This is a genomic window from Floridaenema flaviceps BLCC-F50, from assembly GCF_041929275.2.
Lineage (GTDB): Bacteria > Cyanobacteriota > Cyanobacteriia > Cyanobacteriales > Aerosakkonemataceae > Floridanema > Floridanema flaviceps.
On the sequence record NZ_JBHFNR020000001.1, the window covers coordinates 690,347 to 805,689 of the forward strand.

Here is a 115,343-nt window from a genome sequence, read left to right on the forward strand (position 1 = left end):
GTAAGAGACGGTCAACCAAGGTTGACTTACCGTGGTCAATGTGGGCAATAATACAAAAATTCCGAATTCGAGAAACGGGCACGTCAGTCATAAACTTTGCTCAAAGATGGGGCGCAGAACTTCAATCAAAAAATCGATATCTTGCTTAAGATATTTTAATGTTTAACTTGCTCAGGGTGACACAAATCAGTATCCCAAGTTGTTAAAACGCTATAATAAAGGGGTTCAGCTTGAGGATAACTCAAAGTTTACTTAATTCTAAGCAGTAAGATTGTTAAAAATATTGATAACTACTGCATGACATAGTGTAAACTGACCGCTTTGATATAGTGGCGAGTCAGTCTAAACTGATGATAGCCTGTTTAAGGCTTGTACTATAGTTCAGTATATACAGTTGCAAATGAAAGAACCAGTTCTTGATTCCCGGCGTAATGATGAAAAGGTGGAAATATCGATCCACCTAGATTCAGACTTGTTGAGTCAGTTAAAGCATTTAACCAACGATCCAAGCAAAGTGATTGAAGCAGCGATTCGGCAATGGTTGAAAGGAGGAGTTAACCAAAGAGATGACGAATTGACTCGCACCATTAACAGAACACCAGTACCGCCGCGAGGGGAGTGGAATGATTAATACACAATGTCGGCAAAGGAAAAAAATTTGGCTTTCTGACGTGAAAGATATAAACTCGAATTAGTGATGGTAAAATAACTATCACTAATTCGCTAAAGCGATACGCACTACGCGAACGCTAGCAAGCGATACGGCTACGCCACGCTAAAGCGAACGAACAGGGTGCTATTGACGAGATGACCTGAGTTGAAATTTACAAAAATTGTGACCGACTCCAATGAGCGTGCCTATTGATCTACAGAATTGGCAAAAAGGGTCTTACGGTAAATCAGATTCTGCTTGGACAAACCATGCGATCGGTTTACAGGGATTGGGATCAGAGTTAGTATACGTTCAAGAAGCTACAGGCCAATACCTTTCCTTTTATTGGCAACAAGCAGAACGATATGAAGTAAATCCAGAAGCGATCGTCAATAGCTGCCTAAATGAAAAATTTGGCCCAGTAGCAGCTGCGCCTTACCTAGAAAGAATTCAACAAATCCTGGAACATCAGCTACCAGAACGTTTCTGTTGTGAATTTCTCTACCAAGAGCAGAAATTTTTGTTTGATTTAATAATCAGTCCCATATTAGTAGCGGATGGCTCTGCCAGTAGAGTATTAGTTATGGGTAGGCAACTGGAAGAAGAAACTGCCTGTGCCTCACAGACAACGCCTACTACAAGCAAAGCATCAGCATTACACTGGGGGCAACACTACAAAAAACTGATTAGAAAAATCTCCCGCAACATTCGCCGCACCCTAGATTTAGATACTATTTGGCAAAGGACAGTAGATGATTTAGGCAAAGGATTAGATGTAAGTCGCTGTGTAATTTGCGCCTACAAAAGCGATGTTATGGAAGCTTCAGTAAAGGCAGAATATCGCGCAGAATCAGTCAGTTCCTTACTGGGGCAAAAAATTAAAATTTCGGAATCAGATTATCTTACCAAGGCGATAGAGTCCCTAGAACCAAGAATAGAACAAGACTCTAATAGCCCAGAACAGCCACAATCCAAGCTAGCAGTCGCGACTTTTTACCAAGATAAACCGAACGGTTTGATTATCCTTTACGACTGCACAGAAAATCGTCACTGGACGATCGACGAAGTAGAACTAATGCGGGAGTTGGCGGATTTGGTGGGGAGTGCGATCGCTCATGCTACCCTATACCATGAACTAGAACAAGCCCGTCAACAAGCCGAAGAAGCCTCCCGGTTAAAAAGCGAATTTTTAGCCAACACCTCCCACGAACTGCGGACACCCCTAAACGGGATGTTAGGTTTCCTGAAATTAATTTTAGAAGGCATGACCGATGATCCAGAAGAACAAATGGAGTTCATCCAAGAAGCCTATCGTTCAGCCTTACACCTACTGAGCATCATTAACGACATTTTAGACATTGCCAAAATTGAAGCAGGCAAAATGGAATTAGAGTTAGGGCCAGTAGGCTTGGAAGACTTATTTGAAGATGTCGAAGACTTTACCAAAACACAGGCACAACAGAAAAACCTCAGCTTCCGCATTCAAAAACCAGCCACCAGAGACAAAATTATCCTCAATGGTAACTACCAAAGATTATTACAAGTATTGTTGAACTTGGTAGGGAATGCGATTAAATTTACCCACGAAGGCGGAGTGATGATTAGCGCCGAAGTGCAACGCAAAAAACCCACCAACAACCAAGAAGTTCCGGGAATGGCGATCGTCCGTGTGGTAGACACTGGAATTGGCGTATCCTTAGAAAAACAAGGTAGACTCTTCCAATCCTTCAGCCAAGTCAACGGCGGACATAATAGACAATACGGTGGAACTGGACTAGGACTTTACATCTCCCAAAAACTCATCGAAGCCATGAAAGGCGAAGTCGAATTTTACAGCATGGGCGAAGGACTCGGCTCAACTGTAACTTTCACAGTGCCATTGTATCAAGACCCAGTACTTACTTCTAATCAGTAGGGACTGGGGACTGGGGACTGGGGGGAATCCCAAATCTATATCAACAACTCTCCCCACCTCCCCACCTCCCCACCTCCCCAATCCCGAATACGCTTTAAACTAAGAAAGAGTACAGATCTTCCAAGGAGAGTTCCGTGACTGAGAAGAGTGCTAAGGAGCTATTTCGTAGTGCTTACGAAAACCGTTACACTTGGGACAATGAATTTCCTGGCTTCAGTGCTGATATTGAACTTAAGCAGGGAGATGAAGTTTACACTGGGCAAGTGCGCGTTAAGCGTGACATGAGTGTAGAAGTTAGCGGTATAGAAGACGAACAAGTAAAGGAAAGCATCTATACTCAGATGCGGGACGTGATTACTCACCGCAAACGTGGCAACTTTGAACAAGCGCATGGGAAAAACGAGTTTAGCTTAGGCGAAACTGACACTACAGGCGCAATGGAAATTTTGGTCAAAGGCGACGCGATGGGCTCGAATTATAAGATTCGGGGCACAGAAATTTGCCAAGTTAGTCGCGTTATGGGTAGAGTTGCCTTTACCATTGATACCCATGAAAGTGTGAATACTGGGGAAGGTTACATTGCCTCTCGCTATGATGCCATTTTCCGCAATCCTCAAACAGGCGAAGTTACCAATGAGTTGGAATTTGAGGACAGCTATGAAAAAATTGGCAATTACTACATCATGACTCATCAGGTAGTGCGTTCCAATGAACAAGGACAGCAGACAACTACCGAGTTCAAATATTCCAATGTTAAGTTATTGGAACCAGCTGTAGTTTAAAGGGGATTAGGGACTAGGGACTAGGGACTGGGGACTGGGAGATAAGGAGACAAGGGGAAATTATTTAAGTCAAAACTTTCTCTTTAACTCAAAACTCTCTCACTCAAAACTCAAAACTTCACCCAGTCCCCAGTCCCCACTCCCCAAAAAGTCTGTTAAGGTTTTTATCAAGAAAAGATCTAGGATGAAAATATCCACAAAAGCACGTACTAACCTGCTATAGCAAAAGAGGTCTTAACCAATGGAAACAATGGAACTAACATTAGATAACGTTGAAACCGTTTTAGATGAATTACGCCCTTACTTAATGGCTGATGGCGGTAACGTAGAAGTAGTTGAACTGGATGGCCCTGTTGTAAAATTGCGGCTACAAGGTGCTTGTGGTTCTTGCCCTAGTTCGACTATGACTCTGAGAATGGGAATTGAACGGAAACTGCGGGAAATGATCCCTGAAATTGCAGAAGTCGAACAAGTTCTCTAAAGGCAATTTGATAATCATACCCTGGCAACTCTAGAAGTAAAAGGCAATCATTTAAGTCTTTGCATCGATGATTGCCTTTTTATTTTAAGTACTGTTGATTAAGTACCGTTGAAAGCGTAACTAAAGCTTATGCCCCATCCTTTATATGTTGCCTTCATTTGGCACCAACACCAACCTTTGTACAAGAGTAGGGTTAAGGGAGAGTTTCTGGAATCAGAAGATCCGACTTTTTCTGCTTCTGTTTCTTTAGCTTCTGAGTACCGTTTACCTTGGGTGCGTTTGCACGGTACTAAAGATTATTTGGATTTAGTGTTGTTGTTGGAACGTTATCCGAAGCTGCGCCAAACGGTTAATTTGGTTCCTTCTTTGATTCTGCAATTAGAAGATTATATTGCGGGAAGTGCGATCGATCCCTACCTAGCTGTAGCTTTGTCGCCAGTAGAAAGTCTGACGGAACAACAGCGATTATTTATTATTGAGCATTTCTTTGATGCCAATCACCACACTTTAATCGATCCTAATCCTCGTTATAGCGAACTTTACGAGCAACGTCAGGATAAAGGACGGGCGTGGTGTAAGGAAAATTGGCAAGCGCAAGATTACAGCGATCTTTTAGCTTGGCATAATTTAGCTTGGTTCGATCCTTTGTTTTGGGACGATGCAGAAATTGCTCATTGGTTGGAAAAGGGTCGGAATTTTAGTTTAGCCGATCGCCAAAACATTTACGCCAAACAACAAGAAATTATGAGTCGCATCATTCCGCAACACCGGAAGATGCAGGAAACTGGGCAATTAGAAGTAATTACTTCGCCTTATACTCATCCAATTTTGCCATTGTTAGCGGATAGTGATGTAGGTAGAGTTGCGGTTCCTAACATGAATTTGCCGCAAAATCGCTTTCAATGGTCAGAAGATATTCCTCGACATTTGCGAAAAGCTTGGGATATTTATGAGGAATGTTTCGGTTGCGAACCTCGCGGTTTGTGGCCTTCAGAACAGGCGGTTAGTCCGCAAATTTTGCCTTATATTGCTAAACAGGGCTTTAAGTGGATTTGTTCGGATGAGGCGGTTTTAGGTTGGTCGATCGATCATTTCTTCCACAGAGATGGATCGGGAAATGTTAGCGAACCTGAGTTACTTTATCAACCTTATCGATTAGAAACTCCTGCGGGAGATTTGTCAATTGTTTTCCGCGATCACCGTTTGTCGGATTTAATTGGTTTTACTTACGGGGCGATGGAAGCGAAGAAAGCGGCAGCTGATTTAGTGGGGCATTTAGAAGCGATCGCCCGCATCCTAAAACATCGCCAACCTGATGATACTACAACTTTAGAAAATCCTTGGTTGGTTACAATTGCCCTCGATGGTGAAAACTGTTGGGAACATTATGATTTAGATGGTAAACCCTTCTTAGAAGCGTTGTATCAAACCCTCAGCGATCATCGAGAAATTGAGTTAGTTACTGTTTCAGAGTACTTGGAAAAATTCCCCGCTACCGCCACTATTCCCGCCCAAAAATTACATACAGGTTCTTGGGTTGATGGTAATTTAACTACTTGGGTAGGAGATCCAATAAAAAATAAGGCTTGGGATTTATTAACTGATGCGAGAAAGTTTTTAGCATCTCATCCCGAAGCAACACCGGAAACTAACCCGGAAGCTTGGGAAGCTTTGTATGCTGCTGAAGGTTCGGATTGGTTTTGGTGGTTTGGTGAAGGGCATTCTTCTAACCAAGATGCTATTTTTGATCGTTTATTTCGGGAACATTTGTCGGCAATTTATCAGGCTTTAAATGCGCCTGTTCCTGATAATTTGCTCAAACCTTTAGAAATTCACGAAGCGAGAGGAGATCATCGCCCGGAAAGTTTTATTCACCCGGTAATTGATGGCGTTGGTGATGAACAAGATTGGGATAAAGCGGGGAGAATTGAAATCGGTGGGGCGCGGGGAACAATGCACCAAAGCACGACCGTACAAAGGCTTTGGTATGGTGTGGATCACTTGAATTTATATTTACGGTTGGATTTTAAAACGGGAATTTTGCCTGGAAAAGGTTGCCCGCCAGAGTTGAATTTGTTGTGGTTTTATCCCGATCGCGAAATGTCCAACAGCCCCATTCCCTTGCGAGATTTACCCAATGAAGCACCATTAAATTACCTGTTTCATCACCATTTAGGGGTGAATTTGCTCACCATGAGTACGCACTTTCAAGAAGCAGGAGAACATTATAAATGGCATCCCCGCTTTAGTCGGGCGCAAGTGGCATTCGAGCAATGTTTAGAAATAGCAGTACCTTGGGCAGATTTGCAAATTGAACCGGATTATCCTTTGCGGTTGACGATCGTTTTGTCCGATAATGAACGTTATTGCAGTTATCTGCCGGAAAATGCTTTGATTGCGATCGAAGTACCATAATTTGGGTAGTGGGTAGTGGGTAGTGGGTAGTAGGAAGGGAAAAGGTTAAAAATTCGTACTTGTTCCTGAAACTACCAATTACCAACTACCCACTACCAACTACCAACTACCAAAAGACAAATGACAACAATCTGGGAGTTAGATTTTTATTCTCGTCCAATTGTGGATGAAAACAAGAAAAAGATTTGGGAAGTTTTGATTTGTGAAAGTTCCTTAAATGTCAACGGTTCTGGGGAGGAAATATTTCGCTATTCCCAGTATTGTTCTAATCAAGAAGTGAATTCGGTTTGGTTAGGAAATGCAATTAAAGAAGCAATGGCAAAATCTGGGCAAACTCCCCAAAAAATTCGCTTCTTCCGCACTCAAATGAATAACATGATTACCAAAGCTTGCAAAGATTTGGGGATGGCATCTGCGGCGAGTCGTCGGACTTTTAACCTGAATCAATGGTTAGCAAAAAGAATGGAAGAAGTTTACCCAAATCATCCCGGATACACGCCTGCTGGTGCTAATCCTTCGGTGTTAATGCCAAATCCTACACCGCAAACTTTGCCCGAAGCTTTGTTAGCAGAAAAATGGGCTTTTGTGAGTTTAGAAGCAGCTGCTTTTGCAGAAATGCCGGAATGGGAAATTGGATTTCAGGAAGCTTTTCCTTTAAAGAATTTTGGCGTAAATCCTGATACCAGTATTCCAGGGATGATCTTTTTTTCATCACGGGCTTTACCTTTAGCTGCTTGGATTTCTGGTTTAGAATTGGCTAGTATGAAATTTGAATCACCTCCCTTAGCAAATCTGCTGTTAGAAACAGGGGTAAATGATAGCTGGATTCTTGCTAATATTAAGGATTCTCGAACGATCGCAGAAGCCCAAGGCTTTGAAGATGCAAAACAAAAAGCCAACGGCGTGCATTTTTTAGCTGTTCAGAGTGATCCCCAAGCCGAATCCTTTGCAGGTTTTTGGTTATTGCAAGATGTGAGTCCAATTTAAAGTAATTTAGAGTTTAGGTTTTAATTTCAATTTAAAATCTAAATTCTAAAAAAGAAAAATTTGGTTGTATGGGTTCGGAAACTTGGCAGTCAGAGGCACTAGCAGAACAATTGCTGGAACTAGCAGCAAAAGCCGGAGCAGAAGCAGCTGAGGTTTATCAGTCGCGATCGCTCTCAAGACCAGTATTTTTTGAGGCTAATCGTCTCAAACAGTTGGAAATAGCTCAATCTGAAGGTACAGCGCTGCGACTGTGGAAAAATGGTCGTCCCGGTTTAGCAGTGGCTTACGGTACAGTGGAACCAGCGGCTTTAGTGGAAAGAGCGATCGCACTTTCTCTGCTGAATCACCCAGAACCTATAGAACTAGTCAGCGGTTCCCAGCAAACCTACCCAGATGAAGGTAGCACAGTTGAGGTAGAACAGTTAGTCAAGTGGGGTAAAGAAGCGATCGCCTACATCCGCGACTCTTATCCAGAAGTGCTAGTAAGTAGCGAGTGGGAATGCGAAGTCGAAGGCACCCGCTTAATCAACTCCAAAGGACTGGACTGTTCCCATACAGATACTACCCTCAGTTGTTATTTAGCCGCTGAATGGATCAGAGGCGATGATTTTTTAAGCGTTTCTGACGGTCAAACTCAGCGTAACACGCTCACTCCCATAGCATTAGCCCAAGAAATTATCGAAAGGTTGGAATGGGCGCAAGAAAATGTTCCCCCACCGATCGGTAGAGTACCTGTATTATTTACCGCTAAAGCTGCTGATATGCTTTGGGGCACAGTTTCCGCTGCTCTAAATGGTAAACGAGTTTTGGAAGCTGCATCTCCTTGGAGCGATCGACTTTGCGAAGCTGTTACCCACCACAGTATCACCCTTTATCAACAACCAGATATCGGCCCTTTTAGCTGTCCCTTTGACGACGAAGGTACAATCACCCACCCCTTAACCTTCATCAAAGATGGCATCCTGCAACTGTTTTACACCGATCGAACCACAGGTCGCCATCTCGGTTCCGATACCACCGGAAACGGCTTTCGTCCAGGGTTAGGCAGCTATCCCACCCCCAGCTTATATAACCTCCTGATCAAACCTGGAACTGGGACAATGCTCGACTTAATCCAAATGATGGAAGATGGCTTAATCGTAGACCAAATGTTAGGCGGTAGCGCTGGCATTTCTGGCGAGTTTTCCATCAACGTCGAACTCGGTTATCGGGTAAAACGAGGCAAAGTAATCGGTCGCGTCAAAGATACAATGGTCGCAGGCAACGTCTACACCGCACTTAAACAAGTAGTCGCGTTAGGTGGCGATGCCGAGTGGAACGGTTACTGCTATACTCCTTCAATAATTGTCGAAGGATTATCTGTGACTGGTAAAGCAGATTAAGTTTTCCCCTGTGAATATAAGTTTGTTGTATCGACTTCAGTTTGTTGTATCGACTTCAGTCGTATAAGTTTGTTGTATCGACTTCAGTCGTATAAGTTTGTTGTATCGACTTCAGTCGTATAAGTTTGTTGTATCGACTTCAGTCGTATAAGTTTGTTGTATCGACTTCAGTCGTATAAGTTTGTTGTATCGACTTCAGTCGTATAAGTTTGTTGTATCGACTTCAGTCGTACTTTGCCAAAAAGAAGGACTAAAGTCCTCACAACGAACCTGCCAAAAAGAAGGACTAAAGTCCTGACAACGAACCTGCTTAAAACTTCTGAAATAGCTGAACTTATTTCTTAATGCGTCAACTACTACGACCAACAAGACGTTTAGCAATCATCGAAGCTTCCTTAATTGGATTAGTTGCTGCCTTGGCATCAGTCCTACTTAAAGTTAGCTCAGGATGGCTTGGGGGATGGCGAGTCAGCATCTCATATTACTTATCCCCCTGGATTGCTTTGCCTGCAATTGGTTTTTGTTTCGGATTTTTAGCTGGCTTTTTAGTAGAAAGATTCGCCCCAGAAGCCTCTGGTTCCGGGATTCCCCAAGTTAAAGCTGCCCTCGCCGGGTTCCCTATGTCATTATCATGGCGTGTAGCTTTTGTCAAGCTTTTGGGCAACATTCTCGCTCTAGGTTCTGGGATGACTGTAGGGCGACAGGGGCCAACAGTGCAAGTAGGTGCAGCTTTAGCCGCCCAAATGAGTAAATGGGTGCCCACATCTCCCGAACATAGAAAACAATTAATTGCTTGTGGTGCTGGTGCTGGGTTAGCTGCTGCTTTCAATGCCCCCTTAGCTGGGGTTTTGTTTGTCGTGGAAGAACTTTTGCAAGATGTCTCAGGTTTTACTTTGGGAACAGCAATTCTTGCTTCCTTTATTGGTGGGGTGGTGTCGCGACTTTTGGGGGGTGGAAGTTTAGAATTAACGACGGAATTAGTCAAAAGTAAAACTACTTTTTCTTTTCCAGAGATTCCAAGTTTCTTATTTTTAGGTATTTTAGCAGGGGTATTTTCTGCCCTATTTTGTCAAGGAATTTTCCTGGCTTTGAGGTTTTGGCGTTATAAATTAAAGTTAAGTTTACCTTGGCGCATTGGCATGGCGGGGTTACTTTCTGGATTAGCAATTGCCATGTTACCGCTTCACTTCCGCGACAATACAGGATTACGGGAATTTATTTTAACTGGTGGTGCTGATTGGTCGATCGCAACTCAAGCATTTTTAGCTCAGTTTATCTTAACTGTGATTGCCTTTAGTTCGGGAACGCCGGGAGGTTTGTTTGCACCCTCGTTAATTTTAGGTTCTACTTTAGGTTATTTGATCGGGTTAGGAACAGAGAATTTTTTCGGATTAGGTACACCAACAACTTATGCCTTTGCGGGAATGGGGGCGTTTTTTAGTGCGGTGTCTAAAGTACCAATCACGGCTATTGTGATTGTGTTTGAAATGACGACGGATTTTAATTTGGTGTTACCTTTGATGATTGCGGCTTGTACTTCTTTTTGGGTGGCAGAAGTGTTGATGCCCCGATCGCTGTACGATCGCATATTAGAATGGAATGGGATTGATTTAGATAAATATAAGGAAACACCAAAACAAGGACTTTTAGAACAACTATCCGCCGCAGATGTCATGCAAAGACGGGTAGAAACTCTCACTAGTAAAATGACTTTAGATGAAGTTTTGCAAGCTTTTTCTAAATCTCATCATCGCGGTTTTCCTGTTGTCGATCATGGTAAATTAGTGGGGATTATTGCCCAAAGTGATTTAGCAAAAATTGGTCAGAGGTTGCTAGATTTCAATACACCTTTAGATAAAATTATGACTCCTCAACCGATTTCTGTGGAGCCAAATACCTCGCTTGCAGATGTACTTTTTCTGCTAAATCGTTACGAATTAAGTCGTTTACCAGTAGTTGAAAGTCGCAGATTAGTAGGAATTATTACTAGGGCAGATATTATTCGAGCGGAAGCGGATCATTTAGTGGGAGTGCAAACAGGCCCACAACCAGAACCATCTTATATAGTTTACCAAACGCGATCGCCAAGTACAGGTAAAGGGCGTTTACTTGTGCCTTTAGCTAATCCCCAAACTGCACAATCATTATTACAAATAGCAGCGGCAATTGCTCGCGATCGAGATTATGAATTAGACTGTTTACAAGTTATTCTTGCCCCCCGCAGTACCGCTCCTTCAGAAGCAGAAGTTAAAACTACAAAAAGTCGTCGTTTATTGCGTCAAGCAGAAATGACAGCGAAAAAATGGGGGATTCCCATACATACACAAATTCGCGTTGCTCACGATCCAGCACAGGCAATTTTAGAAACAATTAAAACCGAACATATCGATTTAATTGTTATGGGTTGGAATCCGACTCCGCCCACCAGAGGTCGCATTTTTGGTCATGTAGTTGATACTGTAATTCGCCAAGCTTCTTGTGAAACGATAGTCGTAAAATTAGGTCATTCAACATCTGTTAATGGGTTTTTATCTTTTAGTAATAAATTAGAAGTAACTAAGGATCAAATAACATTTAATCGTTGGTTATTACCGACAGCAGGAGGACCAAATGCCCAAGAAGCAATTCAGCTTTTACCAGCTTTGTGTAAACTATCTGATGATTGTGAAGTGAGAATAACTCAGGTGTTTTCTAAATCTCAATCATTACCTGATACCAAGGGTTTAGAAAAAGCTGCCAAATTTCTGTCTAATCGCATTAATCATCCAGTAATTACTATACCTGTATGTGCTGCTTCTGTACCGGATGCTGTGATTGATATTGCTTGTAAAGATCAATGCGATGCAATTATTTTAGGGGCGAGTCGGGATGGGTTATTGCAACAGGTAATTAAGGGGAATATTCCAGAAGCGATCGCTCGTGGTTGTGATTGCACCGTAATTTTGGTGCGCGGTGTTTAATCAAGTAAAACTGCTTCCTTACCAATTGTAACCACTTAATTTTAAAAGTCATACCGAACTCATACTAAAGTCATACTGAAGTTAACCCTTACTATTACTGACTTTATCAGTGTTTTTGTAGCAAACTCTATATTAAGGTTGATTGGTTAACAAAAAACCTCAAATTCAAAATAAATTTTCCTAAATTCGGAGTTACAAAAATTATGCAACTTATACCCTACGTGAATGCACTAGAACCGATAATTGTGGAAGAAGTACAATTACAACTCCAGAATTTACCCTCTACAATGATTCCTTATCTCAATTCTTCACAAGCTGTAGCATTTGCGCTAAATCAGTTACCACCGTTATATTGCACCAGTGAGAAAGGATGGGAAGTGCAAAAGCAAAAGGCTAAAGAAAAATTAGCACCGCAAATTCAGTCAGCTGTTTTTCGCGGATTAACTGCGGTGCAATTAGATCCTTTAAGAACAGCCGATCTAAAGCTCGATTCAGTTAATTCTAAGGGAACTAAATTAGGTTCTATGTTACCTCAAATTATCGAAAAATTGCCGGAATTGAAATTAGAATTATTTAGTCAAATGTCCGATCAGTTTCGTAATCCTTTAACAGCTTCGATCATACTTCCTATCTGGCTCAAAATTCCGATGTCGCTGTAGCTGTTAATGAAGGTTTTTTCCGCAATGGATTGGAACATTTTATCAAACATGGTATGGCTGAGGGACGAAGTTTAATCAGCAGATGATGAGACAGATCCCTCAAGATCCCCGACTTCTCTAAGAAGTCGGGGATCTGTGGCGCAAATCCCTCAAGATCCCCGACTTCTTAGAGAAGTCGGGGATCTGTGGCGGGGTATCTCAATCATCCAGCAGCAATCTTTTAAACCCAACGCTATTAGGTAGGTTATGATCTGCCAAAAATTGCTGATAAACTGATTCCTCCTGAATTTGCATTTTAATATGTTCTATTTTGGGTAGTGTTCCTCGTCGTAATCCTGCATATTCCAAGTAACTGGAAAATTCCCATTCTTCAGGTTGTTGCACGAGTCCTGCTTTCACTGGATTAAGATGAATATAGCGTGATAAATTCACAAGATAATCAGTTTGTGATACTAAAATAGTTTGAAATCTTCCCTGAAATAACACCCCTGAACGATTAAAACGTTTATTAATTGCTTTTGTGTATGAAAGTGAGAGGGATTTCATTGCATCAGATAGGGTTTCATCTTTCAGATAAACCAAAAAATGATAATGATTGGGCATTAAACAGTAAGCAACAATATCTACTGCATTGGCGATCAAATGTTCTTTTAGCAAGCGGAGAAAATAAATATAGTTCTCACGCTCAAAGAAAATCTCTTGGTGATTGTTCCCCCGATTGTAGACATGGTAAAAGTTCCCTATTTGCAGGGGAATCCGTCTTTGCGGCATAGGATTTGAATAGTAGATGTTGCCTTTATTATTCCTTTATATCCGCTCAAGCACATCAGCAAATTCCCGTATATCCCCCGCAGATCCCCCGCAGATCCCCGACTTCTTCAAGAAGTCGGGGATCTGGTAGATCCCCCGCAGATCCCCGACTTCTTCAAGAAGTCGGGGATCTGTAATTACCCAAACTTAAGTTAAGCACAATCCCTTACTCTGCAATTTTTGTTCGATCCTTTGCATATCTTCAATAGTTTCTCCCGCAACAATTCCATAAATTTCGGTGTAAATTTTGCCGTATTTCACTTTTTCTAAAGCTGATAATATCAGAAAGTCTTTCCGTTCTAATTCGGATTTTAAAGTTGCACAAATAGAATCTAATGTGCCATTCATGCAGTAATCACTGGAATATTTTGCTACTTGCTTTCCTAAGTTTAATAATCTGTGACGTTGTAAACATAAAGGAGTTGAACCGTTAACGCGAAAATTAGCATCGATCGCGTGCAACTCTCCATTCTTATCTTCTAACACATCGCAACCAATTACTCCAAAATAACCTTGTTTGTGGGCGTAGTTCGCGATCGCAAAAATCATCTCAAAAAACTTAGTTATATCAGTTTCTTCATAGCGAATTAATCCCCCTAAATATTTACCATCTGGAGTAACTAACTGTCCTGTTACACCAATTAAAGAAACTTCTCCTACCTTGTTAACATAAAATTGCACGCAGTAATTTTCGATCTCATCTTTGACGAATTCTGAAACAATAATTGTATCCAATAAATTAATATCTAGATATTTTCTCAATTCCAGCAAAGAATACTCTAAATCACCGGAATTTTTAATGATATAAGTTCCTTCTCCTGAGAGTCCGTGAGATGTTTTAATTAAGTAGGGAAACTCCTGGGGTAACTCAATCTCATCAAGACTAATTTCCCGCAAATTGTAACTTTTATATTTGGGACAATTTACGCCTAATTCAGCTAAACTGACTTTACTTAGTAGACGATAATGAGTATCAGGATTGACAGCGTGTTTTTCAGGAGTTAATCCATCGAAGGGGAAGAGGGTGAGGATTTTATGGAAGCGATCGCTTTGATTCAAGTAATCTAAATAAACAGAACGTTGGATAATTTCGATATTTTCGTACTGAAAACCAAAATGTTCGCGCCAATAATCAACTAATATATTTCTTGGTTGTCTAACAGTAATTCCCGCCATCTTATCGCCTAGTACCGCTAGATTTTTCCAAGGTTCTTTTTGGGAAATTTTATCATAGGAAGTTTTACTAGATTCATCACTACCATCTTGAATGTAATATTTTTTTGTATTTGGGTAAGTAGCCCAACTAGCAGTAGCAGGGTAATGTAAAATAAAGGCATAATCACCATCGGTAATGTCTGCGGCAAACAGGTCAGAAAAAGAATTTCCCTGAAAGTACTGAAAATCGTATTTTTGAGTCATAAAAAATACCTAAATTTCTCAGAAGATTGAAAAGCGACACCATAATGATAATTAGCCGAATAGACATTTTTCTCTAGCTTTTAGTAGATTTTTTCGGCTGAAGGAGAGATATGAGGTTTTCCGTGATATTAATAGCGAAGCTTTGTCTGTTTCCCCCCTTTGTAAGGGGGGTTAGTTCGGATCTAAGCGACAATCTATGTAACTAACAACTTGAGTTATTCGCCATAATTTCCGCCAGTAATTTTGCCTCGGAAGACAACATACTGATAGATGTTATAAAACAACATCACCGGAATTAAAGCTCCGATAAAAATGATCATTACTACCAGAGAACTGGGGTCAGCAGATGCTTCGTAAATGGTAATTTCTGTCGGAATGATGTAGGGAAAAACTACCAAAACCAAGCCGATAAAAGTCAATAAGAATAGGAGAATTGTCCAAACAATAGGCGATCGTTCTTCCTTGCGACCTAAACTTCTCAGCAATAATCCTATTAACAAAACTCCTAAAATGGGAATTAAGGAAAAGATGTAAATTTGTGGTTTATGGAACAAACGTTCTCTGGCGTAATCGTAAAATATGGGAGTTGCGATCGTAATTAAAATTGCCCCTATCAAAGTTGTAATTGCCGCAATTGTAGCAGTTTTATAGTGAGTTGTTTGCAACTCTCCAGTGGTTTTCCAAATGAGATAAGTTGAACCGATCAAAACATAACCTTGGATCAAAGTCAAAGCGACTAATATTGATTGCCAAGTTAACCAATCCCAAGTTCCACCAATAAAATGACCCGCTGCATCTACTTTAATTCCAGCTAACACCCCACCAAGGGAAAAACCTTGACCAAGTGCAGCTAAAAAACTGCCAGCACCAAAGGCATAATTCCAAACTAATTTGCGAGTTGCTTGTTCGCGAAATTCAAACGCCACCGCCCGAAAAATAAAGCCAAAAACCATCAGCAAAATGGGAATATAAAGGGCGTTGAGAATCGTTCCATAAGCGAGGGGAAACGCACCAAAAAGACCACCACCCATGAGTACTAACCAAGTTTCGTTAGCATCCCAAATGTTGCTTAAACTGGTCATTAAAATGCCACGTCGTTCTTCGGAAGAAGCGGTAACAGATAGGATTCCTACTCCTAAATCAAATCCATCTAGCATGACGTAAAGGAAGAGGAATAATGCTAAAATTCCAAACCAAACTTGTGGGAGAAAATAAGTGAGTGTTTCCATTTTTTACAGTGAATCTTCCGATCATGTAGAGAGTTTATAACCCGTTTTGATTTGTGAAAAATATTTTTTTGGAACCGCAGAAACACAGAGGACACAGAGAGAATAAGAGGAGGATTGCTATATTTCATCTGTGTTTATCTGTGTTTATCTGTGGGTTAAAAAAATCTATTGTTGTGCTTCTACAGGACGTTCGTCGGGAACAAATTGTCCGGGTGTTGTTTCGATCGCAGGTCGAGTAACTTCTACTCCGGGAATTGGCAAATCTAATCTTGGGCCTCGGCGGATAATGCGACTACCAAAATACAAAACTGCGACGAACAAAATGCTGTAAACTACAGCAAAACCAGTCAAAGAAGTTAATACATTACTAGGAGGAAGATGGGAAGCAGAATCAACTGTGCGAATTTGTCCGTAAAGTGTCCAAGGTTGTCTACCCACACAACGCACAATCCAACCAGATTCTACTGCAATATATCCCAAAGGTGCAGATAAAATCCAAGCACCCATTAACCATTTTTGTTGAGCAATCTTTTCTGGTGAAAGTTTACCCAACACCCAATACAAAGTGGTAATTAACATTAATCCAGCTAGGAAAAATCCAATTCCCACCATTGCGCGGAAGGCATAATAAATTAAACCAATCAAATGAGGACGATCGTCCGGTTGCCATTCCTTCAAACCTTTAACAGGTGCGGAGAGATTTTGTTTCAATTCCAAAATGTAACCCAAGGCATTGGGAATCGCAATTTCCCAATCATTTTTTTCGGCTTTTTCATTAGGAATTGCCAAAAAACTCCAATCAGCAGGTTGTCCAGCAGGTACAGTTTCCCACTGTGCTTCCATTGCGGCTAATTTGGAAGGTTGATAGTGGAGAACTTGTTCGCCGCTTAAGTGTCCGAAGTAGATTTGTAGGGGTGCAACGGCGATCGCAGAGAATAAAGCAATCTTAAAAGCTATGCTAAAAAAAGCAGGTTGACGATTATTGAAAATGTACCAAGCACTAATTCCCCCAATTACAAACAGCGAAGTTTCCAATGTTCCCAAAAACATATGAGAAACACTTACTGCTGCAAAAGGATTTAAAATTGCCTGAAAGTAATCATTGACAATAAATTTGCCATTGACTAATTCTCCACCTGAAGGTGTTTGCATCCAAGAACTAGCAGTCAAAATCCAAACGGTAGAAAGGTTGGCACCAACTGCAACCAAAATTGTCGATAAAAAATGAATGACAGGATTGACTCTTTCCCAACCAAACACCATTATTCCTAAAAAAGCCGCTTCTAGCATAAACGCCCAAGAAGCCTCAAAACCAATTACACTGCCGAAAAAATTACCCACAGCTTCGGAAAAAGGTGCCCAGTTCGTACCAAACTGAAATTCCATCGGAATTCCTGTGGCTACACCAATGCCAAAATTGAGAATGTAGAGCTTTGACCAAAAACGGGCATGGTAGTAGTAGTCAGGGTTGCGAGTTTTTAGCCACAGTCCCTCGACAACGACCAAGTATATCACCATGCCTGTAGACAGCACAGGCCAGAGCATGTGGAAAATTGCCGTCAGCGCAAACTGGGCGCGTGATAATGCAACGGTATTCGAGAAAAATTCCATCAGTAGCTCCTTCTTCAGTCGCTAACTTTGAGGGTTGTTACTCCAATCAGGGTAGTTAACTTCTGATGGCGATCGTTACATTTCTTAATAAATTCTTAAGGTAGAAGATCCCCGACTTCTTCAAGAAGTCGGGGATCTGGGCAACCTAACGTAGAAGATCCCCGACTTCTTCAAGAAGTCGGGGATCTGGGCAACCCTAACGTAGAAGATCCCCGACTTCTTCAAGAAGTCGGGGATCTGGGCAACCCTAACGTAGAAGATCCCCGACTTCTTCAAGAAGTCGGGGATCTGGGGGGGATCTGGGCAACCCTAACCCATCTGTAAACGAATAAACTCAACTATCTTGGACAGTCCTTCTTGGGTTTTTAAATTGGTGAAGATAAAAGGTTTGTCGCCGCGCATTTTTTTGGCATCGCGTTCCATTACTCCCAAGTCTGCGCCTACCATTGGGGCGAGGTCAATTTTGTTAATTACCATTAAGTCAGATTTAGTAATTCCGGGGCCACCTTTGCGGGGAATTTTATCACCTGCGGCGACATCAATAACGTAAATTGTTAAGTCTACTAATTCGGGACTAAAGGTGGAGGCTAAGTTGTCTCCGCCACTTTCGACAAAGATTAAATCTAGGTTAGTAAATTTTTGTTCCAGTTGTTCGATCGCCACCAGATTAATCGAAGCATCTTCGCGGATAGCCGTGTGTGGACAACCGCCTGTTTCTACGCCTAAAATGCGATCGCGCTCTAAAGCTTGAGAACGGACTAAAAACTGAGCATCTTCCTGAGTATAAATATCATTTGTTACTACAGCAATGCTGTAATTTTCTCGCAAATTTTTACACAAAGCATCAACCAAAGCAGTTTTTCCTGACCCCACCGGGCCAGCAATTCCCACACGAAATACACTCATATTTATTTACTCAACTAAGCTTTTAGGCATTTAATTCACATATTTGGGAAATTTCGGAAACACACTCAAACCTTCTCCCTGCGCCCTGCCCACCCTGCCCCCTTGCTTTCTTGCTGCCTCAACGATCGCTTAAATAACTAACAGCTTACTGTTGGGGAGTGAAAGTAACTTGTGCTACTTTACCTGGTTCTCCGAGAGCTTTTGCTTCTTGGTTGTTCACAGAAACTAACACGCCACCCGCATTACCGGAACGAATGACAATTCTTTCTTTAGCAGTCCAAGATTGTTGTGTTCCCTTAGAGATAATTCCCTCAAATTCCACTTTGCCATCAACAGTTACTCGCATCCATGAATCATCTTGAAATTGGGCGCTTACTTGAATAGGTGTGTTGGGCGCAGTGTTTTCTGGTGTTGCGGCAACTGGTTGCGCTGGAGTGGGAGATGGTGTAGAAATGGTAGGCGAATCGGGATTACTTTTGGGCGTGACTGGTGCTAAAGTGTTTTCTACTTGCTTTTGTTTGACAGTTGATGATGGTTTATTTTGGACAACAGATGGCGATGTTTGCGGACGATTTAGTAAGTATAAAATTCCCGCCACTGCTATTAGTGTTCCTGACAAAATGTAAGGTAAGTAGGGAATAGAAGGGATGGAAAATTCTTTGGGTAAGGAGGGTAGGGAAAATTTTTCTGTTTGGGAAGCCGAATCTTCCTTGGCGCGTTCAGCATCATTATTTTCATTATATTTTTTCCCGCCGATTACTTCCGCATCTAATAATTGATCGCTCAAGTCTATTGGTGGTAATTCTATGGGAAAAGTCATGGCTAAAGCGTTACCATCTAAGTCCAGAAAATCTGCATATCGCCGGATAAACCCTTGGATATAAACTGGTTCAGGTAAACTCTCCTCTTTTCCTTCTTCTAGCGCCTTTAAGAGACTGGCGCGAATGTATGTATTAGCAGCCACTTCGTCTAAAGAAATTGACTGCTCTTTTCTTAATCTGCGGAGGTAGCTTCCTATTTCTCTGAGTTTTTCTCCTTGCTCAGTAGTTAAAATGTTCACTTTGTTACCCTAAGATATGAACTATAGTTGAGATCTTCAATAAAAGATACCATATCATCTGACTTGGCAAAGCGGTTATAAATTCATGTTGTCAAAATTTGTGTTCCCTCTTCCTCCGACATTAAATGAAATTATTGGCACTGCCAGAAGCAATGTTTATGCCAGTGCCAAAGAAAAGCGGGCTTGGACAAATAGAATTGCTGTAGAATGTTTTGGTCGCAAGCAGTTCCCCGATCGCGTTTGGGTTGAGTTTATCTGGAAAATTAAAAATTTTCGTCGCGATCCTGATAATATTTCTGCGGCGGCTAAATTTGTTATGGATGGGTTAGTGGAAGGCGGGATTATTCAAGATGATAGTTTAAAATTTATTATGTCTCCGGTGTTACATTGGTATGAAAAAGGTGAGGATTTAGTGCAAATTCATATTGCTGACCATCCAATTTGGAATGGTCGGATAATTGATATGGAAAATCCGCGATTTCAGGAAACTAAGCAGCAAGTTATTGCAGTTGCTCCAGCAGTATTGTTACCTGCAAAAAGTTCGGAAATTGCGGAAAAAGAAGAGGTATCTATTACGCCAATTGTTGGGGAAAGAATTCCCGAAATGCAGACGGTAACAGCAGTTGTTGAAGTGTTAGAAGAAGAGGTTTCTTACTGGGGAGAGTTGTTAGAATTAGCCGATTTGATTAATCGGGAATATGAGCGATCGCTCACTACACCAGCCGCAGCCATGTTACACGCCAGAAATGCTGGAGAATGGTTGTTGCGAGCCCAGAGTTTACTACCTGAGTCAGAATGGTTAGCTTGGCTAAAAACAAACTGTCAGGTTTCGGAACAGTCGGCTAAAACTTATATGGCGATCGCCAAAAGTTGGCTCAGTGTCCAGAAGTCTTATAATTGAAGAACAGGGGAGCAGAAGAGCAGGGGAGAGAATTAAAGGAATATTTTATTATTGACAAATTAGGCAAGTTAAATATAAATGAAAGTTGGGTTTTTATTAGCACTAGAGTTCGCTATTTAATTCAAGTTGCTAGTTACTTGGATTGTTGGTTAGATCCCCCCACTACCCCCCTTACAAAGGGGGGAACTGGATTCAAAGTCCCCCTTGATAAGGGGGATAATGGGGGATCGAACTTACGCTATTTAACAAGTGAGTTGAAGCATTGAGAAATTAGTTTGCCAAATTACTGAGATAAAAAAAACCACACATATTGGTATTTCCATCAGGTTGGTTAATACAAAGTTATGTGTGTAAGCCTTGACAAATAGCAATTATTACTGAGTTTCTTGGATGTAACAAAATGATATGATTCGGATGAATATCTGAACTAAGAGTGAATAAATCATGGCTCAAGTGCCCGTCTCTCCAGTGGTGCTAATAATTCTAGATGGCTGGGGATTTCGTGAAGAAACTGACGGCAACGCCATTGCTGTGGCAAAAACACCCGTGATGGATAGCCTGTGGGCAGCTTATCCCCACACCCTAATTAGTGCTTCTGGGAAAGCAGTGGGATTACCAGAAGGTCAAATGGGTAATTCGGAAGTGGGGCATCTGAACATTGGGGCTGGGCGGGTAGTACCGCAAGAATTAGTTCGCATTTCTGATGCGGTAGAAGATGGTTCTTTACTGAGAAACCCAGCTTTGGTAAAAGTTTGTCAGGAAGTACAAAGTAGCGGAGGTAAGCTGCATTTAATGGGCTTGTGCTCCGATGGTGGTGTACATTCTCATATCAGCCATTTATTAGGACTGCTAGACCTTGCCAAAGTGCAAGGTATGTCTGAAGTTTGTGTTCATGCGATTACAGATGGTCGGGATACTAACCCGAAAGATGGTGTAGAGGTAATTCAACAAATTCAAAACCATATCGATCGCATTGGTTTAGGACGCATTGTAACCATTTGCGGTCGTTACTACGCAATGGATCGGGATAAGCGTTGGGATCGAGTGCAAAAAGCCTACGATATTATGACCCAAGATGGGGAAGTCGATGGGCGAAGTGCTCCAGAAGTAATGCTCAATTCCTACGCCGCTGACCTAACTGATGAATTCGTCCTCCCAACTCGGATTGCTCCAGGAGCGGTAGAATCTGGAGATGGTATCATCTTCTTTAACTTCCGTCCTGACAGAGCCAGAGAAATTACCAGCGCTTTTGTTAGTCCAGACTTTGATGGTTTTCCCAGGGAACAAATTAAGCCCCTGAGTTATGCTACTTTTACCCAGTACGACCCAGAATTCCCGGTTTTGGTGGCGTTTGAACCGCAAAATTTGACCAATTTGTTGGGGGAAGTAATTGCAAATCGTGGTTTAAAGCAGTTTCGCACGGCGGAAACGGAAAAATATGCCCACGTTACTTACTTCTTTAATGGTGGTTTAGAAGAACCATTAGCGGGTGAAGACCGGGAGTTGATCCAGAGTCCAATGGTAGCGACTTACGATCGCGCCCCCGCAATGTCCGCACAAGCAGTTACGGAAGTGGCGATCGGCGCAGTGGAAAAAGGCATCTATTCTATGATCGTAATCAACTATGCTAACCCAGACATGGTAGGACATACCGGAAAAATGGAAGCAGCCATTACAGCTGTAGAAACGGTAGATAAATGTTTGGGAAAACTGCTGGAGGGCATTAGCAAAGCTGGTGGTACGGCGATTATTATTGCCGATCATGGTAATGCTGAATTGATGTATGACGAAAACGGCAATCCTTGGACTGCTCACACAACTAACGTAGTTCCCTTTATCCTGGTAGAAGGCGAAGGGTTGAAAATTCCCGGACATGGAACAGAAGTTCCCCTGCGCGAAGATGGTCGGTTATCAGATATTGCACCGACAATTCTGGAAATTTTGAAGATCCCGCAACCCCCGGAAATGACAGGTCGATCGATGATCCTTGCGGCAGGGTATCAAACAAAAGCCAATCGCACCCCTGTCCGACTTTCCCTATAATTGGGTAATGGGCGATTTTCAATGAGAGATTTTGAATTGGCGATTCAATTTGCGATCGACAATTTCAAAGTCTAAAATTTGAGATTCGCTGCTCACTAATCACCCATTACCCATCATCAATCACCAATGACTGTTATTACTGTTTTAGAGGGAATTTGGGCTTTTTCCGCCCTAGCTTTGATTGTATTAGTGTTGCTGCATAGTCCCAAAGGAGATGGAATTGGGGCTATTGGTGGACAAGCGCAATTGTTTAGCAGCACCAAGAGTGCAGAAACCACTCTTAACCGTGTAACTTGGGCACTGACGATCGTTTTTATGGGTTTAACCATTGTTTTAAGTGCCAACTGGTTAGCCCCTCGTTAAAAAGGCGAATAGGATGCGTAAACTCTGGGCTATAGGTTTAGCAGTTTTTACCTGCATCCTCGTCTTTACCTTTGCAGTTTGGGGGGAAGAGAAATTACCCCCTTTGCAACCACATCCTTTACCGCCCACTTTGGCGCAATGGCAAGATAGCAGCAACAGCGGTGATTATTTTACGGAAATTAAGCCAACGCCAGCAGGTTATTTAGTTTGGTCGCAATTTCCAATTAAAGTATTTGTGGAACCGGAAAAAAATTCTCAGGAAGAGTCTTTCAATGCCGAAAAAGCGAAAAAATGGGTAAATGCGGCATGGGAAGCTATTAAAGAATGGAATGTTTATTTACCTTTAGAAGTTGTTGAAGATTCTAAGATTGCGGATATTTTAATTTGGCGTTCTGCGCCTGCTTGGAAACCGACTTTCGATCGCAATACAGGTAGATTTCAGTTACCTCGCGCCCGTACTGCTGAGACTCGTTATGAATTTTACCGTCGTCAATCTGCCAAAGGTGAAACAGTTTTATCTCAAAAATTTACCATTCAAGTAAATCCCAATAAAGTAAGTGATTACATTTTACCAACTATGCGCCATGAACTCGGTCATGCGTTAGGTATTTGGGGTCACAGTCCTGTAGAAACCGATGCGTTATATTTTTCTCAAGTTCGCGATTCGCCACCAATATCTCAGAGAGATATTAATACTTTGAAGCGGATTTATCAACAACCGACTCATTTAGGATGGAAATTATGATAATTGAGATTAAAATTAGGTACGTTGTTGCGCTTGGGCGCTCTTATCGAGAGCGCCCAAGCGCAACAACGTACTATTTCTATCTTAAATGTCACAAGAGGACTCCCGTTACAGCGTAGGGGTAATTCATGAATTACCCCTACGACGGTGAGATGAATTGTGACCAACGTTCCTCAGACCTCGCTGTGCGAATCCTTATAATTCAGCCTGATTCTCAACATAACGCTTTAGGTGTTCAACGGTAACGCCACCACAACTAGCAACAAAATAAGCGCCAGTCCAGAAGTGAGGTTTACCGTAAAAATGTTTTTCAGAAAGTTCGGGAAACTCTTTGCGGATTAGCCGACTACTAACAGTTTTTAAATTGCCAATCAAAGTTGATAAAGGCTTATCTGGCTTGTAATCAATTAGCAGATGAATATGATCTGCTTCTCCATTAAATTCCACTAACTGAGCATCCCACTTATCTAAAGTGTCGGTAAATATTTCCTTGAGTCTAGATAGGAGCACCTTATCAATAGCCTTCTTGCGGTATTTTACGACCAGAATGATGTGAGCATTAAGCCTGTAAACAGACCTAAATCCATGATGGTACATGATTGACATCTAATAGCGTTAACCATTAAAATATTAACATTGAGCGTATGTAAATGAATGCTAACTGCGTTGAAGGTAAGAATATATCCGAATAAAGAACAGCAAGTAGCCTTAGCAAAAAACTTTGGCTGTTGCCGCTTTGTTCGTAATTATTACCTCAACAAATCCAATGCTCAATACCAAGAGACTGGGAAGGGAATGAGTTATTGCGATATGGCAAAGGACTTGACCCAACTCAAAAAGCAACCCGAACTTTCTTGGTTAAAGGAAGCAACGGCTACTACCCTGCAACAATCGTTAATGGATTTGGGAACTGCGTTTACCAACTTCTTTGAAGTCAGGGCGAAATTCCCTAACTTTAAAAGTAAGCATGACAAGCAATCCCTGAGATATCCTGAGAGTTGCTCGATTCAAAAGAAAGGTATCAAGCTTCCTAAAATAGGCGTTGTCAAAGCAGTAATCACCAGAAAGATTGATGGCAAGATTAAGTCTGTGACTATCAGTAAGACAAGCACAGACAAATACTACGCATCAATCTTATTTGAGGTTGCTGATGAGCCAAAAGAGAAAGAGGGTAAGATATCTGGAATTGACTTAGGACTAAATAGCTTGGTGACAGTGTTTGACGGAGAAACAACCTATAAGGTTGACCCAGTTAAAACCACCAAGAAATACGCTAAACGCCTAAGACGCAGACAGCAATCCTTGTCTCGGAAAAAGAAAGGTTCCAGTAATCGCAGAAAGCAGATTAAAAGAGTAGCTAAAGTTCATGAAAAGATAGCGAATACTAGACTTGATTTCCTTCATAAACTCTCTCGTAAATTAGTTGACGAAAACCAAGTCATTGTGGTGGAAGACCTTTGCGTTAAAGGGATAGCACGTACCAAAATGGCGAAATCAGTGTTAGACGCTGGTTTTGGAATGTTGGTAAACTTCCTAGACTACAAGTTGAATAGAGTTGGGGGGAAGCTTGTAGAAGTTGATAGATTCTTTCCCAGCACAAAGCTTTGTAATTGCTGCAAACACAAGAATAACTCACTCACTTTAAAAGACAGAGAATGGACTTGTCCGAAATGCGGAACAATTCATGACCGTGATAAGAATGCAGCGAAGAACATCAGGGAAGAAGGAATAAGAATACTGTCAACAAATACTGCGGGACACGCAGAATTTCAAGCTTGTGGAGAGGGTGTAAGACTCGAAGCGTAAAAGTAGAAATGCTAGTACTAGAAAGCGACGCTCAATGAAACAAGAATCTCCCCTTACAGCGTCAGCTTAAGGGGAGAGTGTCAACTAATTAAATAAGACCACTGCGAAAATCTTAGTTACAGTGGAGGGAAAGCCAAAATAGATTGACTGAGTAATATGAGTAACTTTCCTTTATTTGCAGTGCGGAAGTTTGTCTTTATTCAAAATTTGAATATCTGGCAACCCAAGACATTTTAAGGAGTAATATTAAAGAAGTTAAGCATGAACTATTAACGAGAATTGCCCAATTTAATTGAGCGTATGAGTCTTGGGGTTTTCCAATGAATGCCAAAATTTTACCTTACCTAGCAGCAGTTTCTACAGCAATATTGATATTAAGCGGAGTCTGGTTTTTGGCGAAAACTGAACAGAAGCAATACCGTCAAAACCAGCGTATTGAGGTATTAAATAAACTCGATGCTGTGAGGGCAAAATTAGAAAATGCTTTGAATACTCAATTAGCAACAAAAAGTGGTTTAGCTGCTTATATATCAGTTAATCCTAATGTTACTGCGATCGAATTTAATCAGATTGCTAGGGTAATTTTAGAACAAGAAGATGTTTATTCTATTGGTGCAATCAAAGGTAGTGTAATTGCTTTTGGTTATCCACCGGAAGTAAATAAATCTTTAGTGGGGACTGATTTAAAGAAAATTCCCGATCGCTGGCAAACAATGCAGCGAGTAATTGATACTAAAAAAACTATGGTGACTGGCCCTGTTAAATTAATAGAAGGAGGTATAGGGTTAATTAGTTATACTCCAGTTTTTGTAACTCCAGCAAAAGGTAAACCTGCTAGTGGTACGTTTTGGGGATTTGTGGGAATTGTAATTAACCCGGAAGATTTGTATAAAAAAGCAGGTATTTTAGACAATAAAACTACTTTAAAATATGCCTTGCGGGGGAAAGATGGATTGGGGGAAAAAGGGCAAGTATTTTTTGGGGATGAGCAAATTTTTCAGCAAAATCCGGTGATAGTAAGAGTTAGTTTGCCTAATGGATATTGGCAATTGGCGGCAATTCCGAAACAGGGATGGGAGGCGATCGCACCAAACAACATTTTAATTAGTATAATTGGCGGAGTTTTGGGGTTAGTTAGTGGGATTCAGGTGTTTATTTTAATGCGCGATCCGAGTAAGTTAAGGGAAGCGATCGCCAAAACTAAAGAAACAAATGCGATGCTGCAATCAGAAATTGACGATCGCAAAAGAATTGAAGCGGAACTGCGACTTTCGGAAGAGAAATTTTCTAAAGCTTTTTTAGCTTGTCCTGATGTAATTGTGATTACTAATCCTAGCAATGGATTAATGATTGAAGTCAATGATGCTTTCCCCAAGATTATTGGTTATACCAGACAAGAAGCCCTTGGTAAAACCACATTAGAATTAAATATTTGGGTAAATTCTGAAGTACGTTTTCAGTTAATTAAAAAAGTCCAAAATGGAGAGTCAGTCCGAGATCAAGAAGTATTATTTAGAAGGAAATCCGGGGAAATATTTACGGCATTGATTTCCATTGAATTAATTGATATTGGGGATTGGCAGCGATCGATTTTTGTGATTCGGGATATTAGCGAACAGCAAGCTGCGCTACGCGAACGCAAACGTGCCGAAGCCGCAATAAAAGAATCAGAAAGAAAATACCACAGCATTTTTGATAATGCCACAGAAGGCATTTTCCAAACCACAATAGACGGGGTTTTTATTAGTGCTAACCCAGCTTTAGCGCAAATTTATGGTTATGATTCTCCCGATTCCTTAATGGAAAACCTTAATGCTAAACAGCTTTATGTTGATTTGAAAAGCCGGGAAAGATTTATTGAAAATCTAGAAAAGCAGGGAGTATTATTAGAGTTTGAAGCGCAAATTTATCGGCAAGATGGCAGCATTATTTGGATTTCCGAAAATGCGCGTGCTGTCAGAGACAAAAAAGGCAATTTACTTTACTACGAAGGAACGGTTAAAGATATTACTCGCCGCAAAGAAACAGAAGAAGCATTGCGAAAATCAGAAATGCAACTTCAGCAAGCAAAAGAAGCCGCAGAAGCCGCAAATCGAGCCAAAAGCCAGTTTCTTGCTAACATGAGTCACGAATTGAGAACGCCATTAAATGCGATTTTGGGTTTTACACAATTGATGGCAAAAAATCCCGCTTTTGCTTCTGGTGCTAAAGAATTAGACATCATTATTCGCAGTGGTGAGCATTTATTATCTTTGATTAATGATGTTTTAGATATGTCGAAAATTGAAGCCGGAAAAATTATCCTTAATAAAAATTGGTTTGATTTATATGATTTACTTGATACTTTAGAAGAGATGTTGCAATTGAAAGCTAAAGCTAAAGGTTTGCGGTTGATATGCGATCGAGATCCTGAAGTTCCTCAATATATAAAAACCGATGAAAATAAATTACGTCAGGTTTTGATTAATTTGCTAGGGAATGCGATTAAATTTACCCAAGAAGGGGGAATTAATTTACGAATAAGTAATAGAAAAGGAGATGGTTGCACCTGTTTAATAACTTTTGAAATCGAAGATACTGGTGCGGGAATTTCTGAAAATGAACTAGAAAAATTATTCGATCCATTTATCCAAACAGAAATGGGGAGAAAATTCCAACAAGGTACAGGTTTAGGACTAGCTATTAGCCGCAAGTTTGTCCAATTAATGGGAGGAGATATTGTTGTCAAAAGTAAACTAGATGAAGGTAGTAACTTTAAATTTGATATTCGAGTAGAGGTTGGTAATGCTACGGATATCCCCAATGATAAACTCCTGAAAAGAGTAATCAATTTAGCACCAAACCAACCCAATTATCGCATTTTAATAGTTGATGAAATTGAAGATAATCGGTTACTTTTAAATCAGCTATTAACGCCTTTGGGATTTGAAATTAAAGAAGCTGAAAATGGTTTAGAAGCTGTTACCCAATGGGAAAAATGGCAACCCCATTTAATTTGGATGGATATGCGAATGCCTGTAATGGATGGCTACGAAGCCACTAAAAGGATTAAAAGCCAACCAAAAGGACAAAATACCATTATTATTGCCGTTACTGCTAGCGCCTTAGAAGAAGATCGTTCTTTAGTTTTAGCAGCAGGATGCGATGATTTTGTTAGGAAACCTTTTCGAGAAGCAACTATTTGGGAAGCAATGGCAAAACATTTAGGATTGCGTTATATCTATGAAGAAGAAAAGGTAACGAATCCCGAAACTAACAGTAATCAAATCTCAAATACCCAATTTGTTTTAACTTCCGAAGCTTTAAAAGTCATGCCATTAGAATGGATTTCCCAATTACATCAAGCATCTGTTAGTGGTGATGATGCTTTTGCTGATGAATTGATTAAACAAATCCCGCAAGAGCATCATAATTTAGCAAATGCTTTATCAAATTTAATTGATAAATATCGCCTAGATACGATTAGTGATATTGCTAAGGCAGCCCTTAGTTAAGCGAAAAAATTATCAATAATTTTAATGAATTGTATCTAAAAAGAAATTTTTCTGATTTTCTGCTTTATGCTGAAAATTAGTACTTCTGAGGAGTGCTCTATGCAGAAAAAATATTTGGGATTTAGTCTTGTATTCACCCTTTTGGTAGCACCTACAACTTGGGCAACACCACTAGATTCTCTAGAAACAGATTCATTACAATTAGATGAATTATCCGATACTAATACTAAAGGAATAGATCAAGTAACATCGGTCTCTCAATTGCGCGATGTGCAACCAACAGATTGGGCATTTCAAGCATTACAATCTTTGGTAGAACGTTACGGTTGTATTGAAGGATACCCAGACAGAACTTATCGTGGCAATCGGGCAATGACACGCTATGAATTTGCTGCCGGATTGAACAGTTGTTTAGATAGAATCCAAGAATTAATTGCTAGCTTACCCCAAGGCGTGAGTAGAGAAGATCTCGATCGCATCCGCAGATTACAAGAAGAATTTGCTGTAGAATTAGCTACTTTGCGCGGTAGAGTTGATGCTTTAGAAGCGCGTACTACTAACATAGAAGCGAATCAATTTTCTACTACTACCAAACTGAATGCTGAAGTAATTACAGCAATTCAAGATACATTTGGTGATGCTGTTGGTAGTAATTCCGATCGATCTCAAACTATTTTCGCTTATCGGATTCGGTTGAACTTACAAACTAGCTTTACAGGCAAAGATTTACTGAGAACTCGTTTAGAAGTAGGTAACTTTCGCCCTAGTTCTGAAGTCACGAACACAAACATGACTAGCTTGAACTTTGATAGCGCGACTGACAACAGAGTGTTCATTCCCCACCTGTTATATCGGGTTCCCCTAAGTTCATTAGTGACACTTATAGTAGGGCCAGTTGGAGTAGGTTACACTGATATTACTGATACAATTACTCCTCCGGGAATTGCTGATGATGCTCGCGGAATCCCTTCTAAATTTGGTGAATATAGTCCATTTTTCCGGCAAGGAGGCGGTGGTATTGCTACCAATATTAACTTTAGCAAAAATGTCATTCTTACCTTGGGTTATTTAGCAGGAGATCCGGCTAATCCTGTGAATGGGAATGGTTTGTTTAATGGCAAATATAATGCTATGGCTCAATTAGCTTTATATGGTAATTCGGGTGCGATCGGGATCTCATATTCCCGCACTTATGCACCAGGAAGATTAGTAGATCTCACCGGAAGTACAGGTAGTTTTTTAGCGGTTCGTCCTTTTGGAGATGCCATTGCTACATCCAGCGATACTTTTGGAATTCAAGCTTATTATCGTTTTACTCCTAACTTTCAAATTCACGGTTGGGGAGGTTATATAAATGCTCAAGCAGAAAGTTCTGGTTTGAGTAATATAACTAATGGTAGGGCGGGAGAATTTACCACTTTCGTCACCAAAGGTAGCGATGCTGATATTTGGTTTGGTGCTGTGGGAATGTCTTTTCCAGATGTGGGTAAAAAAGGTAACTTACCCGGTATTTTAGTTGGTTTACCACCACGAGTAACTAACAGCGATGTTCGGAAAGAGCGCGATACTTCCTATCACGTAGAAGCTTTCTTCCGCTTCCAGGTGAATAACTACATAACTGTTACTCCTGGGTTCTGGGTAATTTTTAATCCAGAAAACGACAGTAGAAATGATACCCAATATGTTGGCGTAATTCGCACCAGCTATAATTTTTAAGGATAAACTAGTTAGTGGTTAGTTGTATTTTTTTACCTACAGCTAACCATTAACTAATTTTCAAAACAGTAGTAACTTTTACCGATGAATACTCCTCAATCTTTCTCTGCGGATCTTTTATTAGTTGATGATACTCCTGATAACTTGCGTCTGTTATCTGTGATGTTAACTGAAAATGGATATAAGACGAGGAAAGTGATTAATGGGGAAAGAGCTTTACAAGCGGTAGAGGTAGTAACACCGGATCTGATTTTGCTTGATATTAATATGCCAGATATGAATGGCTATGAAGTTTGTCGCCGCTTAAAAAAATCAGATAAAACTCGCGACATTCCGGTAATTTTTATTAGTGCCTTGGATGATGTTTTCGATAAAGTAAAGGCTTTTCAAGCTGGCGGCGTTGATTATATTACAAAACCTTTTCAGGTAGAAGAGGTTTTAGCCAGAGTTAATACCCATTTGAATATTAGAAAATTGCAAAAACAATTACAACAACAAAATTCCCAACTGCAAGAAGAAATTCTCCATCGTTTGTCAGCACAAGAAGCAAATGCTCAATTAAAAGCTTTGGAAACTCAATTGCGGCAACAATTAAATGTGTTTCTCCATGCGGTTTCTCACGATTTAAGAAATCCGGTAATTGGCACTAAAATGGTATTAAATAATTTGACTAATCAAGTTGGGGAAACAATTCAACTTCCGCGCAAAGTCTTAGAAAGAATGCAAGAAAGTAATGAGCGGCAATTAGGGTTAATTAACTCTTTAATTGAAACTCATGCGGCAGAAGTTTGGGGATTGAAATTAAATTATCAAACTTTAGAATTAAAGTCATTGGTAGAATCAGCATTAATAGATTTGCAGCCAATGTTAGATAAAGAACAGGTGGTATTGCGTTTACTTATTTCCCCCAACTTACCTTTAATTAAAGCCGACTCTCTCCACTTAGTTCGGGTTTATCAGAACTTAATTGGTAACGCATTAAAACACAACCCACCAGGATTTTGTTTAACTTTAGATGCTCAAGTGGAAAATGGCTGGTTACGTTGTACCGTCGCTGACAACGGGGTAGGTATTAGCAAAGAACAATGTGAAAATATCTTCGACCTTTACTTTCAAGGAAGTCAAAAACGCAAGTCAGTTGGTTTAGGTTTAGGACTGTATCTTTGCCAGCACATTATTCAAGCACATGGCGGTGCTATTGGAGTCGAAAGTGAATTGGGAGCAGGCACAACCTTTTGGTTTACTTTACCTATTGATTAAACTTTATAAAAATGAAAAATAGAAGAATTAGAGGTTGATGAGGAAGTATTGGGAACAGTAACTTGGAGAGGAAAGAAGCTCACCAAAAAATACACAGTCACCAAAATTTCTCAGCTTGATGATCGCCTGTGGTTCAGATCAATTCCTGGGTATCTAAGACATTAGGAAAAGTTGCCGGAATTATCACTTTTCGTACTATATTCCAACGACTTTGATATTAAGAGACAAGTATTGCACAGCTTACGAGGAGAATAAGGTTTGTAAAGTTTAGTAATTTTTTCTACACTAATCATTTCTGCATCAGCATTCTGACCGGGACTTTCCCTGTCAGTTTGTTAATGTTCGATCAATTTCTGACATAGATTTGCTAGAGTTAATTGTGAATCAAAAATTGAGTGTTTCTACTCATAATTTTCCAGTAAAGGATAGATAACCCTATGATTACTACCATTCGCTATGACATAGACGTGATCCAAGAAGAAGCAAGAGAACTAGTCAGAAAGGGGATAGTCAGCCGTAGTCAGCCAATTTATACGCTATGTCAATTCATTCCGGCGCGAGAGTGGGTATATGTGGAAAGAGAGTTGGAATTCAATGGGTATTTGCTGCGCGATCGCATCATTGATTTACTAGGTCGAGAAGATTGGTCAGAAGATTAGTAACAGCCAAAAAAGTAACGCTATAAAAGTAAAATTTGGTTAGTGAGGTAAAGGAAAGAACAATGGAACTCAAAGCAATCCCAGTGGAAATTCCTGAAGGAAGTAACATCATTATTGGTCACAGCCATTTTATTAAAACAGTGGAAGATTTGTATGAAATTATGGTGGGGACTTCGCCACAGGTTAAATTTGGTATTGCTTTTTGTGAAGCCTCTGGGCCATGCTTAATTAGAGTAGCGGGAAACGAAAAAACATTGGAAGAAACTGCTACCAAAAATGCACAGGATATTGCTGCTGGACACAGTTTTGTGATTCTTTTAAAAGAAGCTTTTCCGATCAATTTTTTAAATGCAATTAAACAGTGTCAGGAAGTTTGCACCATTTATTGTGCTACAGCAAATCCTGTGCAAGTAATTATTGCTGAAACAGAACAAGGACGAGGAATTTTAGGGGTTGTTGATGGCTTTTCACCAAAAGGTGTGGAAAGTGCAGATGATGTGAAAGCGAGGAAGGAATTTTTGCGAAAGATTGGGTATAAGTTGTAATTTGTGATTGGTTATTAGATGAATAATTTTACAGCAGAATTAGAATTTGCTACCCATATTATTAAAGAAGCTTCTCGCTTATATATAAAAGTACGAGAAGCGCCAGCAAATGTCTATCAAAAAGGTGAATTCGATCAGGTAACTTCTACAGATTATGCAATTGAGAAATTTCTAGTTGATGAGTTATTAAAGGAATTTCCCAACGATCGGATTATTTCGGAAGAAACACATATAGCCGAAATTACTGATGAGAGAACTTGGGTAATCGATCCTTTGGATGGAACTAGTAATTATGCGAGAAAAATTCCGATTTACGGGATTCAAATGGCGCTGTTAATTAATAAAAAACCTGTGGTAGCGGCAATTTATTTACCGGAACTTGAGGAGATGTATTCTGCTGCGATCGATCGGGGGAGTTATTTGAATGGTGAGAGAATTTATGTTAGTTCTAGTAAGGATTTGAGTCAGGCGATCGCTAGTATGGGAGATTTTAGTAAGGGAAGCGATCGCGTTTCTAAAAACCGGGAGAGGTTGGGGGGAGTTTGTGCGATCGCTAATCACATAAATAGACTAAAAATGTGGGGTGCTGCTTGTTATGATTTAGCTTCTCTCGCCTCTGGAAAAACCGATATTTACTTGGTTTATTCCTACGATATTTGGGATATTATGCCAGGGTATTTAATCGCCAAAGAAGCGGGTGCAGTATTTCAACAATTGACAGGTGAAGCTTTTGATTATACTGCTACCACTTTGATTGGTGCGGCTAATATTAAATTGTTGAATGAGTTATTAGATCTAATTAATTACCGTGAATTTCCATATAACTCAACAACCAATTAGCCGCTGTTGCTCTCCTAGCTTGTTCAGGACTAAATTCCCCAACTTTATAACCTTTAAAACCCAACTTTTCTTTTAATAATTGTTTGTTTTCTTGGGGAATAGAACGAGTTAATTTAACTGTTGGAGGACGACAACCGATAAAATCTGGAGGTTCGGGATATTCGCTTTTCCACTCATCAGCGACGGCGGAGTTATCCCATTTTCCGGTTGCTTCGTTGTAGCGGTATCCTAAGTAATACCAAAGTAATTGGTTAACTGTTTGGGTGTCAATTTCTTCGTTGATAATTGACCAAATTGTGTCGGTGTTTAATGGTGGGAGGTTGGACATTTTTTTAGAACGCAGATAATCGTAGATGGACGCAGATTGTTTTTTTAGATAAGTAGGTAGATCTAAATAAAGTGAAAACTAAGGCGGGCAAGATGCCCACCCCACAAGAAAGCTATAACTCTTGTGGGGTGGGCATCCTGCCCGCCCCATCCATAAATAACTATTATCACTTTATTTATTTACACCTACTTATAGTTTGTTTAGACGAATTCGCCTTTGGCTATCATAATGGATTTTCCGCCGACAAATACTTCAATTCCTGTGGCGCTTCTTTGGGATTTTAGCAGTAGTAAAGAAGGTCTACCAATTTCATAACCTTGTTCAACTCTTACGTCAACTGGTTTTTCACCAAAATAATTATACTCTACTAAATACCCAGCTAAACAACCATTTGCGCTACCCGTTGCTGGGTCTTCTGGTACACCCATATAATCAGCGAACATTCTCACGCTCAAATCATTTTCCAGCTTATTTGTTTCAGGACAAAACACTAAAATTGCCTTGGCGTTTGTCTTATCCACCAACTCGAAATATTTATCTTTATTGACCTTAATTCGTTTCAAAGCAACGTGATTTTTCAAAGGTACAATAATAAAAGGTACACCCGTTGACACTTCTTCGATCGGATACCGAGAATCAATTTCCTCAACTTCTAAATTCAACACAGGTGCAAGCTGATTTGGCGAAAAACCCTGACCAAAAGTAGGAGTTTTCTGCTGCATCCACAACCATTCCACCTCATCATCCTTATAATTCAATGTAACCGGAATTTGTCCCACCTTTAAATTTAAAACCACCCTTTCCACCGAACTTTTAATGATTTCCTGCTGTAAAATAAAAGCAGTTCCCAAAGTTGGATGACCAGCAAAAGGTAACTCTTGTCCCGGCGTAAAAATTCTGACATTGTAACCACCATTTATCGCCTCATTAGAAGTAATAAAAGTAGTTTCCGAAAAATTCATCTCCTTAGCAATCTTCTGCATTTCCCCATCAGAAAGACGCGCCACCCCATCCCCAGTAAAAACAGCCAACTGATTACCAGCGTACCTTTCCTCAGCAAACACATCAACAATATAAAACCGCAACATCACACCCCCTTTCTTCCTCTTCTTTCTCTTCTTCCTCTTCTCTTCGTGTCCTTCGTGTCTTACGTGCTACGCACACGCTACGCGAACGTGGTTCAAAAAAAAGATACCGCAAAAAACAAATAACCTAATAAAACCCCTCCTAATTCTCCTTTTTCTCCTCTTCTCTTTGCGTCCTTCGCGTCTTTGCGGTTCAAAAAAAACCTATCGCAAACAACGAATAGCCTCCAACAAACCCCGCGCCTTATTCAAAGTTTCCTCATATTCCTTTTCCGGGACAGAATCAGCAACTAAACCTGCACCAGCTTGCACAGAAACCGAATGCTTACAATTTCCCTCACTACGAACAACCATAGTTCTGATTGCGATCGCACTATTCAGCTGACCCTCAAAATCATAATAACCATAAACCCCAGAATAAGGCCCTCGACGACAACCTTCCAACTCAAAAATAATTTCCATAGCGCGAATTTTCGGCGCACCACTAACAGTTCCCGCCGGAAAACAAGCCTTCAACAAATCCCAAGCCGTCTTGTTATTCCCCAACTTTCCAATCACATTACTAACGATGTGCATCACATGAGAATAACGCTCAATTACCATCAACTCATCAACAGTAACCGTCCCACTTCTACAAACCCTACCTAAATCATTCCTTCCCAAATCAACCAACATAACGTGCTCGGCGACTTCCTTGGGATCTTGCAACAACTCTTCACCCAAAGCCACATCTTCCGCAACAGTTTTACCCCGTTTTCTTGTCCCTGCAATTGGTCTTAAAGTCGCCACCAACTCACCTTCCGCGTCAAGTTCCGCCTTCACCATAACTTCAGGACTCGACCCAATAATTTGCCAATCGCCAAAGTTAAAATAAGCCATATAAGGCGAAGGATTAATTAACCTTAAAGACCGATAAAGCGCAAAAGTATCGCCAGAATATTCTGCCGTTAATCGTTGGGAAAGTACTACTTGAAAAATATCCCCAGCTTTAATGTAATCCTTCGCTTTTTGCACATTCGCACAGAAATCTGCTTGGGAAATATTGCTAGTATAAGTAATTTCTCCCGCACCAGTTCCCGGAGGTTTCCAAGCAATTAAAGTGCTTTGCTGAGATAAGGGAGATTGTAACTTATTGACTAGCTGGGAAACGCGATCGCAAGCCTGTTGATAAGCCTTTTCTAAATTTACATTAGCATCTCGTAAATCGGCGTATGCGATCGCCCAAATCTTCCGTTTCACCTGATCGAAAATCAACAGATTATCCACCTGCATAAACAACCCATCAGGCAAATCCGTTTCTGATGCAGGATGAACTGGAACGCGAGGTTCAATCCACTTAATTAACTCATATCCCCAAAAACCAAACAACCCACCAATTCCCGGAGGTAGCTGCGGTAATTTTACCGGACGAACTTGTTTTAAACAATAAGTTAAAGCTTGAAAAGGATCGCCTTCAAAAACTACACTCGTCCCATCCCGATAAGTTTGCGTAGTTTTTTCTCCCCTCGCCTCCAAAATCCACAAAGGATCGCAACCTAACAAACTATAGCGACCAATATTTTCGCCACCTTCCACAGATTCCAACAAAAAACTGTAACTTTGTCCCGCACAAACGCGATACCAAGCTGAAACCGGAGTATCTAAATCAGCCACCCATTCTTGATAAACAGGGACAAAATTACCTTGTTTAGCTAATTCGGAAAACTGTTGAAAATCTGGAAATATCATAACTTTTGAACAACTCTATAATTTTACCTTTTTGATGGTAAACCATCTCGACAACCAGAAGCCTTAAATTTTTGTACCATTGTGGCAATATCTGGTCTATTCATTCTCGCCCGATTCATAAATTCACTTGTTGTGAGAGTAATTCTCGGATTCATATAAGGAGGTGTGACAAAGATATCGGCTTGATTATTTCTCACAGTAGCTATTGCTAAATAATCTCCCTCTTTAATAATACTTTCATTCTGCTCGGTGCGGATTTGTTCATTAACTACATTGCCGAAATATAATTCAACTTCTCCTAACCCCTCGTAAATTATACAAACCTGACCTTTAGTATTTCTCGGATAGATGAGCAAACTTTCCTCATATCCTGACCAATATCCTAAAAAAGGTGCGACAATTGGATCGACTTTTGCCCATGCCCAAACCAAAGAAGCGTGACGTTGCTTATCAGTTGAAGTGTGAGAACCTCCTAACTGATTATTATTTTCTATGGTGCGAATTTGTCCGCGCAACTTCTCCCGCAATCTGACTAATTCTGTAGGTGTTGGGTATCTTTCCGAAAAGGTTTGGGCGAAAGCTTGTAAGTAAAAGACTTTGAAAATAATGATACTTAAACCCAAGCCTATTAATATTTTAGCGATCGTCAAATTTTTCTTAATTTTCACGACCAAATCACCAATTAGGACTAAAGTCCTTACAACAAACAATAATGCTAATAACTCAAGCCTCGGAAAGAAATTCCCCTCCGAGACTTGAGTAATTTAAGGGTAATGGACTATTGCCAATTTATTTTGGACATTCAGCACAGAAATTTTCTGCGAGATTCTTGGTTTTTGAGGTTTATTAACCTAATTCCCAAGCATTTACCAGATTAAAAACCTGGAGGTTATCCGTTTGTCCTCCGGTACCTTTTCCTAAAACAGTTTTGCTTAACTAAGCGTTGTAAGTAGCAGTACCGCTAAACTTGAGTTTTGCAGGTTCGGGGTTTTGACCGATGCTGCGGTCTTTCTTGCCATTGTAAGGACGACCTGCGTTTACCTTTTCAGGGAACACGCCATCCGCAGGATGCAAGTATTCGATTTCGCCGTTGGGGAAAACGCGGTAAATCTTGTAATTGTTGATTTTAAATTTAGCGCGGAGTTGCTGACCGCCCAAAGCGATACATTGTTCCTTGCGGGCTAAATATAGCAAGTTGTCGCCTTGACGCATTACAGCAGCGCCACCAGTCGGCATTTCAAATACCTGTTCCTTGGGGCTAGTCCAAGTAATAGCGTACTTTTCTTCGGTTTCTGCTTTGCTCAGTAAGCCGCCTGTGCTGCCACCGAACAGAGGCGCTTGTCCTTTAAGCTCTTCTGTCATAGGTTCCTTTCTGAACGTTTTAGGGAATCCTATCACTCACTCAGCGCTAGTATTACTACTCTGATAAGAACTGTAACAGTTCTTTAGGGTTTGGTCGGGGACTGGGGGGCAGAGGGGCAGAGGGGCAGAGGGGCAGAGGGGCAGGGGGGCAGGGGGGCAGGGGGGCAGAGGGGAAGGGGAGACAAGGGGACAAGGGGACAAGGGGAATGGGGGAAAATAATTTAACTAACTATCTGTTCAACTCTCCGTACCTCCCCACCTCCCTACCTCCCTACCTCCCCACCTCTTCTTCCCTTCTGCCTTCTGCCTTCTGCCTTCTGCCTTCTAATTTGATTCTGCGATCGGCACCGTAAAATGAAACTGACAGCCTCGATCCTTGCCAGCAGATTCAGCCCAAATTCTACCGCCCCAAGCGGTGACGATTTGACGGCAAATTGCTAGTCCTAAGCCTGTACCGCCTGTGGTGCGCCGCAATGCGCCTTCTTCTTGGTAAAAGCGATCGAACACTCTCTCCAATCTATTCGGTTCAATCCCTCTTCCCGTATCCGCTACAGTCACTTCCAGCATTTGATTGCCGTTAGTTTTCGCTTGAATCGTCACTTCTCCTTGGGGAGAGGTAAATTTACAGGCATTATCTAGCAGTTTATTGAGTACCTCCACTAACCATTCTCCGTCTGCTTGCACTAAGGGCAACTCAGGCGATACTTGGGCGGTGATTTGTGGTAATTCTTCCTTGGTACTTCGCACTCTCGTACTGCTGAGGGCTAAGTCTACGCATTCTTGGACTTGTAAGGCTTCGGGATGCCATTCTACTCGACCGCTTTCTAATTGGGAAAGGGTGAGAAAGTCTTGAATTAATTTCCGCATTCTTTCCCCGTCAGATAATGCTGTGTTCAACATGATCTGTCGCAGTTCGGGTGGCATATCTGGTTCGCTGGCTAAACTTTCCAGGCAAACTTGAATTGTAGATAATGGAGTTCGCAGTTCATGTCCGGTAATGGCAATTAAGTTGCTGCGAGTGCGTTCTAATGCTTCTAGTTGTTCGTTGAGGTCTTCTAGGTTAGCGTAAGCTTCGGCTTGAATTAAGGCAACTCCCAGTTGAGATGCGATCGCTTCTGTTAACTCTAGCGCCTCTTCTTCCCACTCATGCGGTACTGTGCCGCAATGGTGTAACTCCAACATCCCCAACAATCTACCCTTATCCCATACTGGCACTAATAACCAAGAAATAATCCCAAAGCGTTGCACCACATTTTGCAATACCAACGAATTTTGCACCCGCCCATCTGTCTGCGTATTAGCTACATAAACTCGTTCCTGCTTCGTTACTACTTCCTGAAACAAAGGATTATCTTGTAACGGCCAATTTACTCCCCCCAACGAACAAACTCCATGACTCAAAAATTCATGGTGATTTGTGGCAAATTTATCTGTCTGTTTACAGCGGTAAATCAAACACCGACAAACCTGCATTGCTTGTCCTAATTCTTCTGCGGCTTTTGAAAGAATTTCATGAGTGTTCAGTGATTGCCGAATTGCCGCTGTAATTGAATTGACTAAACGTTCTTTACGTTCCTGTACAGTAATTGACTTATAAGCTTTCAATAATTTATATTGACCCGCTTGCAGATAGGTAACTAAACGCTGCACGAAAGGATCGGGATTAGAAATCGGACATTCAGCTAATTCATTGATCTTTTGTTCCGCTGCTTTAACAAGTAAAAACTGTTTCTGTGCCCGCTTAATTTTACTTTTTAACTCCGGTCGGTAAGCTAAAATCCGCTTGAGTAGTATTTCCGCAGCTTTTTTGGTCACTTGGCGATCGAATGTCCAAATCCCTTCAAATCTGCGGGAAGTATCTATATCTACTAAATTTTCTTCAGATTCCGGCAATGCTGACTCTGGGCATTCATGACAGACAAGACAGCTGGCGTACTGTTGTCCAATCACTACCAAATGCCATTCCTGCGCTAAGCTGTCCTCTGGGTCAAAAGCTACCATCTCGTACTTATCGTAACCACTAGTAAAACTAGTTTCTGGTGCCGCTAGTACGTAGATTTGATCGCTTTTTTGGGCGATTTTCAGATAACGGTGCGCTTCTTGACGGTAAAAGCGTTCTTGCTGAAAACTCGCAATTACTAAAGGTGCCTCTGAACTCGCCAAAACTTGGTCTTCCATTGCGTGCGAAAGCGCCGTTAAGGAAGACTTAAAGTACATTTGAGGCCGCAAATCGGGTTGTTCTTGCAGCAAATCTGCCAGCACAGAATTGTTTATTATCATGGATTTCTTCGATCGAATCCCGGCAAAGTCCATGTCACAGCAGCAAAGTCAGTTCCTTCCGATCGCCCAAATCGTCTCCACCTAAAGATGCTTTCAGATTTTAACCCAAAAGAAATTTTGGCTGGCACAATTTTCCCGATCGCTAACTGACTTCATTTCTATTTTGAGCCAGAAGCGCTTTCCTGTGAAGTTGACAAGCCGGAATAAAACTTGCTATCTTATATGTAGTCGTAATGAGTATGACTTGATTCCAGACAAACCATCTGGTAGATGGCAAGGAGCAGCAAGCCCTAGTTAAGTGAAGTTAAATATTCTTGCTTTTATTGAAGAGCATCTTGACAAATAAGGAAGAATAGTATGGTGAAAATAGTTGGCATTGGCGGTAGTTTGCGAGAAGACTCCTACAGTCAGTTAGCGCTAGAATTAGCCGCCCAAAGAATCGAAGCTTTAGGCGCAGAAGTAGAAATTCTGGACTTACGAGAAATGCAATTACCATTTTGCAATGGAGAAGATGAATACCCAGACTATCCTGATGTAGAAAAGTTGCGAAATGCAGTGCAACAAGCGGACGGTTTAATATTAGCAACACCGGAATATCATGGCAGTGTTAGCGGTGTGATGAAAAACGCCTTAGATTTGATGAGTTTCGACCAACTCAGTGACAAAGTAACTGGTTTAATTAGTGTTCTGGGTGGTCAATCAAATAGTAATGCCTTGAATGATTTAAGGGTGATAATGCGTTGGGTTCATGCTTGGGTGATTCCCGAACAAATTGCGATCGGACAAGCATGGAAAGCGTTTACTAAAGATGGCAAAATTGTCGATGAAAAACTCTCTAAACGCTTCGACGAATTCGCCCAAAGCTTAGTCCAAAACACCCAAAAATTACGAAAAGCCGCCTAAATGTAGGGTGCGTTACGCTGCGCTAACGCACCATTTCTGCTAAATAGCGCAGCGTAACGCACCATTTCTGCTAAATAGCGCAGCGTAACGCACCATTTCTGCTAAATATGGTGAGATGGTGCGTTACGCTATCGCTAACGCACCCTACGAATTTTTAATGATGATGGTGGTGGTGATGATCATCATGATGGTGATGATGATGATCGTGATCGTGGTGGTGATGGTGATGAGTAGCGGAATGCAAATTCACCGCTAATGCTTGTTCAGATAACAAAGCTTCAATTTGGGGATTTGCCCATTCTGCTGCCATTTGCAAAAACTCTGGATGGTCGTTGACACAAGCCATTTGAACAAAGTTAACATCTGAGTTTTGACTTTGTAAACCATGAATAATATGATCTACATCCAGTAGAGTTTCGTGGTTTTCAGTAGCAAAACCAATGGGCATAAATACGATCGCCTTAGCACCCAAATCAATTAAGTTTTTCGCTGCTACAGTCGCATTCGGTTGTGTCCATTCAATTAACGGCGTGTCATGATTTAACCAACCCACAGAAATTAAAGGATAGCGGTTAATCAATTTTTCCCGCACTAGTTCATAAAGTGCTTCACTTTCCATAATTCCAGAAGTGAAACCTTTAGCTTTGTGGGGACAACCGTGATTCATTAATACAATGCCAATTTGAGAAGGCAAGTAAGAATTTGCTAATTCTTGAGCAATCTTTTCTTCTACTAATTGAGCCATCAAATCAATGTAAGCTGGCTCATTGTAGAAAGAGGGAATGTAACGCTGTCCTTTTACCCAATGTTCGTCGCTATCTGCTAATTTTGCCAGAGCTTTGTTAACTTGCTCAACGGCAATGCCACTGGTAAAGATAGAATCAACAACTAACAAAGGATAAATCAGGATTTTATCAAAACCTTCCTCTTTAATTTGCGCGATTACTTGTTCGGGTAAAAAGGGAGCGCAAAAGTTAAAAGCTTTAAAAACTTTGATTTTGTCGCCCCATTTTTCTTGTAAATTCTTTTCAATTCCGGCTCTTTGTTGTTCAAAAATTGAGTTGTGGGGGGAAATGAAATGATCGTGTTGATGTCCCCATTCATGGCGATCGAATATTGCCAAAATTTTTGCTAATGGTGGATAAATCCAGGTTGGCACCGGAGCAAACTTAGCCGTAAGTAAATTTAACGCTTGTTCGTTGTAGTTAGCGAAGTCTTCGTAACTTTCGACTTCACCATAACCCATCAGTAATACAGCAACCCGATCGTTGGCATTTGACTGTAGAGATGATGCGTGCAGCTTTTCCGGGGTAGCAACCATGTTGGATTCCTCTAGAAAATAATGTCTAAGCTAGAGTGCGATTCTCGGTGATGCCTTTTCCTGCGGCTAATATCCCTACAAAGCGCCACTCATTCCTCTAGGTTAGCATCCCCTCCCCCAGGATAGGATGCTGATATCTTAATTACTTATTAAGGAAGAGAGGGTAGGAAGTTTTGAGTTTTGAGTTAAGAAGAGAGTTTTGAGTAATGGACTTTTCTGGCTCCCCTGCTCCCCTGCTCCCCTGCTCCTCTGCTCCTCTGCTCCCCTGCTCCCCTGCTCCCCTGCTCCCCTGCTCCTCTGCTCCCCTGCTTAACTGGCGACAATTACGCGATCGCGCCCCTGCGCCTTAGCTTGATACAAAGCTGAGTCAGCTGCTTGAATTACCATGTCACCTGTTATGCCATGTTGGGGGAAAATTCCTACTCCTAAAGAGAGTGTAATAGTGCCTAATTGTTGATTACGGCTGTGTAAATTTAAATGCTTAATTCCTTCGCGAATTTGTTCGGCTCTTTGTAGGGTAACGCTTAAATCAGCTTCTGGCAAAATTATTAGTAATTCCTCTCCGCCAAAGCGACAAGCAATATCTGAACCCCGAATATTTTTCTTAATAAAAATTCCTAATTCTCGGAGTACTGTATCTCCAGCATCATGACCAAAAGTATCATTAAATCGTTTAAAGTGATCGATATCTAACATAATAATGCCCACAGTTTGTTGCTTGCGTTCGGCACGACTAACTTCTCGTTCTAGGGATTCTTCCAAATAACGCCGATTAAACAAACCTGTGAGGGAATCGCGAATACTTTGTTGCTGTAAAGCTTCGTGTAATTTTAAGTTAGCCAAGGCTAAAGCAATTTGTTCTGCTACAGTAATCGCTAATTCTCGTTTAGATTGGGTAAAAGCTCCAGTTTCAGTTGCACTTAAATACAAAATTCCTAAAGCTTCTCCTTGTGCCATCATAGGTACACAAAGAGATTCAAAATTTGGTAAATCATGACGGCTATGTTTGCAGTTAATACCTCGACAAGAAGATTCCATTAAATGCGATCGTCCACGTCGTAACCCCCAACATTCATTGGGTGTAAATATCATCTCAGTAGTAGCGTTAGCATCGCCCCAACTAGCAACAGCAGAAACTAATTGTTTGGAGTTGCTCATCACAAATACTGCTCCTGACATATTAGGAAACAGCGGCTTAATTAATTGAGCAAGATTATGATAAGCTTCTTCGGTTGTTAAACAAGCTTGCAAAATATTACTCATTTCACCTAAAAGAACAATCTCTCGATTACGGGCTTCAAGTTCTCTGATCCGACCAGTTAGTTTTTCATTAGTTTTCTGCAAAGTCTCTTCTGAATGCAACCGCTGAGTAATATTCCGTAAAATCAGGGTTAATACTTTGCCTGTGATTAATTCTAATTGAGAGGCAGAAGCTTCTATAGGAAATTCTGTACCATCTTTGTGTTGCCCTAAAATTTGATGATTTTCTATTGGTATTTTATTTAAATAATTAAAATATTCAAATCCATTATTTGCGGGAAAATTTCCTAATGAATTAAAGGGAACTAAGAGATCTATTGGCTTGTGTAAAACTTCCTCTGCCTTGTAGCCAAAAATCTTTTCTGCCCCTTGATTAAATAAAGTGATTTCCCCTTGTTCATCTAGAGAAACAATTGCATCTTTGGCAGTGTCTAAAATTCCTGCCAATCTCACTCCCAGGGTAAATAATGCTTCCTCTGTACCTTTAACAAGAGTAACATCTTTATTAATTTCGATAATTTTTTCTGGTCGATTGTTCGCATCTTTTCTCAATGCCCAACGACTGAAAACTGCTATTTGTGTACCGTTTGATTTGGTATGAATTAATTCTCCTTCCCAGTATCCTTTGTGAAAAAGTTCAGCTTGTATTTCTGATAGAGGTCTGGGAAATTGGGTTTTTAGTAAAATATTATAAGGTTTGGTTAGCGCTTCATTTTTAGAGAGACTATACATTTTTTCTGCACCCTGATTCCAAAAGCTAATTATGTTATTTAAGTCTCGAATCAGAATGGCATCATCAACTAAATCGAGCAGTTCTGCTTGCTCTTGCACAAGTTTTTGGCTACGCTCATTCTCGATAATTTGAATTTCAATTTGTTGATAAGCTTGCCGCAATTCTAGAATAGTCTGAGCCAGTTGCGTTTCTAGTTGGCTTTTGGTTGTTTGCGAGGTGGGTTCTACTTCCCCCTTGGCAAGTAAAGTTTCTTTTACTAATAGCTGTTCATTCAATCCACCAGAATTAAGGGCAATTTTTTCTAATAATTGCAGTTCTTGTGGTTGGTGATTTTGGTCTGGTTCCATTTGATTTACACGGTTACTCTTCACTATTAAAGTTAGTAAACAATAAACTGGGAAATAAAAGTAAAATAAAACCTGGCTTTGCTCATCGACTAAGTTAAAACTAGGTTAATTTTTTATATTTATTAATCAGATACCTATAATGATTACTTTTCAATAAATAATTTTTATAACTACTTAGTTAGGTTTAGTTGATGCTCACTTAAAGCGATCGACTTTAGTTTTTTGGTAATCATTAGATTTATGCAAATCTGGTTAGGTAACTATAATTTAGCAAAAAGGATCAATAGGTTCGTTAAATAAAAGAATAATTTAAGACTTTTACCAAAAATTTTAATTTATTTAGAAAATTTATTAAAAAGTAAGAAAAATTTATTAATTAGCTATTGAATAATATTTGGTTATCTGCTTACTTTTACCCAAGTAAATTTTATTACCTAAGAAACTTTTCTTTATACTAAGGTTGGTAATAGGTAGTGGGTAGTAGGAATCCGATTCTTACTACCTACTATCCACTACCAGCCTCAATCTTATAACCAGCAACTTGAGTTATTAGATAAGTTGATTTTGTTAGCAACTGATGAGCTTAATTATTTGTCCTGGGATTCACGAACCGAAATTAACAGAAAGCTTTCTGACAGGCTTACAACTAAAAGATAACCAAAAACGGCAAGATATCCTGATTTTTCCAATAGAAGATGATCCAGCTTACTCATCTGGGCATATTTTGCAGTTTTTGTGCCAAAATCATTCCCTAACTTCACCGATCGCAATTATTAGCTTCAGCGCTGGTGTGGTGGGAGCAATAGGCGCAGCTTGGGGATGGCAACTTTTAGGCGGCGAAGTCAAAGCTTTCATTGCCTTAGATGGTTGGGGCGTACCTTTAACGGGTAGCTTTCCCATTCATCGACTTAGCCATGATTACTTTACCCATTGGAGTTCGGCTTTGCTAGGGAGTGGCGAGGATAGCTTCTGGGCTGAACCGTCAGTGGAACATTTAGAACTTTGGCGACAACCTCAAACAGTTGTCGGTTGGTGGATACATTCGCCAAACGACAAATCTGAACAGAAAACGCAGACCACAGCCGCCCAATTTTTAGTTATGTTGTTAGAGAGATACAAAACGTAAAAGTTTTAGATACAATTTTATTTAAGGTAAAGTTCCGCAAATTAGATGTAAAAAGTGTAGACAACTCAGAAATTGTTGTGGCAGCATGATACATATTCACAAGCGGATCGGACAATTTTTTCTAAATGGCTTTGCTGGTAAGTATTTTAGGCATTTGCTTCAGCTATAATACTGTTTTATTACCCCCGATCGATTTTAGAAATATTAAAAAGATGGGTATGTTTAGTTTTGCCTAAAAAAATCCGTATAAAAATTGTATGTAGGAACACGAATCAGGAGAGCTAAACATAAAGTATTATGAGATACAAAATTCTCCAGCAATTTATTTGTCGTCTATAGTGAGGTCTAATCCCGTGTCTACTCAAACCGTAACTGCCAAAGAATCCAGTAGTGGGGAGGAAAACTCTGCCCCTCATGCCATACGAGCCACAGGTTCGTTTGCTTTGCTCGATAGTCTCAAACGTCATGGCGTAAAGCATATTTTCGGTTATCCAGGTGGGGCAATTCTACCAATTTATGATGAAGTATATCGTTTTGAAGCAGCAGGCGATATCAAGCATTTCTTGGTGAGACATGAACAGGGTGCTGCTCATGCTGCTGATGGTTATGCGCGGGCAACTGGTAAGGTAGGTGTGTGCTTCGGTACTTCTGGGCCGGGAGCGACTAATCTAGTAACTGGGATTGCTACGGCTTATATGGACTCAATTCCGATCGTAGTAATTACCGGACAAGTACCACGCCCTGCAATTGGTACTGATGCCTTCCAAGAAATTGATATTTATGGAATTACTCTACCAATTGTTAAACATTCTTATGTAGTCCGCGACCCGAAAGACATGGCGAAAATTGTGGCAGAAGCATTCCACATTGCCAGTACAGGTCGTCCGGGGCCAGTTTTAATTGATGTGCCTAAAGATGTAGGATTAGAAGAATTTGATTATGTGCCAGTAGAACCAGGTTCGGTGAAATTGCCCGGTTATCGACCTACATTTAAAGGTAATCCTCGGCAAATTAGCCAAGCAATTAGTTTAATTCGGGAAGCGAATCGACCACTATTATATGTGGGTGGTGGTGCGATCGCAGCCAGCGCCCATTCCGAAATCAAAGATTTGGCTGAATGCTTCCAAATCCCAGTCACTACAACCTTGATGGGTAAGGGCGCTTTCGATGAAAATCACCCCTTGGCATTGGGAATGTTGGGAATGCACGGCACCGCATACGCTAACTTTGCAGTGACAGAATGCGATTTGTTAATCGCTGTGGGTGCGCGTTTTGATGACCGGGTAACAGGGAAATTAGATGAATTTGCCCCCCGTGCTAAAGTAATTCACATTGATATTGACCCAGCAGAAGTGGGCAAAAACCGCGCCCCCGAAGTGCCAATTGTTGGTGATGTGCGCCAAGTTTTGATGGAGTTGTTGCGCCGTTGCCATGAAACTGGCGCTTGTGGAAATACCGACCAAACTAAGGAATGGTTGGAACGCATCAATCGCTGGCAAAATGATTATCCTTTGGTAGTACCCCAATATTCTGATGTACTGTCTCCCCAAGAAGTGGTTGTGGAATTGACACAACAAGCACCTAATGCCTGCTACACCACTGATGTTGGTCAACACCAAATGTGGGCGGCGCAATTCTTGAAAAATGGCCCTCGGAAGTGGATTTCCAGCGCTGGTTTAGGCACAATGGGTTTTGGAATGCCAGCGGCTATGGGTGCTAAGGTGGCGCTGGGTGATGAACAGGTAATTTGTGTTGCCGGAGATGCCAGCATCCAAATGAATATTCAGGAGTTGGGAACTCTCGCTCAGTATGGCATCGATATCAAAACCGTGATTATTAATAACGGTTGGCAAGGAATGGTGCGCCAGTGGCAAGAAACTTTCTATGATGGGCATTATTCGGCATCGAATATGGAATCGGGAATGCCTGACATCGTGAAGTTGGCAGAAGCTTACGGCATAAAAGGGATTGTGGTTCGTAAACGGGAAGAGTTGAAGGATGCGATCGCTCAAATGTTAGCGCACAAAGGTTCTGTGTTGCTAGATGTTCATGTGAAGCGCGATGAAAACTGTTACCCAATGGTAGCTCCTGGTAAGAGCAATGCACAGATGATCGGTTTGCCCGAACGTCCGAAAACCGACCAAGCTGCTGAGTTAATTTACTGCGATCATTGCGGTGCGAAAAATGTTTCAACTAACCATTTCTGTCCAGAATGTGGCACAAAATTGTAAGTTGATTTGCACTAATTAATGTTACTCTAGGGGCGTGAATATTCACGCCTCTTTTTATCAGGCTAGTTGTTCATAGTATGGGTTTTCTATAAGAGATAATTAGTGATGGGACACGATCATAACCACCAACATCATCATCATGAACATACTCATGGTTTAAATAATTACAGTCGCGCTTTTACGATCGGTTTAATTCTGAATCTTGGCTTCGTGTTTATTGAAGCTATTTATGGTTTCTTGGCTCATTCAGTGGCTTTACTTGCTGATGCTGGGCATAATTTAAGCGATGTATTAGGTTTAGTATTAGCTTGGGTTGCGACTATTCTTTCCCAGCGTAAGCCATCACACCGTTATACTTATGGTTGGCGACGTTCTTCCATATTAGCGGCTCTGTTAAATGCGATCTTTTTACTAATAGCTGTAGGCGCAATTTCTTGGGAAGCAATTGGGCGTTTGATCCATCCTAAACCTGTAGCGGGAGGAATAATTATTGCTGTGGCAGCGGTAGGTATTGTAATTAATACGATAACGGCTTTAATGTTTTTGTCTGGGCGAAAGACGGATTTAAATATTCGGGCGGCTTTTCTGCACATGGCAGCTGATGCGCTAGTATCAGTGGGTGTGGTGTTAGCCGGAATTATTATTGTTTTTACTGGCTGGCTGTGGTTAGATCCGGCAATGAGTTTGATAATTAGTGGGGTGATTATTGTCGGAACTTGGGAATTGTTGAAAGATTCTTTTAATTTAGCGATCGATGCTGTACCCACAGGAATTGAACCATTAGCTGTGTTAACTTATTTAAGAGAACGTCCCGGAGTTACCCAAGTTCATGATTTGCACATTTGGGCAATGAGTACGACAGAAACGGCGCTAACTGCTCATTTGGTAATGCCTTCTGGACATCCTGGCGATGCTTTTTTAGCCCAAACTTGTCATGAAATTCACGATCATTTTGGCATTGAACATACAACATTACAAATAGAAACAGGCGATCCAAATCATCCTTGTGTATTGGAACCAGATCATGTAATTTGAAAATGGAGATCCCCCTAAATCCCCCTTACCAAGGGGGACTTAAAATAGGATTTTTTTCTTTTTTGATGTTATATCATGTTTTTGATTTAGCTTGAATCATAGAACCCCACCTTCCCATTTAGATTTAGCCGTTACCTTGCAGGTATTATCTTTCACGTAGCTGATGAGAAATATATCAGTTGAACCATTCTAAGCAGGTAACTGAGAGATAAATTCAGCCAAAGTTTCACAAGTCCAAGCTTGACGGTTTAACCGCTTTAACTCCTCAATTGTTAATCCTTCTAATCTCTGAATTACCTCTGGTGAAACTGAAGTAAAACGGTCTGACAGTGCCTCTAAAATAGAGCTTTTTAAACCTTGTTGTAAACCTTGTTGTAAACCTTGTTGTAAGCCTTGTTGTAATCCTTTTTCGAGGATTTCTTGATAAATGACTGATTCTCTCATAATGTCCTCGCGAAATAGTTGATTAATCAAGTTTTTTTCAAAGCGCAAACCTGCTAAAATACTACTAACAGCTGTTAGCATCCCCCTTTCGTTGACTGTTTCAATTTTAGCTAATTGCTGGGAGACTTGAGTAAGTAACTGTGAGGGGGTTTCTGTGCGGCATAAGGTTGCTAAGGGTAAGAGAGCGGAATTTTGTAATAAGGGTTCGGGATCTTGCTGCCATCCAAGTAGCGAATTCTCTGGGGTAGGTTTCTGATAGGTATTTACAAGCGTTATCAAAAGCCATTTAATTAATTATTTAGCTGGGGCATATATTGATTTTAACTTACAGGTGGTTAGATAATTTTACTATCTGAAGAACTGGAATCAAAAAGGTGCTTTGGCGTAGCCTGCCGTAGACACATCGCTAATCACTAAAGTTTAAGATATAGTTGTAATCAAGCTGTAAAATATTAAAAAAAGGAGCGGATATTCTTCCAACTACAGAACAAGGTTTAACCTGCATTAGGCTATGTCAAGCTTTGACTAATTTTTACCGTTCGATCGAAATATTACGTTTGGATGAGCGGGATGGCTCGATATTCATCTTTGCAGGGGAAGAACTTCAAATCCAAGTTTATCGTGATGGAACATGGGAGTTTTTGATATGAAACCAGATTTTGAAACGATGAGCAAAGCTGAATTACGAAGCTATGTAATGGCTCATAGAGATGATAATGAAGCTTTTTATATGTTGGTTGACCGCTTGAAGGCTGATAATAAAGATGCAGTCAGATATCCATGTCCTAAGACTCCTGAAGATTGGGAAAAAGTTCCGAAATTAATTGAGGAACAGATTAAGAAATTGGAAAAATAAGGTTTTTGATGGGTTGGTGATTAGCGATCGCTCTACATAATATGTACGATCGCTAATAGCCAAAGTTTAAGATATAGTTGTAATAAAATTGATAGCAATTAAAATGAACGATTGGCAAGAAAATATTAGCATCGATCCCAAAATTTGCCATGATATAAAATTGTGTTTTCTAGTAATAACTATGAGGAGGCAAAGTTGTGGTTATTAGAAGATGAGTATGAACCTATAGAAGGTCGGCTTTTAGCTGCTGATTTGTGAGTGGCGATCGCCAGCTGTTTACTGGATAGAACAATGAAAACACAAGTTATTTCTATCGAACCTACATCAAGAAATCTGGGTTTCAATGTTGTAGTGTTAATTGGTACGGAGCAACATGAATTTACTTTAAATGTTGAAAGTGCTACGATTGCCGATCGCCAAATTCAAGGTATCAGAGGAGATGAATATTTTTTACATCTGTTTAGATTTAATCAGAATTTGGGAGTGGAAATCTATAAGCTGGTTTCACAGATGCGCGAGGGAAATAGTTTAAAATTTCCAGTGGAGATTGGTGATTTTTATGCTGAAGAACTGGAGTTAGCTTCTCAGTAATAGGCTCAAAACTCGTTTGGAAAACTGGCTATGACACAATCGGAATTGAACGAAAAGCAACTGGCAGAACTGGGAGAAATGCTGGAACTGGCGAAAGTTACTGAACAGAAAGCTAAAGAACTTTGTGAGATGGGAGAGGCGTTCGCACAAAAGTATGAAAAACGTCTGCGTGAATTTAAAGAAGCTTCGATGAAGTGAAATTGTATAAAAGCGATCGCACATATTTTGGTAATGGTGCGTTGGCGTAGCCTGCTGTAAGCATATCGCAATTAACTAATAGTTTTGCTACAAAATTAGGCTAAAAAACCGTAGTCATTCGCCTTCAATTCAAAGCTTTGGAAAAGAATATGGCTCGTTTTGGTACGATAACTAGAGTCAAAATTAAGAACTAAAAACTTATGGAACCAACCGAAGCACAGTATTTAATAATTAATGCTTTGGAAACCCTTGAATTGCTTGAGTGGAGACTTTATGATGAAGAAACAGGACGTTGGCGAATTCACACTCTAAGTCCTGTTTTACCAATTGCTATCATCTTACCAAACGGTGATATTGTCCCTCCTGAGTGGATATTATAAGTATGAGAGAACCGACGGAACAAGAGAAAAAGCAGTACGCAAGATTGCTAGAATTGACTGCCATAGCAAAACAGCGTTATTTGGATGCTGGGGGAGATCCCAAGCGTTGTCCAAGTGGTTTAAAGGGCGATGACTACATGACTGATGAAGAACGAAAAGAATCGAGAGAATTAGAACGTCAAATTTTTGGTGTTCGGATCATCAATGATGAAGTTCACTGTCAAGGGCGAGTGTGGAAAATAGCAGATATTTCTAGTAAGCAGAAGAGTGAGATTGGATCTTAGAATGAAGTGAGATCGCACATATCTTGGGTAGGGTGCGATCGCTCTTTCCCGTATTATTAAAAATAATTTGCTTACTATGGTAGACCAGTACAAGGTAAAGAGGGAGGTCTTTGTTCGCCAGGTTGGGGAAAATGTAGATTTTCCATAGAACAAAGATTTATTGGACAGGAATTAGTTTCAAATCCGCTAGCTCTTTGACCTCTACACTTAGCATTTGGAGGTATGATAATTGTATTGCCTTGACCCGGACAAGGAGCCCAACGTCCTGATGAATAGAAACAAAGAACCTGTCCAGTATCAGGATTTGTGTATGTTTGTGGAGATTCAACTTGCCCCCAAGGACTACTTTGTGCTAAAAGTCTCAAGCTTTGTTCCCCTGAATTGACTTCTCTTGGATTAGCATTAGTGATTTGAGCAAATCCTAAACTATAGCCAATAAAGCTTAAAGAAGCTGTTATTGCTAATATTGGTGTTGTATTTTTCATGTTTTTAACCTTAGATTTATTCTTTACGTGCCGAGACTGTGTTGATGGGTTAGGCTTCAACAAGTTTAGATACAAAAATTAATCAGATAATGGCTCTATCTGTATTTTTATTTTCTTTTTTTGGTTCAATTTTGTACAGTCGGGAAAAATCGGAAAAAGTAGGGTTATTTATAAAATAAATGTAAAATTAAGTTCTTTTGAGTTGTAAAAGTCGGAGAAAGTAGGAAAAAGTCGGATTATAATAAGCGAAACCCCAAGCATCTATCCGAGCTATGGACATTAAGGAAGTGTTAAAATTTGCAGATGATATAGTTTTTCAGAAAACGGGAAAGCATTTAGACGATTTAGAGCAAGCTATATTGAAAGGTGTTTGGCAAAATGAGAAATACTCGAAAATAGCAGAAGAATTTCATTGTAGCGAAGGTCATATTAAAGATGTTGCATCTGATTTATGGAAAAGAATTTCAGATATCTTAGGTGAAGATGTTAGTAAATCTAATTTACGATCTACTATTGAGAGACAGCGATTCTCTATAGTTTCATCTAATTTCGCTCAAGACTTTGTAGGAATTGGTAACGTCAACTTCTGTCAAAAACCTTTGCAACCTCCAGAAGTTTCACAAGATCGATCGCACCACCCCAAAACCCAAATCTCTCTGGAAGATGCACCTGATATTTCTCCTTTTTTTGGACGGAGTGAAGAACTAAATCAGCTGGAAAAAGCGATCGTACAACAACACTCTCGCCTAGTAACAATATTGGGAATGAGCGGAATTGGTAAAACTGCACTTGCTTTACAATTAATCGAACAAATAAAAGATAAATTTGAATATGTAATTTGGCGCAGCTTACACAGCAAACCATTACTTGAAGAACTGCAAACAAATCTAATTCAATTCCTCTCTAATCAACCAGAAAACGGATTAAAGCTCAACATTAACTTATCACAATTAATCGAATATTTGCGGAAACATCGCTGCTTGATAATATTAGATGATGTGCATTCAATTTTCAGCAAGGGACAATTAGCTGGTTGTTATGAAAACGGTTATGAAAATTACGGCGAATTATTCAAAAGACTAGGAGAATTACATCATCAAAGTTGCTTAGTTCTGCTTAGTTGGGATAAACCGAGAGAAGTTGCTAAATTAGAAGCAGAAAATCGTCAGGTTTGTTGTTTAGAATTGCAGGGTTTAGATTTGCGATCGGCTAAAGAAATACTCAGAGAAAAGAGATTAGTTGAAGAAGAGAAATGGCAAGAGTTAATTGAAAAATACCAAGGTAATCCTTTATGGTTAAAAATAATTGCTACCATGATTCAAGATTTGTTTGGTGGGAGAGTTGGGGAATTTGTTAAATATGATAACCTTTTGTTGAATGAAGATTTAAAGGATGTATTGTTTCAGGAGTGCGATCGTTTATCCGAAATAGAAAAACAGATAATTTGTAGTATTGCTGGAGAAACAGAAGCTATTGCTATTTCTCAAATATTGTCACATTTACAATTACCTGCTTCAGATTTAATTAATGCAATGCAATCTTTGGGAAGGCGTTCATTAATTGCCAAAATCAACCAAGGTAATGAAACACTTTTTAACTTGCAACCTGTAGTTAAACAGTATGTTAAAATGCAGTAGGATAAGAGATAATAACCAAGTGAATAACCTAGCTACTCGTTTCAACTATCTATAAATACAAATATCAGTGGAAATTAACATCCAAAAAGAAGAATTCAGCTACGCCTATGTTTACGCTGTCACTGCTGCTAAAGGTTATTTTTTCCAGAGAACCACTACTCCTTTAGATCAACTGGGTATTGACTTAATCATTACCGGAGTTAGCGTACAAGGAGTGATGGGATTTCCTCAACTTTTCGTGCAATTAAAATGTACATCAAGAGAACTTTTGGACGAAACTTATCTGAAATATCCTCTAAGAATTAAAAACTATGAAGAACTCCGAACACCCAATCAATATCCACCTCTAATTTTAATTGTCGTTGTAGTTCCCGATAATTTAGAAAACTGGTTAAATCAATCAGAAACAGAACTCTGTCTCAGACATTGCGCTTACTGGATTTCCTTAGCTGGTGCTTCACCCACAGCAAATAAAGAAACTGTAACCCTATCTATTCCCAGAGGAAATATTTTCACCGCTAATAAACTTCAACAGTTGATGCAAAGCATTGCTCAGGGAGAAAATTTATGAATGTTACTATAAAAGATATCGCATTTCTCCAATCTATCCAACCCTCACAAATCACTGTTTATCTGCAAAAAAACGGTTGGCATCAACAAAAACAAATTCTCGATAAAGCCACTATTTGGAGAAAGCAAAACACCGCAAGCGAAGCAATAGAAATTGTTTTACCATTGCATCAGGAAACCCCAGGTTTTACTGTTTCTATGAGCATCATACTAGATACTTTAGAAAAAGTCGAAAATCGCTCTCAGCTTGATATTATTAGCGAACTAATTACCAATGCTGTCAATATTACTATTCGGGGAGTTGTCATGCAAATTCAAACTCCCAATGCCGACAAATTAAGTGGTGAAATCACTTTGCTTGGTATAGTCGTCGATAAATTGCGAAAAATTCAAACTGAATTAGCAGATCGTGACTATATCAAAGCTATCAAAGCTTATCAAGAACGTCTTCCCATAATATGTACAGGAGATTTAATTAAAGAAAACGGACATTTCAACCTGAAAAACTCTCGTTATTTTGCTATAGACACTGAGATAGATTAGTGTTTGACTATCTTATGCAATCTTTGGGAAGGCGTTCATTAATTGCCAAAATCAACCAAGGTAATGAAACGCTTTTTAACTTGCAACCTGTGGTAAAACAGTATGTTAAAGTAGGGGTTAATGAAGGATAGTGATTAAGGGCTGAATTGGAGAATTAGGAATGTTAACTACTGCCGAAATTTCCCCAGAATCAAAAGTTTTTACTCTTGAAGATTATATGCTCAATCCGCCTGATAATACAGAATGGGTGGATGGACAATTACTGGAGAAAAATGGAATGACAGCGAAGCATAGTCGAATTCAAGCTAGACTCACTCGGTATTGGGGAAATTACATGAGTTCTAGTAATCAGGGTGGAGAAGTTTACACGGAAGTATCTTGTCGCACAGTGGAAAGAGGGCGTTGTCCTGATGTGGCTTATTTGACACCAGAATTATTAGCACAATATGGGAATAATTTTATAGTCCTACCGCAAAGTTTTCCACTAATTGCTGAGATTATTTCTCCTACTGATAAAGCTGAGGAAGTATTTACTAAAGTCAAAGAGTATTTAGATTCTGGTTGTCAGGAAATATGGTTGGTTTTTCCTGAAAGTCAATGGGTTTTGGTAATTACTAAACAGCAACAAAAATTATTTACTTTAGGTGATACAGTTAGTACTCAAATTATGCTACCAGGCTTTAGTGTGGCGGTTGATGAATTGTTGGCTTAAAAGCATTTCAAATATTTAACTAAAGAAAACTAAAAGAGTTGTTGTTACTCAAATTTATACTATGGATAGAAAAGCGATCGCATCCTCCCCCCAAACTCCCAACCTCTACGAAACAGACTTCTATGCTTGGACGCAGGAACAAGCGAAACTCCTTCAAGAAGGAGTATGGGAAAGTTTAGATATTGTCAATTTAGTTGAGGAAATTGAATCTTTGGGAAAGCAAGTACGTCAGGAATTAAGAAATCGCTTGGGAGTGCTACTCGGTCATTTGTTGAAATGGGAATTTCAGCCTCATAAAAGGTCGAGAAGCTGGTTTTTAACATTGCGGGAACAACGTCGCAGAATTCTCGAACATTTGGATGAAAATCCCAGCTTAAAACCCTATCTTCCCGAAGTGTTGCAAAAAGCATATAAAGATGGACTTGACTTAGCTATACGCGAGACATTTCTCCCTGACGAAGAGTTTCCATCTGAGTGTCCTTACAGTATTGAGCAAATTCTGGATGCTACTTTTTTTCCCGGAGAACCCCTGGAATCGGGTCAAAACTGGGTGGTGGAAAATTAAAATAAGTTCTAGAATTAATACTTAAACTAAATCCCCAGAAATTTCAAATCGTTATTGTTACCTCAGATTTAATTATGGATAGAAAAGCGATCGCATCCTCTCCCCAAACTTCCAACCTCTACGAAACTGACTTCTATGCTTGGACGCAGGAACAAGCGAAACTCCTGCAACAAGGAGTATGGGAAAGTTTAGATATTGTCAATTTAGTTGAGGAAATTGAATCTTTGGGAAAGCAAGTACGTCAGGAATTAAGAAATCGCTTGGGAGTGCTACTCGGTCATTTGTTGAAATGGGAATTTCAACCTAATAAAAGGTCGAAAAGCTGGTTTTTTACCTTGCGAGAACAACGGCGTAGAATACGACAATTGTTGGCTGAAAATCCCAGCTTGAAACCTTATCTTCCTGAAGCATTGCAAATAGCTTATGAAGATGGAATTGATTTGGCTGCACGCGAAACATCCCTTACAGACAAAGATTTTCCTGCTGAATGTTCTTACAGTATTGAGCAAGTTTTGGATGGTAGTTTTTTCCCAGGAGAACCAATTACATCAGGTGAAAATTGGGTTGTGGAAAATTGAGAAGTAATCAATTGATAAAAATTTAACGCCATGTCCGAAGTACAATCAAATTTAACAGAAACTTTTCAAAGCTTTGCTGATTGGTGTAGGCACAAAGATCACCTTTCTCCAGCAGCGAAACATACAGTTGAGGTATTGCTCAGAGAAGCTGGTACAACTGATTGCCATGAAGCAGAATTAATTCTGATGAGTCGAACTAAACTGAATCTCCACTGCAATCAAATTACAGATTTAAATCCACTTTCAACTCTCACCAATCTGACAGAACTGTATCTTCACAACAATCAAATTACAGATATAAATCCACTTTCCACACTCACCAATCTTAGCAAACTGAATATTCGCCTTAATCAAATCGTAGACTACCTTCCACTTTCGGTGCTCACCAATCTGACAGAACTTTATCTTGAAGCTAATGAAATCAAAGATCTCAAATTACTTTCTACACTCACCAATCTGACCAAACTGTATCTCGAAGTCAGTCAAATCAAAGATTTGAGTCCACTTTCAACTCTTTCCAATCTGACAGAATTGTATCTCCACAATAATCAAATCACAGATTTGAGTCCACTTTCAACTCTCACCAATTTGACAGAATTGTATCTCCACAACAATCAAATCAAAGATTTGAGTCCACTTTCAACTCTTTCCAATCTGACCTACCTTTATCTCGAAGGCAGTCAAATCACAGACTTGAGTCCTTTACAATCACTTAACTCTTTAGAATACTGCGAAATTTACAATGTAACTTTGCCGAAAAAATATTTTCTGCCTCTGCAAAAATGGCAATCTAAATGGATTTTAGAAGAGAAGAATATAGGAATTCGCCGCGTTTTAATTCAACAAATTGGGTACGATCGCATTTGCCAAGAACTACAAGCTACAGAATTAGATACTTGGCGCGAATACACCTTATTAAAAATCGATATTTTCGATGATTTCGATATCGAAGATGACCGCACAATAGAGGCAACTTATTTATTAAAAATGACTTGTCCTACTACCGGATACATTCATGCTTTGCGCGTTCCGCCAAATCTGAAATCTGCTAGAGAAGCTATTCGTTGGGTAAATTGGGGAATTGACCCAGAAGAATTTGCTATGGAAACATAAACTATAATTAAGAGCATTGCGATCGCCAATCCGAAAATTAATTTGATATCATCTAAAATACTAGAATTTTCCTGCACATTATGCCACCCACAAAACCTTATCAACCGCTAATTTTCCGACTACTGCACGGTATTACCGCTTTACTGGTAATTGGTGCTGCTATCACCGGATTTTTAGTATATGATAGCTGGGATGGTCGCTTCGGTCGCCTTGCAGTTACTTTAAAAAATCGCGAATTTATTGATATTCACGGCACTTTTGGGTTTTTCTTTCTGCCAATCATGATACTTTTTACAATTTACAGTATTCGGGTTGGTTATCGGCGTTTAATTCAAGCAGATTCCTTTAGTAACCTCAAAGAAGTTGGAAAACCTATTTGGTGGTATAATCTGCAACGTTTCGCCAATACTTTAATGTTAATCTCTGCTTTATTTGCCTTACTATCTGGTAAATTTCAAGACGAAAATTGGCTACCGCAAGGGCAACTAAATCATCCTTGGTATTATGCACATTTGATTGCTTGGTGTGGCGTTGTAGTTGCCTTGGCACTGCATTTATTAATGAGTGTAAAAGTGGGGGGAATTCCGCTCTTACTTTCTATGTTTGATGCTAAGATTCGCCCTGATGATAGCCCGAAATTATGGTCGGAAAAAGTGAAAAATTGGCTGCGGAATCCACATTGGTAAATTGATTTATTTAAGGTTGTGATTAGATTAGCTAAAATAGAACTAATTTGTTGGAGAGAATGAAATGCCTTCTCCCTTTCCCGGAATGAATCCTTATTTAGAAGACCCGGAATTGTGGTCTGAGGTTCATCATCGGTTAATTACAGCTATTGCCGATGCACTAGCACCTTCGTTGCTCCCTAAATATTATGTTGCCATCGAGAAGCGTACTTACTTAAGTGACATTGAAGATAGCGTTTTGGTAGGAATTCCAGATGTAGCAATATTTTCTAGACGTTCAAATAATAGTGAAACGCGATCGACTCTTACACTCACTTCTCAAACAGAAGCAATTACAGTTACAATACCGCAACCCGAAGAAATTAGAGAGAGTTATTTAGCAATTAAAGAAACAGGAACAGGTGTAGTTGTTACTGTTGTAGAAATCCTTTCTCCGAAAAACAAACGCTCAAAAGAAGGAAGAGAAGCTTATGAACGGAAGCGCCAGCAAGTTTTAGCAAGCTTAACTAATTTAGTAGAAATTGACTTGCTCAGAAATGGAAAACCAATGCGAATAATCGAAAAGATTCAGTCAGATTATCGCATTTTAATTAGTCGTAGCGATCGCCGTCCTAGCGCCAGTTTGTATGCTTTTAATTTACCAGATCAAATACCCTCATTTCCTTTACCATTGCAGTCAAGGGAAACTGAACCATTAATCGAGTTGCAAAGCTTATTAAACGGTGTGTACGATCGCGCAGGTTTTGGTTTAAGAGTAGACTACAATCAGGAGCCTGTAGCAAAATTAAAACCAGAAGATGCTATTTGGGTCGATGAATTATTGCGAAGTCAAGGATTACGAAATCAAGTTGATTAGACTTTGTATACAACGTCTCTACATTCTTTTGTGGAAATGTCTACCGATCCTCAATGAGCAGCGTTAGCAGCAGAATTTCTTGCTCCACCTTTACCCAAAAAGAACAACAATGGTAAAGAACAAAGAAAAGCTAACCCAACTATGCGAAAAATATCTGCAAAAGATAGAATAGCTGCTTGAAGATTCACAATTTGACTAATTGCTGCTAATGCTTGTTGATGTGCTGTGTAAGCATCCATTCCCCGGCTTTGAAATGCCTGTGTAAATAACTCAATACGCTGATTAGTTGCTAAATCATAGCTGGTAATATGAGCTAAAAGCACGGCTCGATGGAAATGTTCGCGTTGGTCAAGTAAAGTAGTTAAAATCGCAATTCCAATACTGCCACCTAATTGGCGAGTAAGATTATAAAATCCAGAGCCAGCTGAAATATCCTGTTTAGGAAGTGGCCCTAAAGTTGCTAAACTTAAGGGCAAAAACATCAGCACTGTAAATGCACCCCGCCAAATTAAAGGCCAAAATAGATCGTGAGCACCTGTATTCGGGTTTATATTAGCTAAATTAAACATTGTAAAACCTAATCCCACTGCACCTATACCAATCAAAATTCGGGCATCAACTTTTGAGGATATTTTGCCTAATAAAATCATAGTAATTGCTGAAGCCAAAGCACCGGGAGCTAACAATAAACCTGTTTGCCATGCGGTATAGTGGGCTATGCTTTGGGCAAAAATTGGGATGGCAAAAAGTGCGCCGTAAAGTCCCATGCCAAGAATACCTGAGTAAATACTTCCGGCTGCTAAGGAACGATGACGGAGTACGCGCAAATCTACAGCTGGATGTTTGGTAGTCATTTCTCGCCAGATAAATAATACGCTTGCGATCGCACTAACGACACTCAAAATACTAATAAAACTTGAATCAAACCACCCTTCTTTTTCTCCTTCTTCCAAGACTGTTTGTAAGCTACCTATGGAAATAGTTAATAAGAGAATTCCCCACCAATCAACAACACTATTACGCTTGTTTTCTTGCTTATTATCTTTTGGTAAAAATACCACAGACATAATCACAGCAATAATACCAACTGGCAGGTTGATAAAGAAAATCCATCGCCAACCTAAAGTATCAGTTAAATAGCCTCCTAAAGTGGGACCGATCGCAGGCCCAGCAATCACTCCCACACCAAAAACAGCCTGAGCTAAACCTTGTTCTTGAGGTGGAAAAGTTTGAAATAAAATTGCTTGCGCTTTAGCTAATAATCCACCTCCAAATAAGCCTTGTAAAATCCGAGAAATAATTAACATCGGCAAGTTAAAAGCAAAACCACATAGCACCGAAGCGAGGGTAAAACCGATCATTGAAAAAGTAAAATAAGTTTTCCGCCCAAAGTAATCTCCTAGCCAAGCACTTAAGGGAATTAGAACCACGTTGGCAATGCCGTAAGCGGTAACAACCCAAGCAATTTCGCTAACTGTTGCTCCTAAAGTTGCTTGCATATCAGTCAAAGCAACGTTAACAATACTGGTGTCGATTACTTCTAGTAATGCGCCTAAAGCTGCTGTGGCTGCGATCGCCCATTTAAGCGGCCCAGTAATATAACCCGATTGATTAACTTTGGCACTATTAATGTTAGTATTTGTCACTGATTTTGGTTTAGCTTTACTAGAAATGTGATGATTTACAGGCATTAATTTAGCAATTTTAAATCAATTGTAAAAACCTCTTATTCTCTTGGTTCTTCGTGTTCTAAAACGCTATCGCGTTTCGCTTCGCTATCGTGTCTTCGTGGTTTAAAGAAATCTTTTTCACTAATTGCATATAATAATGTTAGAACAGCTTTTTTATTGAACCACGAAGACACGAAGGACACGAAGAGAAGAGGAAGAAAGACAAACGAGGATTAAGTACATAGAAATAGTAAATTAATCACAAATGGAAGAACTGATCTTTGTAAGCAGTTTATTTTTTCTCCTTAGTTTCAGTATTTACTGTGACACGAACGCTTAACCCTGCTCTGAGTTTATGTTCGGGATCGGAGTTAGGGAGAAAAGTTAAACGCACTGGTACCCACTGCACAACTTTATTAAAGTTACCAGTGGCATTATCAGGAGGTAGTAAAGCAAATTGAGATCCAGTTGCAGGACTAATTCCTGCTATTTTGGCTGGGAAAATTTGACCTGGATAAGCATCTGCTTCTACTTCGGCTATTTCTCCAACTCGCAAATTTTTTAAAGCTGTTTCTTTAAAATTAGCTTGCACATAAATTTGGTCGGCTTGTAATGGTACAACAGCTAACAAAGGTTGTGCTGGCTCAACTTTTTGACCAACTTCAGCAGTTAATTGACCGATAGAACCACTTACTGGTGCATAAATTGTAGTGTAAGCAAGTTGCTGGCGTGCTAGGGCTAAATTGGCTTCTGCTTGCTTAACTTGAGCGTTAGCAACTTGGGTTTGATCTTGTTGTACAACTACTTTTTGAGTCGCTGCTTTTGTTCCGGCTATTTGTGCTTTCGCAGCTTCAGCTTCAGCTTGAGATTTTTGTACTTGAGCTTCTGCATTATTTATCGCTGCTTGTGCTGACTGAATTTGTGCTTGACTACTATTAACAGCAGCTTGTGTTTGCTGGAGTTGCGATCGCGCATCGTTAACTTCCGCTTCCGCCTCTTTCACTCCTTCATTTGCCATATCTAAATTTGCTTGAGCAGTTTGAAAAGCCGCTTGTGCAACATCGCGTTGTTGAGCAGAAATTGCTCCTTGTTGGTAAAGAGTTTGATAGCGTTGAAAATCTTTTTGATTTTTAGTTAATTCTGTCTGCGCTTGTGCAACTTTAGCACGAGCCGCTAACACTCCTGATTCCGCTTTTTGCACTTTAGCTTGATTAGCTGCTACTGTTGCTAAAGCTTGTTGTAATTGCGATCGCGCTGCTTCCATTGTCGATCGCGCTTGCTCAACGCCTGTTTGTGCAGCAACTATTGCGGCTTGTTGCGCCGCTAAGTTTGATTGCGCTTGTTGAATGTCGCTAGTATTAGTATTTTCTGTCAAAGGTACTGTGTGAGTAGCACTATTTAATTGTGCTTGCGCCGCTTGTAAGTTAGCTTCTGCTTGTTGAACTTTTAAATTTAAATCTCGATCTTCTAAAATAACTAATGCTTGTCCGGCTTGAACGCGATCGCCTTCTTGAACTAAAACCTGTTGTACTGTGGCAGAAACTTTCGGCGCAATTGGAGAAATATGTCCTTCAATTTGCGCGTTATCGGTAGTAACATGAGTGCTGTTGAATTGCCACCAATGCCAAGCAGTAATTCCTCCGCCAATAATTGCGATCGATCCAATTAACAAAAATAATGTTTTATTCTTCTTTTTAGTAGGAACAGGCGAAGTTGATTGTACAACTGTTGCTTCTTTAGCAGCAGATTGATCCTTTTTTTCCTCTGTCTCTACCTCTGGCAAAGAGACTTTTTCTTCAGTCAATACTTTTGAATGTGATTCGCCATTAGAGTCAGATTTGCCATTAGATTCAACTGTTGTGCTGTGCTTCATTTTCTAACCTACTTTTAATCGTACTAATACCTAAGACAAATAAATCAACGGAAGTTTCCACATAAGATTCGCTACTATAACCAAGCGGAATCGGACTAGCACTACGGCGCAGCATTCCTCCCAGCAACATTCCGGTGAATATATCAACTGCTGCTCTTAAATCAACCCCTTGGCGAACTATCCCGCGTCTTTGACCATTGCTCAGGTAAGTAATTAACTTTTCCCGTAACGGTTGCGTTGTTTCGTAAATGATGCGACGCGCCGCTTCTGGATGTCGTTGCGCTTCACCAATAAAGGTGCGAATCAACGCTTCATGCTCTTCCAACATAGCGTTATAGAGCAAAGCATAGTGCCTCAAATCTTCTCTAAGATCCTGAGTCCACTCCTCCTGATGAGCCAAAGCCTCAGCTTGCAAAGCTGTAAATTGCTGCACTACTGCGCTCAATAATTGCTCTTTACTCTGAAAATGGCGAAATAAAGTAACTTCATTGACTCCCGCTACACGAGCAATTTCCTTTGTTGTTGCTCCATTCACCCCCGCCTTGGCAAACACCTCCTTAGCAGCTTCTAACAAGCGATTCCGAGTTACTGCGGTTTTAGTATTATCCATTATCTTTGCTTAGTATGCAAGTACTTACTTGCATTATAACTCTCAGCAAAAGATTATCAATTTCTATCTATGGAATTCAGTAATTTTTCTTTTAGTTAGCGATCGCTTTAAGCAAACCGAACTCTAGTATAATGTTCCTAACTAATTGACTAGCAATTTTAGATTTTGATTTCAAGTCCTGTCCCCTGTGGGCAGGGAAAATCGAAAATCGAAAATCGAAAATCGGTTGACTAGGTAATAGAGCTTGTACCTGGAAATTGCGTTTGAGAAATTAAACAAATGGAAAGAACAAAAGTTTTTGGAATGGCACCAGAACAAGGCAGATGGTTGTACGTTCCATTAGGATTGATTGTCTTACTGTGTCTGGGTACAGTTTACTCATGGAGCATTTTCCGCAAGCCCTTAGAAAAAGCATTTAGTATTGGAGCTACGGAAAGTTTATTACCATTCACAGTATTGTTGGTAGTTTTTGCGATTTTGATGCCAATTACTGGCTTTTTTATCGATAAATATGGCTGTCGGTTAGTAACAGCAGTTGGCGGTATAATCACCGGATTAGGTTATATATTATCAAGTTTTGCCAGCGATATTTCTAGCCTAGTTTTCACTTATGGAGTCATCGCAGGTGCAGGAGTAGGAATTGCTTACGGAGTACCATTAGCCGTCACTGCTAGATGGTTTCCTGATAAAAAAGGATTAGCAGTTGGTTTAACAGTAGTTGGTTTTGGTTTATCGCCTTTAGTCACTGCACCAATAGCCAAAACTTTGATTGAAACCAATACAGTACCGCCAACTTTTTTGATTTTAGGTATTGCTTTTACCCTCATTATTCTGTTGATTTCTGCTACTCTAACTTTTCCGCCAACAGGATGGAAACCCGCAGGATGGGAACCTTCCCAATCAGTTAGAATAGCCATAAATGATGATGTACAAATGATGCAAACTTCATCATTTTATGGATTGTGGATTTGCTATACAATAGGGACATTTGTGGGGCTGTCAGCGATCGGTATTTCCAGCCCAGTTGCCCAAGAAATTATTAAACTGGATGCCGGAACTGCCGCCGCCACAGTTTCACTTTTTGCCGTATTTAATGGTTTAGGTCGTCCTTTATTCGGTTGGATAGCAGATAAATATAAACCGAGAAATGCTGCTGTGATTAACTACGTCCTAATCTTAATCGCTTCAATTTTAATGAGTAGCGCTGGACAAGGGAATGTCGCTAGTTATTTGGCAGCTTTTTGTTTATTCTGGCTATCTTTAGGCGGTTGGTTAGCTATTGCTCCCACAGCGACTTTAACGCTGTTTAACCCATTAAATTACGCCAAAAATTACGGTATTGTTTTCACGGCTTATGGGGTCGGTGCGTTTTTTGGTACGATCGTAGCTGGCAGAATTAGAGACATTTTCGGCAGCTACACTTACGCTTTCTATGTCACTGCTATTCTGGCAATTATTGGCATAGTTTGCGCTTGGTTTTTACTAAAGCGTTCTTGGACAGTTTCATCTTCATCAGAGATGGATATTTCTTAACAAGGAACAGGGTACAGGGTACAGGGAAAATTTTGACCAAAATTTACAGATTTAGCAGATTTATTGATTAATCTTAATCATCATGTAAATCAATAAATCCCGATCCAGATTTGAGTTAATCAATTTCCCCTAGTCCCCTAGTCCCCTAGTCCCCTAGTCCCCTAGTCCCCTAGTCCCCTAGTCCCCTAGTCCCCTTGTCCCATTGTTCCCTTGTCCCTTTGTTTCTGGGTAATTAGCAATTGGCACATTTTTAAATGCACCTGTTTCGGGAACAAAAATATCTATTGCATAGACTCCTTTGGGAATTTTTAACCACACATAAGTATCTATTGAACTATTTTGAGGAATATCTTTCAAAGCTACAGGTAGAGGAACATTTTCCAAAGAATTTACTGGTTTATAAGTTTGTTGAGAAACTGAATTACCAGCAGTTGTGTCACTCACTTTAATTACATTAGTATCCGCAACTTTTTCATCCAAGCGGCTAATTCGCATCTGTACACTTACTATATTAGGCTCACCTGATTGGGGATCGGGAACTCGTTGCACAGAAATTAATTCTACTCTAGCTTTACTACCATAAGCTAATTGAGCAAATTCACCAGGTTTAAGTTCATTATTATTATTATTATCTAATACTAGACTATGTTCTTGAAGAGTTGGTACTGCTTTATCTGCTAGTGAAATATTAGAAGATGGAGTAGTTTCTGAGGTTTTTGCTGCGGGATTTATGACAGTTGGAGGCGGCGGAAGGTTAGGCTTTGTGGTAGGATTTTTGCTGTCTTGATTGATTAGATTTGCCGCCGAAGGAATGGGAACGGGAGTAGTAGTTGTAGTTTGATTTGTGGGTGTTCTAGAGGTAGTAGTTGTAGTTGAGGTGGGAGTTTGTCCCAAGGCAATTGCTAGGGCATTGCTAATATCTTGATCGGTGGGATTTCTGGCTATAGAAACATCGGGTAAATTGGCTTTTTGCATAGCTGAAGGCAGCGGATAAGCAATATTTCCGGGAGTTGGGGCTGTTGGTAGCCCAGAAATTCCGCTAATGGGGGGGAGTGAGGAATTATTATTTAAACTAGTAGCTACTGGTTCAGCAATGCCAACTAAGGCATTTTTGAATTTGGTAACATTGTCGTTAATGATATCAAGTACGATCGCATTTTTCGGCACTCTCAACACCACGTAAGCATCTACGGATTTACCAACGGGGATATCCGATAATTTAATTATTCCCGACGATCGCTTGACTGGATCTATTGCTTGGTAAGTTTCTCCAGAAATCGAATTCTTTGCTGATATAGTACCAATATTAATTGTATCAGCAGCGCTGACTTCTGCGACTTGGCGATAAATTCGCATTTGCAGCTTCACTTCATCATTTTTGCCGAAATCTCGCTGTAAAGAAACTAATTGGATTTGTCCTTTACCATCTAAAATAGATTGCAAATAAGAATTTTCTTGTACTGTAGAATTGCTTTCTAAAGCTATATTAGGAGTAGTTACCTTGGGAATATTTACTGGGGGATTGGCGGAATTTAGTAAAGGTTTTAGGGCTTTTTGGTTCAAGGGTGATTCTTGATTAAATATATCCAAAAATCCAACAGCAGTTAACCCGAAAATACCAACAATAACGCTGACTCCCGTAAAAAAAGTTAAAAAACTATTGCCGCGCAACCGAAATTTTTTAGGAACTGGACGTTGGTAAAAATTTTGATTTGGTGTTTTCATAATTTAAGCTATAAAAACCTAAACTTTTTTGTGTTCTATGAAATTCAAAAGGCTAACAGCAGTTGGTAGAACAGTTGGTTGCTTAGTATTATTTTTAGGTTTTCCTTTGGGTTTAAAAGCTGTCTCTGCTGAAGCCCAATTAGTTGTTTCTCCACAGTCTATAGTATCAGGTAAGCAGAATTCTGTAACTAATATTTGCCCTGCTCAATTACCGGAAGCGATCGATGCGATCGTCGATCGTCCCGATTATCGTCGCCTTCATTGGGGCATCTTGATTCAAACTTTATCACCTTCGCGCACCCTTTACAGCCGGAACGCACAGCAATATTTTACTCCCGCTTCCAACGTCAAGTTATTCACCACCGCTGCTGCTTTGCTGCAATTAGGATCGAACTTTCGTATCCGCACTTCTGTTTATGGCAAAAATGGCCTTTTGCGTTTAGTCGGACGTGGCGATCCCAGTTTAACAGATGCACAATTGCGCGACTTGGCGCAACAGCTACGCCGTCAAGGAATTCGCCAAATTCAGCAGTTAATTGTCCAAGATGGTTATTTTCAAGCATTATCTCTGAACCCGACTTGGGAATGGGAAGATGTTCATGCAGATTATGGCGCACCTGTCAACAGTTTAATTTTAAATCAAAATGTAGTGGAATTACAGCTTTCTCCCCAAGAATTAGGTCAACCTGTAAAAATTACTTGGAATGACCCTTTTGCTGCTTGGCAATGGCAAATTGAAAATCAAACTTTAACGGCGGCGAGTGGGGTGAAAAGTGAGTTTGAAGTAAATGGAATTTTGGGAAAACCAAGCTTACAAATTCGCGGACAAATGGCGATCGACTCCCCACCCGAAGTTTTATCTATCCCTGTCAGAGATCCGGGTGAACAATTTTTACAACATTTTAAATTAGCCTTAACTCAAGAGGGAATTACTGTGGGGCAATCCCTGGTAATAAACAGTGCAGAAAAAACCAATGAACCGGAATTAGCTTTTGTGGAATCTCCGCCATTGTTACAGTTAATTGCTGACACTAATCAACCCAGTAATAATCTTTATGCTGAGGCTTTGTTAAGAACTTTAGGAGTAAACAATTCAACAATCACAAATCAAGATACTGCTACTTTGGGATTAAATGTAATTCAAACAACTTTGGCAAATTTGGGAGTAGATAGCGCAAGTTTTATCCTAGTAGATGGTTCTGGTTTATCTCGACGTAACTTAGTGAGTCCTGCATCTTTAGTGCAAACTTTGCAGGTAATTTCCCAGTCACCCCAAGGGGAAATTTATCGAATTTCTTTACCTGTAGCTGGAGTTAGCGGCACTTTACAAAATCGATTTAAAGATACTCCGGGGTTGGGAATTATTCAGGCGAAAACGGGCACTTTAACAGGTGTAGCTACATTATCTGGATATGTTGATGCACCTAATTATGAAAGATTGGTTTTTAGCATTATGGTGAATCACTCAAATCAACCAGCAGGGATTATTCGGAGTTCAATTGATGAAATTGTGCTTTTACTAACACAGTTACGGCGGTGTGAATAAAATTAAGTAGGTGTAAATAAATAAAGTGATAATAGTTATATGAGGATGGGGCGGGCTAGGAGAGCCCACCCCACAAGAGTTACAGCTTTCTTGTGGGGTGGGCATCTTGCCCGCCATAGTTTTCACTTTATTTATATCTATCTACTTATTCAATAATGGAAATCAACAAAAATAACTTGCGTTCAGGAGTGGAGAATTGCACTGCTGTCTCTAAAGATTTAATGTATTTATTATATTCGTTAACACTTTCTTCATATTGCTGCAAAAATCGTTCCTCACCTGTTAGTAAGTAGGCGCGAATCATTGACTGTCGTTTATGTAATGTTAACTCCAAGCGATCGCTATCTTGCACAAGCGACCAACCTCGTTCAGTTGCTATTCCTTGTTGTTCTACTTTTTGCCCGTTAATAATAACTGCTGAAGTTGCAGCAAGTGTCAGCAATAAAGGAACTCCATATCCGAAAAGAATGCGTCCTCTAAGCTTGAGATTGCTAAAATTTAACATTGACAGTCACTCCAAAACAGGTGAGAACTCTAGTTCTATTAATCCCATTAGAGTTTGTCAGTTTACACACCAGGCGAAAATCTATAATAAAGTTTAGATTTCCCGACCCAATTTTTCTGGCACCAGCATTTTAGCTATTGTGAACAGTGCGATCGCTTTTCCTCATTCTCAGCTTTTGTTTCCTAATTCCTATTCACCAATAAACACCGGAATTTCTAACACAAATTCCGCTCCCTTTCCAGGTGCAGAATTACATCTCAATTGACCGCCATGTTTTTCGGCTACAATTTGGTAGCTAATTGATAAACCTAATCCAGTTCCTTTGCCTACAGGTTTAGTAGTAAAAAATGGGTCAAATAACCGTTTTCTCACTTCTTCCGTCATTCCTAGCCCATTGTCAGCAATACTCACTACTACTATGTGGAAATTATCATTATTTTCTAATAAATAATCGCCCTGTAAACTATTTTCGCCTTCCCACAACTGACGATCGGAGTGATTTTTAATTACGGAAGTGCGAATCGTAATTTTTCTCGGTTCTGGGACATTTTCCAAGGCATCGATCGCATTGCTGATAATGTTCATGAACACTTGATTAAGTTGTCCAGCATAGCACTCTATTGCAGGCACATTGCCGTATTCTTTGATTACTTGAATTTCTGGTTTACCTTGTCCACCTTTTAAGCGGCTTTGTAAAATTAGTAAGGTGTTATCAAGTCCCTCATGAATATTTACAGGTTTCTTTTCCGCTTCATCCAACCGAGAAAAGTTTCTTAAAGATAGGACAATTTGCCGAATTCGTTCTGTACCTACCTGCATGGAAGCTAATAATTTTGGTAAGTCTTCTTTAAGAAATTCTAAGTCAATATTTTCCGCTTCTTCGGTAATTTCTGGAACGGGAGTTGGATAATATTGCTGATATAAATGTAGCAGTCCTAAGAGGTCGGCAATATAACCATTGGCATGGTCTAAGTTGCCGTAAATAAAGTTAACCGGATTGTTGATTTCATGAGCGATACCTGCTACCATTTGCCCTAAGCTAGACATTTTTTCTGTATGTACTAACTGGGCTTCGGTTTGTTTGAGGTTTTGTAGAGCATGACTCAGTTGTTGGGCTTGACTTTGGGCAGCAAAAGCAGCGGCGCGAGTTTGGGCAAAAAGTTCGGCTTGATCGATCGCGATCGCCAACTGATCCACCACAGCTTTGAGCAGTTCAACTTCGCTATTACTCCAAGGTCGAGCACCACTACAATGGCTACATACTACTGCACCTAATTGACCAGAATGGGTTTGTAAAGGAATTAATAATTGTGAAGTAATACCAAAACTATTTAATAGCGATCGCGTCTGGTCATCTAAATTAGTTGCATTATTAATATTGTCAATCCAAATTGTTTCTAAATTCAAAATTTTTCTGGCTAAATTGGTGACTTTTTCGCTAGGAAAATCACCCAAAGAGCTAGGTAAATCCGGGTGACAAGCTTCATGAGTTACAGTTAAACTTGGGTTTTCTGGGTGAGGCCAACACCACAAGAAATGACAGCGATCGATTTGTAATAAACTGCGAATTTCATTCACCGCAATTCCCAAAATTGTATCCAAATCTAAGGAATTCCGAATTTGGCTAGCTAATCTAAACAGCAAAGTTTCCCGGCGAGAAAGTAATTCCGATCTTGCCCAAGTGCGATCGATCGCCACAGCAATAGCATTAGCCATCCACTCCAACATACTATGTGCTTCTTCGCTGAAACTTTGGCGACTAGAAAGCCCCATCACTCCCACTAAACGGTCTTCCACAATTAAAGGATAAGCAGCAAAAGCTTTCAGCAAAGCACAACTACAACTACCTATTTTTTGCAGCCATGATTTTACACCTAGCGAGTCTTGTGTTTGAATTTTATTATTTAAGTAAGGTTGGTGACTTTGCAGAATAAAATCAACAATTGAACTATCAGGATGTAGCCAATTACAAGCTGTTAATTCTTCCCTTTCTCCGGTAAAACATTGTTTTCCCGACTGAGGAAAAGCACAATTAGCAGCAAAAGCAACCGCTTGCAATTGCAAATTTTCTGCTCCGGGGTTGACTGTCCAAATGCAAGCACTAGCAGCATCCAGATGATTTACCATTATTTGCGTGCAGCGGTTGAGGATTTCAGTTAAATTACCACCCTGTCCTAAAGTAATACCAATTTCAGCACTAAAAACTGAGAGGCGCGATCGTTCCATTAACATCGCCTCTGCTTGTTTCCTCGCTGTCACATCCCGTAAATAAATTACTAACCCATCATCGTAAGGGCAAGCTCTCACCTCTAACCAAATACCTAGCGGCAAGTAAAACTCTTCAAAATGAGCCGTTACATTTTGAGCTAGTACCCTCTGGCATTCTGTAAATAAATTTGAATCTTCTACCTCAGAAAACTCCCGCCAAAAGTTTTTCCCCACTAACTCTTCTTGAGCGTGCGGAAACATCTGCTCGGCTCTTGAATTCAAATAGGTAATTTGCCATTGGCGATCCAAAGCAATAACAGCATCAGTAATGCTTTCAAATATTTTAGCTACATCCCAAGGTGCTTTTGATGGCATTGATTTAACCTTGATTAATTGATGACCTTGGAGGCAGAGTTGATTCCGTAACTCCAGTTTACTCACAACCTGACGACCTAAAGCTTGAAATGCTCGGTAAACTTGCCGAGAAATTTCTCGCGGTACATAATCCATTACAGATAAAGTACCCAAAATTACGCCTTGAGTTGACACCAAAGGAACAGCCGCATAAAATCTAATTTTGGGATTTAGCTGTACCGCTCGATGCAAGGCAAACCTTCGATCGGCTAAGGTATCTGGAATAACTAGTAAATCAGTTTGATGGCTGGTAAAAGCGCACAAATCTTCACATTGTTGGGCTTCCGTTGTACTCAAACCCAACTTTGATTTTAGTAACAGTTTTTTACCCTTAAGCAACCTAATCACAGCAATTGGAGTTTGGCAAATATAAGCTGCTAGACTAGTCAGGTCGTCGAAATCAGCCTCAGAATTATTATCAGTTTCATACTGGCTCAGGCTCAAATTATAGAGTTTCTGTGCTGTCCGAGTTCCTGACAATGCTTTCATCTTTTGTGCCCCCTTGAATGTATAATAATTAACCTATCTCTTCTTTAGTATGGGAAGCCCTATAAAAATTTTTTGATTTTTCAAAAGCTCGATCGTCCCTTGAGTGATTTTTTTATATTTCTTTTACACTAACGTTCCACAAAGGTTCGAGTAAAACTTTAGCTAAACTTCCAATTTTAACCTTTATCCTTTGCCTAAATTAACTAAGTATGTTTATTCTTTATCATGCCCATCAACAAGCCCACTATTATAGTTTGGTTCTTAAAATTATTTTAATAACACGCTGTATTAATTTAAATTAAATTTAATCTTTCTTTAGGTGTATTAACAAAAATTTATGCTTAAATTTTTTAATAGTTATTTCTATTGTAGTCATATTAAATAATCAAGTACAATTGTATATAAAATAATACTAAGGTTTGCTTGGGAAACAAGTTAAAGTTGTGGTATAACCATCAACTCGAAGACGGGAGATAGAAGGTATGTCTTCAAATTTAGGCCATATTTCAACAGTGCTGACGGTGGATGATAGCGTCGTCATGCAAGAGATGATTAAAAGAGCTTTAGGGCGAGATTATCGGGTAATAGTAGCTAGCAATGCAGTTGATGCTTTAGCGCTGATTTACCACGAAAAGATCTCCGTATTATTACTGGATGTCTCAATGCCTGGAATCGATGGTTTAGAATTTTGCCGAACAGTACGTAATTTACCGCAGTTCCGCGATTTACCAATAATTATGTTGACGGCAAGAGATAAACTTTTTGATAAAGTACAAGGACGTTTAGCGGGTGCTACGGAATATTTAACTAAACCTTTTGATGCTCAGCAATTACAGCAAGTTGTGGAAAAGTTTGTTAATGGAAATTTAGCAGCAGAAGTCCCCGGAGAAGCTTAATTCGGTTAGTTAGCCAAATTAAGCTGTCTTGAATTAGGATAAATAGGAAAAAAACTTTTTTGTGTATACTCCTCCTAAAATGGAAAATTTATTAGGTTAACTTTGGATTTTGGCAAGAGTAAGATTTTCCTGAGACTACTATTTTTGCTGAAGTAATTCCCGAATAGCCCGTAATCCTGAATCGTTAGGAAGTGAGCTAGAATGAACTTGTTTTAGCCAGTTAGCTGCTTCCCAAAGTTCCATTTTTCGGTACTTACATAGATAGGCAATACAAACTGTTGGGGAACGTTCAATTCCGGCTAAACAGTGGACAAAAATCGGGGAATTGTTTTGGATGTTTTGGTGAACGATATCTACAGCTTCAGCTAGCTGTTCTGCTGTCATTTCTGTAGTGTAATGTCGATCGGGTAAAACTACGCGGAAACATTGGAAATTTTGGGTAATTTCCTCTGGTAATACTCCTTCTTGTTCGCTACAAAGGGAAAGCACTGTTTTAATCTTAGCTTTGACTAGTTGTTCCCCATCACCAGCTTGAGGTAATCTACCAATTGCTAATTTCTGAGGAATTACCCAATCTACAGAAAACAGATTGGTTGTATTAGTACTAGTAGATTTTTTTTCAATTCCGAATAACTTTTTGACTTGGTTAATCATTGATTATCCTAAAAATCCCTTTCATAAATAAGTTAAAAATTTTTCAGGAACTAGCTTTAATTCTCCTGATTTGAACTTTTCAATTTCTACCCAAAGAGCAGTTTTTTGGCGTTTATTTTCATTGAAATTGATAGTTTCCAACTGATAAAACTTAGGATCGACAAAATCGCATTTATAGATAAATAAAATTTCGTGACCCTGCTTACCATTGAAAGTAAAAATACTTTCCAGACAACCCAAATATTTGATATTGTTTAATTCTGCCTGGATTTCTTCGTCAAATTCGCGCTTTAAGGCTGCTTCGCTAGTTTCGCCAAATTCGACACCGCCACCCATAGCGCGGTAGAAGTGTTTTTCTGTGTTAGGGTCAAAGCCTTGGGAGAGAAAAACTCGATCGCGCTCATCAAGAATTATCCCCAAAGCTAAAACCCGAATTTTACCCTCTCTGAGCATAAATTTAGTTAGTTATCGTAAACGCTAGCTTCCCGTTGTCTAGTTACAGGCCAATCTTTATTTTCGCCTCCAATAAATAAAGTTTCAATGGTGACATACTCCTTACTCAATTGTTGCAGAGCATTGACTAAAACATCAAGAGCGATCGCATCACTAGTACCCAAATCAAACCAGCAACGCGCCCAAGTTCCCTGATATTCCACCTCACTCATATTGTGCATCAGAGCCATGAAACTTTCATCAGCTGCCTCTTGGTCATAATCCATGTAACTGATGTCTATACCAGTATCTTGAACTTGCAGATTTTCCGCATTAAAACCTCCCAATTTTCCCAACAGAAACCAGGAATCAAAAATCTCTTCAATGTACTGTTTTTCCTTGGGACTAGGAACAGTAGGGAACTGTAACCAAATCCATAAATCGAAAGGATCGAACTCCCGAAATTCTATTTTCATGTTTTCAATCTCAACTAATCTAATTTAGGTAACTGACTCAAACTTGGCCCCCATTTTCCTGCCATTGCTCTGACCTGATTTCGCATCGCGCTACAATTGCGTTTGTTTTGTTCAGTGCGATCGATAGTATTTTGACTTTTGCATTGTTCGCGGACAATTTGCGCCACCATTTCTTTTGGTAATTGTTCCGAGTTAGCCAAAGCTAACTGAAAATATTTTTGCGCTTCTTGGTCTTGCTTGGCATCGACTAAAATCTGTGCCTTTAAATAGTTTAACTCTGGATTGTTCGGTGTTTCCTGCAAAGCGCGATCGACATATTCTTGTGCTTGCTGATATTGTTTCAAATCTCGACGACCCACAGCAATTCCGCGATCAGCTAAATAACTAGGAGCCGCTTTTTCCAAACGTTGAATTGCCAATTCAGGATTAGAAAAAGGTAAATTGACCGAAATTAGTAAATCTAACCAACCTTTGAGCAAATTAAACTCTGGATCTTCTGGTGCGATCTTTTCCGCCTCATCTAAATTGCGGTAAACCTCCTGTAATTTACCTAAAGCTTCAGTCGCGCCGCTGAGCGTTCCCTTCTCCGTAATTACCGCAGCCGCATCCAAGCCATGACTAACAGCTACGTAAAGATTACCACGTAAAGGATCGATCGCCTTTAATTTTTCCGCAGTTTCACGGGTTTTGGTAGCGTAAGATTTAAAAGAGTCCAACAAAGCTTGATTTTTCTTATCACTTTGCCAATCAGTGTAAACCATAGAAGCTTTCATCGCATAAATGAGCGGTTCATCAGGTTCTTGCGCTTCTGCTTCCGGCAAATAAATCTCTGTTGCTGATTTGTAATTTCCCTCGCGAAACACAGCGTTAAAAGCTTTTTCGGTTTTTTCCCCGATCGGTTTAGGGTTATTGGCGCGGAAAGGATCTCCCGCTAGAGCCAAATTTACCGATAAGCTGAGAGCCATCACCAGCGAACCGATGAGCGATCGACACTTACTCGATGATAACCCGCTCACAGCAAAAAATTTCTTAGGAATAGAAAACATCTCTCTCATCACCTCATTTCTTCTAAACCTTTATTCTGAATAATGCCAAAGCCAAGACGCTAAGTTAAATCATACTGTTCCTGCGAGTGAACAGAGGAGAAGAGGGGATAAGGGGACAAGGAGACAAGGAAACTCTTTAACTTAAAACTCAAAACTTAAAACTCAAAACTTTCTCCCCTGCCCCCCTGCTCCCCTGCCCCTCTGCCCCCAGTCCCCCTTATGCCACAATGATGACAGAATGGTTCATATTTTTTACTGAATGCTCTATCTTCGAGAACTTAGTTATCATCCCGCAGCTACCCCAGCACCGATTTTAAAAACCATTAACCTGGAGTTAGCACCGCAGCAAATGGGGTTAGTGATTGGACCGAGTGGTTCCGGCAAAAGTACCTTGTTAGAAGTATTGGCTGGGTTAAGTGAAAACACATCAGGGAAAGTGTTGTGGCGAGATCAGGAATTGACACCTGAACATTTGCAACAATTAGCTGGGTTAGTGTTTCAGTTTCCCGAACGTTATTTCTGTGGTAGTACTATTTTGGAAGAATTGCGCTTAGGACATCCAGAATTAGGTGCTCAGCGAGTTCAGGAAGCATTGACAGAAGTGGGATTAGCTCATTTATCATTAGGTACTTCCCCAGATTCTTTAAGTGGTGGACAACAGCGACGCTTGGCTTTAGCAGTGCAATTAATTCGTCAGCCGCATTTATTATTATTGGATGAACCGACTGCTGGGTTAGATTGGTCGATGCGTCGTCAATTGGTGAATTTGTTAGCAAAATTAAAGAAACATTTAAGTTTATTTGTTGTTACTCATGATGCGGGAGATTTGTTAGCAATAGCCGATCGCTGTTGGACATTAAATCACGGCGAATTAATAGCTGTAGACCCAGTTAAACTGAGAACTGGAGACTGCAAAAGCAGAAGTGCTGAGGAACAAGGGGGAACAATTACTGTTAAGTAAGCAATGAGTAATTCAATAGAAACGCCACAACTGCCGGAAATGTCCGAACTCTGGCAGAAAACCTTAAATTGGCAACCGAGTAATGGGGAATTAAGCCAATTTCAATTGCTTTATGAGTTAATTCTTCAAGGAAATCGTCAACTAAATTTAACTCGAATTACTGAACCGACTGATTTTTGGGAAAAACATCTTTGGGATTCTTTGCGAGGAATTTCCCGATTTTTGGGGAAGACAGAATTGGATTGTAGGACAGGCATCTTGCCTGTCATCCCCAATCCCCAAGTAATTGATATCGGAACTGGTGCAGGTTTTCCAGGTGTACCCATTGCCATTACTCAACCAAATTGGCAGGTAACTTTGCTCGATTCGACTCGCAAGAAATTGACTTTTTTAGAGAGTTTGATTTCCGAATTGGGGCTTAAGAATGCTAAAACTTTAACAGGTCGGGCGGAAGAATTGGGCAAGCAATCTCAATATAGAGAAGTTTACGATATTGCTGTAATTCGCGCTGTTGGCTCGGCTTTAGTTTGTGCGGCTTATGCTTTGCCTTTTCTCAAAGTTGGGGGGTTGGCAATTCTGTATCGTGGTAATTGGACGGAGGAAGAAGCGGTAGATTTGCGATCGACTTTATTGAGTTTGGGAGGTGCGATCGAATTAATCGATCCTTTTACCACCCCAATTAGTAACAGCATTCGTCATTGTTTGCATCTGCGAAAAGTCGCAGTTATTGAATCAGGTAAAAAACCCAAATTTAAAAAGTAAAAACGGTGCGTTACACTGGTGTTAACGCACCCTACATTATTTAAGTTGCGGCGGCAAAACGTTTGTTAATTTCATCCCAGTTGAGGGTATTCCACCAAGCATCTAAATAGTCGGCGCGACGGTTTTGGTATTTCAAATAATAGGCGTGTTCCCAAACATCGTTGCCCATAATGGGAAATTTTCCTTCCATTAATGGACTGTCTTGATTAGCACTACTCATTACTCCTAGTTTACCATCGGGGTTACGAACTAACCAAACCCAACCACTACCAAAACGTTTGCTACCAGACTCATTAAATAGTCGTTTGAATTCGGCAAAATTACCAAATGCTTTATTAATAGCAGTAGCAATTTCACCTGTGGGTTGTCCGCCGCCATTTGGTTTCATGATTCGCCAAAACATACTATGGTTATAATGTCCACCGCCATTGTTGCGAACGGTGGTGCGAATATCTTGTGGTACATTGTTTATATTTCGCAGTAATTGTTCAACAGTTTGACCTTTTAAGTTGGGATATTTGGCGATCGCATCATTCAAATTCTTCACATAAGCTGCATGATGTTTATCATGGTGAAATTGCATCGTTCGCGCATCAATATGCGGTTCTAAAGCATCATAGCTGTATGGTAAAGGTGGCAGTGTAAAAACCCCTGTGTTTTGTGCTACATTCGTCTCACTTTCTGCGGTGGTAATATTATCTCCAGATGCTAGACAAGCACCCAAAGTCACAGCACCAATACTGCTTCCAGCTAAAATTAAAAAGTTGCGACGGTTGAGAATCATAAGCAATACCAACTGTTTCACTTTCTCAGTTTAATCGCATTTTAAAAATATTTATTCTTGAGAAAGGCGTTTAACTTCTCCTCCACCTAACAACTGATGTGCTTCTGCTAACAAAGCCGGAATTTTATCTGCATGAGGGCTATTAATTAAACATTGGCGCAAGTCGAATTGTTTAACTTTATTGGCTTTTTGCCCTGGGAACCAATGACTCGCATTTCCTAACAAGTTGTAGCGCATTTTGGCATAATCATACATATCGTAAGCTAACGCCAAATTTCGCAGCCATAAAATTACGGGAATGTTAATATTACCAGGTGTTTCTTCTTGAGACGGTAAACCAATGTGCCAAGTTTTTACCCATGTTTCGCCTAAAACTTTAATTGCTTCTGCTTCCAATCTGGCAATTATTGGCGGTAAAACTTCATCAGCTTGATCTAGCAAAGGTAAAGTTTTTAAGTGTTCATCAAAATCTGTTGGTTTAGCTGCACCTAAGCTTAAAGTATGGACTTGGGAATGGTTTAAACAAAACAAGTCATTAAATACCATTGGACTAAGAGGGTAGCACAAATCTACAAGTTTTTTGGGTGGGTTATAAAGTTGTCCGCCTTTATCGGAAGGGCTAATAATAAATACACCCATGTCATGTTTCCTCGCCGCTTCTATGGCTGACCAATTATTTTGATTGATATAGTACCAATGGAGGTTGACATAATCAAATTGGTTGGTTTCTATGGCTTGAGTAATAATATTTGTTGGGGCATGAGTGGAAAAACCAATAAATCTAACTCTGCCTTGTTTCTGGAGTTTTTGCGCTACTTCTAAGCAGCCACCCGGACGAATTGTGTAATCGAGTAATTCGGCGTTATTAATGCCATGTATTCCCAGTAAATCGACATATTCCAAGCGCAAATTACTGAGGGATTTTTCAAAGGCTTTGGCAAATTCTTGCGGAACGGCAGTGGGGCCAATTTTGGTTTGCACAATGATTTCGTGGCGGGGAAATTTGGGTAAAATTCTGCCTAATTGTAATTCGGAAGTGCCATAACCTCTGGCTGTTTCAATGTGATTAATTCCTAGTTCAATTGAACGACGAATGGTTGCTTCTAAATTCTTTTGATTATCCCCAGGAATGCACCAACCTGGGACATCCTTCCATTTATATTGATATCTCATTCCGCCACAGGAAAACACAGGGATAGAAAGATTAGTACGTCCAAAGCGCCGATACTGCATTATTGGTAAACTCACAACTGTTTCATTTATTTTAAATAATGTAACAAAATTTTTGCAGGTGAGATGGCTACTGTTGAATAATTTGGCGCAACTGGGAAGATTCATCTAAGGTTTTTTCTACGCCTTCTAGTTCAATATCTTTGATGTAGTTAATTTTCACTTCTTCAAGCATATCTACTAGTAACTTTTCGATTTGTTGCAGATTGTGCTTTTTCTGCAATTCTGCTTCTAGAGCTTTTTCAAAGTTGGTGAATAGCCTAGAGGCGAGTTTGGCGACTTCGGGATCTTCAATGGCAGCTTTGAGGGTTTTGTAACTTGTTTGGGAGATGTCTTTGGCTAAATTTTCTGCTAGTTGATTGGGTAATTTGTTAACACCGGGAATGTTTTGCAGCTGTTTGTAAACGGGGGATTGGTCGAGGGCGCTTTTGATGATGTATTGTAGTAATGCTTCGATATCGGGTTGAACGTGGGGAAGTACATCGTAGACGCTGAGGTAGATTAAGCGGGATGCGATCGCTCTCACTTCATTAGTATCATTAATATCCACATAAGGACGGCGACTTTCGGGATTAAATATCCAGTTTGCCACATCACCTCGGTTAATTGAGTTTTGCATTCCATCAATCATTCTCACCCCGACAACTTCGGTCATTTCTTGAGCAAAGTTAGCCACAAAATCTCGGTTAATTTGCGATCTAAACGGTTTAAAATCTACTAATTCTGATTGATTGAGGCGAACTAATACAGGAATTACTCTTAACCACCGCCAAAAAGGTAAAAGTAAAAATAGGTCATACCACCGCCTTAGCATTGCTTCTAACCAGGTGAGGTTGGGGTCACGAAGGCTAATAGCAAAAGTTCGCACTAGGTAATCGAGAGCGAATAAAATAATAAATGGTAGGTCAAGTTTCCAGAATTTATCGACGAATTTACTATTAGTATCAATATGGCGGTAATAGTTCGTTGCAATTAAGGGACGGATTGAAGAATTAAAGAAATTAATTTCTGATGACCAACCAACTTGAGAAAGATATTCTGAACTCCAAAAACTATTAAAAGCTTGATGGGAAGAACTTTTGGCTAACCGATCGCGAATCAAATTCTTAATCTTCTCCAACAAACCGCTTTTATTGGCGATCGCAAAAGGATCATCCTCAATTAATTGATTACTCAACAAACGCAACTCCGCTAAAGCTGTCTCCACTTCCGGCGACTGCAAACCATCCGCCGCTACCAATGTTTCTAATTGATTTACTTGCTGAAGATAATTCTGCGTATCTCGATGCGGTTCAATTCCCTTTATTTGGTCATAAAATCGCGTAAGTTCGGGAAACTGGCGAAAGTAAAAGTCGCGCCAAGAAATATAACTCAAGTCAAAGAAAACTAAAAATAAATTAACTAAGGCAATAATCGCAAGAATACGTTGCAACCAACGGAAACGACCGGGTGATTGTTTGAGGGTAATAGTTGATGTCATAGCCAAGTTTAGAGAATTCCCAACTAACAAGAGTATCGCACTCTTAAGCTGCTTTTTCCTTCACTTAGATAACACTAGCGAAATCAAGACAATTTAGTGCTTGTTTTCCAGAGATTTTTGTGTAATTCTCTTATGTATGCTATTTACTACGGTATTCCTACTAACTTACTGTAGTTTAACATGGGAGGGAAATTAATCAATGGGGTATGGTCGTCTTTTTGAGTTGGTACGGCGACGCTTTAACAGCATTGGCGCTAACCGAACGAATTTACGGCGGTGGTTCCAATTACCTGCTATCCGCCTTTTTGCTTTGTTGTTAGCTTTCGGTTTGAGTTTCGGTTGGGTATTGCAGTCTCACCCAGCAGTGAGTCAACAACCAGGAAATGTACAAATCACCTTAGTTTCCTTTGCAGTGACTAAATCTGCTTACGATCGCATCATTCCCAAGTTTGTAGCCAAGTGGAAAAAGGAAACAGGTCAGAATGTCACTTTTACTCAAAGCTACGGCGGTTCAGGTTCGCAAACTCGTGCGGTGATTGATGGTTTGGAGGCTGATGTTGTACACTTAGCCTTGGCATTAGACACTAATCGCATTCAACAAGCGGGTTTAATTCAACCGGGATGGGAAGGAGAATTACCAAATAATTCGATCGTTAGCCGATCGGTAGTAGCATTGGTAACTAGACCAGGTAATCCTAAAGGCATCAAAGGTTGGCAAGATTTAGCTAAAAATGGTGTCAGCGTAATTACTGCTAATCCGAAAACTTCTGGTGTGGCGCGTTGGAACTTCCTAGCTTTGTGGGGTTCAGTAGTTAGAACTGGGGGAAATCAACAAGCAGCACGTAACTTTGTTAGCCAAGTTTATCGAAATGTACCCGTTTTGCCTAGAGATGCCCGTGAAGCATCGGACGTTTTTTATAAGCAGGGACAAGGAGATGTGTTGTTAAACTATGAAAACGAAATTCTCTTAGCAAAACAACAAGGCGAAACCGAACCTTACATTATTCCTCAAGTCAATATTTCGATCGACAACCCTGTAGCTGTAGTTGATAAAAATGTAGACAAGCATAAAAATCGTCAGGTAGTAGAGGCGTTTGTCAAATACCTTTTCTCGCCAGAAGCTCAAACAGATTTTGCACAGGTGGGTTTTCGACCAGTTAACACCAACGTAGCCGCACAATTTAGTAGCAAATTCCCTAGAATTAGCAACTTATTTACGGTTAGTCAACTGGGAGGTTGGAATGGCACCCAAACTCAGTTTTTCGCTGATGGCGCTATGTTCGATCAAATTCAAGGTTCGATCGGTAGAAGATAATCTGAGATAAGTTTTTGGTAGTAGGTAACGCAAGTTGCTAGTTATTAATTATTTCGGAGTTCCCCCATGATATTAATAGCGAAGCTTGGGCTGGTTCCCCCCTTAGTAAGGGGGGCTCCAGGGGGATCTCTTAGGGGGGTAGTGGGGGGATATAAGGCTGTGATTACTAGGTTTTGATCCCCCCAACCCCCCTTAATAAGGGGGGCTAAGAAAGAGCCAGACTTATAACTAGCAACTTGAGTTAGGTAGTGAAATTCCTACTACCTGCTACCAGCCTCAAGCTCAATAATTAGCAACTAAGTCTACTGAATAGTAAGTGTCCAACTCCTGTGTGTACCTAACAATGAGTATTTAGACTGGAACGATCTGAGGTCGCTTCTGTGCAAAGATTAACAAAGTCGTTATTTATTCAAGCTGTCATCGGGTTCATTGCTACCCTGTGAGTGCTTAATTAACTAAAAATCATGGTGAAGGTACCTCAAAAGGAAACACAGGAGTTTATGAAAATTGGCGATCGCATTCGGGTTAAACAGTCAGTCATTGTTTACCATCATCCCGAACATAAGGGTCAACCCTTTGATATTCAAGGGTTGGAAGGAGAAATTTTCGCGATCATACATGAGTGGAAAGGTAGACCTGTGAGTGCTAACCTTCCTATACAGGTCAAGTTTGACAAAAAATTCAAAGCTCATTTTCGCGAAAATGAGGTTGAACTAATAGACTAGCGCAGCACGGCAGATAATGATTGAGCAGTTGAAAACAGCTAAAAAGCTAAACAGAAAAACCTTCTTCCCTTCTGCCTTCTGCCTTCTGCCTGGAAGCCTGGAAGCCTTATGGCACTAGCGGCGATTTCTCAGGAACCAACTGAAAATACATAGTTCACCTCGCATTTGCTCTAACTCTTGTCGGTGGCGCTGGGCTGTCATGTAATACCATTGGCAGTAGCGCTCAAATTCTTGGCGATATTGTACTTCCCGGTAAAACTCTCCGCTTACCTGCACAACAGCAAATATTTCGTCTGCTGGTGGTGGTGGAGTCGGAATAATGCGTCTTAATTCTTCTGACATGATGGTTAGGGGGTAAAGTTTTCCAATCTAAAATTTAAAATTGCTACAGCCAGCCTCGCAGTCGATAGATTATGATGCCGATATACTCTCTTAAAGCACGAGTACTATAGGCTAATCTTCCTACATCGGGGAGGAAATTTAGCAATGCTTCTTGCCAGGTGACTTTTTCTGAGTCTTGTTCTATGGTAATAAAATCGGTGGGAGCAGGGATAGCTTCTATTCCTTGACGCTTAAAAATGGCAAGCGATCGCGGTAAATGAAGTGCGGAAGTAACTAATAAAACCCGCCGTTCTATGCCTTGGGAATCAAGAATTTTCCTTACATTAACAGCATTTTGATAAGTGTTTAGAGAAGTCGGATCTTCCAGAATTGCTGTTTTGGGAACTCCCATAGCTTGAGCAAGTTCTGCCATATCTTTTGATTCAGGAATACCCGTATTTTTCCAATCAATGCGTCCCCCACTCAAGATCAGTTTTGGGGCTTTGCCATCTCGGTATAGTTTAGCGCCGTAGAGGATGCGATCGCCCTCTTCGCTAACTTCCACCCAAGGCCGGGGGGGGACTTTCGGTAAAACAGCACCTCCCAAAACCACAATAGCTGCGGCATTTGGCAATTCATCTTCAGAAATATTTTGCCATTCCAAAGACCTAATTAAGGCGGTAGAAACCCAATAATTACTGAAGAAAAGTAAGATAATCAATCCTAATGAAATTAACCCTGCTGCCCATTTCGGTCGCCGCCAAATCATAATTAAAGCTACAAACAGCAACAGGCAACTTATTCCTAAAGGGTAAAAGAAAATTGGCAGTAACTTCGAGAGAAATAAAAACATTTTTACTTAATTTTAACGACTTTTTTTAGGAGGACGACGCGCATTTTTCCAGAAAAAGCAACTTTTTTTAAGTTGCTGCCGAGATTTTTTTTGTTGCTGTTTCTCAGGTTTATTTTCTTTTTTATTTTCCTCTTTACCCTCCTTAACGTCGGCTAATTCCTCAGTTAATTTTTGCTCATTAGGTAACTCTTTGCTTTGCCACCCTGTAATTATCCATCCCGTAGCTATTCCGGCGAGAATGGCTAAACTAAAACTCCAAATTAAAGGTTTTCCCAATAACAAGAAAGCCACTAAGAAAAACAGACTAACTTTAAGTGCAGATGTAGGAATCTTATTCAGTAGCGAACTCCTCCCTTTCTTTTCTTGAGTATCCTCTGCGCCTGGAGTGGTTCATAAAAAAATCTCCCAAGTAAAGGGAAAAGCTTAAACTTACCTTTCCCCTTTAACTATTTCCCTAGTTTAATTGTGCTGCCAAATCCTGGGTAGTATCCAAAGTTTTCACAAAAACTTTTTCTTCTTGGGTGAAACTTTCGGCATTAGCTAATTGACTGGTTAATAGGTTAGCAGTAGCATCAGAGATATCACCTGTGCGGGAGTTAAGGCGATCGCGCAAAATTGATTCCGGTGCAGTGCAGTGTAAAATCTGTAAAGGTAGGTGATGTTTTTCGGCTGCTGCGATTACTGGTTGTCTTAGGGATTGGCGATCGTACTTAGCATCCAAAATCACCGAATAACCCGCAGAAGCCAGCAAAACTCCCAACTCCAACAACCTAGAATAAGTTCTTTCCGTCATTTCAGGAGAATATAAATCTTCCCCTCCCTTTTCCGACAAAGAAACACCAGCCAAATGTTTTCTCACCGCATCAGAACGAATGTGAATAGCATTACTTTGTCGAGCAATTTTTTTCGCAACAGTACTCTTACCAGAACCCGAAACACCCGACATTATAATCAAACTTCCCTGCCCTAGCTTAGTACAATCAAAAGCCATTTTATAATACTGACTAGCAGTAACCTTAGCTTGCTCTTTATCAGCATCAGGAACACCCGGATCGTCTAACAGAAAAGAAGTAATCTTCGCCCTCACATAAGCTTGACGACTCACATATAAAGGCAAAACTTGTAAACCTTCCCAATCACCACTTTCTTCCAAGTAAGTATTTAAATAAGCATTAGCCAAATCGGGACGATTTCCCACTGAAAAATTCATTACCCCATAAGCCACATCATACATTACATCAACAAACCGGAACGGTTCATTAAACTCAATGCAATCAAACAAGAGAATCTTGTCATGCCAAAGACAAATATTTCCTAAGTGTAAATCCCCGTGACATTCCCGAATCCAACGATTTTTAATTCTATTAGTTAAAACCTCTTGTTTCGTAGCAAAAAAATTATCCGTAAACTCTTTAGTCCCATCAAATTGCTCTTGAGTTTGTGCTAAACCAATATATTTCGCTGTTTGTTCGTAATTTTCATCAAAAGCCTGACGAATTTTAGCAACTTCTCCAAAAGAAAGAATATAATCATTAGTTGGGCATTTACTGTGGAATTGTGCCACTAATCTCCCCAAATTTTCCACCATTTCTTCCGTCAGTTTCCCCTGATGGAACATATTAATCAAAAGATTATCTTGCGGAAATTGGCACATTTTCAAAGTATATTCAACTGCTTCACCACTTCCGCCCAATTCCAACTTATTATCTGTTTGGGTAATTGGTAAAACTTCCAAATAAATCTCAGCAGCGCCGCGTTTATTCATTTCTAATTCTTGACGGCAAAAATGATCTCTTAACTCCAAAGTCGAATAATCCAAAAAGCCAAAATTCACAGCTTTCTTAACTTTATAAGCATAATCCCCCGTCAAAAAAACATAAGAAACATGAGTTTGAATTAGCTTAATTGGTTCCTGTACTGGATGAGGATAAAATCCAGGTTTTAACATTTCTTGAATCACCGGAGGCAGGTTAGTTTCACTCATTTTTTACCTACAAATTACAAATCACAAACTTTGTAGGGTGCGTTAGTGATAACGTAACGCACCATTCGCACATATTTACCACTTTGTAAGGTGCGTCAGAAAAACTAAACCCTCTGTTAATTTAAAGTTTTTAGGTCTGACGCACCCTACAGTGTCATAAACAGAAAAAAACCAGGGTATAGAACCCTGGTCTAGTAAACAAATCATACCTTGTAGTTGAGACAAATTTACTCAGCTGCTGCGTCTTCCGTTCCGCCTTGACCACGCAGAACGCTAACAACTACTTGATCCGGATCTCCAACTACTTTAACGCCTGCGGGTAAAGGTACTTCCCGGATATGCAGTGCATCGCCAACATTCATAGCAGAAACATCGATTTCAATGGCATCAGGAATACTCTCAGGAGGACATTGTACTGTAACTTGTGTCATTACAGGATCTAACATTCCACCACTTAGTTTTACGCCTGCTGCTTCACCGACAAAATGTAGAGGTACTTCTACTTCTAAACTCTTCTGTGAAGCTACAGCAAAAAAGCTGAGGTGATAAATAAAACCTTTTGCGGGATGAGTTTGGACTTCCCGCAACAGAGTTTTACCACTCCAAGACGCTTCAGGGATGTTCACATCAATCAGCGTGTTATTCAGAGAAGCTTTTTTGACTAATGTTTCAGCAGCTTTGGCGTTCAGGGTCAAAGCTAGTGATTCTGTACCATCGTGACCGTATAAAACGGCGGGAATTAAACCGTTGCGACGCAGAGTATTAGGTTTAGATTCTGCTGTTCGCTTTTGACATTCTATTGTGAGTTCCATTTTCAGATTTTGGTTCCTTAGTATTCAAATACTATCAAATCTTCAGGAAGATACTCGCTGAAGATACTGATATTTTTCGTTTTCCACACACTTCCGCAACTCTTGGAGTTTTTTTAGACGGTAAGTGAGAGTTTGATGTTCTTGCTTTGAGGGAGAATCTCCAAGTTGAGAGAGTACAGAATCACTCTCTTCACTAATTGCCTCAAGTAAGAAATTCCGCAATTTTTTACGATTATCCTTACCTAACTTAACTAGAGGTAAACTTGCCTCTTCTCCTTCTATTTTAATTTTAGTTTTTACAGATTTACCAATTTTTGAGAAATCAGTTTTTGCCAACCACTCGTGAAATTCCGATCCTACTTGCACGCTGTTGGTCAACTGACCATCTCTTGAGAGAAAACTTATGTCTAACATTAGCCCTCCTCTTGATCTTCAGATTCCATAAACTCGCTCTCTGGCACATTCTCGGCATAAGCTATTCCCGCCTTTTCTAATTTGGTTTTGCCAGGGCCAGAAATATTTTTGCCATTTACCACGCCTATCACATTTTTTTTATTGATGATATCATCTACTTCCTGTCCGTAAAGATACTTGTTTTTCACTTCTATATGTGGGTTGCTTGGAATATCACTTTGTTGCTCGTTCATTGTTCTATGCCCAGTTAAAATATTTACCTATTAAATCGCTTTTGTATATTATTTATTATTTCTTTAACACGCGGATCGTCTTCTGGATTAATAAGCAATATATCCCCATTTGGATCATTACCCTTTGTTCTTTTCGATGGAATACCAGCCTTATCTAACTCTTTAATAACCCAACCGATCAAGTTTTTGTGAACTAGTAAATCATACCTCATTCTATCTTCATCAGTTTCCCAGTCTTTAGTCATTCAAGTACTCCTTATAAGTTTGTGAGAGGTGAGCGCGGGTTGAAAATCCTTCTTCAAAAAGGTCTATCAACTTATCTTTTATAGACAAACTATCATGACAAACTACATCTACCATCAAAACTTTATAAAACCCTTTGATGTCTCCTGTGGTAAGTTCACGATGTTTATAAATCTGGTATAACTTATTTAATTCTTCTTCTTGAGGATTGTATTTTAGAGGTTGATTGAGGTATTCTAAATAAAATTTAAATTCATTCCAAGACAATTTAGCATCAACAGGATGTTTTAAAGAAAATCTACGAACAACTGCTGTATCTACAAGCTCAGGAACATTAGTAATACCAAACACTAATAGACGATTAGTTGTAGATGGATGAAGTTTGTCAAGTTCTAGCATCAGTGTAGTCATTGCTCGTCGCACACCATCATGCTCTTGGGCGCGACTACGACTCATACAAAACGCATCGAGTTCATCCAATAATAAAAACACAGATGAATCATCAGAACACAGGGTTTTTAAATCTTGAAATATCTGTTCCAAATTACGTGAAGATTGCCCTAAAGCTGGGTCGAGCATTCTACCCACATCAACTGTATAAAAATTTATTTCATTAGTAACTTCTCGCTTTATTTGATCAAAAAGTAAGTGGCAAAGACTAGTTTTACCTGTATTTGGTGGCCCGTAGAGTAGAACGGATGGTGCCAGATCATAAAGGCTGAATTTATCTATTGTATGCTGATCGGCAGTCAGTACAGTTTTACAGAAACGAAAGAGATCTTTCTGTAATTCCTCTAACCCAAAAAGCTTTTGATGAGCTATTTTGCGCTTAATTTCAGCGTGTGTTATTTGCAATAGACCGCTTGAGCCTTGAATGATACTGCTCATGGTTAATTACCTAAGAAACTAAGCCTCTTTACTGGTTTACACCATCCTCTACCATTATTTTAAGAGCATCCTTGATGCTTCAGACGTTCACAGGAGTGCCGTCAGGATGCAATAATGCTCTCTTGGGGCCGTGAATGGGATCTTCCACGATGATGGTTTGGTCGCGACTTGCGCCTAAAGAGACGATCGCAATTGGCACCTTCATCAATTCCGCAAGGAATTTCAGATAGTCCAATGCTTTGCGAGGTAAGTCTTCTAAGGTGCGACAGTCTGCCGTTGATTGTTTCCAACCTGGTACAGTTTCATAGATTGGGCGACAATGGGCAAACAGACGAGAACTGCTAGGAAAATCCTCGCAGCGTTGACCGTCTATTTCGTAAGCAACACAAACTTTAATTTCGTCGAGTTCGTCGAGAACGTCGAGTTTGGTAATGGCAAGACAGTCAATACCATTGATCCGCACGGCATAGCGACCAATGACAGCATCAAACCAACCACAACGGCGTTTTCGTCCGGTGGTTGTGCCGAATTCCGCACCGCGATCGCACAGCAACTCTCCTAGTGTACCGCCTAATTCGGTAGGAAATGGCCCTTCTCCGACTCTGGTGGTGTAAGCTTTGGCTACGCCGATGACGCGATCGATCATCGTTGGCCCAACACCAGCCCCCACGCAAGCCCCACCAGCCACCGGATTAGAAGAGGTAACGTAAGGATAAGTACCGTGATCCAAATCTAAAAGCGTACCTTGCGCTCCTTCAAATAGGATATTGCGCTTCCGCTCCACTGCATCGTAAATTTTTAAAGAGCAATCGACTACATGAGGTCGCAAACGCTCCGCATATCCTAAATACTCCTCTATTACCACTTCCGGGTCAAGAGGCGGCAAATCGTATAGTTTTTCCAGAATGACGTTTTTGTAATTAATTGTCCAACGCAACTGTTTTCGCAGTGCATTTGGCTCCATCAAGTCTAAAATACGGATACCAGTTCGCTCGGATTTATCGGCGTAAGTAGGGCCAATACCCCGACCTGTAGTACCAATTTTATGATCTCCGCGCCGTTCTTCCGATGCTTGGTCAATCATGCGATGATAAGGCATCGTAACGTGCGCCGTCTGAGAAATCATTAAATTTTCGATGGAGACATTCAGTTCTTTTAACTGATCCAACTCTCCAAGCAACACTTTCGGGTCGATGACTGTGCCAGAACCAATGATGCACTGGGTATCTGGATATAATATGCCAGAAGGAATCAGATGCAGCTTAAAGGTTTGTCCCTGAACTACAACGGTGTGTCCAGCATTGACACCCCCTTGATAACGTACTACTACATCTGCTGATTTACTTAGTAAATCTGTTATCTTGCCCTTTCCTTCATCGCCCCACTGGGCTCCAATTACAATAACGTTAGCCAAAGGTTTATTAAAATTGCTAAAGTTTCCACAAACTTTTATTTTTATCAGAAATGGGGACTGTTGTCAAGGTGAATGCTCTAGCGATTGTAGGAGAATAAATTTTTATGGCAAAACAACCTCTAGCAGAGGTATTTGGATTTCCGCTAGATAACCTGTTACCAGAAGCAGAACGTTATCGCCGAAATCGCCTCTGTCCTTACAATAATAAAGTTCCTTCTTGCACTAAAGATAAAGCTAACGATCCTTTAGGAGTTTGTAGTGTATTTGAGGGAAATGAAATTGCCATTACTTGTCCGATTCGCTTTCGTCAGGATTGGTTGATTGCAGAAGATGCAGCTGCTTTCTTTTTCCCGGAAAATACAAATTGGACTTCCCTCACAGAAATTCGTCTTAATGATAAAGATGGATTGTCTGCTGGCAATATTGATGTGGTTTTAGTTGCTTATGATAATCAAGGTTGCATTATCGATTTTGGGGCTTTAGAAATCCAAGCAGTCTACATTTCTGGGAACGTGCGTCAGCCATTCGAGTATTATATGGAAGACCCAATAAATCGATCGAATATGGATTGGACAGGACAAAGAAATTATCCCCGTCCTGATTATCTATCTTCTTCGCGCAAGCGATTAGCACCGCAGTTAATTTATAAAGGTGGAATATTGAAAAACTGGAATAAAAAGCAAGCTGTCGCTTTGCATAAAAGCTTTTTTAATAGGTTGCCTACTTTACCAGAAGTTGACCAGAACGAAGCTGATATTGCATGGTTAATTTACGATCTGAAACACAATCCTGAGACAAATTGCTATCAGTTATATCGCTATCGTACAGTTTATACTTTATTCCAAGCGGCGCTGGAAAAAATTACCATTCCTGAAGCTGGTGCGATCGAGGATTTTATCGGACATCTACAATCAAAACTAGATGAAAGATTAGATAATCCTCCCGACGCTCCCACATTATTAGATCTTATGTGATAAATTTTAAATGCAAGAACTATCAGTCTTTGAAAATAACTACCTCAATCAAATTACGAATGTTGCTTCAGTTCCCCTACGTAGTCCTTTTCGATATCCAGGCGGAAAAACATGGTTAATCCCTCGAATTAGGCAATGGTTAGGTAGTTTAAAAAAGCAACCATTTGAGTTTATTGAACCTTTCGCTGGTGGTGGTATTGTCAGTCTTACTGTGGCTTTTGAAGATTTGGCAAATCAGGTAACAATGGTGGAAATAGATGATGAAGTTGCGGCAGTTTGGCAGACCATCTTAAACGGTGATTATGAATGGTTAGCTAATCAAATTGTTAATTTCGATTTATCTTTGGAATCTGTAAATGAAGTGCTAGCTAAAAGTCCTATTTTAATTGAAGAAAAAGCATTTAAAACTATTTTGAAAAACCGAGTTAATCGCGGTGGAATTTTGGCGGTGGGTGCTGGGAGGTTGAAAAGTGGTGAAAATGGCAAAGGATTGAAATCTCGTTGGTATCCTGAGACGCTGAAAAAGCGGATAAAGGAAATTAGGGAAAGGCGCGATCGCATTACTTTTATTGAAGCCGACGGAATGGAAATTTTACAGGCAAATTCTCATCGTAATGACACAGTATTTTTTATCGATCCGCCATATACAGCAGCAGGAAAAAAGGCGGGAAGTCGGCTGTATAATTATTCTGAGATTGACCATGAAGAACTGTTTGGGGTTGTTAGTGCGATCGCATCTGATTTCCTGATGACTTATGACAATACAAAAGAGGTGCTAGAACTGGCACAAAAAAATGGATTTGATACACAGGCTGTGGCGATGAAAAATACCCATCATGCGAAGATGACAGAATTATTAATTGGGCGAAATTTGGATTGGTGTAGAGGTTTGGGGTAGGATGGGGAAGTGCGATCGCTTCGTTGAGTGGGGAAGTGCGAGTTTGAGCAGTTTTCTGTATGATGAAAAACCGAGTTTCAAAAACTTTCAGGCCATTGTCTTGCGGCATGAATAACAGCTAAAATTTCAATCTGTTCTCCTTGAACTCGATACGGCAAAATAAATGGTGTGCGGGTAACAACCAATTCTTTTGTGCCAGGAATTCTCCCAGGTCTTCCAATTTCAGGATAAAGAAATCGCGTTTCTATGTCAATGATTCCCCTTTCTAATTCTCTGTAAATCCTGCCAAAATTCTTCCCGCGTTACAGAATCCAAAATTTCGCCCCGTTCTTGGGTATAGTCACCTTGTCCCCATCCCATTTGTTGCAAAAAGCGAATCGCATCGGATTGTCCCAAATTATTGACCAAAATCTGATAACCTTTTTCTCTTAACTCTAGTGGTGTCATCATTGATTACTCCTTTTAAATTAAGACTGCAAAGTATTAATTAGCCAAATCACAGGATTGTTTACAGCTACTTGTAACTGATTTTCATATCTGCGTGCATTCTTGAGGAGGCGATTCTCCTTCGGAGACGCTACGCGAACGTCCGTAGAAAGAAATATATCCGCCTTAGCAGCTTCGGCACAAGCGAGATGAAAAGAATCGTAAAGCCCAAAGCCTAAACTTTCTAATTGTTGTGTTCGCGTAGCGTCCCGTAGGGAATCGCAGATCAACATTTTCATCTATTTCCTGTGTCAAGGTTGCCAACTCTAATAGTTTGATAATGCTTGCTTTTTTCTCCAGATTCCTCATTTTTCCAGTTCCACTGCGATCGCTTCACTTCCCATTAGTTGCCATTGTCCAGCACGAACTCGCTCAATAATGCTTAAAATACAGTCACCTTCTAACCTAATCCGTTCCTGCATCCAGTCATCAAAAGGGCGATTTAGGCAACATACATCTAAATAAATAGACACCATCGCAATTACTAATTATTATTTACACACTATACCAAATTATCAATTATTCTACTGCTGCTACTTCCACATATTCGCATTCAGTAGTTGGTTGAGGAATAGGTAAACCATCTTCTTGTATTGCTTCTAAATGAAACGTGATCGCTTCTTGAATGTTTTGTTTAACTTCTTCTATCGTATCCCCAACACTTACGCAGCCAGGTAAATCGGGAACATAAGCGGAATAATTACCTTTTGCTTTTTCAATTACCACAGCGTAACGCATTATTCATTCTCCAATTGCGCTTGTTTCCAAATACTCATAAGTGTCCCAATAGCTAAATCTTTAGAAAGTTTACCTGGAACGGTAACTGTTCCTAATTTAATTGGATGCTTGAATTGGCGGTGACTTCCTTTTGTTCTAGCTAAATACCATCCATCAGCTTCTAATCTTTCTATCACCTCACGAACCTTCATCAAAGTTGCCCCAAAAATAGATAATCTTTTTTCGCTAGACGATTTTCATTCACGCCACCTGGCAAAAGCAGCTGCTACTTCTTCGTCGCTGGCGAACTCTCCCGCATCTGCCTGTCGCAATCCTTCTTTTATATGATCTAGCTGCCACTGGTATACTTGCAGGTAAGAGTCGATCGCTTCTTTGAGTAGGTCAGAGCGAGTGCGATCGAACACTGATGCAATTTCATCAAGTGCTTTTATCTTCTCAGTATCCAGGCTAAAAGTGATGATTTCTTGGCTCACAGTCAACCCCAAAAGTAGGAATATTATTATTTTAATTGCTGCGGTTTTGGATTTGGAGTGTTAGTGATGAAACAAATCAAAATAATTGTCGAAAAACATGAGGATGGCTACATCGCCTATCCCCTTGGCATCAAAGGCGTTGTAGTTGGACAAGGCGACAGCTACGAAGAAGCCTTAGCTGATGTTAAATCTGCTATCCGCTGTCATATCGAGACTTTTGGCAACTCCGTATTTGTAGAAGAATCTCCCGTTATCGAGGCTTTTGTTGCGGAAACAGAGGTAGCTATTTAATGACAAAATTTCCTGTAGATGTTCCGAAAGCTAAAGTTATTCGGGCATTGGAATTACTCGGTTTTGTGATTCTTAGAGAACGGGAACATATAGTGATGGTGCGACAAAATCCTGATGGAACAAGCACTCCATTAACTATGCCAAATCACTCACAAATTAAAGGCTCAACACTTAGATCTATTTGTACCCAATCAGGGATATCGCGAGAAGAATTTTTAACGGCGTATGAGCAAAGTTAAAATGTAGTCTAGTTGTGGCTAGTATAGTTGTGGCTTAGGGGAGATCGCTTCTTGCCAATATCACCCTGTTGGGTGAAACGGATGGGGGAAGTAATAACTTAGGTTAGAGTGAGAAACTAAAGTCATATAGAGAAATTAAATATTTTTTACTCTATCCTCTCTGAGAAACTACAACAAACAACAACTTTACCCCGCGAACGAGTGGGGTTTTTTGTTAGTTCAACTATCGCGACTTTCGGGAATATAAGGATTACCGAGTGCGGCGGGAGGGGTAGATTTTCCGGCTAATCCTACTAAAGCTAACAGAGCAATTATATAAGGTAACATCATCAAAAATTGATAAGGAATATTCAAATTAAAGGCTTGAATTCGTAATTGCAAAGCTTCAGTAGCACCAAATAATAAACAAGCTAAGGCAGTACTTACAGGATGCCATCTGCCGAAAATTAAAGCAGCTAAGGCGATGAAACCTTTACCAGCACTCATGCCTTCTACGAAAAAATTTACATGAACTAAAGTTAAATATGCTCCGCCTAAACTGGCAAGACAACCACTAATTATCACAGCTATATAACGCACTAAATTAACAGAAACTCCCGCAGTATCGGCGGCGCGTGGATATTCTCCAACCGCTCGCAAAGATAAACCTAAACTAGTGCGAAATATTAAGTATGTGGTGAGGGGAACTAAGAGGAATAAGAGGTAAATTAAGGGGTCTTGATTAAATAGCAGAGAACCGATAATGGGGATATTTTTTAATCCGGGAATAGCGATCGCGTTTATTCCGGGAAGTTTCTGCGCTTGTCCACTATTAAATAGGATTCTTGCCCAAAAGGAAGTTAAGCCAACAGCAGTGAGATTAATTGCTAATCCTGATACTAACTGATCGACTCTTAAGCTAACGCAAAGGTAAGCGTGTAAAAGTCCGACTATTGCGCCAACTGCGATCGCTAACAGTAACCCTACCCAAACATTGCCTGTAAAAAATGCTCCAACGGCACTAGCAAATGCGCCAGATAATAACATTCCTTCCAGCGCAATATTAATTACTCCTGAACGTTCCGAAAAAAGTCCTCCTAAAGCGGCGAATGCTAGGGGAACTGCAAGGCGTAAACTGGCAATTAAGTAGTCGGTGAAAAAGTTGAGATTGTCCATAAAATTAAAGGAAATTGAACCGCGAAGACGCAAAGAACGCGAAGGAAAGAAGAGGTAATACTAAATCTGCGGATTACCATCTTTATTCTCTTCTTTTTCTTCCTTCTTCTTCCTTCGTGTTCTAAAACGCTATCGCGTTTCGCTTCGCTATCGTGTCTTCGTGGTTCAATAAAAATCGATAATTCATAATCCTAAACCTCATCTGTGTTCATCTGCGGTTTAAAAATTCCTTGAAACTTAAACCTTCTTTCCAAAGCAAAACTAATGGCAATAAATAACACAGTTAAACCTTGAATTGCATAAACCACTGTCACCGGAACATTTGCACTGCGTTGCATGACATTTGCGCCGCTGCGAAGTGCGCCAAAAAATAGGGAAGTTGCCACAACTCCGGCAATGTTTCCGCGACTCAAAAAGGCGATCGCGATCGCATCATACCCATATCCAGGCGAAAATTGATCGAACAAGCGATGTCTCAACCCCAACACCTCCGAGGAACCCGCTAACCCCGCCAAACCTCCCGACAACGCCATTACCAGCATGATTGTGCGTTTTACCGACATTCCCGCATATCGTGCTGCTGTGGGGTTCATTCCTACGGCTGCGATTTGGTATCCTAAAGGCGATCGCGCCAACACCACCCACAAAATTACCGCCGCTATTAACCCAACTAAAATTCCGGCGTGGGCTTGAGTTTGCAGTAGTATAATCGGCAACCATGATGTTTTTGCAAGTAAGGGAGAATACGGACTAGGCGCACCAGGTTCAATTAAAGGCTGTTGTACCAAGTATCCTACTAAGTTCAAGGCGACATAGTTGAGCAACAAAGTAGTAATTACTTCATTTACACCACGTACAGCTTTTAAATATCCGGGAATTGCGCCCCAAATTCCCCCAAACAAAAATCCGCCCAATAATGCCAAGGGTAGGTGAATCCACGCAGGTAATCCAGGTAAATATAACCCAACTAAGGTGCTACCGAGCCCACCCATGTAAATTTGCCCTTCTGCACCAATGTTAAATTGTCCTGCTTTTAAGGCTACTAGCACTCCTAAACCTGCTAATAATAAAGGTGCAGTTTTTGTCAAAGTGCTGCCAAAACCATAATAGTTTGTCAGGGATTCGTTGAAGAGGACTGTATAAGCGGTGACAGGATTATTTCCACTCAAGGCGATTAATATGGCACCCACGAGTAAGGCGGATGCGATCGCCACAATTGGAGATAAAATTGGTAGCAGAATCGGTAAAATTGGCTGTTTTTTTGTCATCGTTAACTGTGGGAATGGGCAACTTTCGATTTTAGATTTAATTTAATCTACAATATGTATTTTCCCAATCACTAATGCTAGTTACTGGAAAATGAATACTATGAAACTGAAATTTTTAGCTAGCGTCGCCACAATCACGATCCTGGGATTATTACCAACTCCAAGTTTATCTCAAACTGACATCAATGCCGAACTAAATGCCGAACTAAAACAAGCAATCTGCACTCAACAATGGCGAAAAGCGATTAACATTTTAAATCGCATGAGAGCGAGAGTACCACAAATGGAAAGCGAACTAAATAGTTATCGCCGCCAAATCCAAAGTTTAGCTAATTCAAGAGCGAGAATTCAACAAAATTGGCCTCCTGCATATTGTACTGCTACTGCTACAAATACTCCAGCAGCTACACCCCAAACTACTCCTACTCTCACCCCAACAACACCAGCAGCAACAGCTACAACTTCCGCAGTTACAGGCGAGGTTGCTGTTAATGAAATTACTGCTGTATTTCGAGGTAGAACTGTGCGGGGTGTAGTGGTAAATAATACTAATAATCCGGTGACAAATGTTAAAGTTAATTTTGCTATTGTTCGCAATACTACACCCGATGGAGAACCAGCTGAAGAACGGGTGATTGAAACAGCTTCGCGGGAAATTCCTGGTACTATTCCACCTGGAGGACAAGCTAATTTTGAAGGAAGTGTGAATCAAAGAGTTAGGGGTAATCCTAAAGTAATTTCTGTGGAATGGAGAAATACAAGTGATGGTTCGGAAGGTTCAAATCCACCGAGACAAAATACTCAATGATTTGCCAATAATAAAATTTTTGAACCACTCCGCCTGCAAAGAGCACAGAGGGAAGAGAAGAGTGGTTTCAATACTGCTCGGTTAACGATAAAGTTGCCAATATATCAAGCTGAAATCTTACCGCCAGTCATTAAATAACCAATTTGTTCGACAGTAGCGGTAGTTGCGTCTAGGATATCAACGAATTTACCTTCATACATTACCGCAATCCGATCGCTCATCGCCATCACTTCTTCCAATTCTGTAGAAATATACAAAATTGCTGCGCCTCTTTCCCTTTGAGCTAACAATTTTTGCTGCACATATTCTGTCGCACCTACATCTAATCCTCTGGTAGGTTGCATGGCAATAATTAGATCGGGATTTCCCGAAAGTTCCCGCGCCAAAACTACTTTTTGTTGATTTCCTCCAGAGAGTTGGCTAACTTTAATTCCGGGATTTTCGGCGCGAATATCAAAGTTTTCTATTGCTTCAGTAGCATGACGATTAATTACCCCATATTGTAGTAACCAACGACGACAAAACGGGAGAAATTTAAAGGTTTTGAGAATCAAGTTTTTGGCAATGCTAAACCCCATTACTAAACCCATTTTTTGCCGATCTTCGGGAATGTAAGCGATGCTTTTATTTGTGGGTTTGCTGCTAATTTTTCCGGCGGAAATTTGGCGTAAATTGGCGTTCGCGTCAGCGTACCGCAGGTATATCGCATCTGCTAATTCTCTTTGTCCATTTCCATCTACTCCCGCTATTCCTAAAATCTCCCCAGAACGCAATTGAAAAGATACGTCTTTTACTACAGGTAAATCTCTCTCATCTCGCACCTGTAAACTTTGCACTTCCAACACTACATCTCCAGAAGTGTGAGGAGGTTTATCTAATTGAAATAATACCTCTCTCCCTACCATTAATCTGGCTAATTCTTGGGAATTTGTCTCTTTAATGTTTAAATTTGCTACTACTTTTCCTCGTTGCAAAACTGTTACTGTGTTGCAGAGGTTCATCACTTCTTCTAATTTGTGGCTAATGAAGATGATGGTGCGATCGCGATCGGCTAATTGCCGTAAAATTTTCGCTAAATTTTTTACCTCTGGTGGCGTTAATACCGCCGTTGGTTCATCTAAAATTAATAACTTTGCTTGGCGATAAAGTGCTTTTAAAATTTCTACTCTTTGCTGTATCCCTACAGGTAAATCTCCCACTTTCGCCAATGGATTAACATCTAAATTAAAAGATTTAGCTAATTGGGAAATTTCCTGACTTTTCTCTGATAAATTCAACCGTAAATCTAACTTAGTTCCGAGAATAATATTTTCCGTGACAGTTAGTTGCGGTACTAACATAAAATGTTGGTGAATCATCCCAATTCCCTGCTGAATTGCCATTGCAGGTGAGGAAATTTGCACAGGTTTATTTTCTATATAAATTTTTCCTGAATCTGGTTGGTAAAGTCCGCAAAGGATATTCATTAAAGTGGTTTTACCAGCGCCATTCTCCCCTAATAAAGCATGAATACTACCTCGATTAACCGTTAGGTTAATATTGTCATTAGCTAGGAAATTGCCAAAGCTTTTAGTGATATTTTCCAGTCTTAAGTATGTCATTATTAAACCGTTACAGACGCTCCAGAGAAGAAGAGGTATGTTGTTGCGCTTCAGCGCTCTTATCGAGAGTGGTAATAAGAGCGAAGACAGCGCAACAACGTACCTAAAACTATGCTTGCTTTACGCAGCGAGTACTTTTACCGTTTTCTTGACAAGGTTCAAACATTACTTTTTTGGCTAAAATTGCTTGTTTTGTTTGCAATGCTTTTTGTTGTAAGTCTTGGGGAACCATCTCGCCAAATTTGCCAATATAAAGAATTTCTGGTCTTTCTAAACCAATTGTATAAATTTCACCTTTGAGATTATTCTTTGTTGCTAAATCAGCTAGATAAGCAATGGCTAAATCAATTCTTTTTACAGCACTGGTTAATACTGCTTTTGGTGCTACATTTAATTGATCTGTTGTATTTCCGAAACTATAAATTCCTTTTTCTGCTGCTGTTTGTAAAACCGCTGGAGAAGCATTATCTAACCACTGATAAATTACATCAACTCCTGATGAAATTAACGCTAAAGAAGCTTCTTTTGCTTTCGCTGCATCATTCCAATCACCTGTGTAACTTGGTGTTATTTGAATATTCGGTTTAACTGATTTAGCACCTAGCTGAAATCCTCGCAATTCTTCATCGGTTGCTTGAAAAGATTGTGCTGCTAAATATGCAAGTTTGTTTGATTTTGTCATATTAGCAGCAATGATGCCGCAAATATAACTTGCTTGTAAATGATCGATTCTCAAAGATGCCATATTTGCACCTTTTACTGCACCATTTACACCGACAAAAAATGTTTTGGGAAATAGAGGTGCTACTTGTTGAATTGCTGCATCAAATTGTCCGCCATGAGCAAATACTAAATTGTACCCACGTCTGGCAAAATCTGATAAAGCTTCTGTTTGATCTGCTTGTGCTACTTTTTCCACAAAAGCAGTTTCTACTCCTAGTTTATTTTTCGCAGTATTCAACCCTTCAAAACCAGCTTGATTCCACGCTTTATCAGTAGTAATTCCTGGCAAAACCATCGCTATTTTGAACTTTTTCGCATCAGTAACAGCGGTGGTGTTGCTGGTTGTATTTCCTGCTGTTGGTGGAGTAGAATTGGGACTGTTAGCACAAGCTTTTAGGAGTAAACTACTGCCAAAAGCAGCAAAAGCGTAATAAATAAATTGCCGTCTGGGAAGTTTTTGAGTCATATTGCGATCGCCTTATTTACCAACTGAGACTAAATTAGTTATACAGGTAAATCTTTGTGCAAAATCAGACCGTATTCTGAGATACATTAACAATATCATCTCTTAAGCTAAAACAATGAGTCAATCACTACTATTAAAACAACTCCCTGCACAATTAATTACTGTAGACAATTTTCGCCCTTTTGGACAGGTGATTTTTCCCAGTCAAGATGGCAAAGGTTTTGATGCTGAGGACGCACAGTTAAATTTACAAAATGGCATTCCTCGATTTTATATTATGCACTTAACTCACAGAGGACGCAAATTTCATAAAATTACTCGTCATGTTCAATGCACTCAATGTCTTGGTTCTTTAGCAGGAAAAGATTGGTTAATGGCGGTAGCTCCTCCTAATAATAACATTGATGAACCTGCGATCGAACAAATTGCCGCTTTTCGCATTCCCGGAAATTGTTTTATTAAATTAGAAGTAGGAACTTGGCACGCAGGGCCATTTTTTGATCATGAATTTGTAGATTTTTATAGTTTAGAACTTGCTGATACCAATATAATCGATCATTTCACTCATAACTTTTACCAAAGTCATCAATTAGAATTTGAGTTTGTTTAGTGGGATGGTGCGTTATGTTAGCAGCAAATTTGCGTTTTAAAATTTCCGAGAGATGGTGCGTTACGTTAGCACTAACGCACCCTACGAATCTGAAATTAAGCGATGATGCCAAATTTTGGTTAGACAATAAAGAGTTAGATTTTTGGGAATTACTGGAATTTTTTTATTAAACTAATGTTCCTTATCCATCACTTCCCCGTAAACAATTTCATAACCCCAATTCTGATTTTGATTGGCGATCCTTTTCGCTGCATCATATTCACCTAAATAACAAAGTTCTGCTAGCAGTTGATATCCCTCTTCTTTCTGCTTTTGCAGTCTTTCTCGACGCAACTTTTGTCTTTCCTCGTCTGAAAGTGGCGATCGTCCTAAATCAAAGGCATCAATTTGGTTAATTCGTTTCATTTTTAAACCTCTAAAAAGGAGTTAAGTCTACTAATTCATCATCAACAATTGCATATTCCCATTCCGGGTGTTCCGTAATTTGCTTTTCCACTAATTTTTTACCAATTGGAGTTTTGTAAACTGCTTTTAGAGTATCAAGATTAGGCACATCGCTAGCTGAATCCGGTTTTTTTTGGGGAGGTTGTTGCTCGTTATCATTCATTTGTGCGAGACTTCGGTAACTGGAGGATTCTAGGGAGAATTGGGGTGATACTGCTGTCAGTTTTTGCATGACACTTTCTTTAGTAATAGCAGGTTTATCTGTAAAAGATGGGGGTAAATAAGGGGTTTTTATTCCCGATTTTTTGGCTTTAATTGCTTCGTCGGCAATGCGATCGCACTTCCGCAAAAAACCCTCCCACAAATCCTTACCTAAAACCGGATTTCGCAAATCCGATCGCGCTTTCGATACAGCAACTTCTAAAGGTTCGCCTTTTTGAACATAATATTGGATGCGTTCCTCTTCAAAAGCAGGATAAGCTATTCCTGGTTCAATTTCCCAATCTCGCTTAACTTTTTGACTTTCTCCTAACGGAATTCCCTGCACAAATTCATCCCAAAAAGGTGAAACTATACCTTTAGTTATGCCATCTATTATTTTAAATACCCAATCCGCCGGATTGTAAAAGCCTTTTTCTTTGGCATATTCTAACAAAAGTTTTTGAAACTCGGCAAATTGTTCAGGACTTTTCCAAGGGCCATTAAATTGATAATTAGGTGTAACTTTTACGGCAATTGGTGGACGATGCCAGGGTACATTTTGCTCGGTTTTATTCACCGGATTTGGTTGAATTACTTCCAAATTATTGCTAACACTTTCGTCAACAGTATTACTCCTTAACTCATGTAATAGTTCATGTAACTTTTCTTCTAAAGCTTCTAAATTTAGCCAAAATTCTAAAGCGTTACTTTGCTGTTCAACTAATCTTTCTTTCAGCAAATTTCGCTCAATTAATTCTTTTCGTGCTAATTCCTGTTCTCTGCGATTTAACCCTGTTTCTTGTTCTATTTCTTGGATGCTAATTCTGAACCAATCATAGGTATTACTCGATCGCGATCGCCATTGCAAAAGCTGACAAAAAAATATACAAGATGTCACGCTACCAGTTACTTTTGCTAATCTCGGATAATAAACTGCTGTTTTGCCTAAATCGCTTAAAAATACTCCGATTTTCACTCGTAAATACTCCAATGATTTTTAATAATTGTTTATAGCATCAAATCTTATTTTAGTTCTTTATTTGATTGTTCTGGCGTGGCAATCATGGTTTAAGCTGAGATTGTTTGAACACCTAAGAAGTCAGCACTGTTTCGTAAATTTTAGCTAAAACTAGTTTTTAATGTGAAGTTCTGATGAAGAATTCATGAATCTAAGGTTAAGCTTGTGTAGTAATACTGAATTTCTCTAGCACGGTAAAAACAACCGTAAGGAACCAAGGTATGAGTAAGGCAAGTTTGCTAGCTATATCGGCAGCACTTGGCGTTACCGCAGGTAGTCTGGGACTAGCAATTCCTGCATTCGCCGTTGGGTTAACATTAGTGCAAGACGAACCCTACGCACCAGCACCCAGCGGTTGGACAAATTTAGGGTGGAAAGTGGAAGGTCGTGCAGGCGCACCTTTTGGAGAAGATTATGAATTTGCGATCGGTCCAAACGGAGCCCAAGCAAACAATACTGGACAAATTTACCGAGATTGGAACAATGGCGAAATAGTAGATTGGTCATTTAATTGGGATGGTCAAACTGCTAAATTTACTCTCGCTGGTGAACAGATTTTGTATTCTTTGTTGAACCCTTCACCTAACATTTTTAATGGTTTTTCTTTACTGACAAATGTTGATACCAGAAGCTACAATGCTCCAGTTTTGGGAACGCAAAGAGTAGCAGAGGGAACCCAAATCGATTTAATAATTAAAACCCTTAACGGTCAAGATGCAACTGATACATCAGGAATACCAAATAGTGTTTTCAGTAGTTCCGTTGGACAAGCAACAGAAGCTCAAAGTTTGAGTAAAAAATTCTTTTCTAGTCCCGAAGCAATTACATCTTTAACTGGCACAGTGAAGATGAGTTGGCTAAATATTAATCCCAATGAAATTAAAGCTCGTTCTCGCGTTTCTTTTCAAATTCAAGGTTACGATTTTGGGGGACAACGTTCGATTCCTGAACCTACCTCAGTACTAACTCTATTAGCTTTTGGTGCTTTTGGTGTCGGTTCATTAATTAAACGCCGCCAACCAAGTTAAAAAGTTAAATGGGATACCGTTAATCTGGTACGATCGCCGTAAAAATAACTCTATCCAAATCTCAATGCAAATTTAAAATTGGGTATGAACACGACGAAACCAGATTTAATTCGGCAAACATCAGCTAGCGAAGATTATCCCTTAAGCGCTGTTCCTGAGTCTTCGCGGAAATCTATTTGGTCATTGGCACCACTTTTAATGGGTTTTACGCTGTACTCAGGAACACTCTTTGCCGGAGGTTTAGTTGGCCCCGCTTATCGTTTTTGGCCCGATTTAATTGCCATCATTATTGTCGGAAATTTAATTTTAGGAACCTACGCTTCTGCACTTAGTTATATTGCGGCTAAGACTGGTTTAAATACAGTATTAATGGCGCAGTTTAGTTTTGGTAAAATTGGTTCGCGTTGGGTAGATTTTATCTTAGGTTTCACTCAAATTGGTTGGTTTGCTTGGGGTTCGGCTTTAATGGCAGAATTAGCCAATAAACTGTTAGGAGTTCCTCCTAGTTGGAATTGGTTAATTATTCTGTTTTTTACTTATTTCTTTTGTATAACTGCTTATATTGGTTATCGCGCAATGGATTGGTTGTCGCGCATTGCCGTACCAGCAATGTTAATTTTAATGTTTTGGAGTTTGGCGATCGCATTTGCCAAAGTCGGCGGTTGGGAAAGTTTACAAGCAATTCAACCAACTAAACCCTTAGAATTAGGAGAAGCTTTAACAATTATTGTCGGCACTTTCGTTTCTGGTGGTACTCAAGCTACTAACTGGAGTCGCTTCGCTAACTCTGGAAAAACTGCCTTAATTAGTACTTTTGCCGCTTTCTTATTTGCCAATGGGTTTTTAATTTTTTGTGGAGCATTTTGCGCTTTAGTTTATGGCAATGAAGATATTGTTCAAGTAATGGTACAACAAGGCTTACTTTTTTGGGGGTTGGTACTGTTATTTCTCAATATGTGGACAACTCAAGATAACACTATCTATGCCTTTTCTGTTGCAGGTTCGCATTTTTTTCGCAGCAACAAACGCACAGCATTTGTATTAGGTGGTGCTACTGTAGCTTTAATTCTCGCTTGGGGCGGAATTTATAATTTGCTCATCCCCTATTTAATCTTACTCGGTACTTTTATTCCTCCCATTGGTGGAGTAATTATGGCAGATTATTGGTTAATTAAAGGCGGAGAATTTCCGGCTTTAGATTCTCGGCAACCTGCATTTAATTGGGCGGGAATTATTGCATATATTTTGGCAAGTGCGATCGCTTACTTCTCCCCAGGCATTAAACCAATTAACGGCATCATTTGCGCGATCGTTCTTTACTTTATTCTGCGCCGTTTTGTCTTCCGTCCTCACCATAGACCAGTCTAAAATCAATTTAGCTGTTAAAATATTAAAAACAAAACCAACGGCAAAAGCAGCATCATGGAAGAAAAAATACCCACTGCGGCTGAATATGTTGATACAATATCTCAATTAGTTGATTTGCCGATCGACCCCGAACATCGTCCAGGCGTAATCCAAAACTTTGAGCGAATTATGGCGATCGCTAAATTAGTGACAGAATTTCCTTTACCTGAAAATATCGAAGCAGCACCCATATTTGAACCATAAAGTACGTTGTTGCGCTGTCTTCGCTATAGTTTAGCGCTGAAGCGCAACAACGTACCTAGCGCTGAAGCGCAACAACGTACCTAGTTTCTTCAATCCAAAATCTAAAATCTAAAATCTAAAATCGAATGGCTTACGGTTTTCCTGATGCTACCCAAATCGCTGAAGTAGTTAGACAAAAAGAAGTTTCGGCTAAATCAATTGTCGCCGCATCATTGGCGCGAATTGCTGACCGAAATTACAAGTATAATTGCTTCACTAATGTCATAGCTGAAACCGCTTTGGCAGAAGCCGAAAAAATCGATCGATCTATTACTGAAGGCAAAGACCCTGGCATTTTAGCGGGAGTTCCTTTTGCAGTCAAAGACCTATTTGATGTTGCCGGAATTACAACTTTAGCAGGCTCAAAAATTAACGCCGAAAATCCTCCAGCTACCCGTGACGCTACCGCAGTTGCTAGGTTGAAAAAAGCAGGTGCAATTCTCGTTGGCGCATTAAATATGGACGAGTATGCCTACGGTTTTGTCACCGAAAATAGTCACTATGGGCCAACTCGAAACCCGCATAATCTTAACTGTGTTGCAGGCGGTTCTTCCGGTGGTTCCGCTGCTGCTGTCGCCGCTGGACTCGTACCCATTACTTTAGGTTCCGACACCAACGGATCGATTAGAGTACCCGCCGCTTTTTGCGGAATTTTCGGTTTAAAACCTACTTATGGTCGTTTATCTCGATCGGGTGCATTCTTATTCGCTTCTAGTTTCGATCATATTGGGCCTTTTGCTCGATCGGTCCGAGATCTCGCCCTCATTTTTGATGTTTTGCAAGGCGAAGATAAGAGCGATCCAGTTTGTACCAAAAGACCACCAGAACCTTGTTTACCACAATTAAATCAGGGAATTGAAGGTTTAAGAATTGCCATTGCTGGCGAATATTTTGCCGAAAATGCCGAACCCGAAGCATTAGCAGCAGTCGCCAAAGTTGCTCTCGCTTTAAATACTACTGAAATAGTCACTATTCCCGAACCTCATCGAGCAAGAGCAGCGGCATTTATTATTACTGCTAGTGAAGGCGCAAATTTACATTTAAAAAACATCAAATCTCGCCCCCAAGATTTTGATATTGCCACACGCGATCGCTTTATCGCCGGAGCATTAATTCCTACAAATTGGTATATTCAAGCCCAAAGATTTCGGCGTTGGTATCGCGATCGCATCCGAGAAATTTTCACCAATGTAGATATAATTATCGCCCCAACAACACCTTGCGCCGCCCCGGAAATTGGACAACAAAAAATGGTAATTGCTGGCGAAGAAATGTTAGTTCGTCCTAACTTAGGATTATTTACCCAACCTTTATCTTTTATCGGTTTACCAATAATTTCTGTACCCGTTCAACGTCCCGGCGACTTACCTTTAGGCGTACAAATTATCGGCGCACCTTACAAAGAAGCCTTAGTTTTCCGAGTAGCTAAATATTTAGAAGATCGAGGCATTGTTGCTGCACCAGTCGTACAGTGATTTTAGGGAACAGGGGGCAAGAAAACTGCTTATATATAATGTAGAGAAGTTATATATAACGTCTCTACATTTGTCTCGTTCCCAGGTTCAACCAGGGAACGAAAAACAGAGGCTCTGCCTCTTAGCGCAAGTCTCAGTTTATCCATTCTTCCCTTCTACCTTCTGGCTTCTACTCAGATCTTGCACAACTAGGAGGTGGAACCTCCTTTGTCCTCGTTCCCTGGTTGAACCTGGGAACGAGGAAAAAATGTAGAGACGTTATATATAACGTCTCTACATTATGTTAAAACTTTTTGCTCCCTTGGGATCGCTCCCAAGCTTTCCTAGCTCTCTCCCTTGCTTTGGCGATAACTTCCTTTTCATCCACCGTCAAAATTTGGCGATTTCGCATCACTATTTCCCCGTCTACCATAACAGTATGTACATCCGATCCTCTAGCTGAATAAACTAAAATGGCGATCGGATCGTGTAGCGGAGTCATGTGCGGCACTTGAGTATCAATTAAAATCAAATCAGCCAAAAAACCTGGTTGAATCGCACCTAAAGAATCGCCCATGCCGATCGCTTTTGCACCACCTCTCGTTGCCATGCGAAACACATCTTTTGCTACTAAAATATCTGGCTGACCAGTAACAACTTTTTGCAAAAGTGCCGCATCTTTCATGGTTTGAATCATATCTTGAGAGTTGTTACAAGCAGGCCCATCGCACGCCAAACCAATATTAATATTTTTGGCTCTTAACTTGGGAATTGGAGCTACCCCAGAAGCTAAAATCATATTGCTTGTAGGGTCGTGAATAACGTGAGAATTAGTTTCAGCAATTAACTCAATATCGGAGTCAGAAAGATGAACGCAATGATTCAACATTACTTGTTCTCCTAATGCTCCCACATCTGCTAACATCTCCACATTACTTTTACCAGTACGCTGTCTTACTAAGTCGTTGTATTCTGGAGTTTCGGAAGTATGCAGGTGAATAGGTACATTTTTTGTTTGGGAAATTTGCACCGCATCTTCAAAAGCTTTCGGACTCGAACTCCAAGGAACTAAAGGGCCAACACCAATGCGAGTTCGGCTAGTTTGACAATGACAAATTAAGTGTTCGGAACGGCGCACAATATCAGAACGAGTTTCGAGAAAACCGTCAAAAAAGTTTTCATCATTTGTACAACGGAAAAATATGGAACGAATACCCGTGCGATCTAAACTATTGACAGCAATTTCATCAACTCCGTCGCTGTAATGGGGAGTGAAAAATACTTCGCAAATGGTGGTATTACCTGCTTTCAAATTTTCGATCGCGCCCAATTCCATACTAATAGCATAATCTTCCGGCTCAAAAGCTTGCATCAGGGGAATTTGTGCTTCCGAAAGCCAGTGTAATAGAGTACGATCGCTACCCAAAGAACGTCCTAAAATCATACATAAATGGGTATGGGCGTTGATGAATCCGGGACAAACTAACATTCCAGTTGCATCGATCGCTCGCTCGACATTGGTATTTTCAGGTTCACCACTGCCAACAGCGACAATTTCGTTCCCTGCTACTAAAACATATCCGTTTTCGATCACCGTACCAGCATCGTCGCTAGTCAGAATCGTTCCGCCTGAAATTAGCCAATTAGACATTTTTGATTTACCCTTTATGTTCTGTCCTGTGTAAATTTTAAAATTTGAGAAACGAATAATATTTGATGCTTTTTTGTCTTCCTCCTTTGGGAATAATAATCTTGAACAGTTGATGAGTTATGGATATGGAAGCGATCAATATTAGCACCAAGATTCCTGGCTATCGCATTACCGAGCAATTGTACACAGGTGCGAAAACTTTGGTATATCGAGCAGTTAGGGAATTAGACGAGCAACCTGTAGTTATCAAACTACTCAAACAGGAATATCCCAGCTTTAGAGAATTGTTGCAATTTCGGAATCAGTACGCGATCGCGAAAAATCTTGATTTACCAGGAGTGATCCGCTGCTACTGCTTAGAAAATTACCGCAATAGTTATCTCCTAATTATGGAGGATTTTGGCGGCATTTCTTTAAAAGAATATTTAGCAAATAAAACTTTTGATTTAGCAGAGTTTTTTGCGATCGCTTTCCAAATAGTCACCGCTTTAGATGGACTCTACAGCCAACGAATTATACACAAAGATATCAAACCTGCAAATATTGTTATTAATCCCATTACCAAACAAGTTAAACTCATTGACTTTAGTATCGCTTCCCTACTTAAGAGAGAAACGCAGGAAATCAAAGGTACTAAAATTTTTGAAGGTACTCTAGCCTATATTTCCCCAGAACAAACTGGAAGAATGAATAGGGGAATTGATTATCGCACAGATTTTTATTCTCTGGGAGTGACTTTTTACGAATTACTAACTGGGAGACTGCCTTTTCCCACTAACGATCCAATGGAATTGGTACATTCTCACCTTACCAAACAACCGATCGCCGTCCACTGTTTAAATCCTACCATTCCCTTAGTATTATCAAAAATCATTGATAAGCTGATGGCAAAAAATGCCGAAGATCGTTATCAAAGTGCCTTGGGAATTAAACATGATTTAGAAATTTGTTTAAATCAATGGCAAGAAACCGGAAATATTCAATTATTTGAGTTAGGTAAACGGGACATTTGCGATCGCTTTGTCATTTCCGAAAAACTTTATGGTCGTCAAACAGAAATTAACACATTATTAGATGCGTTCGATCGCGTCAGTCAAGGTAGTAGCGAACTCATACTTGTGGCGGGATTTTCTGGTATTGGTAAAACCGCAGTTGTCAACGAAGTTCACAAACCAATTGTCCGACAAAGAGGCTATTTTATCAAAGGAAAATTTGACCAATTTGGGCGAAACATTCCCTTTTCCGCCTTTGTCCAAGCTTTCCGAGATTTAATGGAACAATTGCTCAGTGAAAGTGATGAACAACTCCAACAATGGCAGAGAAAAATTTTAGCCGCTTTGGGAGAAAACGGTCAAGTAATTATCGAAGTTATTCCCGAACTTGAACAAATTATCGGTCATCAACCAGCAGTTCCCGAACTTTTTGGCGAAGCAGCGCAAAATCGATTTAATCTCCTGTTTCAAAAGTTTATTCAAGTCTTCGCAAATCAAGAACACCCCCTGACAATTTTTATTGATGACTTGCAGTGGACAGACTCCGCTTCCTTGAAATTAATCCAATTATTGATGAGCGAAACTGATGCTGGTTATTTGTTATTAATTGGCGCTTATCGAGATAACGAAGTTAGTCCCACACATCCATTAATTTTAACTTTAGAGAAACTGCAAAAATTGGGAGCAACTGTCAACACAATTACTCTGCCGCCTTTAGCTTTATTAGACTTAAATCAATTAATTGCTGACACCCTAAATTGTCCATTAGACCTGGTATTTCCACTCACTGAATTAGTGTATAAAAAAACCAAAGGGAATCCATTTTTCAGCAATCAATTCATCAAATATTTACATGAAGAACAGGTTATTAGCTTTAATTTTGAGCTTGGCTACTGGCAATGTGACATGGCCCAAGTCAAGACATTAGCGCCAACAGATGATATTGTGGAATTCATGGGACAACAACTGCAAAAATTGCCCAAAAATACCCAAAATGCCCTGAAACTTGCCGCTTGTATTGGCAACGAATTTGATTTGCATACCTTAGCGATCGTCGCCCAAAAAACCTCCACAGAAATCGCCAATGATTTATGGTTAGCATTACAAGAAGGATTGATAATTCCTAAAAATGAAGTTTACAAGTTTTTCCAACAAAATGAATTAGAAAAAGTCAATTCTCCATTAATATGTGATTTAAACGATCTGGCTGCTTACAAATTTTTGCATGACCGAGTACAACAAGCCGCCTATTTTCTGATTCCTCAAGCCGAGAAAAATTCCACCCACCAACAAATAGGCAAATTGCTTTTACAAAATACCCCTGGAGAAAAAAGGGAAGAAAATATTTTTGAAATTGTTAACCATCTCAACGTCTGTGCTGAAGAAATTACAATTGCATCAGAAAAAGCAGAATTAATTCAACTCAATCGCATTGCTGGGCGCAAAGCAAAATTAGCTACAGCTTATGAACTTGCTGCTAAATATTTGAATGTCGCTTTAAATTTGCTGAGTGAGGATTGCTGGGAAACAGAATATGAGCAAGCGATTAATGTTTATTTAGAAGCGATCGAAGCCGAGTACCTAAACGCTAACTTTAAAAAAGCCGAATTTTTAGCCCAAATTGCGCTTAAATGTGCCAACAATGGACTAGATCAAGTTAAAGTTTATGCCAAGCAATTATTGCTTTTAATCACCCAAAATCGGCTGGCTGAAGTATTACCAACAGCGACAACAGCTTTACAAATTTTAGGAGTTGAATTACCAGAAAATCCCGATGCACCATCTACCTTTGTCAGCCAACTTCAAGAACAAATGAGCATTCAGGGAATTCAGCAAATTGAGGATTTATCTCGCTTAGATTTAATGACCGATCCCAACAAGTTAGAAGCAATGCGAATTTTAATGATTTTGTTTGCTCCAGTCTTGATTGGCTATCCTCATTTGATGCCACTTTTAGGGTTTAAAATGGTGGATTTGTGCGTAAAATATGGCAATTCACCCTTAGCAACCTTTGCTTATGTTTTCTATGGTTGGTTACTTTGTGGAGTTTTAGGAGATATTAAAGCGGGATATCAATTTGGGCAATTAGGCGTGAATTTATTGTCCCAATTTAGTGTCAGCGAAATTAATTGTCGGACAGAAGAAGTATTTTATGGATTTGTCAAACATTGGCAAGATCCTTTAGTGACAACTCTCGATCCTTTGCTCAAATCATTTCAAGTGGGAATAGATGTAGGAGATTTAGAATATGCAGGTTATAGTGCAACTATTTACTGCCACAATCTCTTTTTCGTCGGTCAACCTTTGGATTATGTAACTCAGGAACAAGAGAAATATATCAATGTAATGCGGAAGAATAAACAAGAATTTCTGATTCATCACACCAGTATTATTCGCCAATTAGGGTTACAATTCCAAGGAAAATCGCCAGCAAAATATCAACTGATAGGCGAAAGTTTTGATGAAATAACTATGATACCAGAGTTGATTGCCAAGAAAACGGTAATGTCAATCTTTTCGGTGTATAACTGCAAAGCCATACTTTGTTATTTCTTAAAAGACTTTCAGCAAGCTTTGTCAAATGCGCGATCGGCAAATGAATATGTCATAGCAGTTGGCGGGATGGATGTTTTTGCTGAACACTACTTTTACTATTCCCTTGCCTTACTAGCTTGTGCCAATACAGCAACAGAAGATACCCGCAACGCCTATTTAGAACAAGTCAACGCCAATCAAGAAAAAATGCAAATTTGGGCGAATCATGCGCCAATGAACTATCAACATAAATATGATTTAATCGCCGCCGAAAATCTGCGAGTTTTGGGAAGAAGTTGGCAAGCAGCCGAATTATACGATCGAGCAATTCAAGGCGCTAAACAAAACAATTATCTCCAAGAAGAAGCTTTAGCTAATGAACTCGCCGCCGAATTTTATTTAAGTCAAGGTAGAGATAAGTTGGCTCAAGTTTATCTAGTCGATGCTTACTATACTTATGAACGTTGGGGAGCCAAAATCAAAGTTCAGGATTTAAAACAACGTTATTCCCAACTACTTACTTCAATTATTGAACCAGAAATCCGTTACTTTCAGTCAATGCAAGCCACTCTAGGCAACCGAGAATTTCTCGAAAATACTGATACCAACATATCCGTGTCTCAGGAAACTTCTAGTAATTCTGAGGCGCTAGATTTACTTGATTTAGCAGCAGTAATTAAAGCATCACAAGCTTTGTCTGGGGAAATTCAAATCGATCAATTACTGGCTAAATTGATGCAAGTAGTGATGGAAAATGCAGGCGCAGATCGCGGAATGTTAATCCTTAACCGTGAGGGAAATTTAGAAATTGTAGCTCGCTGTTTTGGTTCGCGGGATTTCCAGCGGTTAAGTGTACCTGTAGAATCAAGTACAGAGGTTCCTTTGCCTGTAATCAATTTCGTTAAACGTACCCAAGAAACTCTGCTAATTAACGATGCGATAATTCCTACTTCCTTTGCCACCGATGCTTATTTCGTTGCCAATCAACCCAAGAGTTTTTTGTGTACTCCAATACTCAATCAGGGCAAATTAATTGGTATACTTTATTTAGAAAATAATGTTACTTGTGGAGCCTTTACGAGCGATCGCTTAGAAGTCCTCCAGCTACTCTCTTCTCAAGCCGCCATCTCTTTGGAAAACGCCATTCTTTACAGTACCTTAGAACAAAAAGTAGTAGAACGCACCCAAGAACTTTCTCAAGCTTTAGAAGATTTGAAAGCAACTCAAAAAAGGCTTGTAGAATCAGAAAAAATGGCAGCTTTAGGTAGCTTAGTAGCGGGAGTAGCACATGAAATTAACACACCAGTTGGCACCAGCATTACCGTAGCTTCTACCTTAGCTGATGCTACACAAACATTTAAAAATGCTGTGGAACAAGGAGAATTAAAGCGATCGACTCTCAACAACTATTTGGAGGTAGCAAGCGAAAGTACAAACTTGATTTTACATAATCTCCAACGTGCCGGAGAATTAATTCAAAGCTTCAAACAAGTAGCTGTGGATCAAGCTAATTTAGAAAAGCGCACTTTTGGCGTAAAATCTTATTTAGAAGAAGTCTTACTTAGCCTTGCACCTCAATTCAAACAAGCTGGTCATATCCTAACAATAGAAGGTGATGAAACTATCACCATTGACAGTTATCCAGGTGCGTTGGCACAAATTGTCACCAATTTAGTAGTAAACTCCCTCACCCACGCCTATCAACCCGGAGAGAGCGGAAATTTGCAATTAGAAATTTACCAACAAAATCAAGAGGTAATCATTCAGTACAGTGATGATGGTTGTGGTATTCTTCAAGAAAATTTGGATAAAATATTCAATCCATTTTTTACTACAGCAAGAAATCAAGGAGGTAGCGGTTTAGGGTTACACATAGTTCACAACTTAGTTACCCAAAAACTTCAAGGAACGATCGATGTTAGTAGCGAACCTGGTTCGGGAACTCTATTTATAATGAAATTCCCTGTTTAGGAAGCAGGGGAACTCAAAGGAGCCAAAAATTCCTTAACTCAAAATTAAAAACTCAGTGTTGGCAATTCATGAATTGCCCTACAAATCTCCAAACTATATTTCGTTTATTGTTGAGGATAAGTCGATGATTATGGATAATAACAACCAACTTCTATTAGATGATGAGAATGACGATTTTTTGATAGTAGAAGATGACACTGATTTAATCGATGGGGAAGTTAACGCTTGGAAAGTGGCGATCGTAGATGACGATCCGACTGTCCACCAAGCGACAAAGTTAGCCTTAAAAAACTTTGCTTTTGAGAATAAATCCTTGAATTTTCTCTGTGCATACTCCGGTTCGGAAGCAAAGCAATTAATTGGGGAAAATCCTGATATTGCTTTCATTTTGCTAGATGTGGTTATGGAAACCAACGATGCAGGATTACAGGTGGTGCGGTATATCCGAGAGGAACTGAACAATCAAAACATTCAAATTATTTTACGCACAGGTCAACCAGGGGAAGCGCCAGAAGAATCGGTGATTATTGCTTACAAAATCAACGACTATAAACTTAAAACTGAACTAACCCGACAAAAACTGATTACTGCTGTGGTTTCAGCTTTACGTGCATACCAAAATGCGATCGACCTAGAAACACAAGCTAACAACTTAGCTCAAGCTTTACATACTTTAGAAAAAACTCAACTTCAGCTAATTCAAAGCGAAAAAATGTCTACTTTGGGTCATCTTGTCACTGGGATTGCTTACGAAATTAATAATCCTTTGGGATGGATTTCCGGTAACTTGAGTTTGCTCGAAGAATCAGTAACAAATTTATTGCACCTAGTTGAATTGCAGGAGCAACAATGTCCTAGCATTTGCGCCGATATTAAATCAAAAATCGAGGAAATTGACCTAGAATACCTCCATAATGACTTACCTAAACTGATTAGCTCAACCAAGGAAGGAATCTATCGCTTGCGCCACTTAAGTAGCTGTTTAACCACCTTTTCCAAAACTGATAATGGTGCTACTACAGTTAATATTCATGAATGTATCGACAGCACTCTGCTGATTCTGAAACATCGCTTGAGGGCAAACAACTATCATCCAGCAATTGAAGTATTGAAAGAATATGGCAATATACCTTTGGTTGAATGCTTCCCCGGAGAATTAAATCAAGTATTGATGAATCTGCTCAACAATGCTATTGATGCAGTGAAAGAATCTAATCGAGGACGCAGTTTCGCAGATATTCAAGCAAATCCCAATCGCATTACCATTCAGACAGCTATTAAGCATGAAACACACAT

113 protein-coding genes and 1 pseudogene (2 of these 114 running past the window's edge) are annotated in these 115,343 nt (G+C 40.0%); 58 read left to right on the top strand and 56 right to left on the bottom strand.

Annotated features, from left to right (window positions below; genetic code table 11):
- Positions 1-91: the start of a translation elongation factor 4 gene (gene lepA / locus ACE1CI_RS03250; protein ID WP_496615214.1), read on the bottom strand. 1,721 nt of this gene lie to the left of the window's left edge; the window shows 91 of its 1,812 coding nt (coding positions 1-91); it begins with the start codon at positions 89-91; the stop codon falls past the left edge of the window.
- A 309-nt stretch (positions 92-400) separates the two neighbouring features.
- On the opposite strand from lepA, the gene ACE1CI_RS03255 reads away from it, so the two are divergent.
- The 9 genes from ACE1CI_RS03255 to ACE1CI_RS03295 all read left to right on the top strand — a co-directional run bounded on the left by ACE1CI_RS03255 (position 401) and on the right by ACE1CI_RS03295 (position 12,233).
- Positions 401-631: a hypothetical protein gene (locus ACE1CI_RS03255; protein ID WP_413268036.1), complete on the top strand. Its 231-nt coding sequence runs from the start codon at positions 401-403 to the stop codon at positions 629-631.
- A gap of 217 nt (positions 632-848) precedes the next feature.
- On the top strand, positions 849-2,567 hold the full coding sequence (locus ACE1CI_RS03260; protein WP_413268037.1) for a GAF domain-containing sensor histidine kinase: 1,719 nt from the start codon (positions 849-851) through the stop codon (positions 2,565-2,567).
- A gap of 134 nt (positions 2,568-2,701) precedes the next feature.
- Positions 2,702-3,349, top strand: coding sequence for a DUF3386 domain-containing protein (locus ACE1CI_RS03265; RefSeq protein WP_413268038.1), 648 nt, complete (start codon positions 2,702-2,704; stop codon positions 3,347-3,349).
- Between the two features lie 250 nt (positions 3,350-3,599).
- Positions 3,600-3,830: a NifU family protein gene (locus tag ACE1CI_RS03270; RefSeq protein ID WP_413268055.1), complete on the top strand. Its 231-nt coding sequence runs from the start codon at positions 3,600-3,602 to the stop codon at positions 3,828-3,830.
- 129 nt (positions 3,831-3,959) lie between these two features.
- Positions 3,960-6,245, top strand: a complete 2,286-nt coding sequence (locus ACE1CI_RS03275) for a glycoside hydrolase (protein WP_413268039.1) — start codon at positions 3,960-3,962, stop codon at positions 6,243-6,245.
- Between the two features lie 120 nt (positions 6,246-6,365).
- The gene (locus tag ACE1CI_RS03280) at positions 6,366-7,232 is read left to right on the top strand and encodes a Tab2/Atab2 family RNA-binding protein (RefSeq protein WP_413268040.1); all 867 of its coding nucleotides are present in this window, start codon (positions 6,366-6,368) and stop codon (positions 7,230-7,232) included.
- A gap of 68 nt (positions 7,233-7,300) precedes the next feature.
- Positions 7,301-8,614, top strand: a complete 1,314-nt coding sequence (locus ACE1CI_RS03285; RefSeq protein ID WP_413268041.1) for a TldD/PmbA family protein — start codon at positions 7,301-7,303, stop codon at positions 8,612-8,614.
- A gap of 344 nt (positions 8,615-8,958) precedes the next feature.
- The gene (locus ACE1CI_RS03290; protein WP_413268042.1) at positions 8,959-11,574 is read left to right on the top strand and encodes a chloride channel protein; all 2,616 of its coding nucleotides are present in this window, start codon (positions 8,959-8,961) and stop codon (positions 11,572-11,574) included.
- Positions 11,575-11,777: 203 nt separating this feature from the next.
- Entirely contained in the window at positions 11,778-12,233 is a 456-nt protein-coding gene (locus ACE1CI_RS03295; RefSeq protein WP_413268043.1) for a late competence development ComFB family protein, read from the top strand.
- A gap of 198 nt (positions 12,234-12,431) precedes the next feature.
- On the opposite strand, the gene ACE1CI_RS03300 is transcribed toward ACE1CI_RS03295, so the two are convergent.
- From ACE1CI_RS03300 to ACE1CI_RS03325, 6 genes are all read right to left on the bottom strand, one after another.
- Positions 12,432-13,004: a transposase gene (locus ACE1CI_RS03300; protein ID WP_413268044.1), complete on the bottom strand. Its 573-nt coding sequence runs from the start codon at positions 13,002-13,004 to the stop codon at positions 12,432-12,434.
- Positions 13,005-13,190: 186 nt separating this feature from the next.
- Positions 13,191-14,462 (bottom strand): ATP-grasp domain-containing protein, encoded by a 1,272-nt coding sequence (locus ACE1CI_RS03305; protein ID WP_413268045.1) that lies wholly within the window; start codon positions 14,460-14,462, stop codon positions 13,191-13,193.
- A gap of 215 nt (positions 14,463-14,677) precedes the next feature.
- The gene (locus tag ACE1CI_RS03310; protein ID WP_496615215.1) at positions 14,678-15,691 is read right to left on the bottom strand and encodes a cytochrome d ubiquinol oxidase subunit II; all 1,014 of its coding nucleotides are present in this window, start codon (positions 15,689-15,691) and stop codon (positions 14,678-14,680) included.
- Positions 15,692-15,856: 165 nt separating this feature from the next.
- Positions 15,857-17,302, bottom strand: a complete 1,446-nt coding sequence (locus tag ACE1CI_RS03315; protein WP_413268047.1) for a cytochrome ubiquinol oxidase subunit I — start codon at positions 17,300-17,302, stop codon at positions 15,857-15,859.
- Positions 17,303-17,611: 309 nt separating this feature from the next.
- A complete protein-coding gene (ureG, locus tag ACE1CI_RS03320; RefSeq protein WP_413268048.1) occupies positions 17,612-18,208 on the bottom strand; it encodes an urease accessory protein UreG in 597 nt (198 codons plus the stop codon).
- Positions 18,209-18,353: 145 nt separating this feature from the next.
- Positions 18,354-19,268 carry a helix-turn-helix domain-containing protein gene (locus tag ACE1CI_RS03325; RefSeq protein ID WP_413268049.1) on the bottom strand — a complete coding sequence of 305 codons (915 nt, stop codon included), beginning with the start codon at positions 19,266-19,268 and terminating at the stop codon, positions 18,354-18,356.
- An 85-nt stretch (positions 19,269-19,353) separates the two neighbouring features.
- On the opposite strand from ACE1CI_RS03325, the gene ACE1CI_RS03330 reads away from it, so the two are divergent.
- The 4 genes from ACE1CI_RS03330 to ACE1CI_RS03345 all read left to right on the top strand — a co-directional run bounded on the left by ACE1CI_RS03330 (position 19,354) and on the right by ACE1CI_RS03345 (position 23,320).
- Positions 19,354-20,169 carry a RusA family crossover junction endodeoxyribonuclease gene (locus tag ACE1CI_RS03330; protein WP_413268050.1) on the top strand — a complete coding sequence of 272 codons (816 nt, stop codon included), beginning with the start codon at positions 19,354-19,356 and terminating at the stop codon, positions 20,167-20,169.
- A 444-nt stretch (positions 20,170-20,613) separates the two neighbouring features.
- Positions 20,614-22,212: a 2,3-bisphosphoglycerate-independent phosphoglycerate mutase gene (gpmI, locus tag ACE1CI_RS03335; protein ID WP_413268051.1), complete on the top strand. Its 1,599-nt coding sequence runs from the start codon at positions 20,614-20,616 to the stop codon at positions 22,210-22,212.
- A gap of 126 nt (positions 22,213-22,338) precedes the next feature.
- Positions 22,339-22,575, top strand: coding sequence for a preprotein translocase subunit SecG (gene secG / locus ACE1CI_RS03340; protein ID WP_413268052.1), 237 nt, complete (start codon positions 22,339-22,341; stop codon positions 22,573-22,575).
- Positions 22,576-22,588: 13 nt separating this feature from the next.
- On the top strand, positions 22,589-23,320 hold the full coding sequence (locus tag ACE1CI_RS03345; protein ID WP_413268053.1) for a peptidase: 732 nt from the start codon (positions 22,589-22,591) through the stop codon (positions 23,318-23,320).
- Between the two features lie 195 nt (positions 23,321-23,515).
- Here ACE1CI_RS03345 and tnpA read toward each other — a convergent pair whose 3' ends face one another.
- Complete coding sequence (gene tnpA, locus ACE1CI_RS03350) at positions 23,516-23,926, bottom strand: IS200/IS605 family transposase (protein ID WP_459564002.1); 411 nt, start codon at positions 23,924-23,926, stop codon at positions 23,516-23,518.
- A 48-nt stretch (positions 23,927-23,974) separates the two neighbouring features.
- Here tnpA and ACE1CI_RS03355 point away from each other — a divergent pair.
- From ACE1CI_RS03355 to ACE1CI_RS03385, 7 genes and pseudogenes are all read left to right on the top strand, one after another.
- Positions 23,975-25,196: pseudogene (locus ACE1CI_RS03355) on the top strand (RNA-guided endonuclease InsQ/TnpB family protein).
- A gap of 250 nt (positions 25,197-25,446) precedes the next feature.
- Positions 25,447-28,620: a PAS domain S-box protein gene (locus ACE1CI_RS03360; RefSeq protein WP_413262329.1), complete on the top strand. Its 3,174-nt coding sequence runs from the start codon at positions 25,447-25,449 to the stop codon at positions 28,618-28,620.
- 99 nt (positions 28,621-28,719) lie between these two features.
- The gene (locus ACE1CI_RS03365) at positions 28,720-30,336 is read left to right on the top strand and encodes an iron uptake porin (protein WP_413262328.1); all 1,617 of its coding nucleotides are present in this window, start codon (positions 28,720-28,722) and stop codon (positions 30,334-30,336) included.
- A gap of 84 nt (positions 30,337-30,420) precedes the next feature.
- Positions 30,421-31,596, top strand: a complete 1,176-nt coding sequence (locus ACE1CI_RS03370; protein WP_413262327.1) for a hybrid sensor histidine kinase/response regulator — start codon at positions 30,421-30,423, stop codon at positions 31,594-31,596.
- A 437-nt stretch (positions 31,597-32,033) separates the two neighbouring features.
- Complete coding sequence (locus ACE1CI_RS03375) at positions 32,034-32,255, top strand: DUF4327 family protein (protein WP_413262326.1); 222 nt, start codon at positions 32,034-32,036, stop codon at positions 32,253-32,255.
- A gap of 62 nt (positions 32,256-32,317) precedes the next feature.
- Entirely contained in the window at positions 32,318-32,800 is a 483-nt protein-coding gene (locus tag ACE1CI_RS03380; protein WP_413262325.1) for an adenosine-specific kinase, read from the top strand.
- A gap of 18 nt (positions 32,801-32,818) precedes the next feature.
- The gene (locus tag ACE1CI_RS03385; RefSeq protein ID WP_413262324.1) at positions 32,819-33,640 is read left to right on the top strand and encodes an inositol monophosphatase family protein; all 822 of its coding nucleotides are present in this window, start codon (positions 32,819-32,821) and stop codon (positions 33,638-33,640) included.
- On the opposite strand, the gene ACE1CI_RS03390 is transcribed toward ACE1CI_RS03385, so the two are convergent.
- The 7 genes from ACE1CI_RS03390 to ACE1CI_RS03420 form a co-directional block, all read right to left on the bottom strand.
- Positions 33,600-33,968, bottom strand: coding sequence for a DUF1823 family protein (locus ACE1CI_RS03390; protein ID WP_413262323.1), 369 nt, complete (start codon positions 33,966-33,968; stop codon positions 33,600-33,602). The genes ACE1CI_RS03385 and ACE1CI_RS03390 overlap by 41 nt on opposite strands.
- A 200-nt stretch (positions 33,969-34,168) precedes the next feature.
- Positions 34,169-35,056 carry a PhzF family phenazine biosynthesis protein gene (locus tag ACE1CI_RS03395; protein ID WP_459564001.1) on the bottom strand — a complete coding sequence of 296 codons (888 nt, stop codon included), beginning with the start codon at positions 35,054-35,056 and terminating at the stop codon, positions 34,169-34,171.
- A 201-nt stretch (positions 35,057-35,257) separates the two neighbouring features.
- Positions 35,258-36,781 (bottom strand): anthranilate synthase component I, encoded by a 1,524-nt coding sequence (gene trpE / locus ACE1CI_RS03400; RefSeq protein WP_413262322.1) that lies wholly within the window; start codon positions 36,779-36,781, stop codon positions 35,258-35,260.
- Between the two features lie 23 nt (positions 36,782-36,804).
- Complete coding sequence (locus ACE1CI_RS03405; protein WP_413262321.1) at positions 36,805-37,449, bottom strand: hypothetical protein; 645 nt, start codon at positions 37,447-37,449, stop codon at positions 36,805-36,807.
- Between the two features lie 268 nt (positions 37,450-37,717).
- The gene (locus ACE1CI_RS03410) at positions 37,718-38,143 is read right to left on the bottom strand and encodes a photosystem I reaction center subunit II PsaD (protein ID WP_413262320.1); all 426 of its coding nucleotides are present in this window, start codon (positions 38,141-38,143) and stop codon (positions 37,718-37,720) included.
- 324 nt (positions 38,144-38,467) lie between these two features.
- Positions 38,468-40,423, bottom strand: a complete 1,956-nt coding sequence (locus ACE1CI_RS03415) for a DICT sensory domain-containing protein (RefSeq protein WP_413267008.1) — start codon at positions 40,421-40,423, stop codon at positions 38,468-38,470.
- Complete coding sequence (locus ACE1CI_RS03420) at positions 40,420-40,551, bottom strand: hypothetical protein (protein ID WP_413267007.1); 132 nt, start codon at positions 40,549-40,551, stop codon at positions 40,420-40,422. The genes ACE1CI_RS03415 and ACE1CI_RS03420 overlap by 4 nt, the downstream gene beginning before the upstream one ends.
- A gap of 229 nt (positions 40,552-40,780) precedes the next feature.
- Between ACE1CI_RS03420 and ACE1CI_RS03425 the strand changes: the two genes are divergently transcribed.
- The gene (locus tag ACE1CI_RS03425) at positions 40,781-41,326 is read left to right on the top strand and encodes an NADPH-dependent FMN reductase (RefSeq protein ID WP_413267006.1); all 546 of its coding nucleotides are present in this window, start codon (positions 40,781-40,783) and stop codon (positions 41,324-41,326) included.
- Positions 41,327-41,480: 154 nt separating this feature from the next.
- On the opposite strand, the gene ACE1CI_RS03430 is transcribed toward ACE1CI_RS03425, so the two are convergent.
- Positions 41,481-42,647 (bottom strand): ferrochelatase, encoded by a 1,167-nt coding sequence (locus ACE1CI_RS03430; RefSeq protein WP_413267005.1) that lies wholly within the window; start codon positions 42,645-42,647, stop codon positions 41,481-41,483.
- Between the two features lie 309 nt (positions 42,648-42,956).
- Positions 42,957-44,987: a diguanylate cyclase gene (locus tag ACE1CI_RS03435; protein ID WP_496615217.1), complete on the bottom strand. Its 2,031-nt coding sequence runs from the start codon at positions 44,985-44,987 to the stop codon at positions 42,957-42,959.
- 577 nt (positions 44,988-45,564) lie between these two features.
- Between ACE1CI_RS03435 and ACE1CI_RS03440 the strand changes: the two genes are divergently transcribed.
- The 3 genes from ACE1CI_RS03440 to ACE1CI_RS03450 all read left to right on the top strand — a co-directional run bounded on the left by ACE1CI_RS03440 (position 45,565) and on the right by ACE1CI_RS03450 (position 49,379).
- Positions 45,565-46,113, top strand: coding sequence for a hypothetical protein (locus tag ACE1CI_RS03440; RefSeq protein WP_413267003.1), 549 nt, complete (start codon positions 45,565-45,567; stop codon positions 46,111-46,113).
- Between the two features lie 353 nt (positions 46,114-46,466).
- Entirely contained in the window at positions 46,467-48,344 is a 1,878-nt protein-coding gene (gene ilvB, locus ACE1CI_RS03445; RefSeq protein WP_459564136.1) for a biosynthetic-type acetolactate synthase large subunit, read from the top strand.
- 105 nt (positions 48,345-48,449) lie between these two features.
- On the top strand, positions 48,450-49,379 hold the full coding sequence (locus ACE1CI_RS03450) for a cation diffusion facilitator family transporter (protein ID WP_413267002.1): 930 nt from the start codon (positions 48,450-48,452) through the stop codon (positions 49,377-49,379).
- 189 nt (positions 49,380-49,568) lie between these two features.
- Here the strand turns inward: ACE1CI_RS03450 and ACE1CI_RS03455 are convergent, their stop codons facing one another.
- A complete protein-coding gene (locus tag ACE1CI_RS03455; RefSeq protein ID WP_413267001.1) occupies positions 49,569-50,102 on the bottom strand; it encodes an RpnC/YadD family protein in 534 nt (177 codons plus the stop codon).
- A 242-nt stretch (positions 50,103-50,344) separates the two neighbouring features.
- On the opposite strand from ACE1CI_RS03455, the gene ACE1CI_RS03460 reads away from it, so the two are divergent.
- The 6 genes from ACE1CI_RS03460 to ACE1CI_RS03485 all read left to right on the top strand — a co-directional run bounded on the left by ACE1CI_RS03460 (position 50,345) and on the right by ACE1CI_RS03485 (position 52,132).
- Entirely contained in the window at positions 50,345-50,473 is a 129-nt protein-coding gene (locus ACE1CI_RS03460) for a DUF6888 family protein (RefSeq protein ID WP_459564135.1), read from the top strand.
- Entirely contained in the window at positions 50,470-50,679 is a 210-nt protein-coding gene (locus ACE1CI_RS03465; protein WP_413267000.1) for a DUF6887 family protein, read from the top strand. Before ACE1CI_RS03460 ends, ACE1CI_RS03465 begins: the two co-directional genes overlap by 4 nt.
- A 291-nt stretch (positions 50,680-50,970) precedes the next feature.
- A complete protein-coding gene (locus ACE1CI_RS03470) occupies positions 50,971-51,270 on the top strand; it encodes a hypothetical protein (protein WP_413266999.1) in 300 nt (99 codons plus the stop codon).
- A gap of 30 nt (positions 51,271-51,300) precedes the next feature.
- Entirely contained in the window at positions 51,301-51,468 is a 168-nt protein-coding gene (locus ACE1CI_RS03475) for a hypothetical protein (protein ID WP_413266998.1), read from the top strand.
- A gap of 200 nt (positions 51,469-51,668) precedes the next feature.
- Positions 51,669-51,848 carry a hypothetical protein gene (locus tag ACE1CI_RS03480; protein ID WP_413266997.1) on the top strand — a complete coding sequence of 60 codons (180 nt, stop codon included), beginning with the start codon at positions 51,669-51,671 and terminating at the stop codon, positions 51,846-51,848.
- Between the two features lie 2 nt (positions 51,849-51,850).
- A complete protein-coding gene (locus tag ACE1CI_RS03485) occupies positions 51,851-52,132 on the top strand; it encodes a hypothetical protein (protein WP_413266996.1) in 282 nt (93 codons plus the stop codon).
- A gap of 74 nt (positions 52,133-52,206) precedes the next feature.
- On the opposite strand, the gene ACE1CI_RS03490 is transcribed toward ACE1CI_RS03485, so the two are convergent.
- Positions 52,207-52,617 carry a hypothetical protein gene (locus ACE1CI_RS03490; protein WP_413266995.1) on the bottom strand — a complete coding sequence of 137 codons (411 nt, stop codon included), beginning with the start codon at positions 52,615-52,617 and terminating at the stop codon, positions 52,207-52,209.
- A 272-nt stretch (positions 52,618-52,889) separates the two neighbouring features.
- Here ACE1CI_RS03490 and ACE1CI_RS03495 point away from each other — a divergent pair, with 272 nt between their 5' ends.
- The 9 genes from ACE1CI_RS03495 to ACE1CI_RS03535 all read left to right on the top strand — a co-directional run bounded on the left by ACE1CI_RS03495 (position 52,890) and on the right by ACE1CI_RS03535 (position 59,877).
- On the top strand, positions 52,890-54,254 hold the full coding sequence (locus ACE1CI_RS03495; protein WP_413266994.1) for a helix-turn-helix domain-containing protein: 1,365 nt from the start codon (positions 52,890-52,892) through the stop codon (positions 54,252-54,254).
- 67 nt (positions 54,255-54,321) lie between these two features.
- Positions 54,322-54,825, top strand: coding sequence for a DUF4365 domain-containing protein (locus tag ACE1CI_RS03500; protein WP_413266993.1), 504 nt, complete (start codon positions 54,322-54,324; stop codon positions 54,823-54,825).
- On the top strand, positions 54,822-55,367 hold the full coding sequence (locus ACE1CI_RS03505; protein WP_413266992.1) for a hypothetical protein: 546 nt from the start codon (positions 54,822-54,824) through the stop codon (positions 55,365-55,367). Before ACE1CI_RS03500 ends, ACE1CI_RS03505 begins: the two co-directional genes overlap by 4 nt.
- 160 nt (positions 55,368-55,527) lie before the next feature.
- Entirely contained in the window at positions 55,528-56,079 is a 552-nt protein-coding gene (locus ACE1CI_RS03510) for a Uma2 family endonuclease (protein WP_413266990.1), read from the top strand.
- Positions 56,080-56,140: 61 nt separating this feature from the next.
- Positions 56,141-56,644 carry a DUF29 domain-containing protein gene (locus ACE1CI_RS03515; RefSeq protein WP_413266989.1) on the top strand — a complete coding sequence of 168 codons (504 nt, stop codon included), beginning with the start codon at positions 56,141-56,143 and terminating at the stop codon, positions 56,642-56,644.
- Positions 56,645-56,718: 74 nt separating this feature from the next.
- Positions 56,719-57,222 carry a DUF29 domain-containing protein gene (locus ACE1CI_RS03520; RefSeq protein WP_413266988.1) on the top strand — a complete coding sequence of 168 codons (504 nt, stop codon included), beginning with the start codon at positions 56,719-56,721 and terminating at the stop codon, positions 57,220-57,222.
- A 30-nt stretch (positions 57,223-57,252) separates the two neighbouring features.
- Positions 57,253-58,335, top strand: a complete 1,083-nt coding sequence (locus ACE1CI_RS03525) for a leucine-rich repeat domain-containing protein (protein WP_413266987.1) — start codon at positions 57,253-57,255, stop codon at positions 58,333-58,335.
- Positions 58,336-58,415: 80 nt separating this feature from the next.
- Complete coding sequence (locus tag ACE1CI_RS03530; protein WP_413266986.1) at positions 58,416-59,021, top strand: cytochrome b/b6 domain-containing protein; 606 nt, start codon at positions 58,416-58,418, stop codon at positions 59,019-59,021.
- A 64-nt stretch (positions 59,022-59,085) separates the two neighbouring features.
- Positions 59,086-59,877, top strand: coding sequence for a DUF4058 family protein (locus ACE1CI_RS03535; protein ID WP_413266985.1), 792 nt, complete (start codon positions 59,086-59,088; stop codon positions 59,875-59,877).
- A gap of 50 nt (positions 59,878-59,927) precedes the next feature.
- Here the strand turns inward: ACE1CI_RS03535 and ACE1CI_RS03540 are convergent, their stop codons facing one another.
- From ACE1CI_RS03540 to ACE1CI_RS03550, 3 genes are all read right to left on the bottom strand, one after another.
- Positions 59,928-61,568 carry a DHA2 family efflux MFS transporter permease subunit gene (locus ACE1CI_RS03540; RefSeq protein WP_413266984.1) on the bottom strand — a complete coding sequence of 547 codons (1,641 nt, stop codon included), beginning with the start codon at positions 61,566-61,568 and terminating at the stop codon, positions 59,928-59,930.
- A gap of 271 nt (positions 61,569-61,839) precedes the next feature.
- Positions 61,840-63,420: an HlyD family secretion protein gene (locus tag ACE1CI_RS03545; protein ID WP_413266983.1), complete on the bottom strand. Its 1,581-nt coding sequence runs from the start codon at positions 63,418-63,420 to the stop codon at positions 61,840-61,842.
- Positions 63,398-64,030 carry a TetR/AcrR family transcriptional regulator gene (locus ACE1CI_RS03550; protein ID WP_413266982.1) on the bottom strand — a complete coding sequence of 211 codons (633 nt, stop codon included), beginning with the start codon at positions 64,028-64,030 and terminating at the stop codon, positions 63,398-63,400. The genes ACE1CI_RS03545 and ACE1CI_RS03550 overlap by 23 nt, the downstream gene beginning before the upstream one ends.
- 279 nt (positions 64,031-64,309) lie before the next feature.
- Here ACE1CI_RS03550 and ACE1CI_RS03555 point away from each other — a divergent pair, with 279 nt between their 5' ends.
- A complete protein-coding gene (locus ACE1CI_RS03555; protein ID WP_413266981.1) occupies positions 64,310-65,563 on the top strand; it encodes an L-lactate MFS transporter in 1,254 nt (417 codons plus the stop codon).
- Between the two features lie 177 nt (positions 65,564-65,740).
- Here ACE1CI_RS03555 and ACE1CI_RS03560 read toward each other — a convergent pair whose 3' ends face one another.
- The gene (locus tag ACE1CI_RS03560; RefSeq protein WP_413266980.1) at positions 65,741-67,288 is read right to left on the bottom strand and encodes a hypothetical protein; all 1,548 of its coding nucleotides are present in this window, start codon (positions 67,286-67,288) and stop codon (positions 65,741-65,743) included.
- A gap of 37 nt (positions 67,289-67,325) precedes the next feature.
- On the opposite strand from ACE1CI_RS03560, the gene dacB reads away from it, so the two are divergent.
- Positions 67,326-68,834, top strand: a complete 1,509-nt coding sequence (gene dacB / locus ACE1CI_RS03565; protein WP_413266979.1) for a D-alanyl-D-alanine carboxypeptidase/D-alanyl-D-alanine endopeptidase — start codon at positions 67,326-67,328, stop codon at positions 68,832-68,834.
- Positions 68,835-68,979: 145 nt separating this feature from the next.
- On the opposite strand, the gene ACE1CI_RS03570 is transcribed toward dacB, so the two are convergent.
- Together ACE1CI_RS03570 and ACE1CI_RS03575 are read right to left on the bottom strand one after the other, a co-directional pair.
- On the bottom strand, positions 68,980-69,339 hold the full coding sequence (locus ACE1CI_RS03570; RefSeq protein WP_413266978.1) for a CHASE3 domain-containing protein: 360 nt from the start codon (positions 69,337-69,339) through the stop codon (positions 68,980-68,982).
- A gap of 189 nt (positions 69,340-69,528) precedes the next feature.
- The gene (locus tag ACE1CI_RS03575) at positions 69,529-72,450 is read right to left on the bottom strand and encodes a GAF domain-containing protein (RefSeq protein WP_413266977.1); all 2,922 of its coding nucleotides are present in this window, start codon (positions 72,448-72,450) and stop codon (positions 69,529-69,531) included.
- Positions 72,451-72,932: 482 nt separating this feature from the next.
- Here ACE1CI_RS03575 and ACE1CI_RS03580 point away from each other — a divergent pair, with 482 nt between their 5' ends.
- A complete protein-coding gene (locus ACE1CI_RS03580; RefSeq protein ID WP_413266976.1) occupies positions 72,933-73,346 on the top strand; it encodes a response regulator in 414 nt (137 codons plus the stop codon).
- 138 nt (positions 73,347-73,484) lie between these two features.
- On the opposite strand, the gene ACE1CI_RS03585 is transcribed toward ACE1CI_RS03580, so the two are convergent.
- From ACE1CI_RS03585 to ACE1CI_RS03600, 4 genes are read right to left on the bottom strand one after another with little or no spacing between them, the layout of a single operon-like run.
- Positions 73,485-74,000 carry a protein-tyrosine phosphatase family protein gene (locus ACE1CI_RS03585; RefSeq protein ID WP_413266975.1) on the bottom strand — a complete coding sequence of 172 codons (516 nt, stop codon included), beginning with the start codon at positions 73,998-74,000 and terminating at the stop codon, positions 73,485-73,487.
- Between the two features lie 21 nt (positions 74,001-74,021).
- Positions 74,022-74,453 carry an NUDIX hydrolase gene (locus tag ACE1CI_RS03590; RefSeq protein ID WP_413266974.1) on the bottom strand — a complete coding sequence of 144 codons (432 nt, stop codon included), beginning with the start codon at positions 74,451-74,453 and terminating at the stop codon, positions 74,022-74,024.
- Positions 74,454-74,461: 8 nt separating this feature from the next.
- Positions 74,462-74,908, bottom strand: coding sequence for a DUF3531 family protein (locus tag ACE1CI_RS03595; protein ID WP_413266973.1), 447 nt, complete (start codon positions 74,906-74,908; stop codon positions 74,462-74,464).
- A 14-nt stretch (positions 74,909-74,922) separates the two neighbouring features.
- The gene (locus tag ACE1CI_RS03600; RefSeq protein ID WP_459564137.1) at positions 74,923-75,945 is read right to left on the bottom strand and encodes a Sll0314/Alr1548 family TPR repeat-containing protein; all 1,023 of its coding nucleotides are present in this window, start codon (positions 75,943-75,945) and stop codon (positions 74,923-74,925) included.
- 268 nt (positions 75,946-76,213) lie between these two features.
- Between ACE1CI_RS03600 and ACE1CI_RS03605 the strand changes: the two genes are divergently transcribed.
- Together ACE1CI_RS03605 and rsmG are read left to right on the top strand one after the other, a co-directional pair.
- A complete protein-coding gene (locus ACE1CI_RS03605; RefSeq protein WP_413266971.1) occupies positions 76,214-76,915 on the top strand; it encodes an ABC transporter ATP-binding protein in 702 nt (233 codons plus the stop codon).
- A 3-nt stretch (positions 76,916-76,918) separates the two neighbouring features.
- Positions 76,919-77,677: a 16S rRNA (guanine(527)-N(7))-methyltransferase RsmG gene (gene rsmG / locus ACE1CI_RS03610; protein ID WP_413266970.1), complete on the top strand. Its 759-nt coding sequence runs from the start codon at positions 76,919-76,921 to the stop codon at positions 77,675-77,677.
- Positions 77,678-77,717: 40 nt separating this feature from the next.
- Here the strand turns inward: rsmG and ACE1CI_RS03615 are convergent, their stop codons facing one another.
- The 3 genes from ACE1CI_RS03615 to ACE1CI_RS03625 all read right to left on the bottom strand — a co-directional run bounded on the left by ACE1CI_RS03615 (position 77,718) and on the right by ACE1CI_RS03625 (position 81,171).
- On the bottom strand, positions 77,718-78,461 hold the full coding sequence (locus ACE1CI_RS03615; RefSeq protein WP_413266969.1) for a superoxide dismutase: 744 nt from the start codon (positions 78,459-78,461) through the stop codon (positions 77,718-77,720).
- Between the two features lie 51 nt (positions 78,462-78,512).
- On the bottom strand, positions 78,513-79,694 hold the full coding sequence (locus tag ACE1CI_RS03620) for an aldo/keto reductase (RefSeq protein ID WP_496615595.1): 1,182 nt from the start codon (positions 79,692-79,694) through the stop codon (positions 78,513-78,515).
- A gap of 67 nt (positions 79,695-79,761) precedes the next feature.
- Positions 79,762-81,171 carry a hypothetical protein gene (locus tag ACE1CI_RS03625; RefSeq protein WP_413266968.1) on the bottom strand — a complete coding sequence of 470 codons (1,410 nt, stop codon included), beginning with the start codon at positions 81,169-81,171 and terminating at the stop codon, positions 79,762-79,764.
- 199 nt (positions 81,172-81,370) lie between these two features.
- Here ACE1CI_RS03625 and ACE1CI_RS03630 point away from each other — a divergent pair, with 199 nt between their 5' ends.
- Positions 81,371-82,486 carry a sulfate ABC transporter substrate-binding protein gene (locus ACE1CI_RS03630; RefSeq protein WP_413266967.1) on the top strand — a complete coding sequence of 372 codons (1,116 nt, stop codon included), beginning with the start codon at positions 81,371-81,373 and terminating at the stop codon, positions 82,484-82,486.
- A gap of 500 nt (positions 82,487-82,986) precedes the next feature.
- Positions 82,987-83,211 (top strand): ferredoxin-thioredoxin reductase variable chain, encoded by a 225-nt coding sequence (locus tag ACE1CI_RS03635; RefSeq protein ID WP_413267040.1) that lies wholly within the window; start codon positions 82,987-82,989, stop codon positions 83,209-83,211.
- Positions 83,212-83,325: 114 nt separating this feature from the next.
- Here ACE1CI_RS03635 and ACE1CI_RS03640 read toward each other — a convergent pair whose 3' ends face one another.
- The 10 genes from ACE1CI_RS03640 to ACE1CI_RS03685 form a co-directional block, all read right to left on the bottom strand.
- Positions 83,326-83,553 carry a hypothetical protein gene (locus tag ACE1CI_RS03640; protein ID WP_413266966.1) on the bottom strand — a complete coding sequence of 76 codons (228 nt, stop codon included), beginning with the start codon at positions 83,551-83,553 and terminating at the stop codon, positions 83,326-83,328.
- Between the two features lie 43 nt (positions 83,554-83,596).
- Complete coding sequence (locus ACE1CI_RS03645; RefSeq protein WP_413266965.1) at positions 83,597-84,385, bottom strand: YdcF family protein; 789 nt, start codon at positions 84,383-84,385, stop codon at positions 83,597-83,599.
- 12 nt (positions 84,386-84,397) lie between these two features.
- Complete coding sequence (locus ACE1CI_RS03650) at positions 84,398-84,676, bottom strand: hypothetical protein (protein WP_413266964.1); 279 nt, start codon at positions 84,674-84,676, stop codon at positions 84,398-84,400.
- Between the two features lie 163 nt (positions 84,677-84,839).
- A complete protein-coding gene (locus ACE1CI_RS03655) occupies positions 84,840-86,369 on the bottom strand; it encodes a bifunctional aminoglycoside phosphotransferase/ATP-binding protein (RefSeq protein ID WP_413266963.1) in 1,530 nt (509 codons plus the stop codon).
- 227 nt (positions 86,370-86,596) lie between these two features.
- Positions 86,597-87,181 carry a 50S ribosomal protein L25/general stress protein Ctc gene (locus ACE1CI_RS03660; protein WP_413266962.1) on the bottom strand — a complete coding sequence of 195 codons (585 nt, stop codon included), beginning with the start codon at positions 87,179-87,181 and terminating at the stop codon, positions 86,597-86,599.
- Positions 87,182-87,223: 42 nt separating this feature from the next.
- On the bottom strand, positions 87,224-87,595 hold the full coding sequence (locus ACE1CI_RS03665) for a hypothetical protein (RefSeq protein WP_413266961.1): 372 nt from the start codon (positions 87,593-87,595) through the stop codon (positions 87,224-87,226).
- Complete coding sequence (locus tag ACE1CI_RS03670; RefSeq protein ID WP_413266960.1) at positions 87,595-87,828, bottom strand: hypothetical protein; 234 nt, start codon at positions 87,826-87,828, stop codon at positions 87,595-87,597. The genes ACE1CI_RS03665 and ACE1CI_RS03670 overlap by 1 nt, the downstream gene beginning before the upstream one ends.
- A gap of 23 nt (positions 87,829-87,851) precedes the next feature.
- Positions 87,852-88,073, bottom strand: coding sequence for a hypothetical protein (locus ACE1CI_RS03675; protein WP_413266959.1), 222 nt, complete (start codon positions 88,071-88,073; stop codon positions 87,852-87,854).
- Positions 88,066-88,959: an ATP-binding protein gene (locus ACE1CI_RS03680; protein ID WP_413266958.1), complete on the bottom strand. Its 894-nt coding sequence runs from the start codon at positions 88,957-88,959 to the stop codon at positions 88,066-88,068. The genes ACE1CI_RS03675 and ACE1CI_RS03680 overlap by 8 nt, the downstream gene beginning before the upstream one ends.
- 79 nt (positions 88,960-89,038) lie before the next feature.
- The gene (locus tag ACE1CI_RS03685) at positions 89,039-90,373 is read right to left on the bottom strand and encodes an adenylosuccinate synthase (protein WP_413266957.1); all 1,335 of its coding nucleotides are present in this window, start codon (positions 90,371-90,373) and stop codon (positions 89,039-89,041) included.
- 104 nt (positions 90,374-90,477) lie between these two features.
- Between ACE1CI_RS03685 and ACE1CI_RS03690 the strand changes: the two genes are divergently transcribed.
- Both ACE1CI_RS03690 and ACE1CI_RS03695 read left to right on the top strand, forming a co-directional pair.
- Entirely contained in the window at positions 90,478-91,347 is an 870-nt protein-coding gene (locus ACE1CI_RS03690; RefSeq protein WP_413266956.1) for a NotI family restriction endonuclease, read from the top strand.
- Between the two features lie 10 nt (positions 91,348-91,357).
- A complete protein-coding gene (locus tag ACE1CI_RS03695) occupies positions 91,358-92,245 on the top strand; it encodes a DNA adenine methylase (RefSeq protein ID WP_413266955.1) in 888 nt (295 codons plus the stop codon).
- Positions 92,246-92,322: 77 nt separating this feature from the next.
- On the opposite strand, the gene ACE1CI_RS03700 is transcribed toward ACE1CI_RS03695, so the two are convergent.
- The 7 genes from ACE1CI_RS03700 to ACE1CI_RS03730 form a co-directional block, all read right to left on the bottom strand.
- Positions 92,323-92,526: a type II toxin-antitoxin system RelE/ParE family toxin gene (locus tag ACE1CI_RS03700; RefSeq protein ID WP_496615596.1), complete on the bottom strand. Its 204-nt coding sequence runs from the start codon at positions 92,524-92,526 to the stop codon at positions 92,323-92,325.
- Positions 92,495-92,695, bottom strand: a complete 201-nt coding sequence (locus ACE1CI_RS03705; protein ID WP_413266954.1) for a hypothetical protein — start codon at positions 92,693-92,695, stop codon at positions 92,495-92,497. The genes ACE1CI_RS03700 and ACE1CI_RS03705 overlap by 32 nt, the downstream gene beginning before the upstream one ends.
- 17 nt (positions 92,696-92,712) lie before the next feature.
- On the bottom strand, positions 92,713-92,964 hold the full coding sequence (locus ACE1CI_RS03710; RefSeq protein WP_413266953.1) for a hypothetical protein: 252 nt from the start codon (positions 92,962-92,964) through the stop codon (positions 92,713-92,715).
- Positions 92,965-93,036: 72 nt separating this feature from the next.
- Positions 93,037-93,207, bottom strand: a complete 171-nt coding sequence (locus tag ACE1CI_RS03715) for a hypothetical protein (RefSeq protein ID WP_413266952.1) — start codon at positions 93,205-93,207, stop codon at positions 93,037-93,039.
- Positions 93,208-93,250: 43 nt separating this feature from the next.
- Positions 93,251-93,469 (bottom strand): type II toxin-antitoxin system HicB family antitoxin, encoded by a 219-nt coding sequence (locus ACE1CI_RS03720; protein WP_413266951.1) that lies wholly within the window; start codon positions 93,467-93,469, stop codon positions 93,251-93,253.
- Positions 93,469-93,660, bottom strand: coding sequence for a type II toxin-antitoxin system HicA family toxin (locus ACE1CI_RS03725; RefSeq protein ID WP_413266950.1), 192 nt, complete (start codon positions 93,658-93,660; stop codon positions 93,469-93,471). The genes ACE1CI_RS03720 and ACE1CI_RS03725 overlap by 1 nt, the downstream gene beginning before the upstream one ends.
- Positions 93,661-93,705: 45 nt before the next feature.
- Positions 93,706-93,942 carry a CopG family ribbon-helix-helix protein gene (locus ACE1CI_RS03730; protein ID WP_413266949.1) on the bottom strand — a complete coding sequence of 79 codons (237 nt, stop codon included), beginning with the start codon at positions 93,940-93,942 and terminating at the stop codon, positions 93,706-93,708.
- 66 nt (positions 93,943-94,008) lie between these two features.
- Between ACE1CI_RS03730 and ACE1CI_RS03735 the strand changes: the two genes are divergently transcribed.
- On the top strand, positions 94,009-94,233 hold the full coding sequence (locus ACE1CI_RS03735) for a type II toxin-antitoxin system HicB family antitoxin (protein WP_413267038.1): 225 nt from the start codon (positions 94,009-94,011) through the stop codon (positions 94,231-94,233).
- The gene (locus tag ACE1CI_RS03740; protein ID WP_413266948.1) at positions 94,233-94,472 is read left to right on the top strand and encodes a type II toxin-antitoxin system HicA family toxin; all 240 of its coding nucleotides are present in this window, start codon (positions 94,233-94,235) and stop codon (positions 94,470-94,472) included. Before ACE1CI_RS03735 ends, ACE1CI_RS03740 begins: the two co-directional genes overlap by 1 nt.
- A 219-nt stretch (positions 94,473-94,691) precedes the next feature.
- Here ACE1CI_RS03740 and ACE1CI_RS03745 read toward each other — a convergent pair whose 3' ends face one another.
- Positions 94,692-95,627, bottom strand: coding sequence for an ABC transporter permease (locus ACE1CI_RS03745; RefSeq protein ID WP_413266947.1), 936 nt, complete (start codon positions 95,625-95,627; stop codon positions 94,692-94,694).
- A 191-nt stretch (positions 95,628-95,818) separates the two neighbouring features.
- Entirely contained in the window at positions 95,819-96,895 is a 1,077-nt protein-coding gene (locus ACE1CI_RS03750; protein WP_413266946.1) for an ABC transporter permease, read from the bottom strand.
- 100 nt (positions 96,896-96,995) lie between these two features.
- On the opposite strand from ACE1CI_RS03750, the gene ACE1CI_RS03755 reads away from it, so the two are divergent.
- Entirely contained in the window at positions 96,996-97,703 is a 708-nt protein-coding gene (locus ACE1CI_RS03755) for a hypothetical protein (protein ID WP_413266945.1), read from the top strand.
- A gap of 104 nt (positions 97,704-97,807) precedes the next feature.
- Here ACE1CI_RS03755 and ACE1CI_RS03760 read toward each other — a convergent pair whose 3' ends face one another.
- Positions 97,808-99,304, bottom strand: coding sequence for an ATP-binding cassette domain-containing protein (locus tag ACE1CI_RS03760; RefSeq protein WP_496615218.1), 1,497 nt, complete (start codon positions 99,302-99,304; stop codon positions 97,808-97,810).
- Between the two features lie 109 nt (positions 99,305-99,413).
- A complete protein-coding gene (locus ACE1CI_RS03765; protein ID WP_413266943.1) occupies positions 99,414-100,493 on the bottom strand; it encodes a BMP family protein in 1,080 nt (359 codons plus the stop codon).
- A gap of 115 nt (positions 100,494-100,608) precedes the next feature.
- Between ACE1CI_RS03765 and ACE1CI_RS03770 the strand changes: the two genes are divergently transcribed.
- Positions 100,609-101,103, top strand: a complete 495-nt coding sequence (locus tag ACE1CI_RS03770; RefSeq protein WP_413266942.1) for an ureidoglycolate lyase — start codon at positions 100,609-100,611, stop codon at positions 101,101-101,103.
- Positions 101,104-101,274: 171 nt separating this feature from the next.
- Here the strand turns inward: ACE1CI_RS03770 and ACE1CI_RS03775 are convergent, their stop codons facing one another.
- Together ACE1CI_RS03775 and ACE1CI_RS03780 are read right to left on the bottom strand one after the other, a co-directional pair.
- Entirely contained in the window at positions 101,275-101,508 is a 234-nt protein-coding gene (locus ACE1CI_RS03775; protein ID WP_413266941.1) for a hypothetical protein, read from the bottom strand.
- A gap of 10 nt (positions 101,509-101,518) precedes the next feature.
- Entirely contained in the window at positions 101,519-102,724 is a 1,206-nt protein-coding gene (locus tag ACE1CI_RS03780; RefSeq protein WP_496615219.1) for a hypothetical protein, read from the bottom strand.
- A gap of 263 nt (positions 102,725-102,987) precedes the next feature.
- Between ACE1CI_RS03780 and ACE1CI_RS03785 the strand changes: the two genes are divergently transcribed.
- The 4 genes from ACE1CI_RS03785 to ACE1CI_RS03800 all read left to right on the top strand — a co-directional run bounded on the left by ACE1CI_RS03785 (position 102,988) and on the right by ACE1CI_RS03800 (position 106,919).
- Positions 102,988-103,794, top strand: coding sequence for a choice-of-anchor W domain-containing protein (locus ACE1CI_RS03785; protein ID WP_413266939.1), 807 nt, complete (start codon positions 102,988-102,990; stop codon positions 103,792-103,794).
- Positions 103,795-103,878: 84 nt separating this feature from the next.
- The gene (codB, locus tag ACE1CI_RS03790) at positions 103,879-105,162 is read left to right on the top strand and encodes a cytosine permease (RefSeq protein WP_413266938.1); all 1,284 of its coding nucleotides are present in this window, start codon (positions 103,879-103,881) and stop codon (positions 105,160-105,162) included.
- A 54-nt stretch (positions 105,163-105,216) separates the two neighbouring features.
- Positions 105,217-105,405: a DUF4089 domain-containing protein gene (locus ACE1CI_RS03795; RefSeq protein WP_413266937.1), complete on the top strand. Its 189-nt coding sequence runs from the start codon at positions 105,217-105,219 to the stop codon at positions 105,403-105,405.
- A gap of 125 nt (positions 105,406-105,530) precedes the next feature.
- Complete coding sequence (locus ACE1CI_RS03800) at positions 105,531-106,919, top strand: AtzE family amidohydrolase (protein WP_413266936.1); 1,389 nt, start codon at positions 105,531-105,533, stop codon at positions 106,917-106,919.
- 283 nt (positions 106,920-107,202) lie between these two features.
- On the opposite strand, the gene ACE1CI_RS03805 is transcribed toward ACE1CI_RS03800, so the two are convergent.
- Positions 107,203-108,549 carry an amidohydrolase family protein gene (locus tag ACE1CI_RS03805; RefSeq protein WP_413266935.1) on the bottom strand — a complete coding sequence of 449 codons (1,347 nt, stop codon included), beginning with the start codon at positions 108,547-108,549 and terminating at the stop codon, positions 107,203-107,205.
- Positions 108,550-108,674: 125 nt separating this feature from the next.
- On the opposite strand from ACE1CI_RS03805, the gene ACE1CI_RS03810 reads away from it, so the two are divergent.
- Together ACE1CI_RS03810 and ACE1CI_RS03815 are read left to right on the top strand one after the other, a co-directional pair.
- Complete coding sequence (locus ACE1CI_RS03810) at positions 108,675-114,047, top strand: trifunctional serine/threonine-protein kinase/ATP-binding protein/sensor histidine kinase (RefSeq protein WP_413266934.1); 5,373 nt, start codon at positions 108,675-108,677, stop codon at positions 114,045-114,047.
- Between the two features lie 124 nt (positions 114,048-114,171).
- On the top strand, positions 114,172-115,343 hold the 5' portion of the coding sequence (locus tag ACE1CI_RS03815) for a hybrid sensor histidine kinase/response regulator (RefSeq protein WP_413266933.1). Its footprint extends 250 nt past the window's final position; 1,172 of the gene's 1,422 nt are visible here — the first part of the coding sequence; it begins with the start codon at positions 114,172-114,174; its stop codon lies beyond the right edge, outside the window.

What these genes read in the sequence shown, in the direction of transcription:
- ACE1CI_RS03255 (WP_413268036.1), top strand. Translation starts at nt 401, where the DNA reads ATGAAAGAACCAGTTCTTGATTCCCGGCGTAATGATGAAAAGGTGGAA.
- ACE1CI_RS03260 (WP_413268037.1), top strand. Translation starts at nt 849, where the DNA reads ATGAGCGTGCCTATTGATCTACAGAATTGGCAAAAAGGGTCTTACGGT.
- ACE1CI_RS03270 (WP_413268055.1), top strand. Translation starts at nt 3,600, where the DNA reads ATGGAACTAACATTAGATAACGTTGAAACCGTTTTAGATGAATTACGC.
- ACE1CI_RS03275 (WP_413268039.1), top strand. Translation starts at nt 3,960, where the DNA reads ATGCCCCATCCTTTATATGTTGCCTTCATTTGGCACCAACACCAACCT.
- ACE1CI_RS03280 (WP_413268040.1), top strand. Translation starts at nt 6,366, where the DNA reads ATGACAACAATCTGGGAGTTAGATTTTTATTCTCGTCCAATTGTGGAT.
- ACE1CI_RS03285 (WP_413268041.1), top strand. Translation starts at nt 7,301, where the DNA reads ATGGGTTCGGAAACTTGGCAGTCAGAGGCACTAGCAGAACAATTGCTG.
- ACE1CI_RS03290 (WP_413268042.1), top strand. Translation starts at nt 8,959, where the DNA reads ATGCGTCAACTACTACGACCAACAAGACGTTTAGCAATCATCGAAGCT.
- ACE1CI_RS03295 (WP_413268043.1), top strand. Translation starts at nt 11,778, where the DNA reads ATGCAACTTATACCCTACGTGAATGCACTAGAACCGATAATTGTGGAA.
- ACE1CI_RS03300 (WP_413268044.1), bottom strand. Translation starts at nt 13,004, where the DNA reads ATGCCGCAAAGACGGATTCCCCTGCAAATAGGGAACTTTTACCATGTC.
- ACE1CI_RS03305 (WP_413268045.1), bottom strand. Translation starts at nt 14,462, where the DNA reads ATGACTCAAAAATACGATTTTCAGTACTTTCAGGGAAATTCTTTTTCT.
- ACE1CI_RS03310 (WP_496615215.1), bottom strand. Translation starts at nt 15,691, where the DNA reads ATGGAAACACTCACTTATTTTCTCCCACAAGTTTGGTTTGGAATTTTA.
- ACE1CI_RS03315 (WP_413268047.1), bottom strand. Translation starts at nt 17,302, where the DNA reads ATGGAATTTTTCTCGAATACCGTTGCATTATCACGCGCCCAGTTTGCG.
- ureG (WP_413268048.1), bottom strand. Translation starts at nt 18,208, where the DNA reads ATGAGTGTATTTCGTGTGGGAATTGCTGGCCCGGTGGGGTCAGGAAAA.
- ACE1CI_RS03330 (WP_413268050.1), top strand. Translation starts at nt 19,354, where the DNA reads ATGTTGTCAAAATTTGTGTTCCCTCTTCCTCCGACATTAAATGAAATT.
- gpmI (WP_413268051.1), top strand. Translation starts at nt 20,614, where the DNA reads ATGGCTCAAGTGCCCGTCTCTCCAGTGGTGCTAATAATTCTAGATGGC.
- secG (WP_413268052.1), top strand. Translation starts at nt 22,339, where the DNA reads ATGACTGTTATTACTGTTTTAGAGGGAATTTGGGCTTTTTCCGCCCTA.
- ACE1CI_RS03345 (WP_413268053.1), top strand. Translation starts at nt 22,589, where the DNA reads ATGCGTAAACTCTGGGCTATAGGTTTAGCAGTTTTTACCTGCATCCTC.
- tnpA (WP_459564002.1), bottom strand. Translation starts at nt 23,926, where the DNA reads ATGTCAATCATGTACCATCATGGATTTAGGTCTGTTTACAGGCTTAAT.
- ACE1CI_RS03360 (WP_413262329.1), top strand. Translation starts at nt 25,447, where the DNA reads ATGAATGCCAAAATTTTACCTTACCTAGCAGCAGTTTCTACAGCAATA.
- ACE1CI_RS03365 (WP_413262328.1), top strand. Translation starts at nt 28,720, where the DNA reads ATGCAGAAAAAATATTTGGGATTTAGTCTTGTATTCACCCTTTTGGTA.
- ACE1CI_RS03370 (WP_413262327.1), top strand. Translation starts at nt 30,421, where the DNA reads ATGAATACTCCTCAATCTTTCTCTGCGGATCTTTTATTAGTTGATGAT.
- ACE1CI_RS03375 (WP_413262326.1), top strand. Translation starts at nt 32,034, where the DNA reads ATGATTACTACCATTCGCTATGACATAGACGTGATCCAAGAAGAAGCA.
- ACE1CI_RS03380 (WP_413262325.1), top strand. Translation starts at nt 32,318, where the DNA reads ATGGAACTCAAAGCAATCCCAGTGGAAATTCCTGAAGGAAGTAACATC.
- ACE1CI_RS03385 (WP_413262324.1), top strand. Translation starts at nt 32,819, where the DNA reads ATGAATAATTTTACAGCAGAATTAGAATTTGCTACCCATATTATTAAA.
- ACE1CI_RS03390 (WP_413262323.1), bottom strand. Translation starts at nt 33,968, where the DNA reads ATGTCCAACCTCCCACCATTAAACACCGACACAATTTGGTCAATTATC.
- ACE1CI_RS03395 (WP_459564001.1), bottom strand. Translation starts at nt 35,056, where the DNA reads ATGTTGCGGTTTTATATTGTTGATGTGTTTGCTGAGGAAAGGTACGCT.
- trpE (WP_413262322.1), bottom strand. Translation starts at nt 36,781, where the DNA reads ATGATATTTCCAGATTTTCAACAGTTTTCCGAATTAGCTAAACAAGGT.
- ACE1CI_RS03410 (WP_413262320.1), bottom strand. Translation starts at nt 38,143, where the DNA reads ATGACAGAAGAGCTTAAAGGACAAGCGCCTCTGTTCGGTGGCAGCACA.
- ACE1CI_RS03415 (WP_413267008.1), bottom strand. Translation starts at nt 40,423, where the DNA reads ATGATAATAAACAATTCTGTGCTGGCAGATTTGCTGCAAGAACAACCC.
- ACE1CI_RS03425 (WP_413267006.1), top strand. Translation starts at nt 40,781, where the DNA reads ATGGTGAAAATAGTTGGCATTGGCGGTAGTTTGCGAGAAGACTCCTAC.
- ACE1CI_RS03430 (WP_413267005.1), bottom strand. Translation starts at nt 42,647, where the DNA reads ATGGTTGCTACCCCGGAAAAGCTGCACGCATCATCTCTACAGTCAAAT.
- ACE1CI_RS03435 (WP_496615217.1), bottom strand. Translation starts at nt 44,987, where the DNA reads ATGGAACCAGACCAAAATCACCAACCACAAGAACTGCAATTATTAGAA.
- ACE1CI_RS03440 (WP_413267003.1), top strand. Translation starts at nt 45,565, where the DNA reads ATGAGCTTAATTATTTGTCCTGGGATTCACGAACCGAAATTAACAGAA.
- ACE1CI_RS03450 (WP_413267002.1), top strand. Translation starts at nt 48,450, where the DNA reads ATGGGACACGATCATAACCACCAACATCATCATCATGAACATACTCAT.
- ACE1CI_RS03465 (WP_413267000.1), top strand. Translation starts at nt 50,470, where the DNA reads ATGAAACCAGATTTTGAAACGATGAGCAAAGCTGAATTACGAAGCTAT.
- ACE1CI_RS03470 (WP_413266999.1), top strand. Translation starts at nt 50,971, where the DNA reads ATGAAAACACAAGTTATTTCTATCGAACCTACATCAAGAAATCTGGGT.
- ACE1CI_RS03475 (WP_413266998.1), top strand. Translation starts at nt 51,301, where the DNA reads ATGACACAATCGGAATTGAACGAAAAGCAACTGGCAGAACTGGGAGAA.
- ACE1CI_RS03480 (WP_413266997.1), top strand. Translation starts at nt 51,669, where the DNA reads ATGGAACCAACCGAAGCACAGTATTTAATAATTAATGCTTTGGAAACC.
- ACE1CI_RS03485 (WP_413266996.1), top strand. Translation starts at nt 51,851, where the DNA reads ATGAGAGAACCGACGGAACAAGAGAAAAAGCAGTACGCAAGATTGCTA.
- ACE1CI_RS03490 (WP_413266995.1), bottom strand. Translation starts at nt 52,617, where the DNA reads ATGAAAAATACAACACCAATATTAGCAATAACAGCTTCTTTAAGCTTT.
- ACE1CI_RS03495 (WP_413266994.1), top strand. Translation starts at nt 52,890, where the DNA reads ATGGACATTAAGGAAGTGTTAAAATTTGCAGATGATATAGTTTTTCAG.
- ACE1CI_RS03505 (WP_413266992.1), top strand. Translation starts at nt 54,822, where the DNA reads ATGAATGTTACTATAAAAGATATCGCATTTCTCCAATCTATCCAACCC.
- ACE1CI_RS03510 (WP_413266990.1), top strand. Translation starts at nt 55,528, where the DNA reads ATGTTAACTACTGCCGAAATTTCCCCAGAATCAAAAGTTTTTACTCTT.
- ACE1CI_RS03515 (WP_413266989.1), top strand. Translation starts at nt 56,141, where the DNA reads ATGGATAGAAAAGCGATCGCATCCTCCCCCCAAACTCCCAACCTCTAC.
- ACE1CI_RS03520 (WP_413266988.1), top strand. Translation starts at nt 56,719, where the DNA reads ATGGATAGAAAAGCGATCGCATCCTCTCCCCAAACTTCCAACCTCTAC.
- ACE1CI_RS03525 (WP_413266987.1), top strand. Translation starts at nt 57,253, where the DNA reads ATGTCCGAAGTACAATCAAATTTAACAGAAACTTTTCAAAGCTTTGCT.
- ACE1CI_RS03530 (WP_413266986.1), top strand. Translation starts at nt 58,416, where the DNA reads ATGCCACCCACAAAACCTTATCAACCGCTAATTTTCCGACTACTGCAC.
- ACE1CI_RS03535 (WP_413266985.1), top strand. Translation starts at nt 59,086, where the DNA reads ATGCCTTCTCCCTTTCCCGGAATGAATCCTTATTTAGAAGACCCGGAA.
- ACE1CI_RS03540 (WP_413266984.1), bottom strand. Translation starts at nt 61,568, where the DNA reads ATGCCTGTAAATCATCACATTTCTAGTAAAGCTAAACCAAAATCAGTG.
- ACE1CI_RS03545 (WP_413266983.1), bottom strand. Translation starts at nt 63,420, where the DNA reads ATGAAGCACAGCACAACAGTTGAATCTAATGGCAAATCTGACTCTAAT.
- ACE1CI_RS03550 (WP_413266982.1), bottom strand. Translation starts at nt 64,030, where the DNA reads ATGGATAATACTAAAACCGCAGTAACTCGGAATCGCTTGTTAGAAGCT.
- ACE1CI_RS03555 (WP_413266981.1), top strand. Translation starts at nt 64,310, where the DNA reads ATGGAAAGAACAAAAGTTTTTGGAATGGCACCAGAACAAGGCAGATGG.
- ACE1CI_RS03560 (WP_413266980.1), bottom strand. Translation starts at nt 67,288, where the DNA reads ATGAAAACACCAAATCAAAATTTTTACCAACGTCCAGTTCCTAAAAAA.
- dacB (WP_413266979.1), top strand. Translation starts at nt 67,326, where the DNA reads ATGAAATTCAAAAGGCTAACAGCAGTTGGTAGAACAGTTGGTTGCTTA.
- ACE1CI_RS03570 (WP_413266978.1), bottom strand. Translation starts at nt 69,339, where the DNA reads ATGTTAAATTTTAGCAATCTCAAGCTTAGAGGACGCATTCTTTTCGGA.
- ACE1CI_RS03575 (WP_413266977.1), bottom strand. Translation starts at nt 72,450, where the DNA reads ATGAAAGCATTGTCAGGAACTCGGACAGCACAGAAACTCTATAATTTG.
- ACE1CI_RS03580 (WP_413266976.1), top strand. Translation starts at nt 72,933, where the DNA reads ATGTCTTCAAATTTAGGCCATATTTCAACAGTGCTGACGGTGGATGAT.
- ACE1CI_RS03585 (WP_413266975.1), bottom strand. Translation starts at nt 74,000, where the DNA reads ATGATTAACCAAGTCAAAAAGTTATTCGGAATTGAAAAAAAATCTACT.
- ACE1CI_RS03590 (WP_413266974.1), bottom strand. Translation starts at nt 74,453, where the DNA reads ATGCTCAGAGAGGGTAAAATTCGGGTTTTAGCTTTGGGGATAATTCTT.
- ACE1CI_RS03595 (WP_413266973.1), bottom strand. Translation starts at nt 74,908, where the DNA reads ATGAAAATAGAATTTCGGGAGTTCGATCCTTTCGATTTATGGATTTGG.
- ACE1CI_RS03605 (WP_413266971.1), top strand. Translation starts at nt 76,214, where the DNA reads ATGCTCTATCTTCGAGAACTTAGTTATCATCCCGCAGCTACCCCAGCA.
- rsmG (WP_413266970.1), top strand. Translation starts at nt 76,919, where the DNA reads ATGAGTAATTCAATAGAAACGCCACAACTGCCGGAAATGTCCGAACTC.
- ACE1CI_RS03615 (WP_413266969.1), bottom strand. Translation starts at nt 78,461, where the DNA reads ATGATTCTCAACCGTCGCAACTTTTTAATTTTAGCTGGAAGCAGTATT.
- ACE1CI_RS03620 (WP_496615595.1), bottom strand. Translation starts at nt 79,694, where the DNA reads ATGCAGTATCGGCGCTTTGGACGTACTAATCTTTCTATCCCTGTGTTT.
- ACE1CI_RS03625 (WP_413266968.1), bottom strand. Translation starts at nt 81,171, where the DNA reads ATGACATCAACTATTACCCTCAAACAATCACCCGGTCGTTTCCGTTGG.
- ACE1CI_RS03630 (WP_413266967.1), top strand. Translation starts at nt 81,371, where the DNA reads ATGGGGTATGGTCGTCTTTTTGAGTTGGTACGGCGACGCTTTAACAGC.
- ACE1CI_RS03635 (WP_413267040.1), top strand. Translation starts at nt 82,987, where the DNA reads ATGAAAATTGGCGATCGCATTCGGGTTAAACAGTCAGTCATTGTTTAC.
- ACE1CI_RS03640 (WP_413266966.1), bottom strand. Translation starts at nt 83,553, where the DNA reads ATGTCAGAAGAATTAAGACGCATTATTCCGACTCCACCACCACCAGCA.
- ACE1CI_RS03645 (WP_413266965.1), bottom strand. Translation starts at nt 84,385, where the DNA reads ATGTTTTTATTTCTCTCGAAGTTACTGCCAATTTTCTTTTACCCTTTA.
- ACE1CI_RS03655 (WP_413266963.1), bottom strand. Translation starts at nt 86,369, where the DNA reads ATGAGTGAAACTAACCTGCCTCCGGTGATTCAAGAAATGTTAAAACCT.
- ACE1CI_RS03660 (WP_413266962.1), bottom strand. Translation starts at nt 87,181, where the DNA reads ATGGAACTCACAATAGAATGTCAAAAGCGAACAGCAGAATCTAAACCT.
- ACE1CI_RS03665 (WP_413266961.1), bottom strand. Translation starts at nt 87,595, where the DNA reads ATGTTAGACATAAGTTTTCTCTCAAGAGATGGTCAGTTGACCAACAGC.
- ACE1CI_RS03670 (WP_413266960.1), bottom strand. Translation starts at nt 87,828, where the DNA reads ATGAACGAGCAACAAAGTGATATTCCAAGCAACCCACATATAGAAGTG.
- ACE1CI_RS03675 (WP_413266959.1), bottom strand. Translation starts at nt 88,073, where the DNA reads ATGACTAAAGACTGGGAAACTGATGAAGATAGAATGAGGTATGATTTA.
- ACE1CI_RS03680 (WP_413266958.1), bottom strand. Translation starts at nt 88,959, where the DNA reads ATGAGCAGTATCATTCAAGGCTCAAGCGGTCTATTGCAAATAACACAC.
- ACE1CI_RS03690 (WP_413266956.1), top strand. Translation starts at nt 90,478, where the DNA reads ATGGCAAAACAACCTCTAGCAGAGGTATTTGGATTTCCGCTAGATAAC.
- ACE1CI_RS03695 (WP_413266955.1), top strand. Translation starts at nt 91,358, where the DNA reads ATGCAAGAACTATCAGTCTTTGAAAATAACTACCTCAATCAAATTACG.
- ACE1CI_RS03705 (WP_413266954.1), bottom strand. Translation starts at nt 92,695, where the DNA reads ATGATGACACCACTAGAGTTAAGAGAAAAAGGTTATCAGATTTTGGTC.
- ACE1CI_RS03710 (WP_413266953.1), bottom strand. Translation starts at nt 92,964, where the DNA reads ATGTTGATCTGCGATTCCCTACGGGACGCTACGCGAACACAACAATTA.
- ACE1CI_RS03715 (WP_413266952.1), bottom strand. Translation starts at nt 93,207, where the DNA reads ATGGTGTCTATTTATTTAGATGTATGTTGCCTAAATCGCCCTTTTGAT.
- ACE1CI_RS03720 (WP_413266951.1), bottom strand. Translation starts at nt 93,469, where the DNA reads ATGCGTTACGCTGTGGTAATTGAAAAAGCAAAAGGTAATTATTCCGCT.
- ACE1CI_RS03725 (WP_413266950.1), bottom strand. Translation starts at nt 93,660, where the DNA reads ATGAAGGTTCGTGAGGTGATAGAAAGATTAGAAGCTGATGGATGGTAT.
- ACE1CI_RS03735 (WP_413267038.1), top strand. Translation starts at nt 94,009, where the DNA reads ATGAAACAAATCAAAATAATTGTCGAAAAACATGAGGATGGCTACATC.
- ACE1CI_RS03740 (WP_413266948.1), top strand. Translation starts at nt 94,233, where the DNA reads ATGACAAAATTTCCTGTAGATGTTCCGAAAGCTAAAGTTATTCGGGCA.
- ACE1CI_RS03745 (WP_413266947.1), bottom strand. Translation starts at nt 95,627, where the DNA reads ATGGACAATCTCAACTTTTTCACCGACTACTTAATTGCCAGTTTACGC.
- ACE1CI_RS03750 (WP_413266946.1), bottom strand. Translation starts at nt 96,895, where the DNA reads ATGACAAAAAAACAGCCAATTTTACCGATTCTGCTACCAATTTTATCT.
- ACE1CI_RS03755 (WP_413266945.1), top strand. Translation starts at nt 96,996, where the DNA reads ATGAAACTGAAATTTTTAGCTAGCGTCGCCACAATCACGATCCTGGGA.
- ACE1CI_RS03760 (WP_496615218.1), bottom strand. Translation starts at nt 99,304, where the DNA reads ATGACATACTTAAGACTGGAAAATATCACTAAAAGCTTTGGCAATTTC.
- ACE1CI_RS03765 (WP_413266943.1), bottom strand. Translation starts at nt 100,493, where the DNA reads ATGACTCAAAAACTTCCCAGACGGCAATTTATTTATTACGCTTTTGCT.
- ACE1CI_RS03770 (WP_413266942.1), top strand. Translation starts at nt 100,609, where the DNA reads ATGAGTCAATCACTACTATTAAAACAACTCCCTGCACAATTAATTACT.
- ACE1CI_RS03775 (WP_413266941.1), bottom strand. Translation starts at nt 101,508, where the DNA reads ATGAAACGAATTAACCAAATTGATGCCTTTGATTTAGGACGATCGCCA.
- ACE1CI_RS03785 (WP_413266939.1), top strand. Translation starts at nt 102,988, where the DNA reads ATGAGTAAGGCAAGTTTGCTAGCTATATCGGCAGCACTTGGCGTTACC.
- codB (WP_413266938.1), top strand. Translation starts at nt 103,879, where the DNA reads ATGAACACGACGAAACCAGATTTAATTCGGCAAACATCAGCTAGCGAA.
- ACE1CI_RS03795 (WP_413266937.1), top strand. Translation starts at nt 105,217, where the DNA reads ATGGAAGAAAAAATACCCACTGCGGCTGAATATGTTGATACAATATCT.
- ACE1CI_RS03800 (WP_413266936.1), top strand. Translation starts at nt 105,531, where the DNA reads ATGGCTTACGGTTTTCCTGATGCTACCCAAATCGCTGAAGTAGTTAGA.
- ACE1CI_RS03805 (WP_413266935.1), bottom strand. Translation starts at nt 108,549, where the DNA reads ATGTCTAATTGGCTAATTTCAGGCGGAACGATTCTGACTAGCGACGAT.
- ACE1CI_RS03810 (WP_413266934.1), top strand. Translation starts at nt 108,675, where the DNA reads ATGGAAGCGATCAATATTAGCACCAAGATTCCTGGCTATCGCATTACC.